A 114,965-nucleotide genomic window follows, 5' to 3' on the forward strand; every position below is an offset into this window, starting at 1 on the left:
AGAACGACGACAAAGCAAGTTCTTGTGGAAAATTACCTTTGTGACTCTCTACTCGCTTTTTCTCCTCCTCGTAACCTATGTCGTTTGGTTTGTATTTTACTTTGGATTAAATGCTTAGATGCCCTGCTCATGCTAGGGCCTTTTTGTTTTGGGATAAAGATAGTAAATTCATGATACAAAAATTCCACCTCTTCTATCGAGATGAGGTGGTCTTTGCATTTTTCTAAAATGACATGACAATGGAATTTTCAGTGCTTATTAGTTTTATATTAATGATTCTTCTGCTCAAAAATAGAGTTGAAGACTAAAAACAAAACAATACAAACAGATAAATCGAATGGTAAAAGGATAGTAGTAATGTTCAAATCATTGAGAATGCTGAGCAAACTGTAAGAGATGAAGACAATAAAATTTATCCTTCTAAAAATGTGTCTTTTATCTAGCATGACTTACCAAACTTTTTACGGAGATCTTTCCCAATGGTATAAGCTGCCATAAATAAAGCGATACCAACACCTGCACCAAAACCACCCTTGATTTCTTGCAATTCCTTATTAGAAATTTCACGATAGTTGTTCAAATCTTTCATCATATTAATCTCCTCCTAAAAAATAACCAGCTGCCAAACCAGAACCTACAAGTGCTGTTCCACCTGCAATAGCTTTCCAAGATACTGCTACTCCAAAGATAACCAAGGGAGCGAGACCACCATCAATATCTGATAATTCATTTTCAGATAGGGATAAAAATTGATTGTCAAGAACGTCAAAATTTGTCATTGAACTTTCCTCCTTTTTTCTTGTTCACTTTTATATTCGGAAAAGAAAAGGAAAAGTGAAAATTTTTTAAATTTTATTTGCGAATTGTTTTTGGGCTAAATATAGGCATTTTTGTTTGGGGGCAAAGAAAATTCCCATGTGCTAGCTTTTGTAGTATAATAGTAAGCAGACAAAAAGATAGGAATGTGTTATGAAAGTATTAGCTTTTGATACGTCCAGCAAGGCTCTTTCTCTCGCTATTTTAGAGGACAAGCAGGTTCTTGCCGAGACGACGATTAATATTAAGAAAAATCACAGTATTACCCTCATGCCTGCCATCGATTTTTTGATGGCAAGTTTGGACTGGACACCCAAGGACTTGGATCGAATCGTGGTGGCAGAGGGGCCAGGTAGCTACACAGGCTTGCGAATTGCGGTCGCAACGGCTAAGACTTTGGCTCATACCCTGAACATTGAGTTAGTTGGTATGTCTAGCCTCTTGGCTCTGGTGCCCTACCAACAAGAAGGCTTGTTCGTTCCTTTGATGGATGCGCGTCGTAACAATGTTTATGCAGGATTTTATGAAAATGCCAAACCTGTCATGCCAGAAGCGCACCTGCCTTTTGAGCGAGTGATTGAGCTAATCAAGGGGGCTAGTCAGGTAACCTTTGTCGGAGAAGTTGGAACCTTTGTGGAGCAGATTCAAGAACACTTGCCAAGGACTAATTTCAAAGAAACCTTGCCAAATGCAGCTAATCTAGCTCTCTGGTCCTGGGACAAGGAAGCAGACTCCTTGCATGATTTTGTGCCTAACTACCTCAAGCGTGTCGAGGCTGAGGAAAACTGGCTCAAGAACCATACCGAGTCTGGCGAGTCTTACATTAAACGCCTATGATAGAAATCAAACGAATCCAACAGCGACCTGACTTGGCTCAAGCCATCTACGCTGTTATGATAGCTGTTTACCCAGTCAGTCCTTGGACGCTGGAACAAATTCAAGCAGACCTGTCCCAAGATCAGACTTGGTATGCTCTGGCTTATGATGGGGCCGAAGTGATTGGATTTCTAGCTGTGCAGGAAAATATCTTTGAGGCAGAAGTCTTGCAAATCGCTGTTAAAGGAGACTATCAGGGTCAGGGAATTGCGTCAGCCTTGTTTTCTCAATTGCCGACAGACAAGGAGATTTTTCTCGAAGTCAGAAAGTCAAATCAACGAGCGCAAGCATTTTACAAGAAAGAAAAGATGGCAGTCATCGCTGAGCGAAAGGCCTACTACCATGACCCGGTCGAGGACGCCATCATCATGAAGAGAGAAATAGATGAAGGATAGATATATTTTAGCATTTGAGACATCCTGTGATGAGACCAGTGTTGCCGTACTGAAAAACGACGATGAACTCTTGTCCAATGTCATTGCCAGTCAAATTGAGAGCCACAAACGTTTTGGGGGCGTAGTGCCTGAAGTAGCCAGTCGTCACCATGTCGAGGTCATTACAGCCTGTATCGAGGAGGCTCTGGTAGAAGCAGGAATTACGGAAGAGGACGTGACAGCTGTGGCTGTTACCTATGGACCAGGCTTGGTCGGAGCCTTGCTAGTTGGCTTGTCAGCTGCTAAGGCCTTTGCTTGGGCACATGGACTTCCACTTATCCCTGTTAACCACATGGCTGGTCACCTCATGGCAGCTCAGAGCGTGGAGCCTTTGGAGTTCCCCTTGTTAGCACTTTTAGTAAGTGGTGGGCACACAGAGTTGGTCTATGTTTCCGAGGCTGGTGATTACAAGATTGTTGGGGAAACCCGTGATGATGCGGTTGGCGAGGCCTATGATAAGGTCGGCCGTGTCATGGGCTTGACCTATCCTGCTGGTCGTGAGATTGACGAGCTAGCTCATCAGGGACAGGATATTTATGATTTCCCTCGTGCCATGATTAAGGAAGATAATCTGGAGTTTTCATTCTCAGGTTTGAAATCGGCCTTTATCAATCTTCACCATAATGCAGAGCAAAAGGGAGAAAGCTTGTCTACAGAGGATTTGTGTGCTTCCTTCCAAGCAGCTGTCTTGGATATTCTTATGGCTAAAACCAAGAAAGCTTTGGGAAAATACCCTGTTAAAACTCTAGTTGTGGCAGGTGGCGTGGCAGCCAATAATGGCCTCAGAGAACGCCTAGCAGCTGAAATCACAGATGTCAAGGTTATCATCCCTCCACTGCGCCTCTGCGGAGACAATGCAGGTATGATTGCCTACGCCAGCGTCAGCGAGTGGAACAAAGAAAACTTTGCAAGCTTGGATCTCAATGCAAAACCAAGTCTCGCTTTTGATACCATAGAATAAGGAGTCAGCTTAAAGCTGGCTTTTTTCCTTTTTTAAATGTCAGAATATTTTGACAAATGAGTGTAAATAATGATATACTATATAAAAAATAGGAGGTGGCAAGATGATTGAGAGAATGGAATTGGGGGAATTTTACAAGGAATTGCGCTTGGCGAGAAAACTCAAGCAGTCAGATGTGGCCTGTGAGGGACTAACAGCTTCTCAGTTGTCCAAGTTTGAACTAGGGCAGTCTATGCTATCTGCGGACAAGCTAATCCTAGCTATCCAAGGGATCAATGTGACCTTTGATGAATTTGGGCACAAACTCAACAACTATCAAGAATCTCCACATATGCGATTTGGCAGAAAGGTTGTGGATCGCTTTGCCCACCAAGATATCGCTGGCTTAGAGCAACTGTTGGAGGAAGTCGAGCGAGAACAGATGGCAGAGACCTATCGTCGTTTGAATGCCATTGTGATTAAAGATGCACTCCATTCCTTAGATAAAAGCTATCCGCTAGCAGAGGAGGATAGCGAGTTTTTAACTACCTACCTCTACGCTATTGAGTCTTGGACCTGGTTTGAACTCTATATATTCTGTAATACCATGCCTTTCTTGAGCAATCAAGATTTGATATTTTTATCAACCACTTTACTTGAGAAATCTAAGGAATTTAAAGAGTTGGTACATAATAGACTGTATATGAAAAGTGGATTTCTGAATATTATATCAGAGCTCATGGAGCGCAAACTTTTCTCTTACATCCCAATCTTTGAAGCTGAGCTGGAGAGTATGCTTCGTCCATACGATGTTTTTGAAAAAGTATTGTGGCAATTTTTAAAGAAAATGAGTATTTTCCTTCAAACCAAAGGAAACAATCAAAAAGAGATTGAACACTTTATCCAATCTCTGCAAGTATTAGAAAATCCACAATTGATAGCCCTCTTCGAATTGCGTTTTCAGCAATACAAAGAACTTATCGATTAGTTAGAAACGGGAAAATGATAATAATCTCAGCAACGATTGTCAATAATGTTAAAATTTGTTTTTTCATAGTTTCTCCACTCCTCATTAGTAATAACTTTATTATACCAGTGAAATAATCAAATCTACTAAAATCGCAAATCTGAAATTTCTATAAGAAAAAATATCAAATATGCGATTTTTTAAAATAAGCCAATTTCTGTGTTATATTATCTTTGTAAAGTACTTCAAGCAAATCCTAAGTCGCAGAAGTGGTTTATAGATGAGAATTCGTACAGTATATGTTTAATTCTGAGCATAATGTAAATGGCTGGACTAAAAGTGAAACTTGGCGTCCTAGATAAAATGAGGTAAACGATGGAAAAACAAAGTCAGTTACAAATTTTAATTCATTCCCTGTACAGTAATAAAGAAATTAGCTTGACGGAAGAATTTAGGAAGCAATTGCTGGAGACAGCGAAACAGTTTTCTAGTACTAGTGAAGATTTGTTAGCTGCACGTCTCTCATTTGCCGTCTCTAAAGAATTATTGGGCTTTAAAGGTGAACCGCCGACAGAGTTGTTGGATTTAGCAAAAATTGTCCAAAAGAAAGAAGCCAAATACAAGCAGGGAATAGTATGGTCTGGTATTTTTAAGATATGATTCATTATAAATACGGTATTAACGGTTGTATAATGGATGAATCTAAAATGAAAAAGAATATAAGCAAGGCTTGGACCTCAATGCCAAACCAAGTCTCGCCTTTGATACGATGGAATAAAATGGAGTCTGTCTGATTACAATCAGCAGACTTTTTTCTCTTTCCTGAATGTGTTATAATAGTCCATGCTGTGGCTGGAACTGATTCAGCCCATTTATTAAGATAATATGAGGAGAAAGATGAAAGAAAAAGGATTTTGGGAGGGGGCACAGGCAGCCATGCCAACGGCCCTTGGTTATGTCAGTATCGGGCTGGCCTGTGGGATTATTGGTGCGCCCTATGTGACACCTGTTGAGATGGGCTTGATGAGCCTCTTTGTTTATGCTGGGAGTGCTCAGTTTGCCATGCTGGCATTGATTGCGGTTCAAGCTCCTGTGGCAGCTATTGCTATGACGGTCTTTTTGATTAATTTACGTCTCTTTTTGTTGAGTTTGCATGCGTCAACCTATTTCCGTCATACCAGTCTTTGGCACAATATCGGTATGTCTAGTATCTTGACGGATGAGACTTATGGCGTTTTGATGGGCGAATTGGCCCATACAGACAAGGTCAATCCTATGTGGATGCACGGGAACAATCTCAACAGCTATGTGGCTTGGTTTGTGGGAACAGTAGTCGGAACGGCTCTGGGTGGTCTGCTGCCAAATCCAGAGATCTTTGGTTTAGATTTTGCTCTTGTTGGGATGTTCATCGGAATTTTTGCTTCGCAATTCCAGATTATGCAAAGACGAATTCCTGTCCGCAATCTGCTCATTATCCTAGCAGTTGTTGCGGTATCCTTCTTTTTACTCTTGACAGTGGTGTCTCAGTCACTAGCTGTTCTGTTTGCGACGCTACTTGGTTGTACAATGGGGGTGGTTTTAGATGGTCAGTAAGTATCTTTTATTAGCAGTTATTTTCTCTGGTCTTGTGACTTGGATTCCCCGTATGATTCCCTTCATCTTGGTCAAGTATAAGGGTTTGCCTGCGATTGTTGAGCGTTTTTTGAAGTTCTTGCCCGTTTCTATTATCTTTGCCTTGATTCTTTCAAGCGTAGTAACAGGCAAGGTTGGGAGTCTTCCTCAAATCAAATGGCTGGACTTCTTAGCAGTATTTCCGACGGCTTGGGTAGCCTTTCGCTACCGTAATCTAGTCGGAACGGTTCTCTTTGGAGTGGTCTTAATTGCAGTCTTGCGTTTGATCTTTTAATACTCTTCGAAAATCAAATTCAAACCACGTCAGCGTCGCCTTACCGTACTCAAGTACAGCTTGTGGCTAGCTTCCTAGTTTGCTCTTTGATTTTCATTGAGTATAAATCAGCCATAAAGAAAACTTATCACAGAGATAGATATCATATAATGGCGTAAATGGTCTTTTTCTGTTAAGATTATAAGGTATTCTATTTTGGAGGAAATGACATGAAAAAAATCGTTAAATACTCATCTCTTGCTGCCCTAGGGCTTGTTGCTGCAGGTGTGCTTGCGGCTTGCTCAGGTGGTGCTAAGAAAGAAGGAGAAGCAGCTAGCAAGAAAGAAATTATCGTTGCAACTAATGCTACACCAAAACCATTCAACTATGAAGAAAATGGCGAATTGACTGGTTACGAAATTGAAGTGGTTCGCGCTATCTTTAAAGACTCTGACAAGTATGATGTCAAGTTTGAGAAGACAGAGTGGTCAGGAGTCTTTGCAGGACTTGATGCCGACCGTTACAATATGGCTGTTAGCAACATCAGCTACACTAAAGAACGTGCTGAAAAATACCTTTATGCAGCTCCAACTGCTAAAAACCCTAACGTTCTTGTAGTGAAAAAAGATGACCCTAGCATCAAATCGCTTGATGATATCGGTGGAAAATCAACAGAAGTTGTTCAAGGGACAACTTCTGCTAAACAGCTAGAAGACTACAACAAACAACATTCAGATAATCCAACTGTCCTAAAGTATACTAAAGCAGACTTCCAACAAATCATGGGACGCTTGAGCGATGGCCAGTTTGACTACAAGATTTTTGATAAAATCGGTGTTGAAACAGTCATCAAGGACCAAGGTTTGGACAACTTGAAAGTGATCGAACTTCCAAGCGACCAACAACCTTATGTTTACCCACTTCTTGCTAAAGGTCAAGATGAGTTGAAAACATTTGTAGACAAACGTATCCAAGAACTCTACAAAGACGGAACTCTTGAAAAATTGTCTAAACAATTCTTTGGAGACACTTATCTACCAGCAGAAGCTGATATTAAATAATTTCTTGAAATCATCCATTCTGAGTAGATGGGTGATTTCTCAGTTTTTAGGGATATAGTTTTAAACTATATATCTGACTATCTAATAACAATTTGTGAAATCAAACAAATTGTGAGATACTAGTACGGTATTATTTTTAAAGGAGATAGAATCATGAAAATCAAAAAATGGCTTGGTGTAGCAGCCCTTGCTACAGTCGCAGGTTTGGCTCTTGTAGCTTGCGGAAACTCAGAAAAGAAAGCAGACAATGCAACAACTATCAAAATCGCAACTGTTAACCGTAGCGGTTCTGAAGAAAAACGTTGGGATAAAATCCAAGAATTGGTTAAAAAAGACGGCATTACCTTGGAATTTACAGAGTTCACAGACTACTCACAACCAAACAAGGCAACTGCTGATGGCGAAGTAGATTTGAACGCTTTCCAACACTACAACTTCTTGAACAACTGGAACAAAGAAAATGGGAAAGATCTTGTAGCGATTGCAGATACTTACATCTCTCCAATTCGCCTTTACTCAGGTTTGAATGGAAGTGACAACAAGTATACTAAAGTGGAAGACATCCCAGCAAACGGAGAAATCGCTGTACCGAACGATGCTACAAACGAAAGCCGCGCGCTTTACTTGCTTCAATCAGCTGGCTTGATTAAATTGGACGTTTCAGGAACTGCTCTTGCAACAGTTGCTAACATCAAAGAAAATCCAAAGAACTTGAAAATCACTGAATTGGACGCTAGCCAAACAGCTCGTTCATTGTCATCAGTTGACGCTGCCGTTGTAAACAATACCTTCGTTACAGAAGCAAAATTGGACTACAAGAAAGCACTCTTCAAAGAACAAGCTGATGAAAACTCAAAACAATGGTACAACATCATTGTTGCGAAAAAAGATTGGGAGTCATCACCAAAAGCTGATGCTATCAAGAAAGTTGTTGCAGCTTACCATACAGATGAAGTGAAAAAAGTTATCGAAGAAACATCAGACGGTTTGGATCAACCAGTTTGGTAATAAGAAACAGGGAGGTGGGAGAGAAAATTCCACCTCTTGCTTTTGTATAGAGCATGGATTGTCAGGAAGAGTAGTTCATAGAAAGGTAGAGAGAATATGGTTTTTCCTAGCGAACAAGAACAGATTGAAAAATTTGAAAAGGATCATGTAGCCCAGCATTATTTTGAGGTTTTGCGTACTTTGATTTCTAAGAAATCAGTCTTTGCCCAGCAGGTTGGACTTAAGGAAGTCGCAAATTATCTGGGTGAGATTTTCAAGCGTGTGGGGGCTGAAGTGGAGATTGATGAGACTTACATGGCGCCTTTTGTCATGGCGCATTTCAAGAGTTCGCGTCCAGATGCCAAGACCCTAATTTTCTATAACCACTATGACACTGTGCCAGCGGACGGAGATCAGGTCTGGACAGAGGATCCTTTTACGCTTTCGGTGCGCAATGGCTTTATGTATGGGCGTGGGGTTGATGACGACAAGGGTCATATCACAGCTCGCTTGAGTGCTTTGAGAAAATACATGCAGCACCATGATGATTTGCCTGTCAACATTAGTTTTATCATGGAGGGAGCAGAGGAATCGGCTTCGACAGACCTGGATAAGTATTTGGAAAAACATGCGGATAAACTCCGTGGAGCGGATTTGTTGGTCTGGGAACAAGGGACAAAAAATGCCTTGGAACAGCTAGAAATTTCTGGTGGAAATAAGGGGATTGTGACCTTTGATGCCAAGGTAAAAAGTGCTGATGTGGATATCCATTCGAGTTATGGTGGGGTTGTGGAATCAGCTCCTTGGTACCTCCTTCAAGCCCTACAGTCTCTTCGTGCCACAGATGGCCGTATCTTGGTTGAAGGTTTGTACGAAGAAGTTCAAGAACCAAATGAAAGAGAATTGGCCTTGGTGGATACCTATGCCCAACGAAATCCAGGGGAAATCAGCCAGATTTATGGTTTGGAATTGCCTCTTTTACAAGAGGACCGCGGAGCCTTTCTAAAACGATTCTTTTTTGAGCCAGCCCTTAATATCGAAGGGATCCAGTCAGGTTATCAAGGGCAAGGAGTTAAAACGATTTTGCCAGCAGAAGCCAGTGCTAAGCTAGAGGTTCGTTTGGTTCCTGGCCTAGAACCGCATGATGTTCTGGAAAAAATTCGGAAACAGCTAGACAAAAATGGCTTTGATAAGGTAGAATTATACTATACCTTGGGAGAGATGAGCTATCGCAGCGATATGAGCGCGCCAGCCATTCTCAATGTAATCGAGTTGGCCAAGAAATTCTATCCACAGGGCGTTTCAGTCTTGCCGACGACAGCTGGGACAGGGCCAATGCATACGGTCTTTGATGCCCTAGAGGTGCCAATGGTGGCCTTCGGTCTAGGAAATGCTAATAGTCGAGACCACGGTGGAGATGAAAATGTGCGAATCGCCGATTACTACACCCATATTGAATTAGTAGAGGAGCTAATTAGAAGCTATGAGTAGAGATATTATCAAGTTAGATCAGATCGATGTGACTTTTCACCAAAAGAAGAGAACCATCACAGCGGTCAAGGATGTGACCATTCACATCCAAGAAGGGGATATCTACGGAATCGTTGGATATTCTGGAGCAGGGAAATCAACCCTTGTACGGGTGATTAACCTCTTGCAAAAACCATCTGCAGGGAAAATTACCATTGACGACGATGTGATTTTTGATGGCAAGGTGACCTTGACGGCAGAACAGTTGCGTCGTAAACGTCAAGATATCGGAATGATTTTCCAGCATTTTAACCTGATGAGCCAAAAGACAGCAGAGGAGAATGTAGCCTTTGCCCTTAAACATTCTGGACTCAGTAAGGAAGAAAAGAAGGCTAAAGTAGCCAAGTTGTTGGACTTGGTTGGCTTGGCAGATCGTGCTGAAAACTACCCTTCACAACTATCTGGAGGGCAAAAACAGCGTGTGGCCATTGCGCGTGCCTTGGCAAATGATCCAAAAATCTTGATTTCAGACGAGTCAACTTCTGCCCTTGACCCTAAGACAACCAAGCAGATTTTGGCCTTGTTGCAAGATTTGAACCAAAAATTAGGCTTAACTGTTGTCTTGATTACGCATGAAATGCAGATTGTCAAAGATATTGCCAATCGTGTGGCAGTTATGCAGGATGGGCATTTGATTGAAGAGGGTAGCGTCCTTGAAATCTTCTCAAATCCTAAACAAGCTTTGACTCAAGACTTTATCTCAACAGCTACAGGCATTGATGAAGCTATGGTCAAAATTGAGAAGCAAGAAATCGTGGAACACTTGTCTGAAAACAGTCTCTTGGTTCAACTCAAGTACGCAGGTGCTTCAACAGACGAGCCACTTTTGAATGAATTGTACAAGCGTTACCAAGTAACGGCTAATATCCTCTATGGCAATATCGAAATTCTCGATGGTACTCCTGTTGGAGAATTGGTTGTGGTCTTGTCAGGTGAAAAAGCAGCGTTGGCAGGTGCCCAAGAAGCCATTCGTCAAGCAGGCGTACAGCTAAAAGTATTGAAGGGAGGACAGTAAGATGGAATCATTGATTCAAACCTATTTACCAAATGTCTATAAAATGGGCTGGGCTGGTCAAGCAGGTTGGGGAACAGCTATCTACCTAACCCTTTATATGACAGTTCTTTCCTTCATCATCGGAGGATTCTTGGGGCTAGTGGCAGGTCTTTTCCTTGTCTTAACAGCGCCAGGTGGTGTCTTGGAAAACAAGGTCGTCTTCTGGATTTTGGATAAGATTACCTCTATTTTCCGTGCGGTTCCTTTTATCATCCTCTTGGCAGTCTTGTCACCCTTCTCTCATCTAATCGTAGGAACAAGCATTGGTCCAAATGCGGCTATCGTACCGCTATCTTTTGCAGTCTTTGCCTTCTTTGCTCGTCAGGTGCAGGTTGTCTTGGCTGAGCTAGATGGCGGTGTCATTGAGGCAGCTCAAGCGAGCGGAGCGACTTTCTGGGACATCGTGGGTGTTTACCTATCAGAAGGTCTTCCAGACTTAATTCGCGTGACAACTGTGACCTTGATTTCCCTTGTTGGGGAAACAGCCATGGCCGGAGCGGTTGGAGCTGGTGGTATCGGTAACGTAGCCATCGCTTATGGATTTAACCGCTATAATCACGATGTAACTATCTTAGCAACCATCATTATCATTTTGATTATCTTTGCGATCCAATTCTTGGGAGATTTCTTAACTAAGAAATTGAGTCATAAATAAAGAGAATTAGGCAATCTGTACATCATTCATAGGAGTTGTCGTTATAGTCAAGACTTAAAATTCTCTGTACTGGTTGCTATCAACCGTTACTTTTATGAGTTAGAGAGTTAAGAATTGTGGGGAGTCAATATGCAAAATCTGGGAGAAGTTTTTAAAGAATTGAGAAAGAGTCGGAATGTATCTCTACAGGAGGCGACGGGAGGAGAGTTCACTTATTCCATGCTGAGCAAATTTGAGCGTGGAGAAGCAGATTTATCATCTATGAAATTGATTACTGCCTTAGATAACATCCACTCTGATTTGAATGAATTTATGTACTTGGTACGTGGTTTTTCTCAGAAAAAGGTTTTGGCTTTTCAAGAAAATCTCTGGGATTTATATGACAGAGAAGGGATTGATTCTCTCCATTCCTTGTATGAAGAGACGACTCAAAAGTACAGATCAAGTGCTAAAAAAAGCTATCTCTTACAAATGATTCGTATCAAAAGCCTTCTCGTGTTTTTTGATTCAGAAATAAGAGCAACGGATGAAGAACTGACTTTTCTCTATGACTATTTTTTTACTATTGATATCTGGGGAAATTATGAATTGGAACTATTTTCAACGATTTCTACTTTGTTTCCTCTGCCTCTCTATTTTAAATATTCTAGGGAGATGTTACAAAAGACGGATTTATTAGGCTCTTTACCGAGTAACAAAGTTGGTATTGACACTATTTTGATTAATGGACTTTTTAAAGCGATAGAGGAAAAGGATAAATTAAAAGCAGACTATTTTACCTTTCAGATTGAAAAACGAGAATTGCCAGAATCTCAAGCCTATCTTAAAATCATTTATATGATTGCTAAAGGGTATTATGATACTATTTTTAATGTTAAAAATAAGGGTCTTGAGAAAATCCAGAGAGGCATTACAATCTTACAAGATTTAGAGTATATAGATGGTGCAAGATATTATGAAAACTATTTTGAAAATCAGTTTTCAAATAAAGATTTGTAATATATTCTCGTTACATCGACTGATGAAAAATAAATGGGCTTGTAGATGGAGTGATAAATAGTAGTATCTAGGAGCTAGAGTTTCTATTTTCAGAAAAAATATATTACAAAAAAGTGGGGAGTCCCGCTTTTTTTGTTAGACTGGTTTCAATAGAATACTCTTTGAAATATGGAGAAAGGCCTGTTATGAAACTATTCTTAAGCCATCATTTATTTAGAATACTGACCTTATCGAGATTTTTGAGCTCAAGTGGAGCTTATATTTATAATCTGGTATTTATTATTTATGCTGCGAGTCTACCCTTTAAAAATATAGCTGTATTTATGGCGAATATGATTACGATTTTACCTTTCCTATTTACTTTTTATGTTGGGATTAAGGCTGATCATACTCGGAATAAAGCAGGGACAATTATCTGGGTTGGTTGTGTGCAAAGTCTACTATTTCTTTTGATTGCTAGTGTGATTCATAATCAGAACTTTGTAACGTTTGCTTTTATCTGTATGGTTAATATCTGTTCGGATATTTTATCAGATTATACAGCAGGCCTTCGTATGCCGATTATCCAGCATAATATTTCGGAAGATAAGCTCTATGAAGCTTATTCCTTTACTCAGTTTGTCTCCTATTTATCAAATCTAGGAGGTCAAGCCTTAGGAGTGTGGTTACTCACAACAAGCCACCAAAATTTTTCTTTTGTTGCAATTGTAAATGCTGGCTTCTTTTTACTATCTTCTCTCATTTTGTTCAAAAATAGAAGAGAATTGACGCATTTGTCTGTAAGTGTAGAGGATAAGTCGATTAGTTTACTTCAACAAGTTAAGGTAATCTATGCGGACATGGATGATATCTTTAGGCAGAGAGAAAGTAAATCTTTGTTTAAAATGATCCTTGTCATTTTGGTAATGAATACTTTGGGAGGAGCTGTTGGAGGTATTTATCACTTTTACTTATTAGACCATACTATCTATCATCTCAGCTATGCTCAGGCCCTATTTTTAATCGAATGTGTTAGCTTGGGAGGAGCTATTCTTGGTAGCCTAACTCCCCATGATTATTTTGGGAAATGGTCGTTTTCAAGTTTGCTATCGCTCAATGCAATTCTGTTTGTCTTACTTGCTACTGCTAATATTTTAGATTTTTCTCCTCTAGTAGGTGTTGTTTGCTTAGCCTTTGTCATGTATTTGATGTCGAAATCAATGCCTAAATTAGATACTCTGTTATTGTCTAATTTGAGCGTGGATGTATTAGCTAGAAGTAATAATCTCTTGAGTATGATTTTTTCCCTAACATTACCCTTGGGGATGTCTGTATTTTCCTTCTTAGCTTTGCAAGATATCAGTCTTTGTTGGTGGGTGTTTTTGGTAGTGAGTGTGATAGGGTTGACTTTATCTCTAGAAAAAAGAAGTTTTTCAGGTAAAAAATTTTAACCTAGGGGAAATCAGGCTTACTAGAAGGTCTTCCAGATTTGATCCGTGTGACGACTGTGACCTTGATTTCACTTGTTGGTAAAACAGCCATGGCGGGGCAGTTGGAGCTGGCGGTGTTGGTAACGTAGCTATCGCTTATGGATTTATACTCTTCGAAAATCTCTTCAAACTACGTCAGCTTTGCCTTGCCGTAGGTATATGTAACTGACTTCGTCAGTCTTATCTCCAACCTCAAAACAGTGTTTTGAGCAACCTGCGGCTAGCTTCCTAGTTTGCTCTTTGATTTTCATTGAGTATTACAATCCAATTCTTGGGAGATTTCTTGACTAAGTCTTGAGCCATAAATAAAAAGAGCCGTGCGGCTCTTTTTTAGTAATCAGATTTTCTGTGCAAATTTTTTACTCAAGGCTTGTCCAATCAAGGCACCAACTAGGGCTCCAATGACAATACTTGCGATAAATAGAAGGATGGTTCCAGGATTTGGCGCGACCATGATACGGTCGATATATTCTTGCGATTTTCCTCTTGCTAGAAGGGTTGCCATATAGGCTTTGGGCGCAATCCACATAAGCAAGATTGGTCCTGATGTACTAAAGGCAAAGAGAATGAAAGAAAGGAAGTTCTTTGTTTTGTCCTTGTATTTTCCTAAATGAGCTACTCCATCTGCTAGGAGACCACAGATAATTCCAGGAAGGAAGGCGCCGGCACCGTGTTTAGTTCCCAAGAAAAAGAGAGCAATAACAAGGCCGATAGTGGTAATGGCTCCAAAACGCGGAACTTTTGCGATTAGAATCATATAGACGCTACCGCCGACAAGGGCAGTAAAGGCAGGCGCATAAAACATGTTTCCAGTTTGGTCAAAGAGATTGCCCAAAAGGACACCAATCCCCATGCAGAGGAAGTAAAGAATTGCAAAAAGCAGTGTAGTTAAGATAGATTTTTTCATGAATTGTCTCCTGATAATTTTTTCACAATTCTCATTTTACCATGGTTTGGTGGGATTGTAAATGGATACTAGAAGTTTTTGAAAACGCTTGAAATATGATATAATAGTTTCATAGTTATTTTTAGGGGGATATCATGGGTAGATTTTTAGACTTTGTCTTTAATCGTTTCTTTTTAGGGATGATTGCGACAGCCTTCTTTTGGCTATTAACATTGGCAGGAGGGATTATCCTTGGTCTAGCGCCGGCTAGTGCCACCTTGATGAGCCTGTATGCAGAACATGGTTATAGCTTTCGGGAATACAGTTTGAAGGAGGCGTGGTCTCTTTATAAGCAAAATTTTGTCTCAAGCAACCTGATTTTCTATAGCTTTTTAGGTGTGGATTTAGTTTTGGTCTATGGCCTGTATCTATTGGTTCAATTACCTAATCAGACCATCGTTCATTTGATTGCGACCTTTTTGAATGTCTTAGTAGTTCCCCTCATCTTTTTGGCCTATACAGTGTCTTTGAAATTACAAGTTTATTTTGACTTGTCTTATCGAAATAGTCTAAAACTATCCTTGATTGGCATTTTTATGAGTCTAGCAGCTGTGGCCAAGGTTTTTCTTGGGACAGTGCTACTTGTGGCAATTGGTTACTATATGCCTGCTCTTCTCTTCTTTGTAGGAATTGGGATGTGGCATTTCTTTATCAGTGATATGTTGGAACCGGTCTATGAAAGTATCCATGAAAAATTGGCGACAAAATAGAATGAAGCAGTTTTGGCTGCATACGCTTCTAAGAACCTACAGTTCAGTTATGATGATTATTATTGCGAGTTTTGCAATTTTACTCTCCTATGCTGACTGGGATTCACGGGAAAAGGAAGCCCAGAGAGTAGCCCAGCGTGTAACTGCTAGAACAGTGAGTGAAATTGAATATTACCATAGAGAGTCAACCCAGATAGCTCAGGCTTTAGTTGAAAATCAAGCTCGTATTGAGGGAATCTATAAATACTTTAGCCTTAGCATGCCAGACTATTTTTACTGGCAATTAGAGCGGAAAGCTTCGCCTTATGTATCAGTCTCTCTGCATGAAAATGTTGATGACCTCTATGTTCGAAATGATTTTGTAACTGGAGTGGCCATTGTTTTTCAAGATTACAAGGAAGTCTATGTTTCTACTAAAGACAAACGTAGTGGAGAAAAAATCAGGGCTGAGGATTTTAAACCAGCAGGAAATAGTTTTGCCATTCCGGTGTCTGATCCAGTGTCAGATCAAGATTTAGGAGTGATTTACATCTCCTTGGACCCTGCTGTTTTATACCATGCCATTGATAATACTAGAGGTCATACTCCGATGGCAGTAACAGTGACCTCACCTTTTGATACGGAGATTTTTCATATTGGTGAGACAGTTGATAAGGAGAGTGAAAATTGGCTAGTTGGCTTAACTTCTCATGGTTATCAGGTTCAGGTGGCAGTTCCCAAAAACTTTGTTTTACAAGGAACGGTGACCAGCTCTGCTTTGATTGTGGGCTTGAGCCTTCTCTTTATTGTCATTCTTTATCTGACTTTGAGGCAGACCTTTGCTAATTACCAAAAGCAGGTAGTGGATTTGGTGGATTCCATTCAAGTCATTGCTCAAGGCGAAGAGGGTCGTCGGATTGACATTTCCGAGAAAGATCAGGAATTGCTCCTAATCGCAGAGACTACTAATGATATGTTGGATCGATTGGAAAAGAACATCCATGATATTTACCAGTTAGAGCTTAGTCAAAAAGATGCCAATATGCGGGCCTTGCAGGCGCAAATCAATCCTCATTTCATGTATAATACGCTGGAATTCTTGCGCATGTATGCAGTTATGCAGAGTCAAGACGAGTTGGCGGATATCATTTATGAGTTTAGTAGTCTCTTGCGTAACAATATTTCTGACGAAAGAGAAACTCTCCTCAAACAGGAATTAGAATTTTGCCGTAAATACAGCTATCTCTGCATGGTTCGCTATCCCAAGTCCATTGCCTATGGTTTCAAGATAGATTCAGAGTTAGAGAATATGAAGATTCCCAAGTTTACCTTGCAACCGCTGGTAGAAAACTATTTCGCGCATGGTGTTGACCACAGGAGGACAGATAATGTGATTAGCATCAAGGCTCTTAAACAGGATGGGTTTGTGGAAATTTTGGTGGTCGATAATGGTAGAGGAATGTCGGCTGAAAAACTGGCAAGTATTCGAGAAAAATTAAGTCAGAGACATTTTGAACACCAAGCCAGCTACAGTGATCAAAGGCAGTCTATCGGGATTGTCAATGTCCATGAGCGTTTTGTGCTCTATTTTGGGGATCGATATGCTATTACTATAGATTCTGCAGAGCAAGCAGGTGTTCAGTATCGTATTACAATTCAAGATGAGTAGAAAGGGAGAAGATGTATAAAGTATTATTAGTAGATGATGAGTACATGGTGACAGAAGGTCTGAAACGTTTGATTCCCTTTGATAAGTGGGATATGGAGGTCGTCGCAACAGCCAGTCATGCCGATGAAGCCCTAGAATATGTTCAGGAAAATCCTGTCGATGTGGTCATTTCCGATGTCAATATGCCCGACAAAACAGGGCTTGATATGATTCGAGAGATGAAAGAAATCTTACCAGATGCTGCCTATATCCTGCTGTCAGGTTATCAGGAGTTTGATTATGTAAAAAGAGCTATGAACCTTAGTGTGGTGGACTATCTGGTTAAGCCTGTTGATAAGGTAGAGCTAGGAAATCTGCTGGAGAAGATTGCAGGTCAGCTCGGCGAGAGAGGTAAGAAAAGTCAGACCCTCAGTCAAGATTTAGACGATGCTGGATTTGTTAGTTATTTAGGTGGTAAGGAGAATTGGTGGATAGGTCTTTCAAAGGAAAAACAGGGCTCCTTCACTATTCCCTACTATGTCTTGGGTCAAGATTGGCAGATTTTCATTTCTGACCAACCCCTAGATGGTTTGGTCGTTACACCTTTTGAAGCTCCTTATCAAGAACACTTTGAACGCTGGAAGCTGAATGCTGAGAAAGCCCTCTTTTACGGCTCTGTAAATCTACAGCAGTCTCAGAGTCTCTTTGCCTACTACGAACCGATTTATAGGGTTATCATTCAGGGGAATCTCAATCAAATCGTGGAAGAATTGAACCTTTTGGAGAAGGTGGTTCTTGAAAATACACCGCGTGTTCCGATTACCAAACAGCTTTTTATCCAGTTTGTCATGGATGTCTTTCACTTGTTTGAACATCTCAAAGCTGATGATATGACGGACATTGTCAAAACCATTCATGCTATTCAATCCTTCGATGAATTGGTTTCTTATATCAAGGAAACTCTGACCAGCTTTTTCGGTCAATACCGTATGAATGAAAATGTGGTCAGTGTGCTGGAAGTCATTGGTCGTGATTACCAAAAGGAGCTGTCCCTCAAGGATATCAGTAAGGCCCTCTTTATCAATCCTGTCTATCTAGGACAGTTGATTAAGCGTGAAACCGATTCGACCTTTGCAGAGTTACTAAACAAACAACGTATTAAGGCTGCCCAGCAGCTCTTGCTTTCGACTAGTGATAGTATCGAAGATATTTGTTATGCTGTTGGTTACAGTAACCTTGGATATTTCTATAAAGTGTTCCGAAAATTGTGCGGAAAATCGCCAAAAGCTTACCGAAAACAGGTAGAAACGATACTATAAGATTTGTATTCCTTTGCAAAAAGTGCTATAATATGAATAATATTATTAGGAGGTTCTATCATGAAAAAGAAACCGATTTATCTATGGGTCTTGTTAATCTTGTCTGCCCTTATTTCAGCAATGTCTCTGTTTGGAATGTTGAGTCCCTTACCTAGCAAAGAAGCTCTTCGTGCCGCTCAGAAACAAGTTGCAGGGGTCAGTGCTCAGCAATTAGAAGACCAGCTTAATTACAACTATGGAGTAGCAGAAGCGTATCATTCTATTTTTAATATGGCCTTGATTGTGCTATCTGCTATTTTAGTGGTCGTAGCGATTGTCTTCCTTATTCGTAAGAATTTGCAATATGCAAACTATACTTACGTTGGCTATGTTTTGTTAGCTATTATCGGTTCGATTTATGGCTATGTTGGTTTACAGGACGCTGTGCAGTTGGTTCAAGATGAGACCATGCGTTTGACAATGAGTATTGGTTCAAAAGCTGTCAGCATTTTCTATATCGTCATCAATATTCTCTTCCTAGCTCTTGTCTTCTATAAGATGTGGCGACAACAGAAAGCCTTGGCAGAAGAAGAGGAAGCAGAAAATCTTGCCTAAGTATTGACAAAAAAGAACTATCAAGATACAATCTTGGTAGTTCTTTTTCGATTAAAAATAAAATCATGGAGGTACATATGAAGACAATTTCTTTAGTTTATATTAGTTTGAGTGGCAACACTGAAAGTTTTGTGACGCGCTTGAAAGATTATCTCTTGTCCCAGTACGAGGGAATTGAGGTTCAAAAGATTCATATCAAGGATTTGGTCAAGGAAGGTAAAAATTTCTATGAGATGGACCATCCCTATGTCGCTTTTTTGCCGACCTATCTCGAAGGTGGGAATGGCGTGGATAACGGAGATGTTGAGATCTTGACGACACCCGTTGGGGATTTTATCGCCTATGGTGACAATGCTAGCAAGTGTTTTGGTGTGGTTGGTTCAGGAAATCGTAACTTTAATAATCAATACTGTCTGACAGCCAAGCAATACAGTCAACGTTTTGGTTTCCCTGTATTGGCTGATTTTGAAATGCGAGGCATGCTGGAAGATATCAAACATGTCGCAGCTATTATCGCAGATTTGTATGAGTTGGAAAGGGAGAATTAAAGTCAATATAAGAGGCGCTTGGGATTTGCTAGCTGTTTTTTGAGTATAAACAGTCTTTGAGAACGTAAAAAAGCATAAGTTCAGGTCTTCAAAACCTTGTTCTTATGCTTTTTATCATAGAAATATTTGCTGCATTTTCTCTTGAAATGAAACCTTATACTCAATGAAAATCAAAGAGCAAACTAGGAAACTAGCCGCAGGCTGTACTTGAGTACGGCAAGGCGACGTTGACGTGGTTTGAATTTGATTTGCGAAGAGTATTATCTTCATCTCGCGCTTGTCAGTTAACCTGCTTTTCCGATTGCGAGTGCGTAGATAAAGAAGATGGCGAAGCCAAAGAGGAAAATCAATCCTGCAATGGCAAGGTGTTTGAGCCAAGAAGGAAGATGTTTGTTTTCACGCGTTACCAAGGCGTAATTCAAAAGAGCAAAGAAAGGTGTTGTCAGGAAAGAGCCAATCATGGCAAAGCGGAGCATGGTTGACACCTGACCAGAGAAGAACTTGATAATGACGATACCGATGATAGCAGTAATGGTCATCCAGATATTCAAAGATTTACGATTGTCTTCTTTTTGACTGATTAGCAGTCGGAGAGATTCCTGATTGACACGAGAATAGCCATCAATAACAGTGATAACTGTTCCAAAGATACACAGGAAAGCAATAAAGGTAATCAAGTAACGGGACCATTCGCCAAGAACAGAGGCATACATGCCCACGAATTGAGAGATGTATTTGGCCGAAGCAGCTTCAACCGCCTGCCCTGTAGGATACTGAATCAGTGCTCCCAGTGCTACAAAGAAGACGGCTAGGATAGCTGTTCCAATATAACCAGTGTTAAAGTCAAACAGAGCGTCTTCTGTGTTAAAGTTGACGGTCTTTCTCTTTTCAGCTGACCAAAGTGAATTGATAGCTGAAATTTCAATAGGAGCCGGCATCCATCCTAGGAGGGAGACGATGAAGGGCAGAGCTGCCATTTGCCAAGGTGTCTTCTCGACAAAATCAGAACTGTATTCTGGATGCTTGACCGCTGCGATGATAACTGCAAGAACAGTCGCAATGGTTAAGGCAGACATAATCCATTTGACCATACCATCTAAGAGTTTGTAGCCTCCAAAGAGTAGCATAGCCCAAATGACTGCAACGAGAATGAGGGACCACTGAGTGATGCTAAGACCGATCATTGGGAAGGCGCTGGCGATGATAGCTGAGCACAGAATGGCGACACCAGCTGTGTTGACCATAGCCGAAAAAACATTGAGGATAAAGAAAATCCAGAGATAGAGTTTTCCTTTTTCGGCATAACCTTCAACCAAAGTCTTTCCAGTATCAGCTGTGTATTCAGCACCAAAACGGAAAAATGGATATTTAAAGACATTGGCTAAGATGACCAAGAGAAGTAGAGACCAACCGTAAGAACCGCCAGCTTGAGTGGAAGATACAATGTGGGAACCTCCAACAGCGGCAGTTGCCATTAGGATTCCAGGTCCCATTGCTTTTAGCTTGCTTGCCCAGGTTGATTGATTTAAGGAAATAGCTTGTGACATGATAAATACTCCTTTTTGAATTTTCAGAATAATCTGGATATGTAATCTATATTCTACAAAAAACTTTGGGAAAATGCAAGAATATTTTGAAAAAAGATAGAAAATTACAGAAAATTTACAAAGAAGATCTGAAAATAACTGCTATGATAGTAAGGTACAGCAGGATAAAGAAAAACCGAGAAGTTTCTTTCTCGGATTTGCTTATTATGAGGTTCTTACTTTCTATGCTCCAAGAGTTGATTGATGTGATCCACTTTTTTAGCTTCTTTTTTATAAAGAATAGCCCAGATGATGAGGTAGACAATTGCAAACTCGATAATGAGCTGGAGATAGAAGAACCAGTGGAAGGGGAACCAACCTGCTAGGGTTGCTAGTGGGACAAAGCCAGCCAGCATAAGGAAGAAATGAGTCAGAGTGGCACGAAGCATGCTCCAGTCACGGCTGAATAATCGTTTACCAAAGTTGAAGAGAATACCGATGGCTGCCCAGATAAGAGTACAGTAGAGCAAGACCAGGGCACCGTGAACCTGATGTTGAGCCATCACTTGGCCGATGATAGAGTAGGGATTTAGTGGTGCGTAGATACTCGGTGCATAAATGAGTGAAAAGATGATAGAGAGGATGAGGCCGATAAGAACACCGGTGGCTGCGTCGTGAAATACTTGTTTTTTCATAGTTCTAATTTCTCCTTGATGGTTTTTAGGTAACGGCGTGAAGAGTAGGTGAAGCTTTCGTTTTTCAAGAAAATTTCTACTAGGCCGTTGGGGGTGAGCTTGAGATGAGAGATGGAATCGATATTGATGATTTCTGATTGGGAAATTTGGATAAAATTGGTTGGCAGAATTTCAAGGACCTGATAGAGTCGCAAATCAATGCTGTAGGTCTGACTCGCGGTTTCGGCTAGAACCTTCCGATTCTCGATATAGAAGCGTTGAATCTTGCCAATCTCAACGAGATAGACCTGATTATCGATTTTCCCTTTGATTTTTTCTGTTAGATCCAGATTTTCTGCGAACTCGATGACTTTCTGGACTTTATCTGTCGGCTGAGGTGCTTGAACAATCAGCTTTTCCTCTTCGTAAGTTTCACTAATCTGTAGTTCTACTTTCATAAACTTCTCTCCTTGTTTTTCATACAAAATTAATCTCACTTCTTGTACATCTTTATTAATACTCTTCAAAAATCAAATTCAAACCACGTCAGCGTCGTCTTGCCGTACTAAAGTACTGTCTGCGCCTAGCTTTCTAGTTTGCTCTTTGATTTTTATTGAGTATACCACTATTTTATGCCCCCTGGCAAGGGACTTTGTCTATGTGGAGGGATTTGGCTCCTATGTGGCGCTTGCTTTTCTGTCCTATCTGAAATATGGTATAATAGCACTAATCAATTTCTAGGAAAACAGGTACAGAAAGGGGCTGAAAAATGTCTCATATTATTGAATTGCCAGAGGTGCTGGCAAACCAAATCGCGGCTGGAGAGGTCATTGAACGTCCTGCCAGTGTGGTCAAAGAGTTGGTAGAAAATGCTATTGACGCGGGTTCTAGTCAGATTATCATTGAGATTGAAGAGTCTGGTCTCAAGAAGATTCAAATCACAGATAATGGTCATGGAATTGCCCACGATGAGGTAGAGCTGGCTCTGCGTCGTCATGCGACCAGTAAGATAAAAAATCAGGCAGATCTCTTTCGGATTCGGACGCTTGGTTTTCGTGGTGAAGCCTTGCCTTCTATCGCTTCTGTTAGTGTTTTGACCCTTTTGACGGCGGTGGATGGTGCTAGTCATGGAACCAAGTTAGTCGCGCGTGGGGGTGAAGTTGAGGAAGTCATCCCAGCGACGAGTCCTGTGGGAACCAAGGTTTGTGTGGAGGACCTCTTTTTCAACACGCCTGCTCGCCTCAAGTATATGAAGAGCCAGCAAGCAGAGTTGTCTCATATCATTGATATTGTCAACCGTCTGGGCTTGGCCCATCCTGAGATTTCTTTCAGCTTGATTAGTGATGGCAAGGAAATGACGCGGACAGCTGGGACTGGTCAACTGCGACAAGCAATCGCAGGAATTTATGGTTTGGTCAGTGCCAAGAAGATGATTGAAATTGAGAACTCTGACCTAGATTTCGAAATTTCAGGTTTTGTGTCCTTGCCTGAGTTAACTCGAGCCAACCGCAACTATATCAGCCTCTTCATCAATGGTCGTTATATCAAGAACTTTTTACTCAATCGTGCTATTCTTGACGGCTATGGTAGTAAGCTTATGGTAGGCCGTTTTCCACTGGCTGTCATTCACATCCATATTGACCCCTATCTAGCGGATGTCAATGTGCATCCAACCAAGCAAGAGGTGCGGATTTCCAAGGAAAAAGAATTGATGGCCTTGGTCTCAGAAGCTATTTCTAATAGTCTCAAGGAGCAAACTTTGATACCTGATGCCTTGGAAAATCTTGCCAAATCGACTGTGCGTAATCGTCAAAAGGTGGAGCAGACCATTCTCCCACTCAAAGAAAATACTCTCTACTATGAGCAAACAGAGCCGACAAGACCTAGCCAAGCTGAGGTGGCTGATTATCAGGTTGAATTAACTGAGGAAGGGCAGGACTTAACCCTGTTTGCAAAGGAAACTTTAGATCAGTTAACCAAGCCAGCAAAACTGCATTTTGCAGAGAGAAAACCTGCTAACTATGACCAACTAGACCATCCAGAGTTAGATTTAGCCAGTCTGGATAAAGCCTATGATAAGCTAGAGCGAGAAGAATCTTCAAGCTTCCCAGAGTTGGAATTTTTCGGGCAAATGCATGGGACCTATCTCTTTGCTCAAGGGCGAGATGGACTCTACATCATAGACCAACATGCGGCTCAGGAACGGGTCAAGTATGAGGAGTACCGTGAAAGCATTGGTGATGTTGACCAGAGCCAGCAACAACTCCTAGTGCCCTACATCTTTGAATTTCCAGCGGATGATGCTCTGCGTCTCAAGGAAAGAATGGCACTTTTAGAGGAAGTGGGCGTCTTTCTAGCAGAGTACGGAGAAAATCAATTCATCTTACGCGAACATCCTATTTGGATGGCAGAGGAGGAAATTGAGTCAGGTATCTATGAAATGTGCGACATGCTACTCTTGACCAAGGAAGTTTCTATCAAGAAATATCGAGCAGAGTTGGCTATCATGATGTCCTGCAAGCGGTCTATCAAGGCCAATCATCGTATTGATGATCATTCAGCTAGACAACTCCTCTATCAGCTTTCTCAATGTGACAATCCCTATAACTGTCCCCACGGACGTCCTGTTTTGGTGCATTTTACCAAGTCGGATATGGAAAAGATGTTCCGACGCATTCAGGAAAATCACACCAGTCTCCGTGAGTTGGGGAAATATTAAACTAAAAGGAAAACTATGTACGAATATTTAAAAGGAATCATTACCAAAATTACTGCTAAATACATTGTTCTTGAAGTCAACGGTATCGGTTATATTTTGCATGTGGCCAATCCCTATGCCTACTCAGGTCAGGTCAACCAAGAAGCTCAAATTTATGTGCATCAAGTTGTACGTGAGGACGCCCATCTACTTTATGGATTTCGCTCAGAAGACGAGAAGAAGCTCTTTCTCAGTCTGATTTCGGTTTCTGGGATTGGTCCTGTATCAGCTCTTGCTATTATCGCTGCTGATGACAATGCTGGCTTGGTTCAAGCCATCGAAACCAAGAACATCACCTACTTGACCAAGTTCCCTAAAATTGGTAAGAAAACAGCCCAGCAGATGGTGCTAGACTTGGAAGGCAAGGTAGTAGTTGCAGGAGATGACCTTCCTGCCAAGGTGGCAGTGCAAGCTAGCGCTGAAAACCAAGAATTGGAAGAAGCTATGGAGGCCATGTTGGCTCTGGGATACAAGGCAACAGAGCTCAAGAAAATCAAGAAATTCTTTGAAGGAACGACAGATACAGCTGAGAACTACATCAAGTCGGCCCTTAAAATGTTGGTCAAATAGGAGCAGAGCATGACAAAACGTTGTTCGTGGGTCAAGATGACCAATCCGCTCTACATTGCCTATCATGATGAGGAGTGGAGCCAGCCCCTCCATGATGACCAAGCATTGTTTGAATTGTTGTGTATGGAAACCTATCAGGCAGGCCTGTCTTGGGAAACGGTGCTCAACAAACGCCAGGCTTTCCGAGAAGCCTTTCATGGCTATCAAATTCAAGCAGTCGCAGAGATGACCGATACCGAATTGGAAGCCTTGCTGGAGAATCCAGCCATCATCCGAAATAGAGCCAAGATTTTTGCTACACGCGCTAACGCCCAAGCATTTTTACGACTACAGGAAGAATATGGCTCTTTTGATGCCTATCTTTGGTCTTTTGTTGAGGGGAAAACTATCGTCAATGATATTCCTGATTATCGCCAAGCCCCAGCTAAAACACCTTTGTCTGAGAAATTAGCTAAAGATTTCAAAAAACGAGGCTTCAAGTTCACAGGCCCAGTCGCCGTCTTGTCTTTTTTACAAGCAGCAGGCCTGGTTGATGACCATGAGAACGATTGTGAGTGGAAAAGCGGTCATTAGTGTGTACAGGTAACTCGCATATCTGAGAATAGAATATAGAAAAAGCTGAGAAACTTTTCCCAGCTTTTTATATATACTATTAGATTTGTTAGAGTGAAGTCAAAAAAGTGATTCCACCTAAAATAACACCAGCTGAATTTGGAATGATTAGTATCCAATCCTTCTTAGGTTCCTTTGTCCATCCATAAATAACCCAGATTAAGCAAGATATAGCAGCTGATAAAGGTTGAAATGGTTGAGCTTTATTTCCCTGTAAATTAGCGATAATTTGAGGTATGTAGGCAATAAATACTATAATTCCAATAAAGGCACCAATAGAACCTACGATTCGATTAATTTTTTGTTTTGTCATATACACCTCCTTCAAAAGGATAACATAGAAATTAGCGAAATGCAATAAATTCAGATACAAATTGTAACGAAAACGAATACAAAAGCACAAAAATAGAGAAACTATTTATTTTTTGTTATAGTCAAAGCGAATGACTTGCTCCTGTGCATCTACATGGGCATGGACGCCAAAGGGGACAATTGCTCTTGGAGTTGCGTGGCCGACATTTAGATTATAGAGAATCGGAATATTGCTGTCAATAATATCCAATAGTGCCTCTTTATAGTCGTCATAGAAAGTTTCATCCATAGGTTTTCCGACCAGGAGTCCACTGATGGCCTCGAATATACCAGTGTTCTTTAAAGTCTGCAACATCTTTTTGAAGTCTTCCGGCTCAGGCTTTTCTTCGCTTGTTTCTAGTAAGAGGATTTTGCCTTCCCAGTCTGACAAGTCAGGGAAAAGTTTGTATTTTTGACAGAGCTCCGTGCTATCTGCGTATCGAGAGTTGTCAAAGATATCGTAGAGGGATTCGAGGCAGCCACCGAGGATTTTCCCCTCGAACTGTGCATTTCCTTGCAACAACTCAAAGCCGGTATTTGCATGACTGATACGAGGTGTTCCCAGAGCCTTGGGACTGAAATCAGTCCTTTCATCATACCAAACGTCACTAGGCCGGATTTCTGAGATTCTTCCCGTCTCAATCAATTCTTTAAAGTAGTGAAGGCTATAGGCTAACATTTCTTTGTCTAATTCACAAATGTCTGCTAAGAAGGATTGACCATAAAAAGTCTTGATTCCTAGTTTATGCAACATGAGATGGTTCATGGTTGTATCCGAGAAGCCAAGAAAAATTTTTTGTTTGATAACCTTTTGTAGTTGGTTATTTTCAAAAAGATAAGGCAACAAACGATAGGTATCGTCTCCACCGATGGCACATAGGATCATATCGATGCTATCATCAGAAAAGGCATGAATCAAATCCTCTGCACGAGCTTCAGGATGGTCCTTGATAAAGTCTAAGCCTTTTAACGAATGGGGCAAAAAGATAGGATTGAGTCCCAGATCCTTGAGACGTTGGACACCTAAGTCTACTTCGTGTTTGACAAAGTCCTCTCCGATAATGCCACTAGACAAACTAACAATACCAATAGTAGAAATCATATTTTATCCTCCTAGAAATAGATTGAGCCTATTTTATCACAAAAGATTAGATAGAGCTATGTGGGATTTCAGAAGAATGCTTTTAAATCAAAAAAGTAAGTGAAAAAGCAACCGCGCCTGCAGTTGCTTTTATCATTCTTCTTAATAGCGTGTTGGTCCTGCACTTGCGCTTCGGATGTTCAATCGTTTCTTAAGATAGAAGCGAAGGGCTAGGAGGGCTGCTCCGATAATAGCCAGCGGCAATGGAGCAAGTACTGGGTTAAGGCTAGCTGGTAGGAAGCTTGTTGCAAAGAAGACAAGCAACCAAAGGAACATAGAAGCTAGGATAACTAGTACAGATTTCCAGAAAGGTGGGCGTTGACTGCGATCCATGTCTGGTCCATAGTATTGGTAAACAAAGTAGTACATCAAGTAGAAGGCAAATCCACCAACCAGTCCAACTAAGAGGAGGGTAATCAATCCATAGCCGAAAGCTTGATCTGCTGAGAAGAAGGTTGTGAGGGCGCTGACGAGGGCAAAGAGGCTAGTGATGAAAAGGGCTGAGTCCATAATCATGAGTTTTGGATCATCATTTTCTTTTGGATGCTCTTTTTCATATTGCTCCTTAACAGTGAAGCTATGAGCCCAGTGGGTCGGTGCGCCATAGAGGGAACGAGCAGTCGTACCTTTGGCTTGCTCCTCAAGGATTTGGGGAATAACTTCCTCAAAAATAGCCTTGATTTCAGCGTCTGTTTTCCCATCTTTGATGAATTGTTGGGTAGCGATGTGGACAAACTCTTGGTTTTTCTTTGTTAATTTTTGTAGATCAATCTGAGACATAGGAACTCCTCTTAGAACCATTTTTTATGGATGAGATAGAGAGTGAGCGAGACACTCATAGCAAAGGCGATAAAGACGATTAACCAGAAGGCATTAGGCTCGCCGTTTAAGGGGATTTCATTATCCTTAAAGTTCATCCCGTAGGCAGAAAAGACCATGGTTGGGATGGACATGACGATGGTCACAAGGGCCAAGGTTTTCATGATGTTGTTCTGGTTGTTGGAAATGATAGAGGCAAAGGTCTCCGTCATAGAGTGCAAGACGTTTCCATAAATATCTGCCATCTCGATGGCCTGTTGGGTTTCAATCAGGGTATCTTCAAGCAGGTCTTCGTCCTCAAGGTATTTCTTGATATTGCTGGTTGAGCTGGTCAATTTCTTAATCACACGCTCATTTGTTTTGAGGGAAGCCTTGAAATAGACGATAGTTTTTTCCAACTCCATGAGCTCAATCAATTCTTCATTACGAGTTGATTGATGCAGTTGACTTTCGATTTGTTCACTCTTACGGTCGATTGAACGAAGGGCTGTTAGGTAAAGCTCTGCATTGCGATAGAGAATCTGAAAGATAAAACGCGAACGCATGAAAGTGTAGAAATTACGCAAGCGACGGTTGATAAAGACATCGAGGACAGGTAGTGGTTCCAAACACGTAGTGATAATGGTTTCCTCGGTGATGATAATACCAAGCGGGATGGTTACGTAGTAGGTGCGGTTATTTCTTTCCTCTGTGACCGGAACGTCTACGATAATCAGGGTATACTCGTCTTCAATCGTAATACGAGACATTTCTTCCGCATCGAGCGGTGCTCGAAGGTCGGCAATATCAATGTCGAAGGCGTTAGCGATTTCGAGTGATTCATTTTGAGTCGGATTGACGAGATTGATCCAAGTACCCGGTTCAAGCGTATCGATCTCTTTAAATTCAGTTGTTGTAGAGAGAAAAACTTGTTTCATATCCCTTATCCTTTCTCATTTTTCAGATTTTTTCACACCGTACTATTATACTACAAAATCGGCCTTTTTCAAAATAAATCTAACAAAAATCCTGTTGCTATTGGATTTTTACTTTGTCTTGAAATGTTGATTTTTAAATTTGCTCCCCTTTTTGCTCCCCCTATAGTGCTTTTAGTGCAGTTTCGTAGAATGATACTGCTTTTTTTGCGTTCTCTTTTGAGAGGTGACTATATATATCCATGGTCATTGATAAAGTGGAATGACCTAGGCGGTACTGGAGTTCCTTGTATGGTATTCCAGAGTTAAGCAAGAGACTAGCGTGAGTGTGACGGAATCCATGAAAGCCAATGTTAGGAACATCAGCACGCTTAAAATGTGTTTGCAATCTTCTTTTAAGTCTTGAACTGCTAGGATACTCATGAATGAAATCAGAAAATACCACGCTTTCACGTTGTCCTATCTTCCAAGCCTCTTTAGTTTGGCGCAGTTTGTACTGCTTTAGCATGCTAACAGTCGCTTGATCTATATCTATATCCCGATAACTAGCCTTAGATTTTGGGCTATTGATTTCTAGATCCCGATTTAGTGTTTTGGTAATATGTACAACGGCATTATCTAAGTCAATATCAGACCAGCTAAGCGCTAGAGCCTCATTGATACGGCAACCAGTAGCCAATAGGAACTTATAGAGCGTCGTCTCATAGTAATAACGGTATCTATGAGTATCTAAATTATCGAGATAACCAAGAAATTTTTTTAGTTCTTGATTTTCAAAGTGCTTTACTTTTTTCCGCTTTGCTTTCTGAGTGTTACGAGGTAAAATAACATCACGCGCAGGATTGGACGGTATAGCTTGCATGGTTACGCCATACTGTAAGATACGTTTGTTTAAAGCATGTATCTTGTCATAGTGTAGAAAAGCCCCTTTTTCCCCTCTATTAGTCTTGTCAGCAAGTTCGTTGATAATTGACTGGATAAGTGGAGTAGTGAGCTTATCGAGCTTGTAAGTCCCCAAAATAGGCAATATATGATTATCGATTAGCTTTCTAACATTGCCTTGAGTGTTTGGCTTAACCGTATTCTTATAACTTTCTAACCAGAGATTGGCTAATTCTTGATAGTTTTTTATGGTGCTAGCCTTTTGTCTAGTAGATCCTGCTTTTTGAAAAGCTATTTTTTCTTGATTGGCTTTCTGTTTTAATTCCTTTTGTGTCCGACCTGTTACCTTGGTTTTGACTTTCTTTCCTGTTACCTGGTCAACTCCTAGATATACATTAGCACGATAGACTTTACTACCGTCTTTTTTTATAACTTCAGTTATTTTCATGATTTAAACCTTTCTAAAATACATCAGCAGGCAAGCCATTATCAAAAAGGTTTTATATCATGCTAGGGCTTCACAGATTGCCCCACATTCGATTTTAAAGAGTCCGACGGTAAATAATACCAGAATAAAAAACAAGGCGGATATGGGCTATTATGGGCTTGTTTATAGTAAGTAGTCCTATATTTAAAGTTTTTTATCGTCAGTTAGCTGTTTTAAAGTTTTTTCAAAGTCCGAGTTTATCTTTTGAGTTTTGTTGAATAGTTGGTACTCTGCTTTTGCTTTATCTTTCGCAACCTTGGAAGTGATTTTCCCATGACCTTCTAAAATATCGTATTCTTGGAAAGTCAAAAAGCGGTCAATGCTTTGGGCTAGTTGTTGCATTGTCTGAGCTTTTCGCTGTTCTATCTGTCTTTCCAGATAATCAAAATAGCTAGATATTCCTCTTTCAAGGGAACGGATTTCTGTTTCTGAAAGGTAATTCTTTGCTATTTGGGTATCTGCTTGCAGTATGCGACCATTAGGGGAGTTTTTCCATGTTGTAAGTCCCATGTTGTCTTTTGTATGGTCAGCTTTCGTGTAGATAATTTCCGCAGCAGTTTGGCCAGTGATTGCATAATGAAACTTATTCTGTACATCAGCATAGAATTGCTTAGTCAACGTACTTTGTGGATCATAGTCAATAGAAATTTCTGCAAAAATATCTGTAATCTGCAACCATATACGACGCTCACTAGCCCGGATAGAACGCACGCGCTCCAACAGCTCACGGAAATAGTCTTTTTCCAGCAAGTTTTCGCCTTGTTTCAGACGGTTGTCATCCATGGCGAACCCTTTTATCATGTACTCACGAAGTACTGAAGTAGCCCACTGTCTAAATCTCGTAGCTTTTTGGGAATTGACACGGTAACCAACTGAAATGATGGCGTCAAGGTTGTAGTAGCTGACATCCTTAGTTTGGGTTTTATCAGCAATTGCACCGTGTTTTGTGGTTATTTCCATTTTGGAAACAACCACCTTTTCTTCTAATTCGCCCTCTTCAAAGATATTTTTTAGGTGTTTACTAATTGCAGGAACACCGACATCGAAAAGTCTAGCCATTTCTTTCTGACTAGCCCAGATAGTTTCGCCTTTGATGATGACACTAGCTGTCTCGCTATCATTATCAGCGGTATAGATTAAGAATTGTAATTCGTTCATGAGATCCTTTCTAAAATATTGTAAGTGGTTGACATTTGTTGACATCAACAAAATTGGTAGATATGGGGCTTATATAGTCTTGAAGCTTGAGCGAAGCCCGAGAATACACGCGCTTCAGGATTGTTGGACATTGTGGCGCGTGGGTATGCTATAGGTCGCATTTTAAATGCAAGAGTGGTATAATCATGTTGTAAATACCTAACCTTTCGCTTATTTTCAGTTAGGTACTATTAGACAAGTTGGCAGTAGCTAGCTTGTCTTTTTTGTTGCTATTTTACAATTTTGCCGTTTTTTGCGTTTTAGTCTGTAAAATCGGCTTTCTATTCGTCAATTTCCCCCGTTTTTGCACAATAGATAGTAAGAAGTGGAGAACTATTTGCTATTTTTTCGTTTTTTGCAAAATAGAGGTACTATTATTTACATTTTTCTACAAAGTGATTCTAGTAAATCAAGCAATATTGTTTTTTCCTTTTCTCCAAGAGTAAGAAAGCCTACGAGTAATAAAGCCTCGCGCTCTTTTTTTTGAAGAAGTAAATTATAAACGGCAGGTAAAACATCAAGAGCGTCAGGAGATTCGAAAACTTTCTTGATGAATCGTTTATTACCTGTAAGAGATTCTAAATAACCTTCTACAAAAGCTAATGAATTTATCATTTCTTTTTTTTCATCATGATTTTTAAACTCTCCGTTTCTTGACATATTTAAAATTATATCTAAACTTTCATAGCCTAACAGATATCCAACGCTTACCCCTAAGTATTTAGCAAGTTGCTGGGCTTTTTCTGGTTTAATTTGGCTTTCTCCGTTTTCCCAGCGTGATAGAGTCTTTTCTGATATGCTCATTTCTTTTGCTATTTCCTTTTGAGATAGCTTTTTTTCTTTACGTAACTCTTTTAATCTATTCATTTATATCAACACCTTTCAAATGTATTATATCATTCTTTTTCTTGAACCAGACAAAAAAAGTCCAATAAAATAAAAAATATCCTTTACAAAGATAAAAAGTGTCTGTATAATAAAAACCAATCAGACAAAAAGTGTCTGAACAGAACCTCCAGCACAACACTTTTCAATCTATTCTGCTGGAGGTTGATTTTAAAAATAATAGAAAGAGGTAAGACATTTGAAAAATAATATGCGTGTTATTTTAGCAAAGAAACGCTTGAAGGTGGCAGATGTTGCAAGAGAAACAGGGCTATCAAAAAGCACACTCACAGCTTTGTACTACGAGCGTACTAAGCGCCCAGATATTGAAACCTTGCTAAAGATTGCTAACTATCTAGGTGTTTCTATTGATGAACTACTAACACCAGAAGATTAAGAAAGGCAGGCAAGCAATGAAGAGGAACTATACAAGGGTCATTGATGAAATGCGAACCACTCATGGGCTGAACTTGGTAGCTATTGGCCAACGGATAGGAATAGATCCCCGAACAGTTGGTAAGTGGGCACAGGGCAAACATAAGCCCAACAAGGAAAGCAGGAAGCGACTAAACAAGTTATACAGAGAGGTCAAGCAAGACATGACAACACAAGTAAGTATTTTTGAAGAGACAACAGACCAAGGGCAACTATTACAGGTTGTTACTACTACTATTTTCCACGGTCAAGCGTTGGATATCTACGGAGATTTTGACAACCCACTTTTTAGAGCTGGGGAGGTTGCTAGAATGATTGACTACTCAAATAGTAGTTTGAGCAAGTTTCTTGAAATGGTAGACCAAGACGAAAAGGACAAGAAGAAAGTTCTTACCCCTGGAGGCGTTCAGCAAGTCTGGTTTTTAACTGAGCAAGGATTATATGAGATTCTATTCCAATCACGCAAACCAAAAGCTAAAGAGTTTAAGAAATGGGTTAAGCAAGTATTAAAAGATATTAGGCAACAAGGTTACTACATGGATGGGGAACTGGTGGAAGAACCACAGACCACTATAAAAGCCCCTGACACGTTGGCAGAGGCAGAGCGGTATTATATCGATACACTAGCCAAAGCCATTGCAGAGGCTAAAAATATGGACGAGAAGAGCCGTCTGACAAGCAAGCTAACCCGATTCATGCAGGAGGTAGAACCACAATGGAATTAGTCTACATGGACGGCAAGAAAGAGCCGTATACGCTGAGTAGTATTGTGGCAGAATGCACGGGATTGCAACATCACACAATAACCAAGACGATCCGCAAACATCAAGCAAGGTTTGAACAGTTCGGAAAGGTTGGATTTAAAATCCAAGCTATGGAGAGTGGCCAGAATACCAAGGACTATATTTTGAATGAGCAACAAGCGACCTTGTTAGTTACATTCTTAAAGAATACCGAGCAAGTGGCTAACTTCAAAACCAACCTAGTCAAAGCATTCTTTGAAATGCGTGAGGAGCTTTCTAAGTTTCGTATGCAGAGGGCGCTAGAAAAGCCAAAAAGAAAAACACTGCATGACAGTATTGAGACATGGCTTAATGCACCCAAGCACGCGCATAGCACCATGAACAACCTGCTACTGAAGGCAGTAACTGACAGGAACGCTAAGCAGTTAAGGGAAGAACGTGGGGGCTATAATGGCATTGATAGCTTGACCAGTGACGAGCTGGAGCAATATCAGGCATTTGAAGATATGGTAATAGCCATGATTGGCTTGAATATGAGTTACCAAGAAATCAAGGCTATGGCATTCAGAAATAAAAAAACACGCCAAAGAAGCGCGTGAGAGCAACAAAAAAGGCTTAGCAATAACCACACCGCAGAGCCTTTCACACTAACACTAAAACGAATTTAACAAAAAGCAGGCAAGCTATTATCAAAGGGGTTTTAGTAAAGATTTATACCTAGATTATAGCATATTTAGGGCAATTTGACCATACGGAGAGCGCCAACTCTTAAAACTGGTACTTTCTCACGCTTTCAATTTGGCGACTCTGAGCGTGAGGATTAACGTTATAAGAAACAACTCAAAAAGCCCCACGCTCTCGGTCGGCAAACTTCTGAGCATGAGGCTGTAGGCAAGAAAAACTGTATAAGAAACAACCATTCAAAATCCCCACACTCTCCGACCGCCAAGTTTTTGAGTGTGAGGATATACTGGATAGTAAAAGGCATTAAAAAGCCCTTAGGGCAATTACACAACATAGAAACATAGGTAAAAAACATGACAACAAAAAAAGCAACATCAAGCCAACAAGTTCTATTATCGGCTAAGAAACTAGCAGAATTAGGGAACGAATTAACCGACGTCATGAATGTTTTAGAAATGAATAACCTAGCTCTTGAAGGGCTTGAGTTTGCACTACAGAAAGATACAACCACGTTCTTATGGCTTGCTAAAAAATACGCTAATACAGCATACGCCCAGAATGAAAAGCTATACGATCGTCTAAATGAAATAGCATTTTTGCTTTTGAACAATGACAACGCTAAAGAGCTGGAGGTATACCATGACTAAAGATATTAAAGAAATGGCACAAGCCGAAGACGACTTGCTGAATATGGAACAACCTAAACAAGAGGAATTTATCAAGAACTATAAGGCGATGGTATAACATGAACGAACTAGATTTAACCAACACACAGGCGCTTATCTTTTCCGTGGTACTGATTGGCTTACTGGTCTATCTAAACCACCGAGACCGCAAAAAAAGCGCCCAATTTGAGCGAGAAAACCAACAGACGATAGAAACACCTAGCGAGGATTTAAACCCTGATTATGGGCGATATATCCAGCTTGCAGGGGTAAGAGTTTACGGAGGCACTGAATGAGTCTATCAGAGAATGACAAACGAGTATTAAGACTAATCAAGGTAGGGGCTGAGAACTCCATAACAGGGGCAGAAATCAGCCTGATCACTAAGCTGGCAGAAAGAACCGTGCAAGATATTATCAGCCGTCTAATCACGCGCCATAGCGTTCCTATTGTTGGGGTTCGCCATGGGACATTTAGAGGATATTTTATCCCAGCTAACAAAGAGGAGCTACTGGACGGAGCAAAGGCATTCTATAACCAAGTACAGGAAGAACAGAAACGCCTAACTGTCCTTTTAAATGCTGATTTAGAGAGTTACAAAGAAACCTTGAAGGAGGTGGGCGGATATGTTTAGCCTAAGCCGAGAAAGCGAGCAAGACCTAGCGCATGACATTCTGGAGGTAGTGGAAAGATACCTGGAAGCGCGTGATACAGTCAAACCACGACTGACAGGTTTAATCTCAGCCCAGGAAGTTATGGACGAGTTAGATATAAAATATATGACACTCCAAAAATGGGAAAAAGCAGGGCTAAAGCGATACCAGCCCCCACTAGAAGATACTAGGAAAATCTATTATAGAATTTCTGACTTGATGAAGTTTCTGGGGGTGGAGCATGGCAATTTACGAGGCTAAAGGCTTTCAGAGTAATCTTGTCTATCCATTTGATAAAATTGAGCCGTTCCAGTACATTGAACGCTTTAAGCCTTTGGTAGTCCCTGAAGGGGCAAACATTGAAGAATTTAAACGTACACAAGCGCCTTACTGTATCAGTGGGAAAGTGACGCCAGAAAAGCATGGCAGTTACAAGCGAAACAACTCCAGTCTAATCTATCGGGATTTGATTTTCCTTGATTATGACGATATACAGGGGACGTCTGAGGGCTTTATAAAGGTCGTTTCTAGCGCTTTATTTGGCTACTCCTATATCTTATACCCGACTATCAAACATAGCTTAGAAAAGCCCCGTTTTCGCCTTGTAGTGAAGCCTGATGATGTGATGAATGAGGCAACCTATAAGCAGGTAGTTAAGGAGATAGCGGACAAGATTGGGCTACCCTTTGACATGGCCAGTTTAACATGGTCACAACTCCAAGGGCTACCAGTAACAACAGGCAACCCAGCAGACTATCAAAAAATCGTAGAGCATGGCCTAGATTATCCAGTCCCTAAGGTTGAACCAAGAGCGAAGCAAGAAACTACGGAGCGTTACAAGCCTAGAGCAAGTGGCCAGAGGTCAATGACTATGAGGATCATTGACACGCTTTTCAACGGATTTGGAGACGAGGGAGGGCGAAACGTGGCATTGACACGCTTTGTAGGTTTACTCTTTAATAAGTGGGTTGATTGCGACCTAGAGACCGCCTACGAGCTGACAAAGATAGCTAATAGCGTGACGGTTGAACCATTGCCTATTGAAGAGCTAGACCGCACTTTTAGCAGTATAGCACGGGCTGAATATAGAAAGAGAGGTTAGAACCATAGAACTAGAAGAATTAGCAAACCTAAAAAGTGAAATCTTGGAGGTCAGAGAGCAAGAACAACCTCCTAGAACGATGAAGGAGCTTGAAAATCGTATCTTTAAAGCTGGAGAAGAATGGCGGGCAGAACATACCGAAACTAAGGTAAATGAGACCACAGGGGACGTTACCGAAAAGGTTGCCATGCCTCAGACATTCACAGTAGCTAAAATACTTAGCGAGATTGTCACATTTACTTTTATCAGCAAGAGCAATATACCTGATTATAGCCTGCTCTATATCTATGATTTAGACGAGGGTATCTATACCGCTAGTAATGATCTATTCAATCTTTTGTGTAAAACCTTTGATGTGAGAATTAAACCCAGAGAGTGGCCACAGATTAAGTTAATGGTTAGAACATTAGCAAAGATACGAAAACCCTTAGAAAGTGCTAACCTTATTCCCGTACAGAATGGCATTATCAACTTAGAAACTAAGGAACTACTCCCCTTTAGTCCTAAGTATGTAATTACAAGTAAGATAAGCACGGCCTACCGCGCGCCTAAACGAGTCCCAACAGATAGAGAGGGCAAAACTTTTGATGATTGGCTAAACTCAATCGCTTGTAATGATAGTGAACTGGTAACACTGTTTTGGCAGATTATCCTTGAAGCTATTAACCCTAACCATACCCGAAATAAGTTTGCCATCTTCTACGGGGACGGTAACAATGGTAAAGGGACATTTCAGCGCTTCCTTATCAACCTGATAGGGGAAAGCAATATATCAGCCTTAAAACCTGCACAGTTTGCTGAAAAGCATAACTTAGAAACCCTGGTAGGTAAAGTTTGTAATATCGGAGATGAAGCCCCAAACGAATACTTAAAAAATCCGTCTGATTTAATGAGTATCACTAGTGGGGACACTGTTCTAGTCAATCCAAAAGGACGCCCAGCCTTTGAAGCTACTTTCAAGTTATTCAATATCTTTTCAGGGAATTATATCCCCAATGGTGGCAACAAGACAAAAGGCTGGTATCGTAGAATTATGATTGTCCCTTTTAATGCTGACTTTAACGGGGAGAAGGAAAAACCTTGGATAAAAAATGAATTTTTGGTCAATGATGAAGTATTAGAGTATGCACTTTACAAAGCTATCAATCAAGAGCCATTTACTCACTTTATCGAACCTAAAGCAGTTAAAGGACTCCTAGAAGAATACCAGGAGGATAATGACTACTTACTTTCATGGGTTAAGCATGAATACATGGAAAAAGGTTGGCATGAGCTGGACGTAGTACCTGTTTTTATACTAACTAGGTCGCTGAAACATTATGCTGAAGATATGGGAATACCCAAGCCCAATGTTTACGGGGCAGGAAAAGAAACGATAAGACACTTACAACAGTTAACACCTAATCATTACAAACTTAAAAGAGCGAGGGTCAAAGTTGAAGATTATGACAAACTAGATCCGCTAGAGTTTGAAAGAACCAAACTATCCAAAACTAATCACGCTGTCGTTAAAGACTAAAATGTTACCTTCTTTTTATGCCCTAAACCCTTGGTATATCTAGGTTTTTACCCAAAAATGTTACCTTCTTGTTACCTTGTTTAGAAAGAAGGTAACGTTGTCAAACCCTTGATACTACTGACTTTTTTGGGAAAATGTTACCTTGTTTTTAACTCTCTATATAGGGAAAAAATAGTATTTTTATATATAAGGGCTATGACTTCAAAAGAAGGTAACATGGTAACAAAAGGGTCTAAACCCTTGGGGGAGTAAGGCTGAACTATGTTACCTAGAAGGTAACAAAATGGGGTAGATAGTACCGACCCCCTTGCAATGGTGTAACTACTAGTGACACCCTTAAAACAGAAAGAGGAAAAACAACATGACATTAAAAACATTTTCGGATAAAGCCAAAACATTTACTTTCACTTACGAATTTAAAGACCTAGATACTGCTATGGTAGCAGGTCACGCGCTACTTGGATATATGACTGGAACTTATGAAGTACCATCTATTTCAATAACTCACAAGGATAAGGGAACGCTTGTCGCCGAGTATGTGGAGGATAGCAAACTAAACAAGACCTTCAAGCGTATTTGTGACAGTTTTAAAGACTACTACAACCAACCAGTGAACGATGAAGCATTTGAAGAACGTTACAAACGGGAGCGCGTGCTTCAACTCAAAGAGTCAGAGGATTTTGAGAGTTTGCTGGAAAAGGTCACAGACTACGAGCTGGAACTATTAGACTATGCTGATCGCTTGCTTTCTGATAAGCCTATCCCTATGGACTCTATGACTGCTTTTGGTACGTTGGAAATGCTGGGCGATGAAAGTATTAGACTACTCCAGAAGTTGGACGTAGAGGGTGAATATAAAGGCCTTGCTGGTTATTCTGGTTAATAAATACAGGACGGGGAGCAATCCCCTTTTTGTTAACAAGTCAATAGTTTTGGTTTTTTCCATATAGGGGGAGATAGTGAAGTAGTTGCAATTTACCAAACGAACACCGTAGAAAGGATGCAATATGGAACGTGATAGCCGAGGGAGATTTTTACCAGGCAACCAAGTAGCAAAAGGCAACAGGGGCAACAGAAAGCCAAAATATGGCAATAGCAACGCTTTGAAGCATGGACTGCGTAGAGGATATACTGGACTGTTACCAAGCCGAAAAGGTGGGGTGTCTATATATAAAAATGGTGCATATCTTGGAGCGCTATCAGGCAAGTATTTCCACCATTCTGAAGATGGAGCGCTTTGGGTAGATTATAGTGCTTGTCAGTATTTGATTTCAGCTTGTGGCTTTCCTGAATCTATGTTTAGCGAACCAGAAGAATGGTAAGGGTGTACATACTTGAACTCCGAGCGAACGCCGAGAAAGTGGCCATATCCCCCTATCATTTATCAAGCAGATAAGGACGACAATAAGCCTTCTTAATTGCTTGCAAAACGATAGGGAGTTAAGACGAATTTAAAAGCTCCTTATTTTCGTTTTTCTCCTTACAAAATGACAGGGAAATAAGAACTAAAATAACTCCCCTTATTTTCCTACCAAATGATAAGGAGATAAGAGCAGTTTAAAAGTCTGTTATTTTGGATTTGTTGCTTACCAAATGATAAGCAGATAAGCAAAGAAATAACTTGCCTTAATTGCTTGCAGAATGACAAGGAAATAAGGGAGATAAAAACGTCCCTTAATTGCCTATCAAACCATAAGGAGATATGGGGGCTATCTCCCTCCCCACGCGCTTCTATGAGCTTCACACCGTCATTGTACATTTTTTCTCACGGGAAAGCATTTGAAGCTAGAGCGAACATAGAGAAATAGCAAAAAAAGCCAAGGCGCTCCACCTCAGCTATAATCTCAATAATATTATATCATGAAGGAGCGAACTAATGGAGCTGGATAAGTTTAAAACGATGATGAACGTCAGAGAGAGGATGACATACTTTCTGAGATTCCAGAGGATGGCAGGGAGTGAAAACCAAGTTAGTATCGATGAAGAGGCTTGGAAACTTGTCTTACCTGATCAGTGGAATTTGAGTGGTGAACATGAAAAAGCAATCCGTGAGGGGTTGGAAATATTCGCCAACGATATCAATAAGATAGAGAACAAGCGAGCCAGAAAATACTTTATTATCCATTATTGCTACATGAGGAAGAAAACAATGAGTGAATGCGTAGAGATGGCAGGTACTAGCTCCACTAGCTACCACCGATACAAACAGGTAGCCGTCTTAAACTTTGCGAGAATCCACCAGAACGGAGAGCTAGAAGCATATAAGTAGGTAAATGTAGGCTGAGGCTTCATATTCGCCCCCTATTTTGCTTTGTTTCGTACTGGACAACTAAAACACCACGGACAAACTACAAGCCCTCAGAAACGAATCTGGGGGCTTTTGTGAGGTCATAATCTTATAAACCACGCGCTTCATGGTATAATATACCTATCAGCAACCAGCAATAAAAAAAGCACGTTTGACCGTGCTAGTTTCTTGCCTGCTGAACTCGTTAAATCTTAGCCCTTTTGTGGGGCTTTTTTGCTCCCCTTTTTGCGTACTTTTGGGGAGCAAGTAGTAAAAAGTAATGTTAGTGTTTTTTGTTCAAAAGCGCGTGATATAAGGGTTAGGAAGCCCTAAGAAAACATAAAATAAGAAGTTTTTTATTATACTACAAAATCGGCCTTTTGGGTAATAGAATCTCACTTTTTTTGGTATAATGGTAAGCAATAATGGACTAGAAAGAACAAAGATGCAAGATAAAATTGTCATTCATGGGGCGCGTGCCCATAATTTAAAAAATATTGATGTGGAGATTCCACGAGACAAGCTGGTTGTTGTGACCGGCTTGTCAGGCTCAGGGAAATCCAGTCTGGCCTTTGACACCCTCTATGCGGAGGGACAACGTCGCTATGTGGAGAGTTTGTCAGCCTACGCTCGCCAGTTTTTGGGAAATATGGAGAAACCAGATGTAGATGCTATTGATGGTCTCAGCCCAGCTATTTCCATTGACCAAAAAACGACTAGCAAAAACCCTCGCTCGACGGTGGGAACCACGACTGAAATCAATGACTATCTGCGTCTCCTCTACGCGCGTGTGGGGACACCTTACTGTATCAACGGGCATGGAGCTATCAAGGCTTCTTCTGTAGAGCAAATCGTGGATAAGGTTTTGGAGTTACCTGAACGCCAGCGCCTGCAAATTTTAGCTCCTGTCATCCGCAAGAAAAAAGGGCAACATAAGAGTGTTATTGAGAAGGTTCAGAAAGACGGTTATGTTCGTGTCCGTGTGGATGGGGAAGTCTATGATGTGACCGAAGTGCCAGAGTTATCTAAGAGCAAGCAACACAATATCGATGTCGTAGTTGACCGTATTGTTATTAAGGAGGGTATTCGTAGTCGGCTCTTTGATTCCATTGAGGCTGCCCTTCGTATCGCAGAAGGTTATGTCATTATCGATACCATGGACGACTCTGAGTTGCTCTTCTCTGAGCATTATGCCTGCCCAGTTTGTGGATTTACTGTTCCAGAGTTAGAGCCACGTCTCTTCTCATTCAATGCTCCTTTTGGCTCTTGTAGTGAGTGTGATGGCTTGGGAATCAAGCTGGAGGTGGATACTGATTTGGTAGTGCCAGATGCCAGCAAAACCTTACGTGAGGGGGCGCTAGCACCTTGGAATCCTATCTCATCCAACTACTATCCAAACATGCTAGAGCAGGCCATGACGGCTTTTGGAGTGGATATGGATAAGCCTTTTGAGGACTTGCCAAAAGAAGATAAGAACTTGATTCTCTACGGCTCAGATGGTAAGGAATTCCATTTCCACTATGAGAATGAATTTGGTGGCGTGCGCGATATTGACATTCTTTTTGAGGGAGTTGTCAATAATATCAAGCGTCGTTATCACGAGACAAACAGCGATTACACCCGCACCCAGATGCGTCTCTACATGAATGAGCTGACCTGCGGAACCTGTCACGGTTATCGTCTCAATGACCAGGCCTTGTCTGTCCGTGTTGGTGGTGAGAAAGGACCACATATCGGAGAAATTTCAGACCTGTCTATCGCTGATCACTTGGAATTAGTCAGTCAGTTGACTCTATCTGAAAATGAATCCATCATTGCTCGCCCTATTCTCAAGGAAATCAAGGACCGCTTGACCTTCCTGAATAACGTGGGTCTCAACTATCTGACCCTATCTCGTTCAGCAGGAACCCTTTCAGGTGGGGAAAGTCAGCGCATTCGCTTGGCGACCCAGATTGGTTCCAACTTATCAGGTGTCCTTTATATCCTGGATGAGCCGTCAATCGGTCTCCACCAGAGGGACAATGACCGTCTGATTGCCAGTCTCAAAAAGATGCGTGATTTGGGTAATACTCTCATAGTAGTGGAACATGACGAAGATACCATGCGTGAGGCGGATTATCTGATTGACGTTGGTCCCGGTGCAGGTGTTTTTGGTGGGGAGATTGTCGCTGCAGGTACGCCCAAGCAGGTGGCTCGCAACAGTAAGTCTATCACAGGCCAGTACTTGTCAGGTAAACGTGTCATTCCAGTACCAGAAGAGCGCCGTGTGGGAAATGGTCGTTTTATTGAAGTGACAGGAGCGCGTGAGAACAACCTGCAAAATGTCACTGCTCACTTCCCACTAGGAAAATTCATCGCAGTGACAGGTGTATCAGGTTCAGGGAAATCGACCCTCATCAACAGCATCCTCAAAAAAGCCATTGCTCAAAAACTCAACCGCAATTCAGACAAACCTGGTAAATTTAAAACGATTACAGGGATTGAGTATGTAGACCGTTTGATTGACATTGACCAGAGTCCAATCGGACGAACGCCGAGGTCTAATCCTGCTACCTATACAGGAGTTTTTGACGATATACGTGACCTTTTTGCCCAGACAAATGAAGCCAAGATTCGAGGCTACAAGAAGGGGCGTTTCAGTTTCAACATCAAGGGTGGTCGCTGTGAAGCATGCTCAGGTGATGGGATCATCAAGATTGAGATGCACTTCTTGCCAGATGTTTATGTGGCTTGTGAAGTTTGCCACGGAACTCGCTACAACAGTGAAACTCTAGAAGTTCATTACAAGGAAAAAAATATCTCGCAGGTCTTGGATATGACCGTCAACGATGCGGTAGAATTTTTCCAACACATTCCGAAAATTCAACGCAAACTTCAGACTATCAAGGATGTGGGACTGGGCTATGTGACGCTAGGTCAACCAGCTACCACCCTTTCTGGGGGAGAAGCCCAGCGTATGAAGTTGGCTAGCGAACTCCACAAACGCTCGACAGGAAAATCTTTCTACATTCTGGATGAGCCGACGACAGGGCTTCATACAGAGGATATCGCTCGCTTGCTCAAGGTCTTGGCTCGCTTTGTCGACGACGGCAATACAGTTCTTGTCATTGAGCACAATCTGGATGTTATCAAGACAGCAGACCATATTATTGATTTGGGACCTGAAGGCGGTGTCGGTGGTGGAACCATCATCGCAACAGGAACTCCAGAAGAAGTAGCGGCCAATGAAGCCAGCTACACAGGACATTATTTGAAAGGAAAGTTACATCATGAATAAACGTGTACAAGCATTTTTCGCTAAAATGCAAGAAAATGAACTAGATGGCATCATCATCAATAACCTTAAAAACGTCTATTACCTGACTGGTTTTTGGGGTTCGAACGGAACAGTCTTTATCAGCCGTGACCGTCAGGTCTTGGTGACAGACTCTCGCTATATCATCGCAGCTAAGCAAGAAACAAGTGGTTTTGAGATTGTGGCTGACCGTGATGAATTGGCTGTCATTGCCGGAATTGTCAAGGATATGGGCTTGTCTCGAATCGGTTTTGAGGACGAGATTTCGGTCTCTTATTATCACCGTATGCAGGCAGCTTTTGAAGGAATTGACTTGCTTCCACAAACTCAGTTTGTTGAAGGACTTCGTATGATTAAGGATGAGGCGGAGATTGCAGCTATTCGCAAGGCTTGTTCTATTTCAGACCAAGCTTTCCGCGATGCGCTTGACTTTATTAAGCCAGGAAAGACTGAAATTGAGATTGCCAACTTCCTTGACTTCCGCATGCGTGAGTTGGGAGCATCTGGTCTGTCTTTTGACACTATTCTAGCTAGTGGGATCAACTCTTCCAAACCCCATGCCCATCCTATGCACAAACCAGTGGAGCTGGGAGAAGCTATTACCATGGACTTCGGTTGCCTTTATGACCACTATGTCAGTGATATGACACGGACTATCTACTTGGGGCATGTTAGCGACGAGCAAGCAGAGATTTACAATACGGTTTTGAAGGCTAACCAAGCTCTGATTGACCAAGCTAAGGCTGGCTTAGGTTTCCGTGACTTTGACAAAATCCCTCGTGATATTATCATCGAGGCAGGTTATGGCGACTACTTTACCCACGGTATTGGACACGGTATTGGACTGGATATCCATGAGGAACCATACTTTAGCCAGACTTCTACAGAAACTATTAAGGCGGGTATGGCCTTGACCGATGAACCAGGTATCTATATCGAAGGCAAATATGGAGTTCGTATTGAGGATGATATCTTGATTACAGAGACAGGTTGTGAATTGTTGACCCTAGCTCCAAAAGAGTTGATAGTTATTTAAGAGTTAAACAACTCAAATGATTGACTTTTAAATTTTAAAGGTTTATACTGAAAGACGAAAACGGTAGGTGAGGCTACCATAGGGATACGGATGACTACCGCAAAGCAGTGGAGACACTACTCGTTGGTCAACAGTCCTGGTCGCGAAGGCCAAGACTAAGCTCATTACATTGCCCTATGGAGTTAAAGCTTGAACGAAAAACAGATAATTAGTTTTTTAATCCTGCCATTTTATGGTGGGATTTTCTACTGTTTAAATCAAAGAAAGGAGATAAACGATGCAAATTGACGACCATCCGGAACCGCACATACACAGCCAATCGCTGATTTGTGTCGTTCTGCCCTTATAAAGTGATTGGTCTCTGTGTATGAAACACATCATTCATATAGATAGGAGAAACCAATGAAAACTACAAAAGAAAGATTAGCAACAGCTATTCAAGTCCCTTTAGACGAGAGTCTATCTTTTTATAAGACAAGTCTAACAGGCTTGACTGAGGAGCAGGTGGAGAAAAATCGTGACCTATATGGCGAAAATACCATCACAAAGGGTCAAGAAGACAGTATCCTCAAAAAGATTTACGAATCCATTATCAATCCTTTTACGATCATCTTACTGGTCATCGCCGTGATTTCCTTGGTGACCAATGTCTGGTTGGCAAAACCAGGTCAAGAGGATCCGACGACTTCCATTATCATCGTTGTCCTAGTCCTCATTTCTGGTGGCATTCGCTTTGTCCAAGAACTCCGCAGTGATAAGGCAGCCACCAATCTTTCAAAAATGATTGTCAACACAGCGACTGTCATTCGTCAAGGAGAAATTCAAGAAATACCTATCGATGATTTGGTAGTGGGTGACGTGGTTAAATTAAGCGCTGGTGATATGATTCCAGCAGATCTTCTTTTATTTGAGTCGCGAGATTTCTTTGTACAACAGTCTGGCTTGACAGGCGAAAGTGATTCTGTTGAAAAATTGGCCGTGACCAAGGCAACAGTTCAACAATCTGATAGTCTGCTAGAAGCAGAAGCGCTCGCCTTTATGGGAACCAATGTCTTATCTGGTAGTGCCAAGGCCATGGTTTTGGCGGTTGGTGATGATACTATGATGGGGGCCATTGAGCAGACTCTGAACACCTATGACGAGCCCACTTCGTTTGAGCGGGAGATGAACAGTATCTCTTGGCTTTTGATCCGCTTGATGTTGGTCATGGTGCCCATCGTTTTCTTGTCCAATGGTTTAACAGATGGCGACTGGTTGGAAGCTGGCGTATTTGCCTTGAGTGTTGGTGTTGGGCTTACACCTGAGATGCTTCCTATGATCATCACGGCCAGTCTAGCAAAAGGCTCCATTATCATGGCCAAGGAAAAAGTGGTTATCAAGAAACTCAATGCCATACAGGACTTAGGGGCGATTGATATCTTGTGTACAGATAAAACAGGAACTCTAACCCAAGATGAAATCGTTCTAGAATATCCCTTGGACATCCACGGACGCTTGGATTTGACCGTCTTGAGACGGGCCTATCTCAATTCCTATTTTCAAACTGGCTTGAAAAATTTAATGGACAGAGCCATCATTAAACGAACTGAAAAGGAAGCAAAAGAACACGCCCTCTTGCAAAATCTAGCTCAAACCTTTCAAAAAATAGATGAGCTTCCTTTTGATTTTGAACGTAGACGGATGAGTGTTATTGTTAAGGATGAACACGAAACGGTTAGTTTGGTAACTAAGGGAGCTCTTGAGGAAATGTTGATGATTTCCAGTCATGCGGAGTATCATGGAATGATTACTCCCTTGACAGATGCTATTAGAGAAGAAATCTTAGCAGAAGTCAGACAGCTAAATCAACAAGGTTTGCGTGTCTTGGGAGTGGCCTATAAGTCAAGTTTGAGGGAAGGTCATGCCTATACAGTTGATGACGAAGGAGATATGATTCTAACTGGTTATTTAGCCTTCCTAGATCCTCCTAAACCATCTGCAGCACCAGCAATTAAGGCACTGTTAGAACATGGAGTTCAAACAAAGATTTTGACGGGAGACAGTGAAAAAGTTACCCAAGCAGTCTGTGAAAAGGTTGGATTAGATATTAATCAGATGCTGTTGGGGTCTGAAATTGATCAGATGAGTGATCAAGAATTGGCCCAAGCCGTAGAGGAGGTAACAGTCTTTGCCAAACTTTCTCCTGATCAAAAAGCAAGGATTATTTTGCAATTTAAGGCCAATGGTCATGCTGTTGGCTATATGGGAGATGGAATCAATGATGCTCCTTCTATGAAAGTTGCAGATGTGGGGATTTCTGTTGATACAGCAGTAGATATTGCCAAAGAAACAGCTGATGTTATCCTGCTTGATAAGGATCTTATGGTTCTTGAAAAAGGACTCGTTGAGGGTCGTAAGGTCTATGCTAATATGACCAAATATATCAAAATGACAGTGAGTTCTAATTTTGGGAATATCCTATCCTTATTGGTCTCTGGGATCTTTTTACCCTTTTTACCAATGGCACCAGTCCATTTGATTATCTTAAATCTAGTCTATGATTTGTCTTGTATTGCCTTGCCTTTTGACAAGGTGGACAAAGATTTTTTGAGAAATCCGCATACTTGGGAAGCTAAGTCTATCACACGTTTCATGATTTGGATGGGACCTATCTCTTCTGCTTTTGATATTTTGACCTTCAGTTTGCTTTATTTTATCATTGTACCTATGACAACAGGTCAAACTTATGTTCATGGGGCAGAGTCTGCCGTAGGCTTTATTGTTTTGTTCCAAACAGGTTGGTTTATCGAGTCCATGTGGTCGCAGACCATGGTTATCCATATGTTGCGTTCAGCCAACATTCCTTTTTTACAAAGTCGTCCAGCTTGGCTAGTCCTTGTGACAACCTTATTGGCTGCAGCCTTTGTGACTTTCCTTCCCTACAGTCCACTAGCTAGCCTTCTTCATTTGACTCCTTTGAAACCGATTTATTTCATCTTTTTGATTTTTATCATTATTTTGTACATGATTAGCGTGACAATTGTGAAAAAAATCTATATCAAGAAATATAAAGAATGGCTGTAAATTTCATTTTGTCAAGAAAAAAGTACGAAAATGACGAAAAAAGTCAAAAAAATTTAAAAATAGGTCGCAAGTCGGATGTTTTTTATGGTATAATAGACTAAACTGATAGTAACATGTAGCGAAAGGGGTAGGTACATGATTAAAATTTATACAGTCTCAAGTTGTACTAGTTGTAAAAAAGCAAAAACCTGGCTCAATGCCCACCAGTTAAGTTATAAAGAACAAAATCTTGGTAAAGAAGGAATTACGAGAGAAGAATTACTGGATATTCTAACCAAAACAGATAACGGAATAGCCAGCATCGTTTCATCTAAAAATCGCTATGCCAAAGCCCTTGGAGTGGATATTGAAGATTTGAGTGTCAACGAAGTTCTCAATCTTATTATGGAAACACCGAGAATTTTAAAGAGCCCAATCCTTGTAGATGAAAAACGCCTGCAAGTTGGCTATAAGGAAGACGATATTCGTGCCTTCCTACCACGCTCTGTCCGTAATGTAGAAAATGCAGAAGCACGTTTGCGTGCAGCTCTATAAACATCAAGGCTGGGGGCAACTCCCAGTCTTATTCTATTTTATACTCTTCAAAAATCAAATTCAAACCGCGTCAACATCGCCTTGCCGTATGCATGTTCCTGACTTCGTCAGTTTTATCTGCAACCTCAAAGCTGTGCTTTGAGCAGCCTGCGGCTAGTTTTCTAGTTTGCTCTTTGATTTTCATTGAGTATTAATCTCAAAAAGAAAGAAGAAAGAAATGAAAAAAATAGTTCTTGTTAGTCTAGCTTTCCTTTTTGTCCTGGTTGGTTGCGGACAGAAAAAAGAAACTGGGACAGTTACAAAAACAGAAAAGGATACGCTTCAGTCGGCATTACCAGTTATTGAAAATGCTGAGAAGAATACAGTTGTAACCAAGACTTTGGTCTTGCCCAAGTCAGATGATGGTAGCCAGCAAACCCAAACCATTACATACAAGGATAAGACTTTTTTGAGCTTAACGATTCAACAAAAACGTCCAGTCTCAGATGAGTTGAAGACCTATATTGACCAACATGGAGTGGAAGAAACCCAAAAAGCTCTTCTCGAGGCAGAGGAGAAGGATGAGGCCATCATAGAAGCTCGTAAATTAGCAGGATTTAAGCTTGAAACCAAACTATTGAATGAAACAGAACTTCAAACAACGACTAGTTTTGATTTTCAAGTTCTGGATGTCAAGAAGGCTTCTCAGTTAGAATATTTGAAGAACATTGGTTTAGAGAATCTCTTGAAGAATGAACCAAGCAAATATATTTCAGACAGATTGGCAAATGGTGCGACAGAACAGTAGAAAATCCAAATAAATAAACTGCCTGATTTGTAGAACGTAAGGAATTATGCTATAATGGTACTATTCTAAGGAAAGAGGGTGTTAGAATGGGATTTACTGAAGAAACAGTACGTTTTAAATTGGACGATTCCAATAAAAAAGAAATTAGCGAAACTTTGACTGATGTCTATGCTTCGTTGAACGATAAGGGCTACAACCCAATTAACCAAATCGTTGGTTACGTATTGAGTGGAGACCCTGCCTACGTTCCTCGTTATAATAATGCACGAAATCAAATCCGTAAATATGAGCGAGATGAAATCGTTGAGGAATTGGTCCGCTACTACCTTAAAGGACAAGGAGTCGATCTGTAACCTATGAGAATTATGGGATTGGACGTCGGTTCAAAAACGGTAGGGGTGGCCATTAGCGATCCGCTTGGTTTTACAGCTCAAGGGCTTGAAATCATCCAAATCAATGAGGAGCAAGGTCAATTTGGTTTTGACCGCGTTAAGGAGTTGGTTGATACTTACAAGGTGGAACGATTTGTAGTGGGCTTGCCTAAAAACATGAACAATACAAGTGGACCGCGCGTGGAAGCTAGTCAAGCCTACGGAGCGAAGCTAGAAGAACTTTTTGGTTTACCAGTAGACTATCAGGATGAACGCTTGACAACAGTTGCCGCAGAGCGTATGTTGATTGAACAAGCAGATATCAGTCGCAATAAGCGCAAGAAAGTCATTGATAAGTTAGCAGCTCAGCTGATTTTACAAAATTATTTAGATAGAAAATTTTAATATAAAGGAGAGGCTATGTCACACGATCATAACCACGACCACGAAGAACGTGAACTAATCACACTAGTAGATGAGCAAGGAAATGAAACCTTGTTTGAAATCCTTTTGACCATTGACGGAAAAGAAGAATTTGGTAAAAACTATGTTCTTCTAGTACCAGTTAACGCAGAAGAAGACGAAGACGGACAAGTTGAAATCCAAGCTTACTCATTCATCGAAAACGAAGATGGAACAGAAGGCGAATTGCAACCAATCCCAGAAGACTCAGAAGACGAATGGAACATGATTGAAGAAGTTTTCAATAGTTTTATGGAGGAGTAAAAATGTTCAGTGAACATTTTTACCCTTACGCTAAAAATAAAGACCGTAAGTAAGTCTGGGAGACTGTATCAGCCCAACTCCTAGAAATTAGAAGAGTTGGAACGTCCGGGGGACGTGTTTAGCCCTGCGCTAGAAAATAGAAACGCAGGCATATCCAGTGAACATTTTTACCCCAGTTCCTTTAAATAAGAGAGAACTGGTAAGTCTGGGAGACTGTATCAGCCCAACTCCCAGAAATTGGGAAGAGTTGGAATGTCCTGTGGATGTTTTTAGCCCACGTTAACATTTATAGTAGCTAGTTATTAGCTAACCAGGTAAGAGGTCGGGACGAAAATCCTGGCCTTGTTTTTATTAGTAACCATACTTTAATGCGATAATTGATTGGACTTTTGTCAAGGAGATGTGTATGTTTGAAGTAGAAGAGTGGCTTCATAGTCGGATTGGTTTGAATTTTAGGTCAGGTTTAGGCCGAATGCAGCAAGCGGTGGATTTGTTAGGAAATCCTGAGAAGTCTTACCCTATTATCCACGTAACAGGGACTAATGGGAAAGGATCTACCATTGCTTTTATGAGGGAGTTATTTATGGGACATGGCAAAAAAGTTGCGACCTTTACCTCCCCTCATATCGTCTCTATTAATGATCGAATCTGCATTAATGGGCAACCTATAGCAGACACAGACTTCATCCGTTTGGCTGAGCAGGTCAAGGAGATGGAAAAAACGCTTCTGCAAACCCATGACCAGTTGTCCTTTTTTGAATTGCTGACCTTGATTGCTTTTCTCTATTTTAGGGAGCAAGAGGTGGATTTGCTTTTACTAGAAGTGGGAATTGGTGGCTTACTTGACACGACTAATGTGGTAACTGGAGAGCTTGCTGTCATCACCTCCATCGGGTTCGATCATCAAGAAACCTTGGGTGATAGTCTAGAAGCAATTGCAGAGCAGAAAGCTGGTATTTTCAAGGCTGGTAAAAAAGCTGTGATTGCTAAGCTGGCTCCAGAAGCTAGGCTTGTCTGTCAGAAAAAAGCCGAATCTTTAGCTGTTGCCCTTTATCAGGCGAGTCAGGATTTTTCAATGCTGAATAGTGATTTTTCAAGTTCTTTGGGAACTTTTTCGCAGTTGAAAATAGGATTGGAAGGAGCTTATCAGCAGGAAAATGCGGCCTTGGCGTTGCAAACTTTTCTTATCTTTATGAGGGAAGGAAAGGAATCTATTGATGAGCAGGTTGTAAGACAGGCTTTGGAGAAGACCCATTGGGCTGGGCGTTTGGAGCGTATTCGTCCTCAGATTTACTTGGATGGTGCTCATAACCTCCCTGCCTTGACTCGCTTGGTTGAGTTTATCAAAGAAAAAGAGCAAGGAGGTTATCGTCCTCAAATCCTCTTTGGGGCCTTGAAACGCAAGAATTATCAAGGGATGTTGGGTTATCTGACTCAAAAATTGCCTCAGGTGGCACTCAAGGTGACTGGTTTTGACTATCAAGGTTCTCTGGATGAGACAGATGTAACAGGTTACCATGTCATTCCTTCTTACAGAGAATTTATCAGCAGTTTTGAAGAAAGAGCAGATGCTCAGGACTTGTTATTCATTACAGGGTCTCTCTATTTTATCTCAGAAGTACGGAGCCACCTACTGGGGCATGAGCAGATAAATTGACCTCTTCTTTTGTCTTTGTTATACTAGATGAATTGCTGGCTAAGGAAAATCTATTTTTCTAGCATGGCAAGAGAAAGGACATTTATTATGACATTCAAAACAGCAGCACTTTCTATTGTTTCTTTAGCGAGTGTATCTTTGCTAGTTGCTTGTTCCCAAAGAACACAACCAGTTCAACAGCCTGTGGCTCAGCAGCAGGTCCAACAACCTGCTCAACAACCTGCTCAACAACCTGCTCAACAGAATACCAATACTGCAAATGCAGGAAGTAATCAAAATCAAGCGGCTCCAGTACAGAACCAACCTGTTGCTCAACCGACTGATATTGATGGGACTTATACAGGCCAAGATGACGGAGACCGTATCACTTTAGTGGTCACTGGAACGACTGGTACATGGACTGAGCTCGAATCTGACGGGGATCAGAAAGTCAAACAGGTCACATTTGATGCAGCAAATCAACGCATGATTATTGGCGATGATGTCAAAATTTACACTGTAAACGGTAATCAAATCGTCGTAGACGATATGGATAGAGACCCATCGGACCAAATCGTTTTAACTAAATAAGACTATGCAAGTAGGAAGGGCTGGATTTTTCAGCCTTTTTACTTTTGCTTAGAAAATAATCATAAATACTTGCCTTCTACCGAATACCTGAGTTATACTAGTATCAATTACCTGTTTTTAGTGTTCAAAATATCAAGGAGGGGATATGAAATATAGAAAATTTCAATTATTGATGTCCAAGTATGGCTTTAGTCTTTCGATTATGCTACTTGAACTTTGTCTGGTTTTTGGTCTCTTTCTTTATTTAGGGCGCATGGCCCCCATTTTATGGATTACTGTCCTCATTCTACTGAGTATCATCACAATCATTTCGATAGTCAACCGTAATACGACTCCTGAGAATAAGGTAACCTGGTTATTAGTAGCCTTTGTGCCAGTATTTGGCCCCTTGCTCTATCTGATGTTTGGTGAAAGGCGATTGTCCAAAAAAGAAATCAAACAACTGAAGAAGCTAGGCTCCATGCATTTCCAAGAAGCAAATAGCCAGTTACTAAAAGAGGAATTAAAAGAAAGTGATAAGGCGGCATATGGCGTCATCAAGTCCTTATTGAGTATGGATACCAATGCCGATATCTATGATCAAACTGCCTCTACATTTTTTCCTAACGGAGAAGCTATGTGGAAAAAGATGGTAGAAGATCTCAAAAAGGCTGAGAAATTTATCTTCTTGGAATATTACATTATAGAAGAAGGTTTGATGTGGAATCGTATTCTAGAAATCTTGGAGCAAAAGGTCGCTCAAGGCATTGAAGTTAAACTGCTCTATGATGATATTGGCTGTATGGCTACTTTAACAGGAGATTATGCACATCGACTTCGTCAGCTGGGCATCGAGGCCCATAAATTCAATAAAGTTATTCCTCGTTTGACAGTGGCCTATAATAACAGAGATCATAGAAAAATATTGATTGTTGATGGTCAGATAGCCTATACTGGTGGGGTCAATCTGGCAGATGAGTACATTAACCACGTCGAGAGATTTGGTTATTGGAAGGATAGTGGAATTCGCTTGGACGGACTAGCAGTAAAAGCCCTGACACGCTTATTTTTGACCACTTGGTACATCAATCGAGGAGAGATTAGTGATTTTGATCAATATCATTTAGAAAATCATTCTATTCCAAGTGACGGATTAACCATTCCATACGGAAGTGGACCCAAGCCAATTTTTCGAACGCAGGTAGGGAAAAAGGTTTATCAGAGTTTGATCAATCAAGCAACTGAATCGGTTTATATTACTACACCTTATTTGATCATAGATTATGATTTAACGGAGACAATCAAAAATGCTGCTATGAGAGGGGTCGATGTTCGGATTGTCACCCCTTACATACCAGATAAGAAGTTCATTCAGTTAGTCACAAGAGGGGCTTATCCAGACCTTCTTTCTGCTGGAGTTCGGATTTATGAGTATAGTCCAGGTTTTATTCATAGTAAGCAGATGTTGGTAGACGAAGATTTTGCGGTGGTGGGGACAATCAATCTCGACTACCGAAGCTTGGTGCACCATTATGAAAATGCAGTCTTACTCTATAAAACTCCTTCTATAATGGAAATAGCCCGAGATTTTCAAAATATATTTGCAGATTCTCAGGAAGTCTATCCTCATTCTATCAAAACGAGCTGGTATCAAAAGCTTGTAAAAGAAATCGCCCAGTTATTCGCCCCAATCTTATAAGAAATCTAGGACTTAGGAAATGACCGAGTCCTCTTTTTCTTGCTTTTTACGAATAAGAAGATGTAGGAGGAACGATGCTGACTCAGAAAGAAATAAACTATATCCTGACATTCAAACAGACACATTTACACCGCTTTCGGGAAATTGAAACCTTTGTGAAACTATGCAAAAAATCACTCAAACAGCCATCGCAAGCTGACAATCCTAGGACTTTTTGATATACTAAGACAGATAAATTGAATAGGAGAAACGATATGAGTGTGTATGGTAGAGTAAAAGAAGTTCATCAGGAGAATCATGAACCTCTAGAATACCAAATCGAACAAGAATCGCATCATCGTGAATCAAGTCGTCTTCCTTTGGTGAAAATTTTACTATGGAGTACGCTTGTAACGGGGATAACTCTAGGAGTACCGCTATTACTCGATTTAATGAGTGCACAAGAAGTGCAGGATTTTTATGCAGGTTGGGCGCTTCATCAGGCAGGGAAGATTTACAGCGATTATTATGGAAGTCAAGGTTTGCTTTATTATTTGCTGACTTACGTGACTCAGGGCGGATTTTTCTTTGCCATCTTTGAGTGGTTAGCCTTGGTAGCAGGAGGATTTTTCCTCTTTAGATCAGCGGATACCTTGACAGAGCAAGGAGAGCAAGCTGGACAAGTGGTGACTATTTTTTACATGCTGGTTACAGGTCTTGCTTTTGGTGGAGGCTATGCGACTCTTTTAGCGCTTCCTTTCTTATTCGCGGCCTTTAGTTTAGTTGCTGCTTACCTAAGCAAGCCAAGCCATGATAAGGGATTTGTACGGATTGGGCTGGCTTTGGCAGGCGGATTTTTCTTTGCTCCCTTGTCATCGCTCTTGTTTATTGCTGTAGTGAGTTTAGGCTTGTTGGTCTTTAACCTTGGGCATAGACGCTTTGCACATGGGTTTTATCAGTTTCTTGCAGTGGCTTTAGGTTTTTCACTTGTCTTTTATCCAACTGCCTACTATAGTGTTGCAACAGGAAGTTTTGGGGATGCCATTAGTGGTATTCGCTATCCCATTGACAGTATTCGCTTTGATTTTACTTCTAAAATTTTAGAGAATATGGCTTTTTATGGCTTGTTGTCCCTTGGTTTGGGATTTGTGGTTTGTATCTTTTTAGGTCTCTTTCAATCTAAACCCTCTAAACTATATGTCATCTCAGTGCCTGCAAGTCTTGTGACAATTTTAGGTTTGATTTTACTTTTCTTTTCACAAGAGCCTCTGCACGCTTCTTATTTGATGGTCGTCTTCCCTGTTTTCTTACTTTTATTGGTAACCAATATTAAGAGTCAACAGAGGGGGCGTAGTGTTAGACGAAGACGAAGAGAAACGCCAGTTAGTCTATGGAGTCGTTTTTTCAAAGGAAATCTATATCTGCCAGTTTTAGGGCTTGTCTATCTTTTGTCTGTTCCTTTTTTGATGAAGTTTGTCCTTTATCCGGTACCTTATCAAGAACGTAATCATCTTGCTGATTTGGTGAAAGAGGAGACAAGTACGGAAGATGCTATCTATGCATGGGATGATACTGCGACTCTTTATCGTAAGAGTGAGCGCTTGTCGCCATCGGCGATTTTGTCTCCGATGCACTATACAGCAACTGAGGAAAATCGGAATAAGTTACTTAATGACTTGAAAGAAAAACAACCTAAGGTGATTGTGGTGAATGATAAGGTGCCAGTGTGGTCTGAAGTGGAAACACTCTTAAAAGAAAATTACCAACAAGTAAAGACTGATTACTCAGAGTTTAAAGTCTATAAAATCAAATAACAAAATCAATATCTTGTGTATTTTTAAAAATTTTAGGATTTTTAACACAAGATATTGATTTTTCTTTTTAGAGTGGTATAATACTTTTTAGAAAGAATATTTTAGAAAAGAGCATGCATATGATTGCACTAGAAGAAAAAATTACAATTTTGCCAACTCTCTTCGTCGAGAAACGAGATGGGAGACGTGTTGTATTTGATGTGGATAAGATTGACAAAGCTCTCCACAAGGCGGCAGACAAGGTTATGGATGTGACACCCTTAGTCGAAAAGCGCCTCAATGCTCTGACAGAGCATATTGTCACAGAAATTCATAGTCGCTTTCCAAAGGGGGTTAAGATTTACGAAATTCAAAATATCGTAGAACATGAACTGCTTGAAGCCAAAGAATATGCGCTGGCTGAGGAGTATATTACTTATCGGACACAGAGGGATTTTGATCGTTCAAAAGCGACAGATATTAACTTTAGTATTCATAAGCTTCTTAATAAAGATCAGGCAGTTGTCAATGAAAATGCCAATAAAGATAGCGATGTCTTTAATACCCAGCGTGATTTGACAGCAGGCATTGTTGGGAAATCAATCGGACTGCAAATGCTTCCTAAGCACGTAGCCAATGCCCACCAAAAAGGGGATATCCACTATCATGATTTGGACTACAGCCCCTATACACCTATGACCAACTGCTGTTTGATTGATTTTAAAGGTATGTTGGAAAATGGTTTTAAGATTGGAAATGCAGAGGTAGAAAGTCCCAAGTCTATCCAGACTGCGACAGCTCAGATTTCCCAAATTATCGCCAACGTTGCTTCTAGCCAGTACGGTGGCTGTTCAGCTGACCGTATCGATGAAGTTTTGGCGCCTTATGCAGAGAAGAACTATCAAAAACATCTCAAAGATGCAGAAGAATGGGTCTTGCCTGAAAAACGGGAAGATTATGCTTGGAAGAAAACGCAAAAAGACATTTATGATGCCATGCAATCCCTTGAGTATGAAATCAATACTCTCTTCACTTCAAATGGCCAAACACCTTTTACTTCGCTAGGTTTTGGTCTAGGAACCAGTCGTTTTGAGCGTGAAATTCAAAAAGCTATCTTGAACATCCGAATCAAGGGACTTGGTTCAGAACACCGCACAGCTATCTTCCCTAAACTTATCTTCACGCTTAAAAGAGGACTCAACTTAGAAGAAGGAACTCCCAACTACGACATCAAGCAGTTGGCCCTAGAGTGTGCAACCAAACGGATGTATCCAGACGTTTTATCTTACGATAAGATTGTTGACTTGACAGGTTCTTTTAAGGTGCCTATGGGTTGCCGTTCGTTTCTTCAAGGGTGGAAGGATGAAAATGGTGTCGAGGTCAATTCAGGTCGGATGAATCTAGGTGTTGTGACGGTCAACCTTCCTCGTATTGCCCTCGAATCTGAGGGCGACATGAATAAGTTCTGGGAAATCTTCAACGAGCGTATGAATATCGCTGAAGATGCTCTGGTTTACCGTGTCGAACGCACTAAAGAGGCGACACCAGCGAATGCTCCTATCCTTTATCAGTACGGTGCTTTTGGCCATCGTCTAGGTAAAGAAGAAAATGTTGACCAGCTCTTTAAGAATCGTCGGGCAACAGTTTCGCTGGGCTATATCGGTTTGTATGAAGTAGCGACTGTTTTCTTTGGTAACAGCTGGGAAAGCAATCCAGATGCTAAGGAATTCACGCTAGACATCATTCGTGATATGAAACGCCGTGTAGAAGAGTGGTCTGACCAATATGGCTATCATTTCTCTATCTACTCAACCCCATCTGAAAGTCTGACAGACCGTTTCTGTAGACTAGATACAGAGAAGTTCGGTTCTATTCCTGATATCACAGACAAGGAATACTACACTAACTCTTTCCACTACGATGTTCGTAAAAATCCAACACCGTTTGAAAAATTAGACTTTGAGAAAGTCTATCCAGAAGCAGGTGCGTCAGGTGGTTTCATCCATTATTGTGAGTATCCAGTCCTTCAGCAAAATCCTAAAGCCTTGGAAGCTGTCTGGGATTATGCTTATGACCGTGTGGGCTATCTTGGGACCAATACTCCAATAGACCGTTGCTACAAGTGTGACTTTGAAGGGGATTTTGAACCAACTGAGAGAGGATTTGCTTGTCCAAACTGTGGGAATAGCGATCCTAAAACAGTAGATGTGGTGAAACGAACTTGTGGCTATCTTGGCAATCCTCAAGCGAGACCGATGGTCAACGGCCGTCACAAAGAAATTGCTGCGCGTGTCAAACATATGAATGGCTCAACGATTAAAATAGCTGGTCATCAAGTAACAAATTAGAAAGAACTGAAATGGGAAAATATCAATTAGATGATAAGGGGCGTGCACAAGTGACCCGTTATCATGAAAAGCATTCGAAAGGTGGAGTGAGCAAAAAAGAACGCTTGCTCAACCTCAGAGAACAATTTTTAAATAAGAATAAGAAAAAGTGAGGGATTTCTCTCGCTTTTCTCTTAGTGGGAGGTGAAAATGGAACTGCGCAGACCAAGATTAGCAGATAAAGCAACAGTTTTAGACATGATGGCAGAGTTTGAGCAGACCCAATCAGCCCATGATGGTGGTTTCTGGAATACAGAGAACTTTGTGTATAAAGAGTGGTTGGAAACAAATATGCAAAAAGAGATGGGAATAAACTTGCCTGAAAATCGTGTTCCTTCTATTCAATTTGTATCATTTGATGATGTAGGTTGTGCTCTAGGATTTTTGAATCTGCGATTGAGACTGAATGAGGGTTTACTGAATTATGCTGGTCATATTGGCTACTCCATTCGTCCGTCAGAAAGAGGCAAAGGTTATGCGAAAGAAACTCTCCGTCAGGGCTTGCAAGTTGCTAAAGAAAAGAACATCAAGAAGGCTCTGGTGACCTGTAGCGTGAATAATCCTGCTAGTAGAGCAGTCATTCTAGCAAATGGAGGTCTCATTGAGGATGTTCGTGATGGAGTCGAGCGTTATTGGATAGAGGTAGCGAATGAATAATCCAAAACCACAAGAATGGAAAAGTGAGGAGCTCAGCAAAGGACGTATCATCGACTACAAGGCCTTTAACTTTGTGGATGGAGAAGGTGTGCGGAACTCCCTCTATGTATCAGGCTGCATGTTTCACTGCGAGGGATGTTATAATGTTGCGACTTGGTCTTTTAATGCTGGCATTCCCTATACAGCAGAATTAGAAGAACAAATCATGGAAGATCTCGCTCAACCTTATGTTCAAGGCTTGACCTTGCTGGGAGGAGAGCCTTTTCTCAATACTGGTATTCTCTTGCCACTCGTTAAGCGCATTCGGAGGGAATTGCCAGACAAGGACATCTGGTCCTGGACGGGCTACACTTGGGAAGAAATGATGCTGGAGACTCCAGACAAACTGGAACTCTTGTCCATGATTGATATTCTTGTCGATGGGCGATATGATCGAACTAAGAGAAATCTTATGCTCCAGTTTCGAGGTTCGTCCAATCAACGAATTATAGATGTGCAAAAATCGCTCCAAAGTGGGCAAGTAGTGATTTGGGACAAGCTTAATGACGGAAAAGAAAGCTATGAACAGGTGAAGAGAGAATGAAGAAAAAAGACTTAGTAGACCAACTAGTCTCAGAGATCGAGACGGGGAAAGTCAGGACACTGGGAATATACGGTCATGGGGCTTCGGGTAAATCAACTTTTGCACAGGAATTGTACCAAGCTTTAGATTCTACTACAGTAAATTTGCTAGAAACAGATCCCTATATCACCTCAGAACGCCATCTGGTAGTACCCAAGGACGAGCCAAATCAAAAGGTGACAGCCTGTCTGCCGGTGGCACATGAATTGGCAAGTTTGCGGAGAGATATCTTAGCCTTGCAGGCAGGTATGGATATCTTAACAATTGAAGAACCTTGGAAAGCTAGTGAGGTCTTGTCTGGAGCAAAACCGATTTTGATTGTCGAAGGGATGTCTGTAGGCTTTTTACCCAAGGAACTCTTTGACAAAACCATCTGTTTCTACACGGATGAGGAGACCGAATTAAAGCGACGCCTTGCTAGAGATACGACTGTGAGAAATCGCGATGCCTCCTTTATATTGGCTAGCCACCAGATGAGACGGGAGCAGTATCTGCGATACTATAAAGAAACTGAGTCAAGGGCGGACATTCTAGTGGACCAATCAGAAGGTAAATTTGAGGTCAAGAGGACTTAACTTATATAGAAGAAAATCCCTAATTTTAAAAAGAAAAAATAGGAAAACAGTTTCATCCCAAAAAAACGAAAAAAATCTAACAAATCCCTTGCAATCGCAGGGGCTTTGTGTTATTCTATTATGGTGCTGTAAATTACAGCTTTAGCTTTGATGCAAGAGGTTGCGACACGCTCGGTTGCATTGCCACGCAACACCGCGTCGGTTTTCTTGTGGAGCTAGCCTATTATCTTAAATAGACGAAAAGGAGAAAAAGATGGCAAACAAAAAAATCCGTATCCGTTTGAAAGCTTACGAACACCGTACGCTTGACACAGCGGCTGCAAAAATCGTAGAATCAGCTACTCGTACAGGTGCACAAGTTGCGGGTCCAATCCCACTTCCAACTGAACGTAGCCTCTACACAATCATTCGTGCGACTCACAAATACAAAGACTCTCGCGAACAATTTGAAATGCGTACACACAAACGTTTGATCGATATCGTTAACCCAACTCAAAAAACAGTTGATGCCTTGATGAAATTGGATCTTCCAAGTGGTGTAAACGTAGAAATCAAACTTTAATCTAAAATATAAAAGAGCAGAGGCTGGTGTTTCAATCTAATTGAACACGGGCTAAACTCGGTGTGGAAAAAATAAACTTCCTAGTGTCTGCCAGACACTGCGTCAGTTTCCTATTTTCACTTTGAGTTTGACGCCCTTTGTATCTTAGACTTGAGCATAAAAAACGCTCGTTAAAAACTTTTTGAATAAAAAATATAGAAAAGGAACTATTTTCTCATGACAAAAGGAATCTTAGGGAAAAAAGTGGGAATGACTCAAATCTTCACTGAAGCTGGCGAATTGATCCCTGTAACAGTTATTGAAGCAACTCCAAACGTTGTTCTTCAAGTTAAAACTGTTGAAACAGACGGATACAACGCTATCCAAGTTGGTTTCGATGACAAACGCGAAGTATTGAGCAACAAACCTGCTAAAGGACATGTAGCGAAAGCTAACACGGCTCCTAAGCGCTTCATTCGTGAATTCAAAAACGTTGAAGGCTTGGAAGTTGGTGCTGAAATCACAGTTGAAACATTCGCAGCTGGAGACGTTGTTGACGTAACTGGTACTTCTAAAGGTAAAGGTTTCCAAGGTGTTATCAAACGCCACGGACAATCACGTGGACCAATGGCTCACGGTTCTCGTTACCACCGTCGTCCAGGTTCTATGGGACCTGTTGCACCTAACCGCGTATTCAAAGGTAAAAACCTTGCAGGACGTATGGGTGGCGACCGCGTAACAATTCAAAACCTTGAAGTTGTACAAGTTGTTCCAGAAAAGAACGTTATCCTTATCAAAGGTAACGTACCAGGTGCTAAGAAATCTCTTATCACTATCAAATCAGCAGTTAAAGCTGGTAAATAATAAGGAAAGGGGAATACAGTCAAAATGGCAAACGTAACATTATTTGACCAAACTGGTAAAGAAGCTGGCCAAGTTGTTCTTAACGATGCAGTATTTGGTATTGAACCAAATGAATCAGTTGTGTTTGATGTAATCATCAGCCAACGCGCAAGCCTTCGCCAAGGAACACACGCTGTTAAAAACCGCTCTGCAGTATCAGGTGGTGGACGCAAACCATGGCGTCAAAAAGGAACTGGACGTGCTCGTCAAGGTTCTATCCGCTCACCACAATGGCGTGGTGGTGGTGTTGTCTTCGGACCAACTCCACGTTCATACGGCTACAAACTTCCACAAAAAGTTCGTCGCCTAGCTCTTAAATCAGTTTACTCTGAAAAAGTTGCTGAAAACAAATTTGTAGCCGTTGATTCTCTTGAATTTACAGCTCCAAAAACTGCTGAATTTGCAAAAGTTCTTGCAGCATTGAGCATCGATTCTAAAGTTCTTGTTATCCTTGAAGAAGGAAATGAATTCGCAGCTCTTTCAGCTCGTAACCTTCCAAACGTGAAAGTTGCAACTGCTACAACTGCAAGTGTTCTTGACATCGCAAATAGCGACAAACTTCTTGTCACACAAGCAGCTATCTCTAAAATCGAGGAGGTTCTTGCATAATGAATTTGTATGATGTTATCAAAAAACCTGTTATCACTGAAAGCTCAATGGCTCAACTTGAAGCAGGCAAATATGTATTTGAAGTTGACACTCGTGCACACAAACTTTTGATCAAGCAAGCTGTTGAAGCTGCTTTCGAAGGTGTTAAAGTTGCCAATGTTAACACAATCAACGTAAAACCAAAAGCTAAACGTGTTGGACGTTACACTGGTTTTACTAACAAAACTAAAAAAGCTATCATCACACTTACAGCTGATTCAAAAGCAATCGAGTTGTTTGCTGCTGAAGCTGAATAATCTAAGGAGGAAATATCGTGGGAATTCGTGTTTATAAACCAACAACAAACGGTCGCCGTAATATGACTTCTTTGGATTTCGCTGAAATCACAACAAGCACTCCTGAAAAATCATTGCTTGTTGCTTTGAAGAGCAAGGCTGGTCGTAACAACAACGGTCGTATCACAGTTCGTCACCAAGGTGGTGGACACAAACGTTTCTACCGTTTGGTTGACTTCAAACGTAACAAAGACAACGTTGAAGCAGTTGTTAAAACAATCGAGTACGATCCAAACCGTTCTGCAAACATCGCTCTTGTACACTACACTGACGGTGTGAAAGCATACATCATCGCTCCAAAAGGTCTTGAAGTAGGTCAACGTATCGTTTCAGGTCCAGAAGCAGATATCAAAGTCGGAAACGCTCTTCCACTTGCTAACATCCCAGTTGGTACTTTGATCCACAACATCGAGTTGAAACCAGGTCGTGGTGGTGAATTGGTACGTGCTGCTGGTGCATCTGCTCAAGTATTGGGTTCTGAAGGTAAATACGTTCTTGTTCGTCTTCAATCAGGTGAAGTTCGTATGATTCTTGGAACTTGCCGTGCTACAGTTGGTGTTGTCGGAAACGAACAACATGGACTTGTAAACCTTGGTAAAGCAGGACGTAGCCGTTGGAAAGGTATCCGCCCAACAGTTCGTGGTTCTGTAATGAACCCTAACGATCACCCACACGGTGGTGGTGAAGGTAAAGCACCAGTTGGTCGTAAAGCACCATCTACTCCATGGGGCAAACCTGCTCTTGGTCTTAAAACTCGTAACAAGAAAGCGAAATCTGACAAACTTATCGTTCGTCGTCGCAACGAGAAATAATATTAAACTAGTCGCTTAAGCAACTAGTAAATCCGCCAGCTCGGTAGCGCTCCATAGGAGCGCAAGCCGCTGTGGTACAACATTTAAAGGAGAAAATATAAAAATGGGACGCAGTCTTAAAAAAGGACCTTTCGTCGATGAGCATTTGATGAAAAAAGTTGAAGCTCAAGCTAACGACGAAAAGAAAAAAGTTATTAAAACTTGGTCACGTCGTTCAACGATCTTCCCAAGTTTCATTGGTTACACTATCGCAGTTTATGACGGACGTAAACACGTACCTGTTTACATCCAAGAAGACATGGTAGGTCACAAACTTGGTGAATTTGCACCAACTCGTACTTACAAAGGTCACGCTGCAGACGACAAGAAAACACGTAGAAAATAAGGAGAACATAAATGGCAGAAATTACTTCAGCTAAAGCAATGGCTCGTACAGTACGTGTTTCACCTCGTAAATCACGTCTTGTTCTTGATAACATCCGTGGTAAAAGCGTAGCCGATGCAATCGCAATCTTGACATTCACTCCAAACAAAGCTGCTGAAATCATCTTGAAAGTTTTGAACTCAGCTGTAGCTAACGCTGAAAACAACTTTGGTTTGGATAAAGCTAACTTGGTAGTATCTGAAGCATTCGCAAACGAAGGACCAACTATGAAACGTTTCCGTCCACGTGCGAAAGGTTCAGCTTCACCAATCAACAAACGTACAGCTCACATCACTGTAGCTGTTGCAGAAAAATAAGGAGGTAAAATCGTGGGTCAAAAAGTACATCCAATTGGTATGCGTGTCGGCATCATCCGTGATTGGGATGCCAAATGGTATGCTGAAAAAGAATACGCGGATTACCTTCATGAAGATCTTGCAATCCGTAAATTCGTTCAAAAAGAACTTGCTGACGCAGCAGTTTCAACTATCGAAATTGAACGCGCAGTAAACAAAGTTAACGTTTCACTTCACACTGCTAAACCAGGTATGGTTATCGGTAAAGGTGGTGCTAACGTTGATGCACTCCGTGCAAAACTTAACAAATTGACTGGAAAACAAGTACACATCAACATCATCGAAATCAAACAACCTGATTTGGATGCTCACCTTGTAGGTGAAGGTATTGCTCGTCAATTGGAGCAACGTGTTGCTTTCCGTCGTGCACAAAAACAAGCAATCCAACGTGCAATGCGTGCTGGAGCTAAAGGAATCAAAACTCAAGTATCAGGTCGTTTGAACGGTGCAGACATCGCCCGTGCTGAAGGATACTCTGAAGGAACTGTTCCACTTCACACACTTCGTGCAGATATCGATTACGCTTGGGAAGAAGCAGATACTACATACGGTAAACTTGGTGTTAAAGTATGGATCTACCGTGGTGAAGTTCTTCCAGCTCGCAAAAACACTAAAGGAGGTAAATAACCAATGTTAGTACCTAAACGTGTTAAACACCGTCGTGAATTCCGTGGAAAAATGCGCGGTGAAGCAAAAGGTGGAAAAGAAGTAGCATTCGGTGAATACGGTCTTCAAGCTACAACTAGCCACTGGATCACTAACCGCCAAATCGAAGCTGCTCGTATCGCCATGACTCGTTACATGAAACGTGGTGGTAAAGTTTGGATTAAAATCTTCCCACACAAATCATACACTGCTAAAGCTATCGGTGTGCGTATGGGATCTGGTAAAGGGGCACCTGAAGGTTGGGTAGCACCAGTTAAACGTGGTAAAGTGATGTTCGAAATCGCTGGTGTATCTGAAGAAATCGCTCGCGAAGCGCTTCGTCTTGCTAGCCACAAATTGCCAGTTAAATGTAAATTCGTAAAACGTGAAGCAGAATAAGGAGAAGGCATGAAACTTAATGAAGTAAAAGAATTTGTTAAAGAACTTCGTGGTCTTTCTCAAGAAGAACTCGCGAAGCGCGAAAACGAATTGAAAAAAGAATTGTTTGAACTTCGTTTCCAAGCTGCTACTGGTCAATTGGAACAAACAGCTCGCTTGAAAGAAGTTAAAAAACAAATCGCTCGTATCAAAACAGTTCAATCTGAAGCGAAATAATAGACTAGGGAAGGAGAAATTTCAATGGAACGCAATAATCGTAAAGTTCTTGTTGGACGTGTTGTATCTGACAAAATGGACAAGACAATCACAGTTGTAGTTGAAACAAAACGTAACCACCCAGTCTATGGTAAACGTATTAACTACTCTAAAAAATACAAAGCTCATGATGAAAACAATGTTGCCAAAGAAGGCGATATCGTACGTATCATGGAAACTCGTCCGCTTTCAGCTACAAAACGTTTCCGTCTTGTAGAAGTTGTTGAAGAAGCGGTCATCATCTAATCAAACCTGAAAGGAGAAAACTGAAATGATTCAAACAGAAACTCGTTTGAAAGTCGCAGACAACAGCGGTGCTCGCGAAATCTTGACTATCAAAGTTCTTGGTGGTTCAGGACGTAAATTTGCAAACATCGGTGATGTTATCGTGGCATCTGTAAAACAAGCTACTCCTGGTGGTGCGGTTAAAAAAGGTGACGTTGTTAAAGCAGTTATCGTTCGTACTAAATCAGGTGCTCGTCGTGCTGATGGTTCATACATCAAATTTGACGAAAACGCAGCAGTTATCATCCGTGAAGACAAAACTCCTCGCGGAACACGTATCTTTGGTCCAGTTGCACGTGAATTACGTGAAGGTGGCTTCATGAAGATCGTGTCACTTGCTCCAGAAGTACTTTAATTTTTAGAAACAAACTAGTCCCCTAGCTTCAAGCTAGGGTGCCCTTATGGGCGTAAGAAAAATCAAGGAGAAACCTAATGTTTGTAAAAAAAGGCGACAAAGTTCGCGTAATCGCTGGTAAAGATAAGGGAACAGAAGCTGTTGTCCTTACTGCCCTTCCAAAAGTAAACAAAGTTATCGTTGAAGGTGTTAACATCGTTAAGAAACACCAACGTCCAACTAACGAGCTTCCTCAAGGTGGGATCATCGAAAAAGAAGCAGCTATCCACGTATCAAACGTTCAAGTTTTGGACAAAAATGGTGTGGCTGGTCGTGTTGGTTACAAATTTGTAGACGGTAAAAAAGTTCGCTACAACAAAAAATCAGGCGAAGTACTTGATTAATCACGAAGGAAAGGAGAAGTATAATGGCAAATCGTTTAAAAGAAAAATATCTTAATGAAGTAGTTCCTGCTTTGACAGAACAATTCAACTACTCATCAGTGATGGCTGTGCCTAAAGTAGATAAGATCGTTTTGAACATGGGTGTTGGTGAAGCTGTATCAAACGCTAAAAGCCTTGAAAAAGCTGCTGAAGAATTGGCACTTATCTCAGGTCAAAAACCACTTATCACTAAAGCTAAAAAATCAATCGCCGGCTTCCGTCTTCGTGAAGGTGTTGCGATCGGTGCAAAAGTTACCCTTCGTGGTGAACGTATGTACGAATTCTTGGATAAATTGGTTTCAGTTTCACTTCCACGTGTACGTGACTTCCATGGTGTTCCAACAAAATCATTTGATGGACGCGGAAACTACACACTTGGTGTGAAAGAACAATTGATCTTCCCAGAAATCAACTTTGATGACGTTGACAAAACTCGTGGTCTTGACATCGTTATCGTAACAACTGCTAACACTGACGAAGAGTCACGTGCATTGCTTACAGGCCTTGGAATGCCTTTTGCAAAATAATATAGGAGGTAAATCTAATGGCTAAAAAATCAATGATTGCTAAGAACAAACGTCCAGCGAAGTTCTCTACTCAAGCTTATACTCGTTGTGAAAAATGTGGTCGCCCACATTCAGTTTACCGCAAATTTAAACTTTGCCGTGTTTGCTTCCGTGAATTAGCTTACAAAGGACAAATTCCTGGTGTAACAAAAGCATCTTGGTAATATCATGATACAAAGAGCGTGACAACCACAGCAAAAATAGGAAATTTGGTGAAGGAGCGATGCTCCAAAACAAATTTATCTTTTTTGCACAGGTTGTAGCTCGTGTTCAAATAAGAGTTATCTCATTTGAATGTGTCAATACTATCTGAGCCCAGCTCAATCATTAACTAGCAAGTGCAACTTGCAAACTACTAGTAAGAGGAGAAAAACAAAATGGTTATGACTGACCCAATCGCAGACTTCCTAACTCGTATTCGTAACGCTAACCAAGCAAAACACGAAGTACTTGAAGTACCTGCATCAAATATCAAAAAAGGGATTGCTGAAATCCTTAAACGCGAAGGTTTTGTAAAAAACGTTGAAATCATCGAAGATGACAAACAAGGCATCATCCGTGTATTCCTTAAATACGGACCAAACGGTGAAAAAGTTATCACTAACTTGAAACGTGTTTCTAAACCAGGACTTCGTGTCTACAAAAAACGTGAAGACCTTCCAAAAGTTCTTAACGGACTTGGAATTGCTATCCTTTCAACTTCTGAAGGTTTGCTTACTGATAAAGAAGCACGCCAAAAGAATGTTGGTGGCGAGGTTATCGCTTACGTTTGGTAATTGATGATGTGAGAGCGTTAAAAGAATGCAGTGAAAATAGGAAGTTTGTAGCAGGAGCGATGCTCCAAGACAAACTTATCTTTTTCACCAAATTCTTAGCTCGAACTCAAATCAAGATACAAAGCTTGTTAGAGCGTGTTCAGTTCAGCTCTTGAACTAAATAAGTATCTGAACCCCGTGAAAACTGGCCGTTATGGCCTGACAATTTAACAGGAGAAAATAAACATGTCACGTATTGGTAATAAAGTTATCGTGTTGCCTGCTGGTGTTGAAATCACTAACAATGACAACGTTGTAACTGTAAAAGGACCTAAAGGAGAACTTACTCGTGAGTTCTCAAAAGATATTGAAATCCGTGTGGAAGGTACTGAAGTAACTCTTCACCGTCCAAACGATTCAAAAGAAATGAAAACTATCCACGGAACTACTCGTGCCCTTTTGAACAACATGGTTGTTGGTGTATCAGAAGGATTCAAGAAAGAACTTGAAATGCGCGGGGTTGGTTACCGTGCACAACTTCAAGGATCTAAACTTGTTTTGGCTGTTGGTAAATCTCATCCAGACGAAGTTGAAGCTCCAGAAGGAATTACTTTTGAACTTCCAAACCCAACAACAATCGTTGTTAGCGGAATTTCAAAAGAAGTAGTTGGTCAAACAGCTGCTTATGTACGTAGCCTTCGTTCACCAGAACCATATAAAGGTAAAGGTATCCGTTACGTTGGTGAATTCGTTCGCCGTAAAGAAGGTAAAACAGGTAAATAATGTTGAGTGGTTGATTCTCAACCACCAACCTATTTTCCAACTTTGTGCATAGCACACGATTTAAAACTAAAGAGGTGAAAACTGTGATTTCAAAACCAGATAAAAACAAACTCCGCCAAAAACGCCACCGTCGCGTTCGCGGAAAACTCTCTGGAACTGCTGATCGCCCACGTTTGAACGTATTCCGTTCTAATACAGGCATCTACGCTCAAGTGATTGATGACGTAGCGGGTGTAACGCTCGCAAGTGCTTCAACTCTTGACAAAGAAGTTTCAAAAGGAACTAAAACTGAACAAGCCGTTGCTGTCGGTAAACTCGTTGCAGAACGTGCAAACGCTAAAGGTATTTCAGAAGTGGTGTTCGACCGCGGTGGATATCTATATCACGGACGTGTGAAAGCTTTGGCTGATGCAGCTCGTGAAAACGGATTGAAATTCTAATAGGAGGACACTAGAAAATGGCATTTAAAGACAATGCAGTTGAATTAGAAGAACGCGTAGTTGCTGTCAACCGTGTTACAAAAGTTGTTAAAGGTGGACGTCGTCTTCGTTTCGCAGCTCTTGTTGTTGTTGGTGACCACAACGGTCGCGTAGGATTTGGTACTGGTAAAGCTCAAGAAGTTCCAGAAGCAATCCGTAAAGCAGTAGATGATGCTAAGAAAAACTTGATCGAAGTTCCTATGGTTGGAACAACAATTCCACACGAAGTTCTTTCAGAATTCGGTGGAGCTAAAGTATTGTTGAAACCTGCTGTAGAAGGTTCTGGAGTTGCCGCTGGTGGTGCAGTTCGTGCCGTTGTGGAATTGGCAGGTGTGGCAGATATTACATCTAAATCACTTGGTTCTAACACTCCAATCAACATTGTTCGTGCAACTGTTGAAGGTTTGAAACAATTGAAACGCGCTGAAGAAGTTGCTGCCCTTCGTGGTATTTCAGTTTCTGATTTGGCATAAGAAAGGGGATAAAATGGCTCAAATTAAAATTACTTTGACTAAGTCTCCAATCGGACGCATTCCATCACAACGTAAAACTGTTGTAGCACTTGGACTTGGCAAATTGAACAGCTCTGTTATTAAAGAAGATAACGCTGCTATCCGTGGTATGATCACTGCAGTATCTCACTTGGTAACAGTTGAAGAAGTAAACTAATGAATTTTTAGGGGATGTGCACTATACCATCCCCTAAAACTAGATATAGTCATCTATGATGACGTCGTATAGGCGAGTTGATGGGGGAGACAATCTTTTCTCCCTTATCGGCGCTAGCATTTTACAAAAGAGGAGAAAATAAAAATGAAACTTCATGAATTGAAACCTGCAGAAGGTTCTCGTAAAGTACGTAACCGCGTTGGTCGTGGTACTTCATCAGGTAACGGTAAAACATCTGGTCGTGGTCAAAAAGGTCAAAAAGCTCGTAGCGGTGGCGGAGTTCGCCTTGGTTTTGAAGGTGGACAAACTCCATTGTTCCGTCGTCTTCCAAAACGTGGATTCACTAGCATCAACGCTAAAGAATACGCAATTGTGAACCTTGACCAATTGAACGTCTTTGAAGATGGTGCTGAAGTAACTCCAGTTGTTCTTATCGAAGCAGGAATTGTTAAAGCTGAAAAATCAGGTATTAAAATTCTTGGTAACGGTGAGTTGACTAAGAAATTGACTGTGAAAGCAGCTAAATTCTCTAAATCAGCTGAAGAAGCTATCACTGCTAAAGGTGGTTCAGTAGAAGTCATCTAAGAGAGGTGACCTATGTTTTTTAAATTATTAAGAGAAGCTCTTAAAGTCAAGCAGGTTCGATCAAAAATTTTATTTACAATTTTTATCGTTTTGGTCTTTCGTATCGGGACTAGCATTACAGTTCCTGGTGTGAATGCCAATAGCTTGAATGCTTTAAGTGGATTATCCTTCTTAAACATGTTGAGCTTGGTGTCGGGGAATGCCCTAAAAAACTTTTCGATTTTTGCCCTAGGAGTTAGTCCCTATATCACCGCTTCTATCGTTGTCCAACTCTTGCAAATGGATATTTTACCCAAGTTTGTAGAGTGGGGGAAACAAGGGGAAGTAGGCCGAAGAAAATTGAATCAAGCTACTCGTTATATTGCTCTAGTTCTCGCTTTTGTGCAATCTATCGGGATTACAGCTGGTTTTAATACCTTGGCTGGAGCTCAATTGATTAAAACTGCTTTAACTCCACAAGTTTTTCTGACGATTGGTATCATCTTAACAGCTGGTAGTATGATTGTCACTTGGTTGGGAGAGCAAATTACAGATAAGGGGTACGGAAATGGTGTTTCTATGATTATCTTTGCCGGGATTGTTGCCTCAATTCCAGAGATGATTCAGGGCATCTATGTGGACTACTTTGTGAATGTCCCAAGTAGCCGTATCAACTCATCTATCATTTTCGTAATCATTTTGATTATTACTGTATTGTTGATCATTTACTTTACAACCTATGTTCAACAAGCAGAATACAAAATTCCAATCCAATATACTAAGGTTGCACAAGGTGCTCCATCTAGCTCTTACCTTCCTTTGAAAGTAAACCCTGCTGGAGTTATCCCTGTTATCTTTGCAAGTTCGATTACTGCAGCGCCTGCGGCTATTCTTCAGTTTTTGAGCGCTACAGGTCATGATTGGGCTTGGGTAAGAACAGCACAAGAAATGCTGGCAACAACTTCACCAACTGGTATTGCTATGTATGCTTTATTGATTATTCTCTTTACATTCTTCTATACGTTTGTACAGATTAATCCTGAAAAAGCGGCAGAAAACCTACAAAAGAGCGGAGCCTATATCCATGGAGTTCGTCCTGGTAAAGGTACAGAGGAATATATGTCTAAACTTCTTCGTCGTCTTGCAACTGTTGGTTCTCTCTTCCTTGGTGTGATTTCTATTTTACCGATCGTGGCAAAAGATGTTTTCGGACTTTCAGAAGCAGTTGCTTTTGGGGGGACTAGTCTTTTGATCATTATCTCTACGGGTATTGAAGGAATCAAACAATTGGAAGGTTACCTATTGAAACGTAAGTATGTTGGTTTCATGGATAGAACAGAATAAAAGTATTTACTGATACTCTTCGAAAATCAAATTCAAACCACGTCAGCTTCACCTTGCCGTACTCAAGTACAGTCTGCGGCTAGCTTCCTAGTTTGCTCTTTGATTTTCATTGAGTATGAATCAGTAAATGCTGAGGGAGTGGAGGTTTAAACTCTAACATTTGTGAGAGTTTGGTCTCCCCTCTTCTATTTTGTTTTTAAATAGGGGTGAAAAGAATTTTTGCTTCTATTTAAAAATAAAATAAGGAGATCAGATCATGAATCTTTTGATTATGGGCTTACCTGGTGCAGGTAAGGGAACTCAAGCAGCAAAAATCGTAGAACAATTCCATGTTGCACATATCTCAACAGGTGATATGTTCCGCGCTGCAATGGCAAATCAAACTGAAATGGGTGTTCTTGCTAAGTCATACATTGACAAGGGTGAATTAGTTCCTGACGAAGTTACAAATGGAATCGTAAAAGAACGTCTTTCACAAGATGATATTAAAGAAACAGGATTCTTGTTGGATGGTTACCCACGTACAATCGAACAAGCTCATGCCTTGGACAAAACATTGGCTGAACTTGGCATCGAACTAGAAGGTGTTATCAACATCGAAGTGAATCCAGACAGCCTCTTGGAACGTTTGAGTGGTCGTATCATCCACCGCGTAACTGGAGAAACTTTCCATAAGGTCTTTAACCCACCAGTTGACTATAAAGAAGAAGATTACTACCAACGTGAAGATGATAAGCCTGAGACAGTCAAACGTCGTTTGGATGTGAATATTGCTCAAGGAGAACCAATCATTGCTCACTACCGTGCCAAAGGTTTGGTTCATGACATCGAAGGTAATCAAGATATCAATGATGTCTTCTCAGATATCGAAAAAGTATTGACAAATTTGAAATAAAGCGTTTTTCACACTTGCAAAAATCCGCTACAAATGTTATACTGAGATAGTCTGACTTATAATTGTTGTCTCTGTGTCTAGAGGCATCGAATCGAAATTTATGGAGGTGCTTTTGCGTGGCAAAAGACGATGTGATTGAAGTTGAAGGCAAAGTAGTTGATACAATGCCGAATGCAATGTTTACGGTTGAACTTGAAAATGGACATCAGATTTTAGCAACAGTTTCTGGTAAAATTCGTAAAAACTATATTCGTATTTTAGCGGGAGATCGTGTTACTGTCGAAATGAGTCCATATGACTTGACACGTGGACGTATCACTTACCGCTTTAAATAATCGAAAAACTTGGAGGGATAAGAAATGAAAGTAAGACCATCGGTCAAACCAATTTGCGAATACTGTAAAGTTATTCGTCGTAATGGTCGTGTTATGGTAATTTGCCCAGCAAATCCAAAACACAAACAACGTCAAGGATAAGATAGAAAGGAGAAAACATGGCTCGTATTGCTGGAGTTGACATTCCAAATGACAAACGCGTAGTAATCTCATTGACTTATGTTTATGGTATCGGACTTGCAACATCTAAGAAAATTTTGGCTGCTGCTGGAATCTCAGAAGATGTTCGTGTACGTGATCTTACATCAGATCAAGAAGATGCTATCCGTCGTGAAGTGGATGCAATCAAAGTTGAAGGTGACCTTCGTCGTGAAGTAAACTTGAACATCAAACGTTTGATGGAAATCGGTTCATACCGTGGTATCCGTCACCGTCGTGGACTTCCTGTCCGTGGACAAAACACTAAAAACAACGCTCGTACTCGTAAAGGTAAAGCTGTTGCGATTGCTGGTAAGAAAAAATAATATAGGAGGTAAAAGTCTTGGCTAAACCAACACGTAAACGTCGTGTGAAAAAGAATATCGAATCTGGTATTGCTCATATTCACGCTACATTTAATAACACTATTGTTATGATTACTGATGTGCATGGTAATGCAATTGCTTGGTCATCAGCTGGTGCTCTTGGTTTCAAAGGTTCTCGTAAATCTACACCATTCGCTGCTCAAATGGCTTCTGAAGCTGCTGCTAAATCTGCACAAGAACACGGTCTTAAATCAGTTGAAGTTACTGTAAAAGGTCCAGGTTCTGGTCGTGAGTCAGCTATTCGTGCGCTTGCTGCCGCTGGTCTTGAAGTAACAGCAATTCGTGATGTGACTCCAGTGCCACACAATGGTGCTCGTCCTCCAAAACGTCGCCGTGTATAATCATCGCATTACACTGCTTTTCGTTTAAGAGGGAGTAACTAAATGATCGAGTTTGAAAAACCAAATATAACAAAAATTGATGAAAATAAAGATTATGGCAAGTTTGTAATCGAACCACTTGAACGTGGCTACGGTACAACTCTTGGTAACTCTCTTCGTCGTGTACTTCTAGCTTCTCTACCAGGAGCAGCTGTGACATCTATCAACATTGATGGTGTGTTACATGAGTTTGACACAGTTCCAGGTGTTCGTGAAGACGTGATGCAAATCATTCTGAACATTAAAGGAATTGCAGTGAAATCGTACGTTGAAGACGAAAAAATCATCGAACTAGATGTTGAAGGTCCTGCTGAAGTAACAGCTGGTGACATTTTGACAGATAGCGATATTGAAATTGTAAATCCAGATCATTATCTTTTTACAATCGGTGAAGGTTCTTCTCTAAAAGCGACTATGACTGTTAACAGTGGTCGTGGATATGTACCTGCTGATGAAAATAAAAAAGATAATGCACCAGTTGGAACACTTGCTGTAGATTCTATTTATACACCAGTTACAAAAGTCAACTATCAAGTGGAACCTGCTCGTGTAGGTAGCAATGATGGATTTGATAAATTAACCCTTGAAATCTTGACTAATGGAACAATTATTCCAGAAGATGCTTTAGGGCTTTCAGCACGTATTTTGACAGAACATCTTGATTTGTTTACAAATCTTACTGAGATTGCCAAGTCAACTGAAGTGATGAAAGAAGCTGATACTGAATCTGACGACCGTATTTTGGATCGTACGATTGAGGAACTGGACTTGTCTGTGCGTTCATACAACTGTTTGAAACGTGCCGGTATCAATACTGTGCATGATTTGACAGAAAAATCTGAAGCAGAGATGATGAAAGTACGAAATCTTGGACGCAAGAGTTTGGAAGAAGTGAAACTCAAACTCATTGATTTGGGTCTTGGATTAAAAGATAAATAAAGGAGGAATACATGGCTTACCGTAAACTAGGACGCACTAGCTCACAACGTAAAGCAATGCTTCGCGATTTGACAACTGACCTTTTGATCAACGAATCAATCGTGACAACTGAAGCTCGTGCTAAAGAAATCCGTAAAACTGTTGAAAAAATGATTACTCTAGGTAAACGTGGTGATTTGCATGCACGTCGTCAAGCAGCTGCTTTCGTACGTAATGAAATCGCATCTGAAAACTATGATGAAGCAACTGATAAGTACACTTCTACTACAGCACTTCAAAAATTGTTCTCAGAAATCGCACCTCGTTATGCTGAACGTAACGGTGGATACACTCGTATCCTTAAAACTGAACCACGTCGTGGTGATGCAGCGCCAATGGCGATCATCGAATTAGTATAAAATCATCAATTTTGTTGAGTGTTATGATGATGGAGTCTTGTGCTCTTAGTCTAGCTCTGGTCTACCGCTAGGATTTCGGTCCTAGCGGGAACACTCATCATAAGTTGGGATAGTAGACGCTTGTTTACGAAATTGTTTTTTGCTTAAGAACAACTTCGTAAGCAGGCGTTTTTGAGTATTTTAGTTGGAATTATGCTATACTATTTGAAAAGAATCCTGTTTAATGTTCAGGTTTCTTATTTTAAGAAGAATTGGAGTTTGCTTATGAAAGCGATTATAACTGTTGTTGGCAAAGATAAATCTGGAATTGTTGCGGGTGTTTCTGCTAAAATTGCAGAATTGGGTTTGAATATTGATGATATCTCTCAAACTGTCTTGGATGAATATTTCACGATGATGGCTGTCGTTTCTAGTGATGAAAAGCAGGATTTTACTTATCTGCGAAATGAGTTTGAAACTTTTGGGCAAACTTTGAATGTGAAAATCAATATTCAGAGTGCAGCGATTTTCGAAGCTATGTATAATATCTAGGAGGTTATCATGGATATTAGACAAGTTACTGAAACCATCGCTATGATTGAGGAGCAAAACTTCGATATCAGAACTATTACCATGGGGATTTCCCTATTAGACTGTATTGATCCAGATATCAATCGTGCTGCGGAGAAAATTTATCAAAAGATTAGGACCAAGGCAGCTAATTTAGTGGCTGTTGGCGATGAAATTGCTGCTGAGTTGGGAATTCCAATCGTTAATAAGCGTGTATCGGTGACACCTATTTCTCTAATTGGAGCAGCGACAGATGCGACGGACTACGTGGTTCTGGCAAAAGCGCTTGATAAGGCTGCGAAAGAAATCGGTGTGGATTTTATTGGTGGTTTCTCTGCCTTGGTACAAAAGGGGTACCAAAAGGGAGATGAGATTCTCATCAATTCTATTCCTCGTGCTTTGGCTGAAACGGACAAGGTCTGCTCGTCAGTCAATATCGGCTCAACCAAGTCTGGTATCAATATGACGGCTGTCGCTGATATGGGACGTATTATCAAGGAAACGGCTAATCAATCAGATATGGGAGCGGCCAAGTTGGTTGTATTCGCTAATGCTGTTGAGGACAATCCATTTATGGCGGGTGCCTTCCATGGTGTTGGGGAGGCAGATGTTATCATAAATGTCGGAGTTTCCGGTCCTGGTGTGGTAAAACGTGCCTTGGAAAAAGTTCGTGGACAGAGCTTTGATGTAGTCGCCGAAACAGTTAAGAAAACTGCCTTTAAAATCACTCGTATCGGTCAATTGGTTGGTCAAATGGCCAGTGAGAGACTGGGTGTGGAGTTTGGTATTGTGGACTTGAGTTTGGCGCCAACTCCTGCGGTTGGAGATTCTGTTGCACGTGTCCTTGAAGAAATGGGGCTAGAAACAGTTGGTACGCATGGGACGACGGCTGCCTTGGCACTTCTGAATGACCAAGTTAAGAAGGGCGGAGTGATGGCCTGCAACCAAGTCGGTGGTTTGTCTGGTGCCTTTATCCCCGTTTCTGAGGATGAGGGAATGATTGCTGCAGTGCAAAATGGCTCTCTTAATTTGGAAAAACTAGAGGCCATGACGGCTATCTGTTCAGTTGGATTGGATATGATTGCCATACCAGAAGATACGCCAGCTGAAACCATTGCAGCCATGATTGCGGATGAAGCAGCAATTGGTGTTATTAACATGAAAACAACAGCTGTTCGTATCATTCCAAAAGGAAAAGAAGGCGATATGATTGAGTTTGGTGGTCTTCTTGGTACAGCTCCAGTTATGAAGGTCAATGGGGCTTCGTCTGTTGATTTCATTTCTCGTGGGGGACAAATCCCAGCACCAATTCATAGTTTTAAAAATTAAGAAAATAGGAGAAAATGATGAAAAAAGAAATGAAACATGCTTTAGTAGCTTTAGGACTGTCAACTTTACTAGTCCCAACTTTTGCCAGTCAAGTAGTTTCTGCGCAGGAAGAAAGCCATGAAACTACCACTAGTGTGAGTCCAGAAGAGGTTAATAAAAAAATTGAGGAAACGAAGCAATTTTTAATTGATTTGATTAAACAAAATATCTTTGAACAGGTTGATCAAGGAGACTGGGATACAGTTTCTTTTTCCAAGAGTGATGTAAGCTCTATTAGAGATAAATTAAGAGAAGAACTTAATTATAGGTTACAAGATTTCATGGGAGAGTTAGAATATATAAGGAAGTATAGTTTAGAAGGAAAAATTCCTTTGGAAGAGTTACCAAATATTTTATCAGAGTTTAAGAACAAATCTAAAAAAAACTACATTGATCGTTATAGAGAAAAAGATAATTTTTTTGGTCATAGAATGAAGTATATTGTTGCTGAACTTGCTATACTAAAGAAAATGAATCTGGTAATTTCTCAAATAAATAATGATTCTCACTATACAGAATTAGAGAAAAAAGAAATGTTAGCTAGAGTTTCAAGCTACTACGCACCTGGTTTTCATCAATCTGGTTTATATGTTGATAGTGATAAGTATTTAACTTTATTTAATAATCAAGATAATTTAAATACTTATCTTAAGAAAGTTTCTCTATTTTTATCTAACAATCATTATCCGATTTCTACAGTACCTAAGGAAAAAAATATACGGGAAATTAATGCTGTTGCCTTTATGGAGAAGACAGCCATTAGTAATGACGATACACTTTCGAAAGCAGAAAAGATTTCTATGTTTAGTAAGATTGATGATATAGTTGAAGAAGGGATACATAAAGTCAAGAAGGAAGCTGGTCTTTTACATGAGGAGAAACCTGAATTAGTACACATGCTATCCCCTGAAGAGTTATCTGTATTTACTAAGCGTATCGAAGATGTTTACCAAGGAAAAGCTAAGCCTAAGGTAACAAAAGAAGAGGCTATTCAAGCAGTTTCTACTGGAACTTCATCCTCAGTTTTATCTCAATCTAAATCTAATGTTACCACTAATGGAGAGACTAAGAAAAATCATCAAGCAAGTAAGTGGTTTAAAGAGTCTGGAAAATGGTACTATAATGACCTTTCTGGTAACCTTGTAAGAAACCGTTGGGTAGGCCGTTATTATCTAAAAGCAGATGCTTCAATGGCTGCAAGTGAATGGATTTATGATGAAGACTATAAGAGCTGGTTTTATGTAGATTCAACTGGTAGTTATGTGGAGAAAGCTTGGCAGGGCGAATACTACCTAAAACGTGGCGGTTACATGGCTAAGAGTGAGTGGGTATTTGATTCTCAGTATGATAGTTGGTATTATCTGAACCAAGATGGTAAGTATGCTCGTAACCAATGGATTAAAGATGGGGATAAGTGGTATTACTTGTTAGCTGATGGAAAATTGGCAAAAAATATGACCATTAACGGCTATAAAGTAAATGAAAAAGGTGAATGGGTATAATTTTTTAAGTTCTATTTAAGGTTAGCTGTGTATACTATAATCATTAAATAAAGACCTCCTAATATTATTTGAAACAGATAACACTGATTTAGTTTGAATTTGATTTTCATCTAATATCTTTATTTAATAGAACTCCTAAACTTTTTCATAATAATCTCCTGCAAAAGTCGCCTGTCTGGGTGGCTTTTGTTTTATCATCCATGATATAATAGAAGCAAACGGAGGACGGAAAATGGTAAAAGTACGATTGTATTTGGTACGTCATGGCAAGACCATGTTTAACACGATTGGTCGCGCGCAAGGCTGGAGCGATACTCCCTTAACAGCTGAAGGTGAACGAGGGATTCAAGAATTAGGAATCGGTTTGCGAGAATCTGGTCTACAGTTTGAACGTGCTTATTCCAGTGATTCAGGGCGCACCATTCAGACAATGGGAATTATCCTTGATGAACTTGGCTTGCAGGGGAAAATCCCTTATCGCATGGACAAGCGTATCAGAGAATGGTGTTTTGGTAGCTTTGATGGAGCTTATGATGGTGATCTTTTCATGGGCATTATTCCTCGTATCTTTAATGTGGACCACGTTCACCAATTATCTTATGCTGAACTGGCTGAGGGTTTGGTAGAGGTCGATACAGCTGGTTGGGCTGAAGGATGGGAAAAACTCAGTAGCCGAATCAAGGAAGGTTTTGAAGCAATTGCCAAAGAAATGGAAGAACAAGGCGGGGGCAATGCCCTCGTTGTCAGCCACGGAATGACTATTGGAACCATTGTTTATCTGATCAATGGTATGCATCCGCATGGTCTAGATAATGGTAGCGTGACGATACTTGAATATGAGGACGGTCAGTTTAGCGTTGAGGTTGTCGGCGATCGTAGTTACCGAGAACTAGGACGGGAGAAGATGGAGGAAGCCTCTATTTAATCAGTCTAGACTTGCTTGCTCTGAACTAGGGATTTGATAAGAATATCAAGACAAGAAAAAACAGCCGAGGGTAATCCTTTCGGCTGTTTTTGATGGGGAAACTAAAGTGTAATGCTATTGCTTTTAGAGATTTTCATAAACAAGAGCAAGGAAGCTACTGTTAGAATAGTCAAGATAGTTGACAAGGCTGCGGCTACACCGTAATTTCCTCTGAGAACCTCTGTATAAATGGCTACAGTCATTGTTCTTGTTTTGACATTGTAGAGGAGGATAGAAGTGGAGAGCTCTGAAATCATTGTGACCCAAGATAGGATGGCTCCAGAAATGATACCAGATAGCATCATTGGAGTTGTAATCTTAGCAAAGGTATTGAGACGACTACTTCCTAAGCTTTCAGCGGCTTCTTCAATACTTGGGGCTATTTGTTGCAAGCTAGCAACAGATGAGCGAATAGTATAAGGTAATCTTCTGACAGATAGGGACATAATCAAGATGAAAGCAGTTCCTGTAATCATAAGAAATCCACTTCCAAATAGGCCAGTATTGAAGGAAGAAATGAAGGCAATCCCTAGAACGGTTCCTGGTACAATATAAGGGACCATACTGAGGCTGTCAATTAAGTTTGTAAACAAATTCCGTTTTCTAACAGCTAGGTAGGAGATAAATGTTGCGAAAAGGACAACTAGGACTAAGGCAATCAAAGGGATACGAATAGTATTGAAAATAGCAGATCCCATACGATTGAAAGCTACCTTGTAACTGTTTAGAGAATAGCCTTTGACAAATACCATACCTGATGTTTTTAGGAAAGAGGTATAAATCAAGTAGATTTGAGGTAAAACAGAGATAAAGATAATTCCGTAGACTGTTGCATAAATGGCAGCCATTTTTCCTTTTGTAGTTTTTTTAGGCTCAATTGGATGGAGCGAATTCATGCTGAAACTGTAGCGGTTTGCAATGTATTTTTGGATAAGGAAAATCGCCAAGGCAATGATAATCGCCATAATGGCTAAAGCAGATGCAAAAGCAGAATTTCCTCCAACCTCGCTAATGAATTGGGTATAAATCAGGACAGGGAAAGTCCGATATCCTTCGCCAATCAACATAGGCGTTCCAAAGTCTGAGAATGCTCTCATAAATACAAGCAGGGCAGCAGCTAGTAAGGTTGGAACAAGGAGAGGTAAAACAACCGTTACGATACGCTTAAATCCGAAGGACCCCATGCTTTCAGCGGCTTCAAGTAGGGAATTGTCAATGCTTTTCATTGTTCCAGCAACGTATAGAAATACCAGTGGGAATAGTTGCAGTGTAAAGACAAGTACAATTCCTTTGAATCCATAAATATCGATAGCTGGAAGATGAAGGGTATTTGTCAGGAATTTAGTAATGACCCCATTTCGTCCCAGCAAGAGAATCCAGGAGTAGGCTCCCACGAAAGGAGCTGACATGGAAGCAATGATAATCAATATTTGTAGAAATTTCTTCCCCTTGAAGTCATACATAGAGAAGAGATAAGCTAATAGGGTTCCTACAACTAAGGAAGTGACAGTAGCGGTAATGGAAACCTTGAAACTGTTGACAAGTGTCTCAGAGTAGTAGGCTTTACCAAAGAAAGTGACAAAATTAGCTAGTGAGAATTGCCCTTCATGTATAAGTGCTTGCTTGAGCACGGTAACGATAGGATAAACGAGAAAGACAAGATAGGTAAGAAAGATGAAGAAAGAGGAGGCTGTCCAAATATTTAGTTTTTTACGTTCCATGGTTGACTCCTTTTATCAGGTTTTGGGAACCATCTGCAGAAAAGACGTTTAATTTTTGGGTATTGATTCGTAGACGAATACGATCGCCTTTTTGTAGATCTTCTTCAAAAGTTGATTCTTCACTAACTTGAATTTTTGAGGCAAAGCCTGTCTCGATGAAATACTCCGTATTTAGTCCAAGATAGACGCTATCGCTAATAGTTCCTTCAATATCTCCAGATTCATCTTTGATAAATTCTTCTGGACGAATGCTTACATGAATAGCTTGTGCCTCAGCATGATCAAGAGCTGGCATTCGAAGGGCATAGCCATCTGAAAAGACGATATAAGCGCCATCGCTCCGTTTTTCGAGATTGGCAGGGATAATATTTGTGCGTCCGATAAAGGTTGCTACAAACTCATTAGCTGGTTTATGATAGAGTTCTTTTGGTCGGCCGATTTGTTGGATCACCCCATCTTTCATAACAGCAATTTGGTCTGAAATAGCCATAGCTTCTTCTTGGTCGTGGGTCACATAAACAGTTGTAATTCCCACTTCGTGTTGGATTTCTCGAATAGCTTGACGCATATCCAAGCGAAGTTTGGCATCTAGGTTACTAAGTGGTTCGTCCATGAGGAGAACACTTGGATTAACTGTTAAGGCACGTGCCAAGGCGACACGTTGTTGTTGTCCACCACTGAGTTTATCGGGCTTCCGATCCGCATATTGAGCAATTTGCATGAGTTCAAGATATTTATTGGTCTGTTGGATCAATTCTTCTTTAGGGACTTTCTTTTGCTTGAGACCAAAAGCAACATTATCTCGAACAGTCAAATGTGGGAAAATAGCGTAGTTTTGGAAAACCATCCCGATATTGCGTTTGCTGGGTTCCATATTATTGATTTTTGTATCATCGAAGTAAAATTCTCCGCCTTCGATACTGTTGAAACCTGCAATCATACGAAGAAGGGTCGTTTTCCCACACCCTGAAGGCCCAAGAAGGGTAAAGAGACTTCCTTTTGGAATTGTAATGTTCAAATTCTCAATAACAGGGACATCGTGGTAGATTTTTTTGGCGTTAATAATTTTGATCTCACTCATAGTGAACCTCTTTTACTGTTTAGATTGGATATCTGTAAAGACTTCGTTGTATTTCTTAACGATATCTGATTTATTCTTGATGACATAATCATAATCTTCAGTGAGTGTTTTGATTTTGTCAATTGGTTTCATGTTTTCGCTTGTTTTAGCATTTTTACGAACAGGACGATTAGTAGTGGTTGTACCAAGTGTATCTTGTACTTCTTGAGAGATAATAAAATCGATAAATTTCTTGGCATTTTCCATATTTTTCGCTTTTTTAACGATAGCAGCACTAGCAGGTAGGAAGACGGTTCCTTCTTTTGGATAGACTACCTTGATATTAGCCCCGTCATTTAAGAGTTTAACTGCTGGATCTTCATAAGAGAGACCAACAGCCATTTCTCCATCAGCGACTGCTTTATAGACACCAGATGAGCTTGAACCGATTTTCCCATCAATAAGTGTGAAGAGATCTTTTACATAAGACCAAGACTTATCATCTTTGTAACCACCTTGAGCTTGTAGCATATTTGTTAATTGAGCAAAGGCGCTAGAAGAGTTTGCTGGGTCAGCAGTTGCAATTTTTCCTTTTAGTTCAGGTTTGAGAAGGTCGCTATATCCTTCGATATTCATGCCTTTCGTTAAATCAGGATTGACGATTAAAACACTACCATCTAGTGTATAAGGAGTAGAGTAGCCAGTTGTGTTTTGATATTCTTTGATAACATTATCATTTTCTTTTGAAGTATAGTTTTCAAAGAGTTCTCCGTGGGTAGCATATTGTGTATAAGAACCACCAAAGATGACATCAGCTACAGGAGCTTCTTTTTCTGACTCTAGTTTTTTGAAAAGTTCTCCAGTACCAGCTTGAATCAGTTCTACTTTGATACCATATTTTTCTTCAAAGGCAGGAATAGTTGCTCCGATTAAGCCCTCTGAGTTTGGTGAATAAACGACTAGCGAACCGCCGTCTCCTTTATCAGATGAATCGCCATCGGCAGATTCATTAGAAGAACAAGCAGCAAGACCAAAAAGAGCTAGTCCGCAAGCAGCATAATACATCCATTTCTTTTTCATGATGGATACCTCCGTTGTGTTATTTAAGTTTATTTTAAAATAATGTAAGCGTTTTTAAAACCGATAATTCTATTCTATTAGAGTAAAATTCTCTACAAAAACGGAAGTAATCTTTTGATTTTATAGCAGGGTTTGACAGTTAATCACTAGTAAGTCAAATTTTATTTTTTAGATTGGATATCTGTAAAAATATCATTGTACTTTTTAAGAATGGCGGATTTGTTTTTAATGACATAATCGGAATCTTCAGTGGCAATATTGATTTCTGTCATAGCCTTCATATTTTTATTGGTTTTAGCATTTTTACGAATAGGTCTAATTGTAGTTTCAGTTCCTAGCTTATCTTGGATTTCTTGAGAAAGGAGGAAATCGATAAATTTCTTAGCGTTTTCCATATGTTTGGCATTTTTGACGATAGCAGCGTTACCAGGTAAAAAGACGGTACCTTCTTTTGGATAAATAACTTTTACATCAACTCCGTCGTTTAAGAGTTTTAAGGCAGGATCTTCATAGGTGAGCCCTACAGCCATTTCCCCATCGGCGACAGCTTTGTAAACATTTGAAGAACTAGATGCAATCTTTCCATCTACCAGGGTAAATAGATTTTTTACATAGGTCCAAGCTTGTTCATTTTCGTATCCACCTTGATCGACAAGCATGTTTGTTAATTGAGCAAAGGCGCTAGAAGCATTACTTGGATCAGCAGTAGCAATTTTTCCTTTTAATTTAGGATTGAGTAGATCATTGTAGCCTTCAATTTTTATATCTTTTGTAAGAGCTGAATTGGCAATGATGACACTGACATCAAGTGTATAGGGAGTGTAGAATCCTGTTTTATTTTGATATTCAGGGATTATCTGGTCGTTCTCTTGGGAAATATAAGGTTCAAAAAGTTTTTCGTTAGAAGAGAAGAGGGCGTAGGAGCCTCCGAAAATGACATCAGCTACTGGGGATTCTTTTTCGGCCTCAGCTTTTTTGAACAATTCACCCGTGCTGGCTTGTACTAAATCAACCTTAATACCATATTTTTCTTCGAAGGCTGGGACTGTTTCTTCGATAAGGTCTTCAGGGTTAGGCGAGTAGACAACCAAAGTGCTATCTGAATCTTTTTCAGCGCTAGTTTCCGCTTCTATAGGTGAAGAACATCCTGATAAAGAAAGGAATATCCAGCCACAAGAGAGAAAGAATAGTATTTTTTTCATAAGTATCTCCTTTTTTTACGAACATTTTCTCTACCTAGATTGTTAATGTCTTTAAATTGTAGAGTTCTACAGGATATAATAAAAACCTTAAAGAAATCTAAAACGGGAAATAGAAAATGGGTATCTCGAGCAAGGATGGGTACACTGTAACTGGGATTTCGATGGTAATCCTCTTCAAAACACGTCGCTTTATCTGCAATCTCAAAGCTATGATTTGAGTAGTTAGCACTTTGATTTTCATTGAGTAAAAGTACAAAATAAAAAGATTGCTAGAGTTGAGCAATCTTTTTACATCAATGATTTTTATCCATGAGTTTTAATTCTTTTGGAGAAATATGGAGATACTTTTTAAAAACTTTGGCAAAATATTTATAGTCTGAAAATCCAACTTGTTCAGAGATATCGCTTAAGGGAGAATTAGGGGACTCAGCTATTTTATCTATAGCTTGCTTGAGGCGGTAGCGTAAGATATATTCATTTAGCGTCATTGGGAAGTCTTCTTTGATAACCTTATATAGATAACTTTCGCTATACCCTAGATTCTCTGCAATGCTAGAAATGGTAAAGTGCATACAGTAGTGTTGATGAACAAATTCAAGAATTTGCTGAATGATTTGGTTTTGTGTATCAATTTGTTGGATAGAGGTAAGTAAAGTTTGATATTCTTCTAAAAAAGGAGTTTCTTGACGAGTGCTAACTCGTAATCGCAAAACAATTTTTTGAAGACATTCTGTCACCTCCTTGGTATCAATTGGTTTGGATAAGAAATCAACTGCTCCATATTGCATGGCTTTTTTGGCATTTTGAAAATCATTATAACCTGATAAGATAACTTTTTCATAGGGGAGGGTACGAGTGGCTTCGAACATCATAAAAGCATCCATAATTGGCATTGTGATGTCTGTTAAGACAATATGAGGTTCTTTTTCTTGGATGAGTTTCATTCCCTCTTGACCGTGACTGGCAGTTCCTACGACTTGGATACCTAAGGCAGAGTAGTCTACGGCAATCTCTAGCCATTTTCGGATGAGGTGTTCGTCTTCTACGATAATGAGCTTAAACATGAGTTAGTCCTTTCGTTACAAATTTGACCCAAGTTTCTCCTTGGCGATTGACTCCTAAATCTAGCTGGACATCAGAAAAGAAATTGCTCAATCGTTTGTAGCTGTTCACGATGCCATGCTGGGTATGAGGGCTTTCTAAAGAGTCTAAAATAGCGAGTCGCTCTTGTTTGGTTAGTCCTCCAGCATTATCCTTGACTAAAAAAGTTAGAGAATCTGCTTCCAAGGTAATTTGGATATCTATATGAAGATCAATACGGTATTGCATCCCATATTTTATAGCATTTTCTACTAGAGGAAGCAAGAAAAGCTTAGGAATAGGCTGATTATCGACAGTTTCTGGGCAGACAATATCATAGGAAAAGTGCTCGAAACGAATCTTATGAATAATCAGGTAATCCTCTATAATCTTTAAATCCTGACAAATGGTTGTTTCTTTTTCTAAATCGGTGATACTGTAGCGAAGAATGCGCGTGAGATTTTGAATTAGATCTTGTGTGAGAGCGGCATCCATTAAAGAAGTGATTTTAATCGTCTCAAGTGTATTGTAGAGAAAATGAGGATTGAACTGAGCTTCCAGCATTTTTCTTTCAAAAATCCACTTTTCTTTTTCTATGGTCAACATTTTTTGATGAAGTTGATCTAATTCGTACAACATATTGTTGATTTTTTCTGCCATAAACTCAAACTCATCACCTGTTTGTAGAGAAAGCCTTTTTTCTGCTTGTTTGGGAATTTCTTGAAGTTGGTAAACCAAGCTTTCAATAGGAACAGCGTTGTGTGTAGCAATCTTATGAGCAATTCGTCTTGCTTGCCAGAAGTAGAGGAAGAATATACATAAGGTGAGAATGGAGGCTAGGCCGAGTAAGCTAGGAATGGGAAAAAAGGATTGAAAAGTATAGATTGAAAAAATAGAACCGACTTTTTCTTTTTGAACAATAAGCGGTTCATTCGCATACCAGTGGGTGCGAGAGTGTAGGAGTTTTTCATCAAATTTTTCAAGAGTGGAGCGAGTAAACTGATTTGTATTGTTGGAGAACATATTTCCAAAGCTATCGGTAATGATGTATTTGGAATTGATCATTGGGAAACTTGAGATGAAATCATTCTCATTTACGAAAGCAATAGTATAGGCCTTAACTCGTTGGTTTTGAAGTAGTGGTTTGATAAAGAGTGTGTAGTGTTGCTTGTCTGAAGAAAGTGCAATTTTTTCTGTAACTTTATCTTGAGAAGGATTTTGAATGAGCAGTTTTAGATAGTAGGGTGATAAAATACTTTCTTGATGATTTCGATTGGTACTAAATAGTAATTCACCTGTATCACTTAGGATAATGAGATCAGAACTAAGTTTTAATTTAGCTTTTGTCTCGTAAAATAAGCTAAAGACTTCTCTCTCTGTGTGTTTGCCATCCAAAAATCCTGGAATCATTTTATGGTTCATAGTAGTCAGGAGCTCATTATTGGCTTCTTTCATTTCTTGAACCTGTTTTACAATCTGTCTCGTATCTTTGGAGAGTTGCTGCTTTTGTAAAACATAGGAAAAACCAAAAAGTAAAATGAGTAGTAAGAGTGAGGTCACAAAGGCTGCGATAGAGCTTCTATGGAGAATTTCTTTTTGGAGAGATTTTTTAAAGGAATGAGACATCCGCTACCTCCTTGGAAGGGTTTTCTGTTATAAGTATAGCAGTTTAAAAATTCTAGAGCAAGGTAAAATAGAAAAGTATAGAATAGAACGAGACCAAATTCCCTCAAAAATGGTATAATAGTAACATCACAAAATTGGAGAGAGACCATGAGTTTTTACAATCATAAAGAAATTGAGCCTAAGTGGCAGGGCTACTGGGCAGAACATCATACATTTAAGACAGGAACAGATGCATCAAAACCTAAGTTTTATGCGCTTGACATGTTCCCTTATCCGTCTGGAGCGGGTCTGCACGTAGGACACCCAGAAGGTTATACAGCAACGGATATCCTCAGCCGTTACAAACGTGCGCAAGGCTACAATGTCCTTCACCCAATGGGTTGGGATGCCTTTGGTTTGCCTGCAGAGCAGTATGCTATGGATACGGGGAATGACCCAGCGGAATTTACGGCTGAAAACATTGCTAACTTCAAACGCCAAATCAATGTGCTTGGATTCTCTTACGACTGGGATCGTGAAGTCAATACAACAGATCCAAACTACTACAAGTGGACCCAATGGATTTTCACTAAGCTTTATGAAAAAGGCTTGGCCTATGAAGCGGAAGTGCCAGTAAACTGGGTTGAGGAATTGGGAACAGCCATCGCCAATGAAGAGGTTCTTCCTGATGGAACTTCTGAGCGTGGAGGCTATCCAGTTGTCCGCAAGCCAATGCGCCAATGGATGCTTAAAATCACGGCCTATGCGGAGCGTTTGCTCAATGACTTAGATGAACTTGATTGGCCAGAGTCTATCAAGGACATGCAACGCAACTGGATTGGGAAATCAACTGGTGCTAATGTAACTTTTAAAGTTAAGGGAACCGACAAGGAATTCACCGTCTTTACCACTCGTCCTGATACCCTTTTCGGTGCGACTTTCACTGTTTTGGCTCCTGAGCATGAACTAGTAGATGCCATCACAAGCACAGAGCAAGCAGAAGCAGTTGCAGACTATAAACACCAAGCTAGCCTCAAATCTGACTTGGCTCGTACCGACCTTGCCAAAGAAAAAACTGGTGTTTGGACTGGTGCTTATGCCATCAATCCTGTCAATGGTAAGGAAATCCCAATCTGGATTGCGGACTATGTTCTTGCTAGTTATGGAACAGGTGCGGTTATGGCTGTGCCAGCCCATGACCAACGTGATTGGGAATTTGCCAAACAATTTGACCTTCCAATCGTAGAGGTGCTGGAAGGTGGAAATGTAGCAGAAGCTGCCTACACAGAAGATGGACTTCACGTCAATTCAGACTTCCTAGATGGACTCAACAAAGAAGACGCTATTGCCAAGATCGTGGCTTGGTTGGAAGAAAAAGGTTGTGGACAAGAGAAGGTTACCTACCGTCTCCGCGACTGGCTCTTTAGCCGTCAACGTTACTGGGGTGAACCAATTCCAATCATTCATTGGGAAGATGGAACTTCAACAGCTGTCCCTGAAAGTGAATTGCCACTTGTCTTGCCTGTAACCAAGGATATCCGTCCTTCAGGTACTGGTGAAAGTCCACTAGCTAACTTGACAGATTGGCTTGAAGTGACTCGTGAAGATGGTGTTAAAGGTCGTCGTGAAACCAACACCATGCCACAATGGGCAGGTTCAAGCTGGTACTACCTCCGCTATATTGACCCACACAATACTGAGAAATTGGCCGATGAGGATCTTCTCAAACAATGGTTGCCAGTGGATATCTACGTGGGTGGGGCAGAGCATGCCGTTCTTCACTTGCTTTATGCTCGTTTCTGGCATAAATTCCTCTATGACCTCGGTGTTGTTCCAACTAAGGAACCATTCCAAAAACTCTTTAACCAAGGAATGATTTTGGGAACAAGCTACCGTGACCACCGTGGGGCTCTTGTGGCGACTGACAAGGTTGAAAAACGTGATGGTTCTTTCTTCCATGTGGAAACAGGAGAAGAGTTGGAGCAAGCACCAGCTAAGATGTCTAAATCGCTTAAGAACGTTGTTAATCCAGACGATGTGGTGGAACAATACGGTGCTGACACCCTTCGTGTTTATGAAATGTTTATGGGACCACTCGATGCTTCGATTGCTTGGTCAGAAGAAGGTCTGGAAGGAAGCCGTAAATTCCTTGACCGTGTTTACCGTTTGATTACAAGCAAGGAAATTGTTGCAGAAAACAATGGCGCTCTTGATAAGGTCTACAATGAAACAGTCAAATCTGTCACTGAGCAAATCGAGTCTATGAAATTCAACACAGCTATTGCCCAACTGATGGTCTTTGTCAACGCGGCTAACAAGGAAGAAAAACTTTATGTAGACTACGCCAAAGGCTTTATCCAATTGATTGCCCCATTTGCACCTCACTTGACAGAAGAACTCTGGCAAACAGTTGCGGCAACAGGTGAGTCAATCTCTTACGTGGTTTGGCCAACATGGGATGAAAGCAAATTGGTTGAAGACGAAATCGAAATCGTCGTTCAAGTCAAAGGAAAAGTTCGTGCCAAACTCATGGTCGCTAAAGACTTGTCACGCGAAGAATTGCAAGAAATTGCTCTCGCTGATGAAAAAGTCAAAGCAGAAATTGACGGTAAGGACATCATGAAAGTGATTGCGGTACCGAATAAATTGGTTAACATTGTTGTGAAATAAGATAGGAATCCTTCAGAGTAGAATCTGGAGGATTTTTTGAATTTTCTTATGAAAGTATGATATACTATGGGCAACTATAAAGTTTGAAAAGCGAAACAAGGAGAAGAAAGATGCCAGTAAACGAATATGGTCAGATGATTGGTGACTCAATGGAAGGTTATACACCAGGTGAATTGCCTGCTATTGATTTCTTAGAAGGACGTTATGCTAGGATAGAGGCTCTTTCAGTGGAAAAGCATGCAGAGGACTTGCTAGCTGTTTATGGCCCTGATACTCCTCGGGAGATGTGGACCTACCTCTTTCAGGAGTCAGTGGCAAATCTGGAGGAGTTGGTTAGCCTTTTAAATCAGATGTTGGCTCGTAAGGATCGTTTTTACTATGCGATTGTAGACAAGGCAACTGGTAAGGCTTTGGGAACATTTTCTCTCATGCGCATTGACCAGAATAACCGAGTAATAGAAGTGGGAGCTGTCACTTTTTCTCCAAAACTCAGGGGGACACGGATAGGGACAGAAGTCCAGTATCTACTGGCTCGCTATGTTTTTGAGGAGCTGAACTATCGTCGCTACGAGTGGAAATGCGATTCCTTAAATCTGCCATCCAGACGAGCAGCGGAGCGTTTGGGCTTTGTCTATGAAGGAACCTTTCGTCAGGCAGTGGTTTATAAGGGGCGTACAAGAGATACGGATTGGTTGTCTATGATTGATAAGGACTGGCCTCAAGTCAAATCTCGTTTGGAAACATGGTTGCGTCCTGAAAATTTTGACCAAAATGGACGACAGTACAAGAGCTTGAGAGAGCTTTAAGAGGTGTTGAGATGATTACTATTAAAAAGCAAGAAATTGTCAAGCTAGAGGATGTTTTGCATCTCTATCAGGCTGTCGGTTGGACAAATTATACCCATCAACCAGAGATGCTGGAGCAGGCCTTATCTCATTCGCTTGCTATGTATTTAGCGTTTGATGGCGATGCTGTGGTGGGCTTGATTCGTTTGGTTGGAGATGGTTTTTCATCAGTTTTTGTACAGGATTTAATCGTTTTACCTATCTATCAGCGTCAAGGGATTGGTAGTCTCTTGATGAAAGAGGCTTTAAAGGATTACAAAGATGCCTATCAAGTCCAGCTGGTAACAGAAGAGACAGAAAGCACCTTGGGATTCTATCGTTCTATGGGTTTTGAAACTTTATCCACCTATGATTGTACAGGAATGATTTGGGTAAACAAAGAAAAATAAAAAACTTGTTTTTTCTTAAGCAAAGTTTAAGGATGGTCTAGTATTATATAGTCATTAAATAAAGACCTCCTAACTTTATTTAATGAAATCCTAAAACTTTTTTTCATCATAATCTCCTAATGAAGTCACCCAATCAGGTGACTTTTTTGTGGGGTGAGGTGATGGTAATAGAATTTTTTTGTAAAATAGTAAAATATGAGAAAAGTTAAGCTAGTTTTAAGCTTTGTCTAGTATCATATAGTTATTAAATAAAGACCTCCTAACTTTATTTAATAAAATCCTAAACTTTTCTTTTTCATAATAATCTCCCTTAACTCCACCCAATCAGGTGGAGTTTTTTGGCTCTATTTCAGGCTTTTGGAGAGTTTTCTAAACATCATTTTCCGATATTTTTCGATATTTTTCGGATTTTGGTCGGGGAATTGGCGGGGACTTTTTGAGATTTTGGCGGGGATTTTTTAGCGAATATGGCTAAGAAATAGGTCTGTTGTCGCTTCAGCTATTTCAAACTCAATTTGATTGTAAGCGACTGTTAATTGAAGGACTGAAACTGCTGTAATAATGATTTTGCTTGTCCAGTAGTGGCGTATTAAATGAGGAGTGACATGTAAGGTTGTCTATTCGTTTACTAAATCAAAATTTCTATGAAATTGATAGAATCCCTAATTTTCTCTTAAACTTGAAAGTCTTGTTGTACGGCGGTTAAAGATGATGTAAAACATTGACAAAATGTGTGAACTATGGGATAATAAAAGGGAATTAAGTATTGTGTCTATATCATAGGCTAGAAAAGACCCCAAGCTCACGTCCAAATAAGCTTGGGGTCTTTTTGACACTATTTGTCCTTGTTTAGCCATTTATCGACTATATGAAGAACGACACCGACCACAATTGGTCCGATGATAGTTTTAAGTATTGTATCCATCATGGGCTATCTCACCTCCTTTCACAGGCGGTGTAGAAGTGCCGAATAATATTATACCACATAAGTGCTAAACTTAGGAGTCCCCAATCAGGTGGAGTTTTTTGGCTGTCTTTCAGGCTTTTCGGAAGTTTTCTAAATATCATTTTTCAATAGCTTTCTCTAAATCTTATAAACTTTATTGGACAGATTCTAAAGTTGGAGAAGCTGAATGGATGAGGATATAAACCTTTGACAAATTTTGTGAACTATGGGATAATAAAAGGGAATTAAGTATTGTGTCTATATCATAGGCTAGAAAAGACCCCAAGCTCACGTCCAAATAAGCTTGGGGTCTTTTTGACACTATTTGTCCTTGTTTAGCCATTTATCGACTAAGCGAAGAACGACACCGACCACAATTGGTCCGATGATAGTTTTAAGTATTGTATCCATCATGGGCTAATTCACCTCCTTTCGTAGGCGGTGTAGCAGTGCCGAACAATATTATACCACATAAGTGCCAAACTCAGGAGTCACCTAATCGGGTGGCTTTTTTGTTTGTGGCTTGGTTTTTTGATATAATGTAAACATGAGTAGAATTTTGGATAATGAGATAATGGGGGATGAGGAGTTAGTAGAACGCACGCTCCGTCCTCAGTACTTACGTGAATATATTGGGCAGGACAAGGTCAAGGATCAGCTCCAAATCTTTATTGAAGCTGCCAAAATGCGGGATGAAGCGCTGGACCATGTCCTCTTATTTGGGCCTCCAGGTTTGGGGAAAACGACCATGGCTTTTGTTATTGCCAACGAACTAGGTGTCAATCTCAAGCAGACTTCGGGTCCAGTCATTGAAAAAGCCGGAGATCTGGTAGCGATTTTGAATGACTTAGAGCCTGGGGATGTCCTTTTTATTGATGAGATTCATCGCTTGCCCATGTCGGTGGAGGAGGTGCTTTATAGTGCCATGGAGGACTTCTATATTGATATCATGATTGGGGCTGGTGAAGGTAGTCGCAGTGTTCATTTGGAGTTACCACCTTTTACCTTGATTGGTGCGACGACTCGGGCTGGTATGCTCTCAAATCCACTACGGGCACGTTTTGGGATTACGGGGCATATGGAGTATTATGCTCATGCTGACTTGACAGAAATTGTTGAGCGGACGGCAGATATTTTTGAGATGGAAATCACTCATGAGGCAGCATCCGAGCTGGCCTTGCGTAGTCGTGGAACCCCTCGTATTGCCAATCGTCTCCTCAAGCGCGTGCGCGATTTTGCCCAGATAATGGGGAATGGGGTTATCGATGATTTTATTACCGATAAGGCTTTGACCATGCTGGATGTTGACCATGAAGGTTTGGACTATGTGGATCAAAAAATCCTTCGCACCATGATTGAGATGTATGGTGGTGGTCCTGTCGGATTAGGAACTCTTTCTGTTAACATAGCAGAAGAGCGTGAGACAGTTGAAGACATGTATGAGCCCTACTTGATTCAAAAAGGCTTTATCATGCGGACGCGGTCTGGACGGGTGGCGACTGCTAAGGCATATGAGCATTTGGGATATGAGTACAATGAAAAATAAGCAAGAAATTCTAGAGGCTTTTAGAAAAAATCCAGATATGATGGCTATTCTGACTATCATCCGAAACTTGGAGTTGACAGATTCCTGGTTGGCGGCAGGTTCTGTCAGAAATTTCATCTGGAATCTCTTGTCAGACAGACCAGCATTTGATCTTGAAACAGATGTAGATGTGATTTTCTTTGATCCGGATATTTCTTATGAGGAAACCTTGTCCCTAGAGAAAAAGCTGAGAGAGGATTTTCCTCAGTACCAGTGGGAATTGAAAAATCAAGTCTATATGCACCAGCACAGCCCTCATACTGCTCCCTATACCAGTTCCCGTGATGCTATGAGTAAGTATCCAGAACGATGTACGGCTGTTGGATTACGCTTGAATGAAGAATCCGTTTTGGAACTCTTTACTCCATACGGTTTGGAGGATATTTTGAATTTTCAAGTTCGTCCAACTCCTCATTTCTTAGAAAATGAAGACCGAATGGAACTTTATCGAACACGTCTATCCAAGAAAAATTGGCAGGAGAAATGGAAAAATTTGATTTTTAAAAATACTTAAGGAAACTTTAAGCTAGGAAGTGTATACTAAGTTCATAAGTTAAGAAGACCTTAACTTAAACTCCTAAAACTTTTTCATAATAATCTCCCTATAAAAATTGAGTCGCCCAATCAGGCGGCTTATTTTTTTGAAAAATGGGCTTTGTGCCTGAGAATAAATAGCTTAGTGATAGAAGAAAATAGGGAAATATGGTATAATGAAACGATAGATTTTTGAATAGGAATAAGATCATGTTTGGATTTTTTAAGAAAGATAAGGCTGTGGAAGTAGAGGTTCCGACACAGGTTCCTGCTCATATCGGCATCATCATGGATGGCAATGGCCGTTGGGCTAAAAAACGTATGCAACCGCGAGTTTTTGGACATAAGGCGGGCATGGAAGCATTGCAAACTGTGACCAAGGCAGCCAACAAACTAGGCGTCAAGGTTATTACAGTTTATGCTTTTTCTACGGAAAACTGGACCCGTCCAGATCAGGAAGTCAAGTTTATCATGAACTTGCCAGTAGAGTTTTATGATAATTATGTCCCGGAATTGCATGCGAATAATGTTAAGATTCAAATGATTGGGGAAACAGACCGCCTGCCTAAGCAAACCTTTGAAGCTCTTACTAAAGCTGAGAAATTGACTAAGAACAACACAGGTTTGATTCTTAATTTTGCCCTCAACTATGGTGGACGTGCTGAGATTACACAGGCTCTTAAGTTGATTTCCCAGGATGTGTTAGATGCCAAAATCAACCCAGGTGACATCACAGAGGAATTAATTGGCAACTATCTCTTTACTCAGCATTTGCCTAAGGATGTACGAGATCCAGACTTGATTATCCGTACTAGTGGAGAATTGCGTTTGAGCAATTTTCTTCCATGGCAGGGAGCCTATAGTGAGCTCTATTTTACGGACACCTTGTGGCCTGATTTTGACGAGGTAGCCTTGCAGGAAGCCATTCTTGCATACAATCGTCGTCATCGCCGATTTGGAGGAGTTTAGGAGGAAATATGACACAGGATTTACAGAAAAGAACCTTGTTTGCAGGGATTGCCCTGGCTATTTTCCTACCAATTTTAATGATTGGGGGACTCTTGCTTCAGATAGCAATTGGAATCATAGCCATGCTAGCCATGCATGAACTTTTGAAGATGAGAGGTCTAGAGACCATGACGATGGAGGGCCTCTTGACCCTCTTTGCAACCTTTGCCTTGACCATTCCCTTGGAGAATTATCTGACTTTTTTGCCAGTTGATGGGAATGTGGTTGCTTATAGTGTTCTGATTTCAATCATGTTAGGAACGACTGTTTTTAGCAAGTCGTATACGATTGAGGATGCGGTTTTCCCTCTTGCTATGAGTTTCTATGTGGGCTTTGGTTTTAATGCTCTATTAGATGCTAGAATTGCAGGTTTAGATAAGGCACTATTAGCCTTATGTATTGTTTGGGCAACAGACAGTGGTGCCTATCTTGTTGGGATGAACTATGGTAAACGAAAATTAGCTCCGACAGTTTCTCCAAATAAAACCTTTGAGGGTGCCTTGGGTGGTATTTTAGGTGCTATTTTAGTAACCATCATCTTTATGATGTTTGATAGGACAGTTGCTCTTCCGTATGGAATTTACAAGATGTCGGTCTTTGCTATTTTCTTTAGCATTGCTGGACAATTTGGTGACTTACTAGAAAGTTCGATTAAGCGTCACTTTGGTGTTAAGGATTCTGGGAAATTTATCCCTGGACATGGTGGTGTTTTGGATCGTTTCGATAGTATGTTGCTTGTATTTCCAATCATGCACTTGTTTGGACTCTTTTAGAGAAAGGAAGATAGAATGCTCGGAATTTTAACCTTTATTCTGGTTTTTGGGATTATTGTAGTGGTGCACGAGTTCGGACACTTCTACTTTGCCAAGAAATCAGGGATTCTAGTGCGTGAATTTGCCATTGGCATGGGACCCAAGATCTTTGCTCATATTGGCAAGGATGGAACTGCCTATACCATTCGCATCTTGCCTCTGGGAGGCTACGTTCGTATGGCCGGTTGGGGTGATGATACCACTGAAATCAAGACAGGAACTCCTGTCAGTTTGACGCTTACTGATGATGGTAAGGTTAAACGCATCAATCTCTCAGGTAAAAAATTGGATCAAACAGCTCTTCCTATGCAGGTGACCCAATTTGACTTTGAAGACAAGCTCTTTATCAAAGGACTGGTTCTGGAAGAAGAAAAAACATTTGCAGTGGATCACGATGCAACGGTTGTGGAAGCAGATGGTACTGAGGTTCGGATTGCACCTTTAGATGTTCAATATCAAAATGCGACTATCTGGGGGAAACTCATTACTAATTTTGCAGGCCCTATGAATAACTTTATCTTAGGTGTCGTTGTTTTCTGGATTTTAATCTTCATGCAGGGTGGTGTCAGAGATGTTGATACCAATCAGTTCCATGTCATGCCTCAAGGGGCTTTGGCTAAGGTAGGAGTACCAGAAACGGCACAAATTACCAAGATTGGCTCACATGAGATTAGCAACTGGGAAAGTTTGATTCAGGCTGTGGAATCAGAAACCAAAGATAAGACGGCCCCGACCTTGGATGTGACTATTTCTGAAAAGGGTAGTGATAAGCAAGTCACTGTTACTCCTGAAGAAAGTCAAGGCCGTTACCTTCTAGGTGTTCAACCGGGAATTAAGTCAGATTTTCTATCCATGTTTGTAGGTGGTTTTACAACTGCTGCTGACTCGGCCCTCCGAATTCTATCAGCTCTGAAAAATCTGATTTTCCAACCGGATTTGAACAAGCTAGGTGGACCTGTTGCCATCTTTAAGGCAAGTAGTGATGCTGCTAAAAATGGAATTGAGAATGTCTTGTACTTCTTGGCAATGATTTCCATCAATATCGGGATTTTTAATCTGATTCCGATTCCAGCCTTGGATGGTGGTAAGATTGTGCTCAATATCCTAGAAGCCATCCGCCGCAAACCATTAAAACAAGAAATTGAAACCTATGTCACCTTGGCCGGAGTGGTCATCATGGTTGTCTTGATGATTGCTGTGACCTGGAATGACATCATGCGACTCTTTTTTAGATAATCGAGGAATATTATGAAACAAAGTAAAATGCCTATCCCAACGCTTCGCGAAATGCCAAGCGATGCTCAAGTTATCAGCCATGCTCTTATGTTGCGAGCTGGTTATGTTCGTCAAGTCTCAGCAGGTGTTTATTCTTATCTACCACTTGCTAATCGTGTGATTGAAAAAGCTAAAAATATCATGCGCCAAGAATTCGATAAGATTGGTGCCGTTGAGATGTTGGCTCCTGCCCTTCTTAGTGCAGAATTGTGGCGCGAATCAGGTCGTTACGAAACTTATGGTGAAGACCTTTACAAACTAAAAAACCGTGAAAAATCAGACTTCATCCTAGGCCCAACTCACGAAGAAACCTTTACAGCTATTGTCCGTGATTCTGTTAAGTCTTACAAGCAATTGCCACTTAACCTTTATCAAATCCAGCCTAAGTATCGTGATGAAAAACGCCCACGTAATGGACTTCTCCGTACACGTGAGTTTATCATGAAAGATGCTTACAGTTTCCACGCTAATTATGATAGCTTGGACAGTGTTTACGATGAGTACAAGGCTGCTTATGAGCGTATTTTTACTCGTAGTGGTTTAGACTTCAAGGCTATCATCGGTGACGGTGGAGCCATGGGTGGTAAGGACAGCCAAGAATTTATGGCCATCACACCTGCCCGTACAGACCTTGACCGCTGGGTTGTCTTGGACAAGTCAGTTGCCTCATTTGATGAGATTCCTGCAGAAGTGCAAGAAGAAATCAAGGCAGAATTGCTCAAATGGATGGTCTCTGGTGAAGATACCATTGCTTACTCAAGTGAGTCTAGCTATGCAGCTAACTTAGAAATGGCAACAAACGAGTACAAACCAAGCAACCGTGTTGTCGCTGAAGAAGAAGTGACTCGTGTTGCAACGCCAGATGTTAAATCAATTGATGAAGTTGCAGCTTTCCTCAATGTTCCAGAAGAACAAACAATTAAAACTCTCTTTTACATGGCAGATGGTGAGCTTGTTGCGGCCCTTCTAGTTGGAAATGATCAACTCAACGAAGTTAAGTTGAAAAACCATTTGGGAGCAGATTTCTTCGACGTTGCTAGCGAAGAAGAAGTGGCGAATCTTGTTCAAGCAGGTTTTGGTTCACTTGGACCAGTTGGTTTGCCAGAGAATGTTAAAATCATTGCAGACCGTAAGGTGCAAGATGTTCGCAATGCAGTTGTCGGTGCTAACGAAGATGGCTACCACTTGACTGGTGTGAACCCAGGTCGTGATTTTACTGCGGAATATGTGGATATCCGTGAAGTTCGTGAGGGTGAAATTTCTCCAGACGGGCAAGGAGTCCTTAACTTTGCGCGTGGTATCGAAATTGGTCACATCTTTAAACTCGGCACTCGCTATTCAGCAAGCATGGGAGCAGATGTTTTGGATGAAAATGGTCGCGCTGTGCCAATCATCATGGGATGTTACGGTATCGGTGTTAGCCGTCTCCTTTCAGCAGTGATGGAGCAACACGCTCGCCTCTTTGTTAACAAAACGCCAAAAGGTGAATACCGTTACGCTTGGGGAATCAATTTCCCTAAAGAATTGGCGCCATTTGATGTTCACTTGATCACTGTTAATGTCAAGGATGAAGAAGCACAAGCCTTGACAGAAAAGCTTGAAGCAAGCTTGATGGGAGCTGGTTATGAAGTCTTGACAGATGACCGTAACGAACGTGTTGGTGTTAAATTCAGCGATAGCGACTTGATTGGATTGCCAATCCGTATCACTGTTGGGAAGAAAGCAGCCGATGGCATCGTAGAAGTGAAGATTAAAGCGACTGGTGACACCATCGAAGTTCATGCAGATAACGTGCTTGAAACGCTTGAAATTCTCAGCAAGAAATAAAAACTATAATCAGAAGAAAAACAAGGAAAAAATGTAACTAGTTTTTACCTTGTTTTTTCTGTATAATGGGAAAAATGACTAGATAAAGAGGTAAATGTATGCTAAGATTTCCAAAGGATTTTGTCTGGGGATCCTCTACTTCTGGACCACAAACAGAAGGATGTGTAGCTGGTGACGGTAAGGGAGATAATCTCTGGGATTATTGGTACCAAGTGGAGCCAAATCGTTACTATAATGGGATTGGTCCAGATAAGACATCGACTTTTTATGAAAACTGGGAAAAGGATATCGACCTCTTGTTAGAAACTGGTCACACGGCCTTTCGGACTTCTATTCAGTGGTCACGGATTTTTCCACAAGGCTGTGGAAAAGTCAATCCTCAGGGTGTAGACTTTTACCGTAAAGTTTTTGAGGCTATTAAGGCCAAAGGGATTCGTCTTTTAGTCAATCTTTATCATTTTGATTTGCCTTTTGCCCTTCAAGAGGATGGTGATGGTTGGGAAAATAAGGCGATTGTCTCAGCCTATGAAGACTATGCTCGTTTTTGTTTTGAGACTTATGGAGATTTAGTGGATCAATGGATTACATTTAACGAGCCCATCGTTCCAGTAGAATTTGGCTATTTTTACGATGCCCATTATCCACATAAGGTGGATGCAGAGGCAGCCGTTAAAGTAGCTTATCATACACAATTGGCCAGCAGTCGGGCGGTCAAGGTCTGTCATGAAATCTTGCCTGATGCTAAGATTGGGATTGTCTTAAACTTGACACCGGCTTATCCACGTAGTCAGCATCCTGCTGATGTCAAGGCTGCTAATATTGCGGACCTTTTTCAGGCCCAATCTTTCTTAGATCCGTCTGTTTTGGGGACTTATCCACAGGAGTTAGTAGAAATCTTACATGAATACGGTCTCTTGCCTGATGCTACAGAGGAGGAGTTGGATCTCATTCGTGACAATACTGTGGACTTCCTTGGTGTCAACTACTATCAACCTTTGCGTGTTATGGCTCCTCGATTTGCGAAGCATCCAGAGAGTCCACTCTTACCAGAACATTTTTACGAGCCTTATGTGATGCCTGGACGTAAAATCAATCCTCACCGTGGCTGGGAGATTTATGAGCAAGGGATTTATGACATCGCCCAAAATATCAAGGAAAATTATGGCAATATCGAGTGGATGTTGACAGAGAATGGTATGGGTGTTGAAGGGGAAGAAAAATTCCGTCAAGATGGAATGATTCAAGATGATTACCGTATTGACTTTGTAAAAGGTCATCTTCGTGAACTTCACCGTGCTATTGAAGACGGAGCCAATTGTAAGGGCTACTTGATTTGGACCTTTATCGATTGCTGGTCATGGCTCAATAGCTATAAAAATCGCTATGGTTTGGTTGAATTAGACTTGGAAACGCAAGAACGTCGTCTGAAAAAATCAGGGCACTGGTTCAAGGAGCTAAGCGGTAATAATGGATTTTAAAAAAGACTCTGACTGATTGTCCTAATTGGTCAGAGTTTTTTGGTTGCAAAAAAGTTAATTTGAACTATACCAATTTTTACTCTTGACAAGTGAAAGAAACAAGTATATACTGTTTTTGCTGATTCTATAAAAGAGGAATTAGACTATACCAATTTTAAGGAGAAAGCACAGCTGGTCTGTGTCGTATATACTATGTGTGGAATTGTTGGTGTTGTTGGAAACACAAATGCAACTGATATTTTGATTCAAGGGCTTGAAAAGCTCGAATACCGTGGCTATGATTCTGCGGGGATTTTTGTCCTAGGTGGTGCTGAGAACCATTTGGTGAAGGCTGTTGGTCGTATTGCAGAATTGTCTGCCAAGACAGCTGGTGTTGAGGGAACAACTGGGATCGGTCATACTCGTTGGGCAACTCATGGGAAACCAACGGAAGACAATGCTCACCCACACCGCTCTGAGACAGAACGTTTTGTCTTGGTGCACAATGGGGTGATTGAGAACTATCTTGAAATCAAGGAAGAATACCTTGCAGGTCACCACTTTAAAGGGCAAACAGATACGGAAATCGCCGTTCATTTGATTGGAAAATTTGCGGAAGAAGATGGCTTGTCAGTTCTTGAAGCCTTCAAAAAAGCCCTTCATATCATCCGTGGTTCTTATGCCTTTGCCTTGGTTGACTCACAAAATCCTGAAGTCATCTACGTGGCTAAAAATAAATCACCACTTTTGATTGGCCTTGGAGAAGGCTATAACATGGTCTGCTCAGATGCTATGGCTATGATTCGTGAAACCAACCAATACATGGAAATTCATGACCAAGAGTTGGTAATCGTCAAGGCTGATAGTGTGGAAGTTCAAGACTATGATGGAAATCGTCGTGAGCGTGCTAGCTACACTGCTGAACTTGACTTGTCAGATATCGGTAAGGGAACTTACCCTTACTATATGCTTAAGGAAATTGATGAGCAACCAACTGTTATGCGTAAACTCATCCAAGCCTACACAGATGAGGCTGGTCAAGTTGTCGTAGACCCAGCTATCATCCAGGCTGTTCAAGACGCAGACCGTATCTACATCCTTGCAGCTGGGACATCTTACCACGCAGGATTTGCTTCTAAGAAAATGTTGGAAGAATTGACAGATACGCCAGTTGAGCTTGGAATCTCATCTGAGTGGGGCTATGGTATGCCACTTCTTAGCAAGAAACCACTCTTCATCTTTATCAGCCAGTCTGGTGAAACAGCGGATAGCCGTCAGGTTTTGGTCAAGGCTAATGAAATGGGTATCCCAAGCTTGACAGTGACAAATGTCCCAGGTTCAACCCTTTCACGTGAAGCCAATCATACTATGCTCCTTCACGCAGGTCCTGAAATTGCCGTGGCATCAACTAAAGCCTATACAGCGCAAATCGCAGCCCTTGCCTTCCTTGCAAAAGCAGTCGGAGAAGCAAATGGCAATACTAAAGCGCAAGCCTTTGACCTGGTGCATGAGTTGTCAATCGTAGCTCAGTCTATCGAATCAACTCTTTCAGAGAAAGAAACCATTGAAGCCAAGGTTCGTGAGCTACTTGAAACAACTCGTAACGCCTTTTACATCGGACGTGGTCAAGATTACTACGTAGCCATGGAAGCAAGTCTCAAACTTAAAGAGATTTCTTACATCCAGTGTGAAGGGTTTGCGGCAGGAGAACTTAAGCACGGAACTATTGCCTTGATTGAGGATGGAACACCTGTTTTGGCTCTCTTGTCAGACCCAGTTCTTGCCAACCACACTCGTGGAAATATCCAAGAAGTGGCAGCCCGTGGTGCCAAAGTCCTCACTATCGCAGAAGAAAATGTTGCCAAAGATACCGACGACATCGTGCTTACGACTGTCCACCCTTACCTCTCACCAATCTCAATGGTCGTACCAACACAATTGGTCGCTTACTTTGCAACGCTTCATCGTGGTCTCGATGTGGACAAACCACGTAATCTTGCTAAGTCAGTGACGGTAGAATAAGCTAAAAAAGTCTAGTTATCTAGGCTTTTTCTTGTGAGCAAATCGGTTGCTTGTACTTAAGATTCGTGTTAGAATAATTTTTCAAATTGAAGGACAGAGGTAGACAAGGAGAATCACTGTGGTAGAATTGGGAATTTCAACATTTGGGGAAACAACGGAGCTTGAAGGGACTGGGGAAACTTACAGTCATGCCGAACGCATTCGTCAGTTGGTGGCAGAGATTGAACTGGCTGATAAGGTTGGTTTGGATGTGTATGGGATTGGTGAGCACCATCGAGAGGATTTTGCAGTATCAGCCCCAGAGATTGTTCTGGCCGCTGGGGCAGTTAATACCAATAAAATCCGTTTGACCAGTGCAGTCAGCATTCTTTCGAGCATGGATCCGATTCGCTTGTTCCAACAGTATGCCACTATCGATGCTTTGTCAAATGGACGTGCGGAGATTATGGCTGGAAGGGGTTCTTTCACGGAATCTTTTCCCTTGTTTGGATATGATTTGAAAGACTACGAAGCCCTTTTTGATGAGAAATTAGACTTGCTCCAGTTAGTCAATGAGAAGACCAGGATAGACTGGCAAGGGCGATTGACCCAAACAATCTCTGGCAAGGAAGTTTATCCTCGTCCAGTTCAGGACAAATTACCCTTGTGGATAGCGACAGGTGGCCATGTCGAATCAACAGTGAAGATTGCTCAGGCAGGTCTACCGATTGTCTATGCCATTATTGGTGGGAATCCGCGTTATTTTAAAAAGTTGATTCAGGCTTATCGTGAGATTGGTAGCGAAGCGGGTCATACCAGTAATGAGTTAAAGGTTGGGGCTCATTCTTGGGGGTGGATTGCTGAAGATGGCGAGCAGGCTGTGAAAGATTATTTCCATCCGACCAAGCAAGTAGTGGATGCTATTTCCAAAGATCGCCCGCACTGGCAGGAATTGCGTTATGAACAATATTTAGAGCAAGTTGGACCAAATGGCGCCATGTTTGTGGGAAATCCAGATCAGGTGGCAGAAAAATTGATTCGTATGATTGAGGATTTAGGATTGGACCGCTTCATGCTCCATCTACCGCTTGGTTCCATGCCTCATGAACAAGTTCTGAGAGCTATTGAACTCTTCGGCACACAAGTTGCACCCAAAGTACGGACTTATTTTGCCATGAAAGAGGCTTAATAAAAAATCTTAATCAGGCTTATTAGGACGACAAATATTGTACAAAAACTAATCCCCCGAGCTGTAAGGCTTGGGGGATTTTTCTATAGGAGGGCTAGTTTAGTTCTCTTTTTTGTTTTTTAGCAAGAACCCGAGACCTAGAAGGGCAAGGAGGTTGATTCCTGCCAACAGGAGTTTGTTATCGTTGAGCTTCCTGTATTTGGATTAGTTATATCTAGCTATGCAAAGGTTATACAGTAGCAGTTTTAGCTAACCCATTCACCGTTTTCATTGACCAAATAGCCTTCAACTCTTGTATTAACTGCAAGTTTACCTGATGAATCAACATAGTACCATTTGTCAGAAACTTCAAACCATTGATTTTCTTTCATAGCTCCTGATGGATCTAGATAGTACCAAGTATCTCCATCTTTAACCCAACCGGTTGACATAGAACCGTTACTATTTAGGAAGTACCAAACATTGCCATCTTTTACCCAACCAGTTGACATAGAGCCATCATCTTTTAGATAATACCAAGTATCTCCATCTTTGATCCAACCAGTAGCTAGAGAACCGTCTGCTTTATGGAAATACCAGATGCCATTTTCTTGTTTCCAACTAGCTTTAGTTGCCTGATTTGGAGTTTCCGGTTTCTTATTTGTATAAGCTGGAGTATAGGAAGTGACAATAGTTTGAGTAGGCGTAGATGGAAGTGATTGAGTATTATTGTCTTTATGTGGTTGTGAAGCTTGTGAACCAGTTGTAGCTTGGCTAGGTTTATTTTCTGCATCAGCTACTGTTGCAGATGGTTTAGTAGAATCAGGTTTAGCTTCTGGAGCTGGATCTTGATGTGCAGGGTGAGAAGCTTCATTTTGATGTTCAGGCTTGGAAGGGGTTGAGTCTGGTTTCTCTTCTGCAGTTGACTCATGGTTAGTTCCATTTTGAGAGACTCGAAGAACAGTAGCTGTAAGGGCATTCAATTTCAAACCTTTTTCAGTCCATTTAAGCCCTTGAGGGTTGGCAATTCCTACTGGTCCTGCTTGGTTTTCATCTGCCAAAACTTCAGCATTTCTGAGGTGGGCAAAGGCAGTTCCCAAATTAAATTCGCGAGCTTTTTCGTCCGCATTGACAAAGACTGCGTAGATATCACCGTTTGGAGCAGTAATTTGGTAGCCAATTACTACATCCTCTTTTTCTACACCATTTTGACCTGGAACAGTGATGAGGTGGACACGGTCTTTGATATCTTGGAGACTCTTAAGTCGGAAGGCATCTGTAGATTGACGAAGGGCAATCAACCCTTTCATATAGTCACGGCTCTTAACATTTTCAGGATAAGCTTTTCCATCTGTAGCCTTAGTCCAGTCAAACTTGTTGACTGCATCGCTAGAATCGTAAGAGTCATGGATGAAGTAAGGATAGTCAAATGGATTGCCGTCCTTATCACGCAACAAGTGAGATTTGTTTGGTTGTTTGTCCTCTGCTACTGGAGTCTTGTAGGCTGGGTCACGGAATTGTTTAGTACGTCCGTATTCCTGACCAGAGTGGATAAACGGAGTTCCTTGAGCAGTCAAGACCATGAGATTTCCAAGTCGCAAACGACGATGGATTTCAGCATAGTTCTCAGCCTTGCTTGGGTCTTTTTTAATAGACTGAGCGATGATGTCAAAGAGGGTCAAGTTATCATGTGCTGCGATGTATTGGATGACATCTCCAGGACTGTCTGCTTCAAAGTTGGTTGGTTGAGCAATGAGATTTTTAAAGACAGTGTTGATATCACGCTTGCCACCTGTGATAAAGGCAGGTTGACCTTCGTTTGGATAACCAGATTTGAGGTTGTTACGGATGTCATCTGAGAAGACAGCGACAGTATCGGTATGTTTCATCCAATCTTGGTCAGCAGCTTTAGTAGGCATGTTTTCATCGCCAGCATAGGTTCTCCAACCTTCACCAAGCATGATGAGGTTTGGATTGAGGGCGCGTGCAGCCTTGTAAGCTTCTTCGATAGAAGCCGCATCATGGTCTCCCATCATATCGAAGCGGAAGCCATCCACTTTGTAGGTATCAACTAGATATTTGATAGAGTCAACTAGGAGCCGTTTGGTCATATAATGGGTTGTTCCCAAACGTCCACCACCAAAGCTAGTTCGAGGTGTCCCATCAGCATCCATAAAGTGGTAGTAGTTTGGCTCTAAATCTTCAAAGAGATTGACTTTAGCTGTATGGTTATAAACGACATCTAGGATAGCTCCCATGCCACGTTTGTGGATTTCGTTGATGAGGTTTTTAAATTCTGCGATTCGTTTTTCTGGATTCTTAGGATCGCTTGAGTACATACCAGTCAAGGAGAAGTAGTTTTGAGGGTCATATCCCCAGTTGTAGTTGCTGTTGCTTGAAGCATAGTCAGATAAGCGTTCGTGGTTCTTCAACTCATTGACAAAGTAGTAAGACAAGACTGGAAGGAGCTGGATGTGGGTTACACCCAAGTTTTTGAGGTAGTCTAGTTTTTCGATAAAGGCTTCAAAAGTACCAAATGGCTTAGTCAAATCTTTTGCGATGGCAGGATCTGAAGTGAAGTCACGCACATGAGCTTCATAGATGACAGCATCTTCGCGCGATTTGAAGTTGCGAATCTTACCATAAGTCAAGTCTTGAGGTCCTAGTTTAGCTGGGTCTACAAAGGCGGCTTTAGCCACTTTATGGGCATCGTCAATCTTAGCATCGTCACTATTCCAAGCAGCGAGGGATTTAGCGTAAGGATCGAGTGCAAGAACAGTTTTACCTTGACGCTCGATTTGGTATTGATAATAGTAGCCAGTGAAATCTGTGATTCCTAATTTGTTTGTGCTATCTAGAGTTTGTTTCCAAGTTCCTCTTTCCCCTTTTTCAAGAGCGACAGTTCCAACTACTTTTTCAGGGTCATTCTTGTCGTAGACAACAACAGAAACCTTATCAGCACTTGGTGACCAGAGAGTTAAATCAACCTGTTTTCCTTCTTCTTTGAGTTCAGCTCCAAGTTTACCATCATAGCTGTAAGTCTCATCTTTCAGGCGCCAGCTTGTTTTGGTAGTGAATTTGTCAGAGTTGTAGCTAACGGTATAAGGATGTTTTGTGTCAGAGAAATCTCCGCTGTAGGTCACTTTCTTACCAGCTTCATCGATTGCAACATCGGTGATAGTTACTTTGTTTCCTAGGTGATTAGTGATGTTGGAGTGCTTGAGGATATCCTCTTTTTTAGCACCAACAAGTGTTGAAAAACTACTTTCAATGCTAGAAGTGCCTACGTGTTGGGCTCCTGTCATACGGATATCATGGACATAGTATGGATTTGTGTAAATCGATTCGTCATCGTCTTTTAGGAAAATTTGGCTATGATTTTTCAAATCTGTAAACTTATAATCTTCTTTACGGATTTTCACGTCGTCTCCTTGTTTGCTCTCATCTAATAGCAAAAATCCAAATTCTCTCGCAGCTTCATTAAGAGGAATGTCGATATAGCGACCGTATTTACCTGTAGCCGTAAAGTCTGTTCCGTCAGGCCATTGAGCGCTACTTGGATTTTTCACATCTCCCCAGTACCAGAGAGATTTCTTGTCATAGTTGCCATCTGTGCGGTAGTAGTTGACGCGAACAGTTCCTGCAGGTTGTGGTTCGTAAGAGAAAACCTTGTAATCTTGGTCCAACCAAGCCTCATTCATCTTTGGTGCCAGTTTTTCTACAGATTTATCGCCGGTTAGATTTTTTCCAGCTGTATTGTTGATGAGGAAGCTAATTTTCTTAGCTTGTTCTCCCTTTAATTTGACATCTAGGTAGTAGCCGTAGTCGTCTTTTTTAGCATCCTTGAAGGACAAGGCTCCGTTAGGCCAGTTTTCAGAAGGTTTTTCAACATCATCCCAAGTCCAGAGTCCTTGAGCATCCTTGTTTTCTTCAGGAAGTTTTTTGACATGGATACGGAAGTAGTTGTCTTCGATTGGCTCTTCTGCCTTAGTTTCAGTTGCTACTGGACTAGTAGAAGTAGTTGGCTCATTTGAACGATCTTGTCCAGTTTGTGGTGCTGAATCGGCTGGGCTTGCAACAGGAGTTGTTGGATCTGTTGCAGGTTTTTCTTCTGCTTTCTCTAGGGAAGCGTTTGCATTTTCGAGTGAAGAAATATCACTTTCCTTCTTACCAGAGCCAGCTGCTGTATCAGTAAGAGGTTGGGCAAGGATGGTTGTATTTCCGTTGCTGGGTTCGTTAGTGGTTGTTGTACTTTCGTCGGCTGAGATAGTTGGCGTAGCCATAGCAAGTAGGACAAGGCTTGCGCCGATAAGGACAGAACCAGTTCCATTCTTGAGGGAACGGATGCTGTAGACCATTTTTTTCTCAGTTTGAGCTGGTGTTTTTCTCATAATGATTCTCCAATCAATAAATTTCTATATCAGTATAGCATGTAGTAAAACAATATGCAAGCGTTTTCTTTGGTTTGTAAAAGAAATTCTTACTTTTGAGAAGTTTTCCGTATTATTTTATATATCAGTATAAATAATGGAAATAATACTCAATGAAAATCAAAGAGCAAACTAGGAAACTAGCCGCAGGCTGTACTTGAGTACGGCAAGGCGACGTTGACGTGGTTTGAAGAGATTTTCGAATAGTATAAAAATGTCACATAAGACAAGCCGTATTATTAGGAAGATGATGTGTTCCCAGCTATTTTTATTCAGAAATTGCTCTCTAATATTTCTTTAAAAAGTTCATCTAGCGAAACTATAAATAGGAAGAGAAAAAGCTGGCGCTTCTCAAGTTTTATCTAGTTTCCAAACTATAGTATTTACTGGAAATCTAAAGAAAATATCAGAAAAATTCAGCAAACGTTTTCTTCTTATTTTCTTGACTTTTTTGCTGATTTGTGCTTGACTTTTACTTGAAATTTGATAAACTATAGACAAATAGGAAAACGTATTTCATTTAAAAACGGAGGAATAAGGAATGAATCAAGAAAAACGTTTGCATCGCTTTGTCAAAAAGTGTGGACTCGGTGTGTGTAGTGCTGTTGTTGCGGCCTTTTTATTGAGCGCTCAGGGAGTAGCTTTGGCTACAGAGCAAGGGAATCGTCCAGTTGAGACAGAAAACATCGCTCGTGGAAAACAAGCTAGTCAAAGTTCTACTGCTTATGGAGGAGCTGCTACACGAGCAGTGGACGGTAATGTTGACAGTGATTACGGGCACCATTCTGTAACACACACAAACTTTGAAGACAATGCTTGGTGGCAAGTTGATCTTGGAAAAACAGAGAATGTTGGAAAAGTTAAACTTTACAATCGTGGAGATGGGAATGTAGCTAATCGTCTTTCCAATTTTGATGTTGTTTTGTTAAATGAAGCAAAACAAGAAGTTGCTCGTCAACACTTTGATAGTTTGAATGGGAAGGCAGAACTTGAAGTTTTCTTCACCGCCAAAGGCGCTCGTTATGTAAAAGTGGAGTTGAAAACTAAAAATACCCCATTGAGCTTGGCAGAAGTGGAAGTATTCCGTTCAGCAACAACTCAAGTTGGACAGGATAGAACTGCACCAGTAGTAAATCAAAAATCAGCATTGAAAGACTACCTTTTTGGCTTAACTTATAATCCTTTGGATATTTTAACTCGCAAAGGAGAAACATTAGAAAATCGCTACAACACAAGTGCTAAGGAACAAAATGGAGAGTTTGTCGTTGTAGAAAAAATCAAGAAAACCCTCTCTACAGGCACAGCAGATGTTTCCATCAATGGAAATCAAAATGTCTTCCTAGGTGGCTTGTATAAGGCAAACCAAAATCTGCTAGAAAATCAGCCAGAATTGATTAGTCTTGCCCGTGCAAAGGGGACAGTCAGCGTCGATTTACCTGGTATGATTCAGTCTGACAGCCGAATTGAAGCAGATCCTACAACTAGTGGTATGCAGTCTGCGATGAATACCTTGGTTGAAAGATGGACAAAGAATTACTCATCTAGCCATTCCGTTCCTGCCCGTGTTCAGTATGAATCAACTACAGCCTATAGCATGAATCAATTGAAAGCAAAATTTGGTGCAGACTTTGAAAAAGCAGGTGCACCGCTCAAGATTGACTTTGAGGCTGTGCAAAAGGGTGAAAAGCAAATTGAAGTTGTAAACTTTAAACAAATCTACTATACAGCGACATTTGATGCACCGACCAATCCAGCGGCTGTATTTGACAAGAGTGTGACACCTGAAGATTTAAAACAGAGAGGCGTTGATTCACAAACTCCACCTGTATATGTATCAAACGTTTCTTACGGACGTCAAATCTATGTTAAGTTTGAGTCAACAAGTAAGTCTACTGAATTAAAAGCAGCTATCAATGCGGTTATCAAAGGCGCAACAATTGCTCCAAATTCTGAATGGAGCCGTCTATTGAAGAATACTTCTGTAACAGCGGTAATTGTAGGAGGTAATGCTAGCGGTGCCGCCAAAGTTGTCACAGGAACAGTCGAAAACTTGAAGGAACTCATCAGAGAAGGAGCTAACTTTAGCGCTCAAAGTCCAGCTGTGCCAATCTCATATAAGACTGCCTTCCTAAAAGATAATGCCCAAGCAACTTTACAAAATAGTACAGACTATATCGAAACGAAGGTTACTTCTTACAAAAATGGTTTCTTGAAACTTCATCATAAGGGTGCTTATGTTGCGCGTTACTACATCTATTGGGATGAAATTACATATGATGAACAAGGAAATCCAGAAATTCGTTCACGTCAATGGGAAGATAACGGAAAAAACAGAACTTCAGGCTTCCAAACAGAGATTCAATTTAAAGGAAATGTCCGTAATCTTCGTATCAAGGTTCAAGAAAAGACGGGTCTTGTATGGGAACCATGGCGTACAGTTTACAACCGCACAGACTTACCACTAGTACAACAGCGTACAATTACACATTGGGGAACAACTCTAAACCCTAAAGTTGATGAAAAAATTGTGAATGAGTAACGATTTGATTTACTTGATTCGATAGTAAACAGTGAAGAGGAGGAACTTCGATTTTTCCTCTTTTATGATTGACTTTTGAGAGAATGAAAAGGGTAACTTCTATAGCAGATTGAAACTAGAATAGTACGTTGTTGCTATTAAAACATTTTCAAACGTCTCAGACTTAATTCCACCATAAAAATCCGTTTTAGACTAATTTCCACTTCGGTTAGGTAAGTAGAAGTTACTTTGAGAAGTTACCTACGAAAAAAAATTACCAAAAATCTACAGAATCCCTTGAAAAATCTAGCTAAATAGGGTATAATATGAATAATCATTTGTCGTAGGTTTTGTCTGAAATATTGTCCAGACAAGGCTCACAGCAGTTAAATCTTCTGAAAAAGTCAGATTTAGCTGCTCTTTTTGTGCTTTTTTTCAGGATTTCGAGCGGTTGTAACAAAGACTTAAAGATTCTGAAAATTCATCAAAGGGACACGGTGATAAGGGTTTTACAACCATATGACGATTAGAAAAGCCTAATTGACAAGGCTTGGAACTTATTTACAAAGGAGAATCATCTTGGCAGGACATGACGTTCAATACGGGAAACATCGTACCCGTCGTAGTTTTTCAAGAATCAAAGAAGTTCTTGACTTACCAAATTTGATTGAAATTCAAACTGACTCATTCAAAGATTTCCTAGACCATGGTCTTAAGGAAGTGTTTGAAGATGTATTGCCAATTTCAAACTTCACAGACACAATGGAGTTGGAATTTGTTGGATATGAAATCAAGGAACCAAAATACACGCTAGAAGAAGCTCGTATCCACGATGCTAGCTACTCAGCACCAATTTTTGTAACCTTCCGCTTGATCAATAAAGAAACAGGCGAAATCAAGACCCAAGAAGTTTTCTTTGGTGATTTCCCAATCATGACAGAAATGGGTACTTTTATCATCAATGGTGGTGAACGTATCATCGTATCTCAGTTGGTCCGCTCACCAGGTGTTTACTTTAACGACAAAGTTGATAAAAACGGTAAAGTGGGATATGGTTCAACTGTTATCCCTAACCGTGGAGCTTGGTTGGAGCTTGAAAGCGACTCAAAAGACATCGCCTACACTCGTATCGACCGTACTCGTAAGATTCCATTTACGACCTTGGTTCGTGCCCTTGGTTTCTCAGGTGATGATGAAATCTTTGATATCTTTGGTGACAGCGAATTGGTTCGCAACACTGTTGAAAAAGATATCCACAAGAACCCAATGGACTCTCGTACCGACGAAGCTTTGAAAGAAATCTACGAACGCCTCCGTCCAGGTGAGCCTAAGACTGCTGAAAGCTCACGTAGCTTGCTTGTAGCTCGCTTCTTTGACCCACGTCGCTATGACTTGGCAGCAGTTGGTCGTTACAAAATCAATAAAAAACTCAATGTTAAAACACGTTTGCTCAACCAAACCATTGCTGAGCCATTGGTAGACCCTGAAACAGGAGAAATCTTGGTAGAAGCTGGTACAATCATGACTCGTAGCGTGATTGAAAGTATTGAAAGCCATTTGGATGGTGACTTGAACAAGATTGTTTACATTCCGAATGATGCAGCGGTTGTGACTGAGCCAGTTGTTCTTCAAAAATTCAAGGTTGTTGCACCAACTGATCCAGACCGTGTTGTAACCATCATTGGTAATGCTAATCCAGATGACAAGGTTCGTATCGTCACTCCTGCTGATATCCTTGCTGAGATGAGCTACTTCCTCAACTTGGCTGAAGGCCTTGGCCGTGTAGATGACATCGACCACCTTGGAAACCGTCGTATCCGTGCGGTTGGTGAATTGCTTGCCAACCAAGTACGTTTGGGACTTTCTCGTATGGAACGTAATGTCCGTGAACGTATGTCTGTTCAAGACAACGAAGTCTTGACACCACAACAAATCATCAACATCCGTCCTGTAACAGCTGCGGTTAAAGAATTCTTTGGTTCATCACAGTTGTCACAGTTCATGGACCAACACAATCCGCTTTCTGAGTTGTCTCACAAACGCCGTTTGTCAGCCTTGGGACCTGGTGGTTTGACACGTGACCGTGCTGGATATGAAGTACGTGACGTGCACTACACTCACTACGGTCGTATGTGTCCAATCGAGACACCTGAAGGACCTAACATCGGTTTGATTAACAACTTGTCATCTTACGGACATTTGAACAAGTATGGTTTTGTTCAAACACCATACCGTAAAGTTGACCGTGAAACAGGTGTTGTTACCAACGAAATCGTTTGGTTGACAGCCGATGAAGAAGATGAATTTACTGTAGCACAGGCTAATTCTCGTCTGAATGAAGATGGAACATTTGCTGAGAAGATTGTCATGGGACGTCACCAAGGGGTTAACCAAGAGTATCCAGCTAATATTGTTGACTACATGGACGTTTCACCAAAACAGGTAGTTGCCGTTGCGACAGCATGTATTCCTTTCTTGGAAAACGATGACTCCAACCGTGCCCTCATGGGAGCCAACATGCAACGTCAGGCTGTGCCATTGATCAATCCTCAAGCACCTTACGTTGGTACTGGTATGGAATACCAAGCAGCCCACGATTCAGGAGCTGCTGTGATTGCTCAGTATGATGGTAAAGTTACTTACGCAGATGCTGACAAGGTAGAAGTTCGTCGTGAAGATGGTTCATTGGACGTTTACCACATCCAAAAATTCCGTCGTTCAAACTCAGGTACTGCCTACAACCAACGTACGCTTGTTAAAGTTGGCGATGTCGTTGAAAAAGGCGATTTTATCGCTGACGGACCTTCTATGGAAAATGGAGAAATGGCGCTTGGACAAAACCCAATCGTTGCCTACATGACTTGGGAAGGTTACAACTTCGAGGATGCTGTTATCATGAGCGAACGCTTGGTCAAAGACGATGTCTATACATCTGTTCACCTTGAAGAATACGAATCAGAAACACGCGATACAAAGCTTGGGCCTGAAGAAATTACTCGTGAAATTCCAAACGTTGGTGAAGATGCCCTTAAAGACCTTGACGAAATGGGTATTATCCGTATCGGTGCTGAGGTTAAAGAAGGTGATATCCTTGTAGGTAAAGTAACACCTAAGGGTGAGAAAGACCTTTCAGCTGAAGAACGTCTCTTGCACGCTATCTTCGGTGACAAGTCTCGTGAAGTTCGTGATACTTCTCTTCGTGTACCACACGGTGCCGATGGTGTCGTTCGTGATGTTAAGATCTTTACACGTGCAAATGGAGATGAGTTGCAATCAGGTGTTAACATGCTGGTTCGTGTCTACATCGCTCAAAAACGTAAGATCAAGGTCGGAGATAAGATGGCCGGACGTCACGGAAACAAAGGGGTTGTCTCTCGTATCGTTCCTGTAGAAGACATGCCTTATCTTCCAGACGGAACTCCAGTCGACATCATGTTGAACCCACTTGGGGTGCCATCACGTATGAATATCGGTCAGGTTATGGAGCTCCACCTTGGTATGGCGGCTCGTACTCTTGGTATTCACATCGCAACACCAGTCTTTGACGGAGCAAGTTCTGAAGACCTTTGGTCAACTGTTAAAGAAGCTGGTATGGATAGCGATGCCAAGACAATCCTTTACGATGGACGTACTGGTGAACCATTTGATAACCGTGTGTCAGTTGGTGTCATGTACATGATCAAACTCCACCACATGGTTGATGATAAATTGCACGCACGTTCAGTCGGGCCATACTCAACCGTTACTCAACAACCACTCGGAGGTAAAGCTCAGTTTGGTGGACAACGTTTTGGTGAGATGGAGGTTTGGGCTCTTGAAGCCTATGGTGCGTCAAATGTCCTTCAAGAAATCTTGACTTACAAGTCTGACGATATTAACGGACGTTTGAAAGCTTATGAAGCTATTACAAAAGGAAAACCAATTCCAAAACCAGGTGTTCCAGAATCCTTCCGAGTTCTTGTCAAAGAATTGCAATCTCTTGGTCTTGACATGCGTGTCCTAGACGAAGATGACCAAGAAGTGGAACTTCGCGACTTGGATGAAGGAATGGACGAAGATGTCATCCACGTAGATGACCTTGAAAAAGCCCGCGAAAAAGCAGCCCAAGAGGCTAAAGCAGCCTTTGAAGCTGAAGAAGCTGAGAAAGCAACAAAAGCGGAAGCAACAGAAGAAGCTGCTGAATAAGAATAAGCAGTTCACTTAGAATAGAAAGGGAAGAAATAGTGGTTGATGTAAATCGTTTTAAAAGTATGCAAATCACCCTAGCTTCTCCAAGTAAAGTCCGT

122 protein-coding genes, 1 pseudogene and 1 riboswitch (2 of these 124 running past the window's edge) are annotated in these 114,965 nt (G+C 40.9%); of the genes and pseudogenes, 101 read left to right on the forward strand and 22 right to left on the reverse strand.

The features are described 5' to 3' along the window. Window positions 1–118, forward strand: partial view of a hypothetical protein gene (locus HT689_RS03320; protein ID WP_173225036.1) — the 3' portion only. The gene continues 98 nt to the left of window position 1, outside the view; 118 of the gene's 216 nt are visible here — the last part of the coding sequence; the start codon falls outside the window, past its left edge; the stop codon is at window positions 116–118. Between the two features lie 321 nt (window positions 119–439). Here HT689_RS03320 and cibB read toward each other — a convergent pair whose 3' ends face one another. Together cibB and cibA are read right to left on the reverse strand one after the other, a co-directional pair. Continuing rightward, on the reverse strand, window positions 440–592 hold the full coding sequence (gene cibB, locus HT689_RS03325) for a fratricide two-peptide bacteriocin subunit CibB (protein WP_070528467.1): 153 nt from the start codon (window positions 590–592) through the stop codon (window positions 440–442). A 1-nt stretch (window position 593) separates the two neighbouring features. Next, window positions 594–779 (reverse strand): fratricide two-peptide bacteriocin subunit CibA, encoded by a 186-nt coding sequence (gene cibA / locus HT689_RS03330; protein ID WP_000180843.1) that lies wholly within the window; start codon window positions 777–779, stop codon window positions 594–596. A gap of 190 nt (window positions 780–969) precedes the next feature. Between cibA and tsaB the strand changes: the two genes are divergently transcribed. The 15 genes and pseudogenes from tsaB to HT689_RS09700 all read left to right on the forward strand — a co-directional run. Beyond that, window positions 970–1,653 (forward strand): tRNA (adenosine(37)-N6)-threonylcarbamoyltransferase complex dimerization subunit type 1 TsaB, encoded by a 684-nt coding sequence (gene tsaB, locus HT689_RS03335; protein WP_173225039.1) that lies wholly within the window; start codon window positions 970–972, stop codon window positions 1,651–1,653. Further along, window positions 1,650–2,087 (forward strand): ribosomal protein S18-alanine N-acetyltransferase, encoded by a 438-nt coding sequence (gene rimI / locus HT689_RS03340; RefSeq protein ID WP_173225043.1) that lies wholly within the window; start codon window positions 1,650–1,652, stop codon window positions 2,085–2,087. The genes tsaB and rimI overlap by 4 nt, the downstream gene beginning before the upstream one ends. Next, window positions 2,077–3,087: a tRNA (adenosine(37)-N6)-threonylcarbamoyltransferase complex transferase subunit TsaD gene (tsaD, locus tag HT689_RS03345; RefSeq protein ID WP_173225046.1), complete on the forward strand. Its 1,011-nt coding sequence runs from the start codon at window positions 2,077–2,079 to the stop codon at window positions 3,085–3,087. The genes rimI and tsaD overlap by 11 nt, the downstream gene beginning before the upstream one ends. Window positions 3,088–3,190: 103 nt before the next feature. Further along, window positions 3,191–4,054, forward strand: coding sequence for an XRE/MutR family transcriptional regulator (locus tag HT689_RS03350; protein ID WP_173225049.1), 864 nt, complete (start codon window positions 3,191–3,193; stop codon window positions 4,052–4,054). A 354-nt stretch (window positions 4,055–4,408) separates the two neighbouring features. Continuing rightward, the gene (locus tag HT689_RS03355) at window positions 4,409–4,693 is read left to right on the forward strand and encodes a hypothetical protein (protein WP_173225052.1); all 285 of its coding nucleotides are present in this window, start codon (window positions 4,409–4,411) and stop codon (window positions 4,691–4,693) included. A 237-nt stretch (window positions 4,694–4,930) separates the two neighbouring features. Further along, window positions 4,931–5,626: an AzlC family ABC transporter permease gene (locus HT689_RS03360; RefSeq protein WP_000659737.1), complete on the forward strand. Its 696-nt coding sequence runs from the start codon at window positions 4,931–4,933 to the stop codon at window positions 5,624–5,626. Continuing rightward, complete coding sequence (locus HT689_RS03365) at window positions 5,616–5,939, forward strand: AzlD domain-containing protein (RefSeq protein ID WP_125415531.1); 324 nt, start codon at window positions 5,616–5,618, stop codon at window positions 5,937–5,939. Before HT689_RS03360 ends, HT689_RS03365 begins: the two co-directional genes overlap by 11 nt. 209 nt (window positions 5,940–6,148) lie before the next feature. Then, window positions 6,149–6,979, forward strand: a complete 831-nt coding sequence (locus tag HT689_RS03370) for an amino acid ABC transporter substrate-binding protein (RefSeq protein ID WP_004254995.1) — start codon at window positions 6,149–6,151, stop codon at window positions 6,977–6,979. Window positions 6,980–7,132: 153 nt separating this feature from the next. Beyond that, window positions 7,133–7,987, forward strand: coding sequence for a MetQ/NlpA family ABC transporter substrate-binding protein (locus tag HT689_RS03375; protein ID WP_125455845.1), 855 nt, complete (start codon window positions 7,133–7,135; stop codon window positions 7,985–7,987). A 96-nt stretch (window positions 7,988–8,083) separates the two neighbouring features. Further along, window positions 8,084–9,457 carry a M20/M25/M40 family metallo-hydrolase gene (locus HT689_RS03380; RefSeq protein WP_173225054.1) on the forward strand — a complete coding sequence of 458 codons (1,374 nt, stop codon included), beginning with the start codon at window positions 8,084–8,086 and terminating at the stop codon, window positions 9,455–9,457. Beyond that, complete coding sequence (locus HT689_RS03385) at window positions 9,450–10,511, forward strand: methionine ABC transporter ATP-binding protein (RefSeq protein WP_173225057.1); 1,062 nt, start codon at window positions 9,450–9,452, stop codon at window positions 10,509–10,511. Before HT689_RS03380 ends, HT689_RS03385 begins: the two co-directional genes overlap by 8 nt. 1 nt (window position 10,512) lies before the next feature. Beyond that, window positions 10,513–11,205, forward strand: a complete 693-nt coding sequence (locus HT689_RS03390) for a methionine ABC transporter permease (protein WP_000444647.1) — start codon at window positions 10,513–10,515, stop codon at window positions 11,203–11,205. Between the two features lie 129 nt (window positions 11,206–11,334). Then, the gene (locus tag HT689_RS03395; RefSeq protein WP_173225061.1) at window positions 11,335–12,204 is read left to right on the forward strand and encodes an Rgg/GadR/MutR family transcriptional regulator; all 870 of its coding nucleotides are present in this window, start codon (window positions 11,335–11,337) and stop codon (window positions 12,202–12,204) included. A gap of 185 nt (window positions 12,205–12,389) precedes the next feature. Next, window positions 12,390–13,634, forward strand: a complete 1,245-nt coding sequence (locus HT689_RS03400; protein WP_173225064.1) for a transporter — start codon at window positions 12,390–12,392, stop codon at window positions 13,632–13,634. A 17-nt stretch (window positions 13,635–13,651) separates the two neighbouring features. Then, a pseudogene (locus HT689_RS09700) lies at window positions 13,652–13,779 on the forward strand (ABC transporter permease); the annotation flags it as partial. Between the two features lie 231 nt (window positions 13,780–14,010). Here the strand turns inward: HT689_RS09700 and HT689_RS03405 are convergent. Then, window positions 14,011–14,580, reverse strand: coding sequence for an MptD family putative ECF transporter S component (locus tag HT689_RS03405; protein ID WP_173225066.1), 570 nt, complete (start codon window positions 14,578–14,580; stop codon window positions 14,011–14,013). Between the two features lie 134 nt (window positions 14,581–14,714). On the opposite strand from HT689_RS03405, the gene HT689_RS03410 reads away from it, so the two are divergent. From HT689_RS03410 to nrdI, 5 genes are all read left to right on the forward strand, one after another. Further along, window positions 14,715–15,329 (forward strand): DUF624 domain-containing protein, encoded by a 615-nt coding sequence (locus HT689_RS03410; RefSeq protein ID WP_166732238.1) that lies wholly within the window; start codon window positions 14,715–14,717, stop codon window positions 15,327–15,329. After that, the gene (locus HT689_RS03415) at window positions 15,307–16,977 is read left to right on the forward strand and encodes a sensor histidine kinase (RefSeq protein ID WP_345789530.1); all 1,671 of its coding nucleotides are present in this window, start codon (window positions 15,307–15,309) and stop codon (window positions 16,975–16,977) included. Before HT689_RS03410 ends, HT689_RS03415 begins: the two co-directional genes overlap by 23 nt. Before the next feature lie 11 nt (window positions 16,978–16,988). Next, complete coding sequence (locus HT689_RS03420; RefSeq protein WP_173251604.1) at window positions 16,989–18,275, forward strand: response regulator transcription factor; 1,287 nt, start codon at window positions 16,989–16,991, stop codon at window positions 18,273–18,275. 60 nt (window positions 18,276–18,335) lie between these two features. Next, on the forward strand, window positions 18,336–18,869 hold the full coding sequence (locus HT689_RS03425) for a hypothetical protein (protein ID WP_000729017.1): 534 nt from the start codon (window positions 18,336–18,338) through the stop codon (window positions 18,867–18,869). Window positions 18,870–18,946: 77 nt separating this feature from the next. Beyond that, window positions 18,947–19,417, forward strand: a complete 471-nt coding sequence (nrdI, locus tag HT689_RS03430; RefSeq protein ID WP_173225070.1) for a class Ib ribonucleoside-diphosphate reductase assembly flavoprotein NrdI — start codon at window positions 18,947–18,949, stop codon at window positions 19,415–19,417. A 284-nt stretch (window positions 19,418–19,701) separates the two neighbouring features. On the opposite strand, the gene HT689_RS03435 is transcribed toward nrdI, so the two are convergent. The 3 genes from HT689_RS03435 to HT689_RS03445 form a co-directional block, all read right to left on the reverse strand. Next, on the reverse strand, window positions 19,702–20,964 hold the full coding sequence (locus HT689_RS03435; RefSeq protein WP_173225074.1) for an NRAMP family divalent metal transporter: 1,263 nt from the start codon (window positions 20,962–20,964) through the stop codon (window positions 19,702–19,704). A gap of 215 nt (window positions 20,965–21,179) precedes the next feature. Beyond that, a complete protein-coding gene (locus HT689_RS03440) occupies window positions 21,180–21,638 on the reverse strand; it encodes a DUF3021 domain-containing protein (RefSeq protein WP_173225077.1) in 459 nt (152 codons plus the stop codon). After that, a complete protein-coding gene (locus tag HT689_RS03445) occupies window positions 21,635–22,075 on the reverse strand; it encodes a LytTR family DNA-binding domain-containing protein (RefSeq protein ID WP_164226527.1) in 441 nt (146 codons plus the stop codon). The genes HT689_RS03440 and HT689_RS03445 overlap by 4 nt, the downstream gene beginning before the upstream one ends. Before the next feature lie 311 nt (window positions 22,076–22,386). Between HT689_RS03445 and mutL the strand changes: the two genes are divergently transcribed. The 3 genes from mutL to HT689_RS03460 are packed head-to-tail and all read left to right on the forward strand — an operon-like array spanning window position 22,387 to window position 25,518. After that, window positions 22,387–24,336, forward strand: coding sequence for a DNA mismatch repair endonuclease MutL (gene mutL, locus HT689_RS03450; RefSeq protein ID WP_173225080.1), 1,950 nt, complete (start codon window positions 22,387–22,389; stop codon window positions 24,334–24,336). Between the two features lie 15 nt (window positions 24,337–24,351). Continuing rightward, window positions 24,352–24,945 carry a Holliday junction branch migration protein RuvA gene (ruvA, locus tag HT689_RS03455; RefSeq protein WP_000273423.1) on the forward strand — a complete coding sequence of 198 codons (594 nt, stop codon included), beginning with the start codon at window positions 24,352–24,354 and terminating at the stop codon, window positions 24,943–24,945. A gap of 9 nt (window positions 24,946–24,954) precedes the next feature. Continuing rightward, on the forward strand, window positions 24,955–25,518 hold the full coding sequence (locus HT689_RS03460; RefSeq protein WP_173225083.1) for a DNA-3-methyladenine glycosylase I: 564 nt from the start codon (window positions 24,955–24,957) through the stop codon (window positions 25,516–25,518). Window positions 25,519–25,606: 88 nt separating this feature from the next. Here the strand turns inward: HT689_RS03460 and HT689_RS03465 are convergent, their stop codons facing one another. The 7 genes from HT689_RS03465 to HT689_RS09705 form a co-directional block, all read right to left on the reverse strand. Next, window positions 25,607–25,870 (reverse strand): SemiSWEET family transporter, encoded by a 264-nt coding sequence (locus tag HT689_RS03465; RefSeq protein ID WP_000166114.1) that lies wholly within the window; start codon window positions 25,868–25,870, stop codon window positions 25,607–25,609. Window positions 25,871–25,975: 105 nt separating this feature from the next. After that, a complete protein-coding gene (locus HT689_RS03470; protein WP_173225086.1) occupies window positions 25,976–27,010 on the reverse strand; it encodes a S66 peptidase family protein in 1,035 nt (344 codons plus the stop codon). Between the two features lie 141 nt (window positions 27,011–27,151). After that, window positions 27,152–27,829 (reverse strand): DUF1129 domain-containing protein, encoded by a 678-nt coding sequence (locus tag HT689_RS03475; RefSeq protein WP_050220387.1) that lies wholly within the window; start codon window positions 27,827–27,829, stop codon window positions 27,152–27,154. Window positions 27,830–27,840: 11 nt separating this feature from the next. After that, window positions 27,841–28,785 (reverse strand): magnesium transporter CorA family protein, encoded by a 945-nt coding sequence (locus HT689_RS03480; RefSeq protein WP_000815623.1) that lies wholly within the window; start codon window positions 28,783–28,785, stop codon window positions 27,841–27,843. Window positions 28,786–28,945: 160 nt separating this feature from the next. Then, complete coding sequence (locus HT689_RS03485) at window positions 28,946–30,112, reverse strand: site-specific integrase (RefSeq protein WP_173225088.1); 1,167 nt, start codon at window positions 30,110–30,112, stop codon at window positions 28,946–28,948. 183 nt (window positions 30,113–30,295) lie between these two features. After that, window positions 30,296–31,309, reverse strand: a complete 1,014-nt coding sequence (locus HT689_RS03490) for a virulence RhuM family protein (protein WP_001004339.1) — start codon at window positions 31,307–31,309, stop codon at window positions 30,296–30,298. A gap of 417 nt (window positions 31,310–31,726) precedes the next feature. Next, window positions 31,727–32,215 carry a helix-turn-helix transcriptional regulator gene (locus HT689_RS09705; RefSeq protein ID WP_240148099.1) on the reverse strand — a complete coding sequence of 163 codons (489 nt, stop codon included), beginning with the start codon at window positions 32,213–32,215 and terminating at the stop codon, window positions 31,727–31,729. A gap of 217 nt (window positions 32,216–32,432) precedes the next feature. On the opposite strand from HT689_RS09705, the gene HT689_RS03500 reads away from it, so the two are divergent. The 62 genes from HT689_RS03500 to HT689_RS03805 all read left to right on the forward strand — a co-directional run bounded on the left by HT689_RS03500 (window position 32,433) and on the right by HT689_RS03805 (window position 79,427). Continuing rightward, a complete protein-coding gene (locus HT689_RS03500; RefSeq protein WP_140832911.1) occupies window positions 32,433–32,630 on the forward strand; it encodes a helix-turn-helix transcriptional regulator in 198 nt (65 codons plus the stop codon). A 16-nt stretch (window positions 32,631–32,646) separates the two neighbouring features. Further along, window positions 32,647–33,393, forward strand: coding sequence for a BRO family protein (locus HT689_RS03505; protein ID WP_173225091.1), 747 nt, complete (start codon window positions 32,647–32,649; stop codon window positions 33,391–33,393). After that, window positions 33,384–34,010 carry a Rha family transcriptional regulator gene (locus tag HT689_RS03510; protein ID WP_173225094.1) on the forward strand — a complete coding sequence of 209 codons (627 nt, stop codon included), beginning with the start codon at window positions 33,384–33,386 and terminating at the stop codon, window positions 34,008–34,010. Before HT689_RS03505 ends, HT689_RS03510 begins: the two co-directional genes overlap by 10 nt. A gap of 438 nt (window positions 34,011–34,448) precedes the next feature. Next, window positions 34,449–34,742 carry a hypothetical protein gene (locus HT689_RS03515; RefSeq protein ID WP_173225097.1) on the forward strand — a complete coding sequence of 98 codons (294 nt, stop codon included), beginning with the start codon at window positions 34,449–34,451 and terminating at the stop codon, window positions 34,740–34,742. Window positions 34,743–34,840: 98 nt separating this feature from the next. After that, window positions 34,841–35,056, forward strand: coding sequence for a hypothetical protein (locus tag HT689_RS03520; RefSeq protein ID WP_045605154.1), 216 nt, complete (start codon window positions 34,841–34,843; stop codon window positions 35,054–35,056). Further along, window positions 35,053–35,394: a hypothetical protein gene (locus HT689_RS03525; RefSeq protein WP_000058832.1), complete on the forward strand. Its 342-nt coding sequence runs from the start codon at window positions 35,053–35,055 to the stop codon at window positions 35,392–35,394. The genes HT689_RS03520 and HT689_RS03525 overlap by 4 nt, the downstream gene beginning before the upstream one ends. After that, a complete protein-coding gene (locus HT689_RS03530) occupies window positions 35,387–35,674 on the forward strand; it encodes an XRE family transcriptional regulator (RefSeq protein WP_173225100.1) in 288 nt (95 codons plus the stop codon). The genes HT689_RS03525 and HT689_RS03530 overlap by 8 nt, the downstream gene beginning before the upstream one ends. After that, on the forward strand, window positions 35,655–36,515 hold the full coding sequence (locus HT689_RS03535) for a primase alpha helix C-terminal domain-containing protein (RefSeq protein ID WP_173225103.1): 861 nt from the start codon (window positions 35,655–35,657) through the stop codon (window positions 36,513–36,515). Before HT689_RS03530 ends, HT689_RS03535 begins: the two co-directional genes overlap by 20 nt. Before the next feature lie 79 nt (window positions 36,516–36,594). After that, a complete protein-coding gene (locus tag HT689_RS03540; protein WP_173225106.1) occupies window positions 36,595–38,034 on the forward strand; it encodes a DNA primase family protein in 1,440 nt (479 codons plus the stop codon). A 361-nt stretch (window positions 38,035–38,395) separates the two neighbouring features. Continuing rightward, window positions 38,396–38,917 (forward strand): hypothetical protein, encoded by a 522-nt coding sequence (locus HT689_RS03545; RefSeq protein ID WP_173225109.1) that lies wholly within the window; start codon window positions 38,396–38,398, stop codon window positions 38,915–38,917. 124 nt (window positions 38,918–39,041) lie between these two features. Continuing rightward, window positions 39,042–39,356 (forward strand): hypothetical protein, encoded by a 315-nt coding sequence (locus tag HT689_RS03550; RefSeq protein ID WP_173225118.1) that lies wholly within the window; start codon window positions 39,042–39,044, stop codon window positions 39,354–39,356. 554 nt (window positions 39,357–39,910) lie between these two features. Continuing rightward, window positions 39,911–40,303: a transcriptional regulator gene (locus HT689_RS03555; RefSeq protein ID WP_173225121.1), complete on the forward strand. Its 393-nt coding sequence runs from the start codon at window positions 39,911–39,913 to the stop codon at window positions 40,301–40,303. A gap of 463 nt (window positions 40,304–40,766) precedes the next feature. Continuing rightward, window positions 40,767–43,598 carry an excinuclease ABC subunit UvrA gene (uvrA, locus tag HT689_RS03560; protein WP_173280800.1) on the forward strand — a complete coding sequence of 944 codons (2,832 nt, stop codon included), beginning with the start codon at window positions 40,767–40,769 and terminating at the stop codon, window positions 43,596–43,598. Beyond that, complete coding sequence (locus HT689_RS03565; RefSeq protein WP_173225127.1) at window positions 43,591–44,652, forward strand: Xaa-Pro peptidase family protein; 1,062 nt, start codon at window positions 43,591–43,593, stop codon at window positions 44,650–44,652. The genes uvrA and HT689_RS03565 overlap by 8 nt, the downstream gene beginning before the upstream one ends. A gap of 57 nt (window positions 44,653–44,709) precedes the next feature. Beyond that, window positions 44,710–44,860: riboswitch (M-box (ykoK) riboswitch) on the forward strand. A gap of 194 nt (window positions 44,861–45,054) precedes the next feature. Next, a complete protein-coding gene (gene mgtA, locus HT689_RS03570) occupies window positions 45,055–47,715 on the forward strand; it encodes a magnesium-translocating P-type ATPase (protein ID WP_173251606.1) in 2,661 nt (886 codons plus the stop codon). A 135-nt stretch (window positions 47,716–47,850) separates the two neighbouring features. After that, window positions 47,851–48,249, forward strand: coding sequence for a transcriptional regulator Spx (spx, locus tag HT689_RS03575; protein ID WP_000591165.1), 399 nt, complete (start codon window positions 47,851–47,853; stop codon window positions 48,247–48,249). 217 nt (window positions 48,250–48,466) lie between these two features. Continuing rightward, the gene (locus HT689_RS03580; RefSeq protein ID WP_173251608.1) at window positions 48,467–49,036 is read left to right on the forward strand and encodes an SP0191 family lipoprotein; all 570 of its coding nucleotides are present in this window, start codon (window positions 48,467–48,469) and stop codon (window positions 49,034–49,036) included. Between the two features lie 86 nt (window positions 49,037–49,122). Further along, window positions 49,123–49,389 carry an IreB family regulatory phosphoprotein gene (locus tag HT689_RS03585; RefSeq protein WP_000507059.1) on the forward strand — a complete coding sequence of 89 codons (267 nt, stop codon included), beginning with the start codon at window positions 49,123–49,125 and terminating at the stop codon, window positions 49,387–49,389. Window positions 49,390–49,392: 3 nt separating this feature from the next. After that, window positions 49,393–49,812, forward strand: a complete 420-nt coding sequence (gene ruvX / locus HT689_RS03590) for a Holliday junction resolvase RuvX (protein WP_004239076.1) — start codon at window positions 49,393–49,395, stop codon at window positions 49,810–49,812. 15 nt (window positions 49,813–49,827) lie between these two features. Continuing rightward, entirely contained in the window at window positions 49,828–50,133 is a 306-nt protein-coding gene (locus tag HT689_RS03595) for a DUF1292 domain-containing protein (protein ID WP_000017620.1), read from the forward strand. Window positions 50,134–50,539: 406 nt separating this feature from the next. Continuing rightward, window positions 50,540–51,790, forward strand: a complete 1,251-nt coding sequence (locus tag HT689_RS03600; protein WP_173225136.1) for a folylpolyglutamate synthase/dihydrofolate synthase family protein — start codon at window positions 50,540–50,542, stop codon at window positions 51,788–51,790. Window positions 51,791–51,877: 87 nt separating this feature from the next. Continuing rightward, entirely contained in the window at window positions 51,878–52,360 is a 483-nt protein-coding gene (locus tag HT689_RS03605) for an SP_0198 family lipoprotein (RefSeq protein ID WP_240148101.1), read from the forward strand. A 145-nt stretch (window positions 52,361–52,505) separates the two neighbouring features. Beyond that, on the forward strand, window positions 52,506–54,038 hold the full coding sequence (gene cls / locus HT689_RS03610) for a cardiolipin synthase (RefSeq protein ID WP_173225143.1): 1,533 nt from the start codon (window positions 52,506–52,508) through the stop codon (window positions 54,036–54,038). Between the two features lie 254 nt (window positions 54,039–54,292). Continuing rightward, window positions 54,293–55,831, forward strand: a complete 1,539-nt coding sequence (locus HT689_RS03615; RefSeq protein ID WP_173225148.1) for a damage-inducible protein CinA — start codon at window positions 54,293–54,295, stop codon at window positions 55,829–55,831. Window positions 55,832–55,950: 119 nt separating this feature from the next. After that, window positions 55,951–58,158, forward strand: coding sequence for an anaerobic ribonucleoside-triphosphate reductase (gene nrdD, locus HT689_RS03620; protein ID WP_173225151.1), 2,208 nt, complete (start codon window positions 55,951–55,953; stop codon window positions 58,156–58,158). Between the two features lie 11 nt (window positions 58,159–58,169). Continuing rightward, the gene (locus HT689_RS03625; RefSeq protein ID WP_000521632.1) at window positions 58,170–58,310 is read left to right on the forward strand and encodes a hypothetical protein; all 141 of its coding nucleotides are present in this window, start codon (window positions 58,170–58,172) and stop codon (window positions 58,308–58,310) included. Between the two features lie 37 nt (window positions 58,311–58,347). Next, the gene (locus HT689_RS03630) at window positions 58,348–58,854 is read left to right on the forward strand and encodes a GNAT family N-acetyltransferase (protein ID WP_173225154.1); all 507 of its coding nucleotides are present in this window, start codon (window positions 58,348–58,350) and stop codon (window positions 58,852–58,854) included. Further along, window positions 58,847–59,437: an anaerobic ribonucleoside-triphosphate reductase activating protein gene (gene nrdG, locus HT689_RS03635; RefSeq protein ID WP_173225158.1), complete on the forward strand. Its 591-nt coding sequence runs from the start codon at window positions 58,847–58,849 to the stop codon at window positions 59,435–59,437. Before HT689_RS03630 ends, nrdG begins: the two co-directional genes overlap by 8 nt. Then, window positions 59,434–60,051, forward strand: a complete 618-nt coding sequence (locus tag HT689_RS03640) for a phosphoribulokinase (RefSeq protein WP_173225161.1) — start codon at window positions 59,434–59,436, stop codon at window positions 60,049–60,051. Before nrdG ends, HT689_RS03640 begins: the two co-directional genes overlap by 4 nt. A 253-nt stretch (window positions 60,052–60,304) precedes the next feature. Next, on the forward strand, window positions 60,305–60,613 hold the full coding sequence (gene rpsJ, locus HT689_RS03645; RefSeq protein WP_001284513.1) for a 30S ribosomal protein S10: 309 nt from the start codon (window positions 60,305–60,307) through the stop codon (window positions 60,611–60,613). A gap of 216 nt (window positions 60,614–60,829) precedes the next feature. Further along, the gene (gene rplC / locus HT689_RS03650) at window positions 60,830–61,456 is read left to right on the forward strand and encodes a 50S ribosomal protein L3 (protein WP_000160197.1); all 627 of its coding nucleotides are present in this window, start codon (window positions 60,830–60,832) and stop codon (window positions 61,454–61,456) included. A 24-nt stretch (window positions 61,457–61,480) separates the two neighbouring features. Further along, complete coding sequence (gene rplD / locus HT689_RS03655) at window positions 61,481–62,104, forward strand: 50S ribosomal protein L4 (RefSeq protein WP_000024539.1); 624 nt, start codon at window positions 61,481–61,483, stop codon at window positions 62,102–62,104. Continuing rightward, window positions 62,104–62,400 (forward strand): 50S ribosomal protein L23, encoded by a 297-nt coding sequence (locus HT689_RS03660; RefSeq protein ID WP_001055347.1) that lies wholly within the window; start codon window positions 62,104–62,106, stop codon window positions 62,398–62,400. The genes rplD and HT689_RS03660 overlap by 1 nt, the downstream gene beginning before the upstream one ends. A 17-nt stretch (window positions 62,401–62,417) precedes the next feature. After that, complete coding sequence (gene rplB, locus HT689_RS03665) at window positions 62,418–63,251, forward strand: 50S ribosomal protein L2 (RefSeq protein ID WP_000512911.1); 834 nt, start codon at window positions 62,418–62,420, stop codon at window positions 63,249–63,251. Window positions 63,252–63,354: 103 nt separating this feature from the next. After that, window positions 63,355–63,636, forward strand: coding sequence for a 30S ribosomal protein S19 (gene rpsS / locus HT689_RS03670; protein WP_000533766.1), 282 nt, complete (start codon window positions 63,355–63,357; stop codon window positions 63,634–63,636). A gap of 11 nt (window positions 63,637–63,647) precedes the next feature. Further along, entirely contained in the window at window positions 63,648–63,992 is a 345-nt protein-coding gene (gene rplV, locus HT689_RS03675) for a 50S ribosomal protein L22 (RefSeq protein ID WP_000818137.1), read from the forward strand. A 12-nt stretch (window positions 63,993–64,004) separates the two neighbouring features. Continuing rightward, entirely contained in the window at window positions 64,005–64,658 is a 654-nt protein-coding gene (gene rpsC, locus HT689_RS03680) for a 30S ribosomal protein S3 (protein ID WP_000529936.1), read from the forward strand. Between the two features lie 3 nt (window positions 64,659–64,661). Further along, the gene (gene rplP, locus HT689_RS03685) at window positions 64,662–65,075 is read left to right on the forward strand and encodes a 50S ribosomal protein L16 (RefSeq protein ID WP_000960946.1); all 414 of its coding nucleotides are present in this window, start codon (window positions 64,662–64,664) and stop codon (window positions 65,073–65,075) included. Between the two features lie 9 nt (window positions 65,076–65,084). Next, the gene (rpmC, locus tag HT689_RS03690) at window positions 65,085–65,291 is read left to right on the forward strand and encodes a 50S ribosomal protein L29 (RefSeq protein WP_000772918.1); all 207 of its coding nucleotides are present in this window, start codon (window positions 65,085–65,087) and stop codon (window positions 65,289–65,291) included. A gap of 24 nt (window positions 65,292–65,315) precedes the next feature. Continuing rightward, window positions 65,316–65,576, forward strand: coding sequence for a 30S ribosomal protein S17 (gene rpsQ, locus HT689_RS03695; RefSeq protein WP_000440801.1), 261 nt, complete (start codon window positions 65,316–65,318; stop codon window positions 65,574–65,576). Between the two features lie 25 nt (window positions 65,577–65,601). Further along, window positions 65,602–65,970, forward strand: coding sequence for a 50S ribosomal protein L14 (rplN, locus tag HT689_RS03700; RefSeq protein WP_000616545.1), 369 nt, complete (start codon window positions 65,602–65,604; stop codon window positions 65,968–65,970). Window positions 65,971–66,047: 77 nt separating this feature from the next. Next, entirely contained in the window at window positions 66,048–66,353 is a 306-nt protein-coding gene (rplX, locus tag HT689_RS03705) for a 50S ribosomal protein L24 (RefSeq protein WP_000497691.1), read from the forward strand. Window positions 66,354–66,376: 23 nt separating this feature from the next. Beyond that, entirely contained in the window at window positions 66,377–66,919 is a 543-nt protein-coding gene (gene rplE, locus HT689_RS03710; protein ID WP_000013542.1) for a 50S ribosomal protein L5, read from the forward strand. 17 nt (window positions 66,920–66,936) lie between these two features. After that, complete coding sequence (locus HT689_RS03715) at window positions 66,937–67,122, forward strand: type Z 30S ribosomal protein S14 (RefSeq protein WP_001085697.1); 186 nt, start codon at window positions 66,937–66,939, stop codon at window positions 67,120–67,122. Window positions 67,123–67,335: 213 nt separating this feature from the next. Next, window positions 67,336–67,734, forward strand: coding sequence for a 30S ribosomal protein S8 (gene rpsH, locus HT689_RS03720; protein ID WP_000245504.1), 399 nt, complete (start codon window positions 67,336–67,338; stop codon window positions 67,732–67,734). Between the two features lie 225 nt (window positions 67,735–67,959). Beyond that, complete coding sequence (gene rplF / locus HT689_RS03725; protein WP_000086626.1) at window positions 67,960–68,496, forward strand: 50S ribosomal protein L6; 537 nt, start codon at window positions 67,960–67,962, stop codon at window positions 68,494–68,496. Window positions 68,497–68,579: 83 nt separating this feature from the next. Then, window positions 68,580–68,936 (forward strand): 50S ribosomal protein L18, encoded by a 357-nt coding sequence (rplR, locus tag HT689_RS03730; RefSeq protein ID WP_000624044.1) that lies wholly within the window; start codon window positions 68,580–68,582, stop codon window positions 68,934–68,936. Between the two features lie 17 nt (window positions 68,937–68,953). Further along, entirely contained in the window at window positions 68,954–69,448 is a 495-nt protein-coding gene (gene rpsE, locus HT689_RS03735; protein ID WP_000874202.1) for a 30S ribosomal protein S5, read from the forward strand. A gap of 13 nt (window positions 69,449–69,461) precedes the next feature. Then, window positions 69,462–69,644 (forward strand): 50S ribosomal protein L30, encoded by a 183-nt coding sequence (rpmD, locus tag HT689_RS03740; protein WP_000057241.1) that lies wholly within the window; start codon window positions 69,462–69,464, stop codon window positions 69,642–69,644. 144 nt (window positions 69,645–69,788) lie between these two features. Beyond that, on the forward strand, window positions 69,789–70,229 hold the full coding sequence (gene rplO / locus HT689_RS03745; protein WP_173225165.1) for a 50S ribosomal protein L15: 441 nt from the start codon (window positions 69,789–69,791) through the stop codon (window positions 70,227–70,229). A 12-nt stretch (window positions 70,230–70,241) separates the two neighbouring features. Further along, on the forward strand, window positions 70,242–71,552 hold the full coding sequence (secY, locus tag HT689_RS03750) for a preprotein translocase subunit SecY (protein ID WP_173251611.1): 1,311 nt from the start codon (window positions 70,242–70,244) through the stop codon (window positions 71,550–71,552). A 256-nt stretch (window positions 71,553–71,808) separates the two neighbouring features. After that, window positions 71,809–72,447, forward strand: coding sequence for an adenylate kinase (locus tag HT689_RS03755; RefSeq protein WP_001050436.1), 639 nt, complete (start codon window positions 71,809–71,811; stop codon window positions 72,445–72,447). A gap of 116 nt (window positions 72,448–72,563) precedes the next feature. Next, window positions 72,564–72,782, forward strand: a complete 219-nt coding sequence (infA, locus tag HT689_RS03760) for a translation initiation factor IF-1 (RefSeq protein WP_001029883.1) — start codon at window positions 72,564–72,566, stop codon at window positions 72,780–72,782. Window positions 72,783–72,806: 24 nt separating this feature from the next. Next, window positions 72,807–72,923, forward strand: coding sequence for a 50S ribosomal protein L36 (gene rpmJ, locus HT689_RS03765; protein WP_001808836.1), 117 nt, complete (start codon window positions 72,807–72,809; stop codon window positions 72,921–72,923). Window positions 72,924–72,940: 17 nt separating this feature from the next. Continuing rightward, window positions 72,941–73,306 carry a 30S ribosomal protein S13 gene (gene rpsM / locus HT689_RS03770; protein ID WP_000090781.1) on the forward strand — a complete coding sequence of 122 codons (366 nt, stop codon included), beginning with the start codon at window positions 72,941–72,943 and terminating at the stop codon, window positions 73,304–73,306. Window positions 73,307–73,323: 17 nt separating this feature from the next. Further along, the gene (gene rpsK / locus HT689_RS03775) at window positions 73,324–73,707 is read left to right on the forward strand and encodes a 30S ribosomal protein S11 (RefSeq protein WP_001118385.1); all 384 of its coding nucleotides are present in this window, start codon (window positions 73,324–73,326) and stop codon (window positions 73,705–73,707) included. A 42-nt stretch (window positions 73,708–73,749) separates the two neighbouring features. Further along, window positions 73,750–74,685, forward strand: coding sequence for a DNA-directed RNA polymerase subunit alpha (locus tag HT689_RS03780; protein ID WP_000568988.1), 936 nt, complete (start codon window positions 73,750–73,752; stop codon window positions 74,683–74,685). 11 nt (window positions 74,686–74,696) lie between these two features. Next, a complete protein-coding gene (gene rplQ, locus HT689_RS03785) occupies window positions 74,697–75,083 on the forward strand; it encodes a 50S ribosomal protein L17 (protein ID WP_000331493.1) in 387 nt (128 codons plus the stop codon). A gap of 264 nt (window positions 75,084–75,347) precedes the next feature. Then, complete coding sequence (locus tag HT689_RS03790; RefSeq protein WP_173251613.1) at window positions 75,348–75,614, forward strand: ACT domain-containing protein; 267 nt, start codon at window positions 75,348–75,350, stop codon at window positions 75,612–75,614. Between the two features lie 9 nt (window positions 75,615–75,623). Further along, window positions 75,624–76,961, forward strand: a complete 1,338-nt coding sequence (locus HT689_RS03795; RefSeq protein WP_173251615.1) for a PFL family protein — start codon at window positions 75,624–75,626, stop codon at window positions 76,959–76,961. A gap of 17 nt (window positions 76,962–76,978) precedes the next feature. After that, on the forward strand, window positions 76,979–78,502 hold the full coding sequence (locus HT689_RS03800) for an N-acetylmuramoyl-L-alanine amidase family protein (RefSeq protein ID WP_173251617.1): 1,524 nt from the start codon (window positions 76,979–76,981) through the stop codon (window positions 78,500–78,502). A 232-nt stretch (window positions 78,503–78,734) separates the two neighbouring features. Next, window positions 78,735–79,427, forward strand: a complete 693-nt coding sequence (locus HT689_RS03805) for a histidine phosphatase family protein (RefSeq protein ID WP_173251620.1) — start codon at window positions 78,735–78,737, stop codon at window positions 79,425–79,427. 101 nt (window positions 79,428–79,528) lie between these two features. Here HT689_RS03805 and HT689_RS03810 read toward each other — a convergent pair whose 3' ends face one another. The 6 genes from HT689_RS03810 to HT689_RS03835 form a co-directional block, all read right to left on the reverse strand. Continuing rightward, window positions 79,529–81,187, reverse strand: a complete 1,659-nt coding sequence (locus tag HT689_RS03810; protein WP_173251624.1) for an iron ABC transporter permease — start codon at window positions 81,185–81,187, stop codon at window positions 79,529–79,531. After that, window positions 81,177–82,268, reverse strand: a complete 1,092-nt coding sequence (locus tag HT689_RS03815; protein WP_173251626.1) for an ABC transporter ATP-binding protein — start codon at window positions 82,266–82,268, stop codon at window positions 81,177–81,179. Before HT689_RS03815 ends, HT689_RS03810 begins: the two co-directional genes overlap by 11 nt. A gap of 12 nt (window positions 82,269–82,280) precedes the next feature. After that, window positions 82,281–83,327, reverse strand: coding sequence for an ABC transporter substrate-binding protein (locus tag HT689_RS03820; protein ID WP_173251629.1), 1,047 nt, complete (start codon window positions 83,325–83,327; stop codon window positions 82,281–82,283). Window positions 83,328–83,488: 161 nt separating this feature from the next. Next, complete coding sequence (locus HT689_RS03825; RefSeq protein WP_173251631.1) at window positions 83,489–84,529, reverse strand: ABC transporter substrate-binding protein; 1,041 nt, start codon at window positions 84,527–84,529, stop codon at window positions 83,489–83,491. A gap of 293 nt (window positions 84,530–84,822) precedes the next feature. Beyond that, window positions 84,823–85,593, reverse strand: a complete 771-nt coding sequence (locus HT689_RS03830) for a response regulator (RefSeq protein ID WP_173251633.1) — start codon at window positions 85,591–85,593, stop codon at window positions 84,823–84,825. Next, window positions 85,586–87,235 carry a histidine kinase gene (locus HT689_RS03835; protein ID WP_173251635.1) on the reverse strand — a complete coding sequence of 550 codons (1,650 nt, stop codon included), beginning with the start codon at window positions 87,233–87,235 and terminating at the stop codon, window positions 85,586–85,588. The genes HT689_RS03830 and HT689_RS03835 overlap by 8 nt, the downstream gene beginning before the upstream one ends. Before the next feature lie 147 nt (window positions 87,236–87,382). Between HT689_RS03835 and leuS the strand changes: the two genes are divergently transcribed. The 3 genes from leuS to HT689_RS03850 all read left to right on the forward strand — a co-directional run bounded on the left by leuS (window position 87,383) and on the right by HT689_RS03850 (window position 91,118). After that, the gene (leuS, locus tag HT689_RS03840; protein WP_173225177.1) at window positions 87,383–89,884 is read left to right on the forward strand and encodes a leucine--tRNA ligase; all 2,502 of its coding nucleotides are present in this window, start codon (window positions 87,383–87,385) and stop codon (window positions 89,882–89,884) included. A 110-nt stretch (window positions 89,885–89,994) separates the two neighbouring features. Continuing rightward, window positions 89,995–90,690: a GNAT family protein gene (locus tag HT689_RS03845; protein WP_173225180.1), complete on the forward strand. Its 696-nt coding sequence runs from the start codon at window positions 89,995–89,997 to the stop codon at window positions 90,688–90,690. A gap of 11 nt (window positions 90,691–90,701) precedes the next feature. After that, window positions 90,702–91,118, forward strand: a complete 417-nt coding sequence (locus tag HT689_RS03850) for a GNAT family N-acetyltransferase (protein ID WP_173225183.1) — start codon at window positions 90,702–90,704, stop codon at window positions 91,116–91,118. 835 nt (window positions 91,119–91,953) lie between these two features. On the opposite strand, the gene HT689_RS03855 is transcribed toward HT689_RS03850, so the two are convergent. Together HT689_RS03855 and HT689_RS03860 are read right to left on the reverse strand one after the other, a co-directional pair. Continuing rightward, window positions 91,954–92,046: a type I toxin-antitoxin system Fst family toxin gene (locus tag HT689_RS03855; protein ID WP_173225186.1), complete on the reverse strand. Its 93-nt coding sequence runs from the start codon at window positions 92,044–92,046 to the stop codon at window positions 91,954–91,956. 339 nt (window positions 92,047–92,385) lie between these two features. Then, on the reverse strand, window positions 92,386–92,478 hold the full coding sequence (locus HT689_RS03860) for a type I toxin-antitoxin system Fst family toxin (protein ID WP_000969509.1): 93 nt from the start codon (window positions 92,476–92,478) through the stop codon (window positions 92,386–92,388). A gap of 133 nt (window positions 92,479–92,611) precedes the next feature. On the opposite strand from HT689_RS03860, the gene ruvB reads away from it, so the two are divergent. From ruvB to HT689_RS03905, 9 genes are all read left to right on the forward strand, one after another. After that, window positions 92,612–93,610 carry a Holliday junction branch migration DNA helicase RuvB gene (ruvB, locus tag HT689_RS03865; protein WP_345789536.1) on the forward strand — a complete coding sequence of 333 codons (999 nt, stop codon included), beginning with the start codon at window positions 92,612–92,614 and terminating at the stop codon, window positions 93,608–93,610. Continuing rightward, window positions 93,591–94,163 (forward strand): nucleotidyltransferase family protein, encoded by a 573-nt coding sequence (locus HT689_RS03870; RefSeq protein ID WP_173225189.1) that lies wholly within the window; start codon window positions 93,591–93,593, stop codon window positions 94,161–94,163. The genes ruvB and HT689_RS03870 overlap by 20 nt, the downstream gene beginning before the upstream one ends. A 230-nt stretch (window positions 94,164–94,393) precedes the next feature. Then, window positions 94,394–95,152 carry an isoprenyl transferase gene (locus tag HT689_RS03875; RefSeq protein WP_023945423.1) on the forward strand — a complete coding sequence of 253 codons (759 nt, stop codon included), beginning with the start codon at window positions 94,394–94,396 and terminating at the stop codon, window positions 95,150–95,152. A gap of 8 nt (window positions 95,153–95,160) precedes the next feature. Beyond that, window positions 95,161–95,964, forward strand: coding sequence for a phosphatidate cytidylyltransferase (locus HT689_RS03880; protein WP_000189852.1), 804 nt, complete (start codon window positions 95,161–95,163; stop codon window positions 95,962–95,964). A gap of 15 nt (window positions 95,965–95,979) precedes the next feature. Further along, window positions 95,980–97,239 carry an RIP metalloprotease RseP gene (gene rseP / locus HT689_RS03885; RefSeq protein ID WP_173225192.1) on the forward strand — a complete coding sequence of 420 codons (1,260 nt, stop codon included), beginning with the start codon at window positions 95,980–95,982 and terminating at the stop codon, window positions 97,237–97,239. 12 nt (window positions 97,240–97,251) lie between these two features. Beyond that, a complete protein-coding gene (locus HT689_RS03890) occupies window positions 97,252–99,105 on the forward strand; it encodes a proline--tRNA ligase (protein WP_173225195.1) in 1,854 nt (617 codons plus the stop codon). Between the two features lie 98 nt (window positions 99,106–99,203). Beyond that, window positions 99,204–100,583 (forward strand): 6-phospho-beta-glucosidase, encoded by a 1,380-nt coding sequence (gene bglA / locus HT689_RS03895; protein ID WP_173225198.1) that lies wholly within the window; start codon window positions 99,204–99,206, stop codon window positions 100,581–100,583. A gap of 192 nt (window positions 100,584–100,775) precedes the next feature. Beyond that, window positions 100,776–102,584, forward strand: coding sequence for a glutamine--fructose-6-phosphate transaminase (isomerizing) (gene glmS / locus HT689_RS03900; RefSeq protein WP_173225203.1), 1,809 nt, complete (start codon window positions 100,776–100,778; stop codon window positions 102,582–102,584). Between the two features lie 118 nt (window positions 102,585–102,702). After that, on the forward strand, window positions 102,703–103,752 hold the full coding sequence (locus HT689_RS03905; protein ID WP_173225206.1) for an Atu2307/SP_0267 family LLM class monooxygenase: 1,050 nt from the start codon (window positions 102,703–102,705) through the stop codon (window positions 103,750–103,752). A gap of 245 nt (window positions 103,753–103,997) precedes the next feature. Here HT689_RS03905 and HT689_RS03920 read toward each other — a convergent pair whose 3' ends face one another. Next, window positions 103,998–108,122, reverse strand: a complete 4,125-nt coding sequence (locus HT689_RS03920) for a pullulanase (RefSeq protein WP_240148102.1) — start codon at window positions 108,120–108,122, stop codon at window positions 103,998–104,000. Between the two features lie 580 nt (window positions 108,123–108,702). Here HT689_RS03920 and HT689_RS03925 point away from each other — a divergent pair. From HT689_RS03925 to rpoC, 3 genes are all read left to right on the forward strand, one after another. Further along, the gene (locus tag HT689_RS03925; protein WP_173225209.1) at window positions 108,703–110,700 is read left to right on the forward strand and encodes a thiol-activated cytolysin family protein; all 1,998 of its coding nucleotides are present in this window, start codon (window positions 108,703–108,705) and stop codon (window positions 110,698–110,700) included. 558 nt (window positions 110,701–111,258) lie between these two features. Next, the gene (rpoB, locus tag HT689_RS03930; protein WP_173225212.1) at window positions 111,259–114,864 is read left to right on the forward strand and encodes a DNA-directed RNA polymerase subunit beta; all 3,606 of its coding nucleotides are present in this window, start codon (window positions 111,259–111,261) and stop codon (window positions 114,862–114,864) included. Window positions 114,865–114,902: 38 nt separating this feature from the next. Further along, on the forward strand, window positions 114,903–114,965 hold the start of the coding sequence (gene rpoC, locus HT689_RS03935) for a DNA-directed RNA polymerase subunit beta' (protein WP_173225215.1). It continues 3,615 nt past the right edge of the window; the window shows 63 of its 3,678 coding nt (coding positions 1–63); the start codon lies at window positions 114,903–114,905; its stop codon lies beyond the right edge, outside the window.

This window comes from Streptococcus sp. 2342 (genome assembly GCF_013276795.1).
GTDB lineage: Bacteria > Bacillota > Bacilli > Lactobacillales > Streptococcaceae > Streptococcus.

Coding starts and splice junctions, on each gene's coding strand:
- cibB (WP_070528467.1), bottom strand. CDS start 592: ATGATGAAAGATTTGAACAACTATCGTGAAATTTCTAATAAGGAATTG.
- cibA (WP_000180843.1), bottom strand. CDS start 779: ATGACAAATTTTGACGTTCTTGACAATCAATTTTTATCCCTATCTGAA.
- tsaB (WP_173225039.1), top strand. CDS start 970: ATGAAAGTATTAGCTTTTGATACGTCCAGCAAGGCTCTTTCTCTCGCT.
- rimI (WP_173225043.1), top strand. CDS start 1,650: ATGATAGAAATCAAACGAATCCAACAGCGACCTGACTTGGCTCAAGCC.
- tsaD (WP_173225046.1), top strand. CDS start 2,077: ATGAAGGATAGATATATTTTAGCATTTGAGACATCCTGTGATGAGACC.
- HT689_RS03350 (WP_173225049.1), top strand. CDS start 3,191: ATGATTGAGAGAATGGAATTGGGGGAATTTTACAAGGAATTGCGCTTG.
- HT689_RS03355 (WP_173225052.1), top strand. CDS start 4,409: ATGGAAAAACAAAGTCAGTTACAAATTTTAATTCATTCCCTGTACAGT.
- HT689_RS03360 (WP_000659737.1), top strand. CDS start 4,931: ATGAAAGAAAAAGGATTTTGGGAGGGGGCACAGGCAGCCATGCCAACG.
- HT689_RS03365 (WP_125415531.1), top strand. CDS start 5,616: ATGGTCAGTAAGTATCTTTTATTAGCAGTTATTTTCTCTGGTCTTGTG.
- HT689_RS03370 (WP_004254995.1), top strand. CDS start 6,149: ATGAAAAAAATCGTTAAATACTCATCTCTTGCTGCCCTAGGGCTTGTT.
- HT689_RS03375 (WP_125455845.1), top strand. CDS start 7,133: ATGAAAATCAAAAAATGGCTTGGTGTAGCAGCCCTTGCTACAGTCGCA.
- HT689_RS03380 (WP_173225054.1), top strand. CDS start 8,084: ATGGTTTTTCCTAGCGAACAAGAACAGATTGAAAAATTTGAAAAGGAT.
- HT689_RS03385 (WP_173225057.1), top strand. CDS start 9,450: ATGAGTAGAGATATTATCAAGTTAGATCAGATCGATGTGACTTTTCAC.
- HT689_RS03390 (WP_000444647.1), top strand. CDS start 10,513: ATGGAATCATTGATTCAAACCTATTTACCAAATGTCTATAAAATGGGC.
- HT689_RS03395 (WP_173225061.1), top strand. CDS start 11,335: ATGCAAAATCTGGGAGAAGTTTTTAAAGAATTGAGAAAGAGTCGGAAT.
- HT689_RS03400 (WP_173225064.1), top strand. CDS start 12,390: ATGAAACTATTCTTAAGCCATCATTTATTTAGAATACTGACCTTATCG.
- HT689_RS03405 (WP_173225066.1), bottom strand. CDS start 14,580: ATGAAAAAATCTATCTTAACTACACTGCTTTTTGCAATTCTTTACTTC.
- HT689_RS03410 (WP_166732238.1), top strand. CDS start 14,715: ATGGGTAGATTTTTAGACTTTGTCTTTAATCGTTTCTTTTTAGGGATG.
- HT689_RS03415 (WP_345789530.1), top strand. CDS start 15,307: ATGAAAAATTGGCGACAAAATAGAATGAAGCAGTTTTGGCTGCATACG.
- HT689_RS03420 (WP_173251604.1), top strand. CDS start 16,989: ATGTATAAAGTATTATTAGTAGATGATGAGTACATGGTGACAGAAGGT.
- HT689_RS03425 (WP_000729017.1), top strand. CDS start 18,336: ATGAAAAAGAAACCGATTTATCTATGGGTCTTGTTAATCTTGTCTGCC.
- nrdI (WP_173225070.1), top strand. CDS start 18,947: ATGAAGACAATTTCTTTAGTTTATATTAGTTTGAGTGGCAACACTGAA.
- HT689_RS03435 (WP_173225074.1), bottom strand. CDS start 20,964: ATGTCACAAGCTATTTCCTTAAATCAATCAACCTGGGCAAGCAAGCTA.
- HT689_RS03440 (WP_173225077.1), bottom strand. CDS start 21,638: ATGAAAAAACAAGTATTTCACGACGCAGCCACCGGTGTTCTTATCGGC.
- HT689_RS03445 (WP_164226527.1), bottom strand. CDS start 22,075: ATGAAAGTAGAACTACAGATTAGTGAAACTTACGAAGAGGAAAAGCTG.
- mutL (WP_173225080.1), top strand. CDS start 22,387: ATGTCTCATATTATTGAATTGCCAGAGGTGCTGGCAAACCAAATCGCG.
- ruvA (WP_000273423.1), top strand. CDS start 24,352: ATGTACGAATATTTAAAAGGAATCATTACCAAAATTACTGCTAAATAC.
- HT689_RS03460 (WP_173225083.1), top strand. CDS start 24,955: ATGACAAAACGTTGTTCGTGGGTCAAGATGACCAATCCGCTCTACATT.
- HT689_RS03465 (WP_000166114.1), bottom strand. CDS start 25,870: ATGACAAAACAAAAAATTAATCGAATCGTAGGTTCTATTGGTGCCTTT.
- HT689_RS03470 (WP_173225086.1), bottom strand. CDS start 27,010: ATGATTTCTACTATTGGTATTGTTAGTTTGTCTAGTGGCATTATCGGA.
- HT689_RS03475 (WP_050220387.1), bottom strand. CDS start 27,829: ATGTCTCAGATTGATCTACAAAAATTAACAAAGAAAAACCAAGAGTTT.
- HT689_RS03480 (WP_000815623.1), bottom strand. CDS start 28,785: ATGAAACAAGTTTTTCTCTCTACAACAACTGAATTTAAAGAGATCGAT.
- HT689_RS03485 (WP_173225088.1), bottom strand. CDS start 30,112: ATGAAAATAACTGAAGTTATAAAAAAAGACGGTAGTAAAGTCTATCGT.
- HT689_RS03490 (WP_001004339.1), bottom strand. CDS start 31,309: ATGAACGAATTACAATTCTTAATCTATACCGCTGATAATGATAGCGAG.
- HT689_RS09705 (WP_240148099.1), bottom strand. CDS start 32,215: ATGAATAGATTAAAAGAGTTACGTAAAGAAAAAAAGCTATCTCAAAAG.
- HT689_RS03505 (WP_173225091.1), top strand. CDS start 32,647: ATGAAGAGGAACTATACAAGGGTCATTGATGAAATGCGAACCACTCAT.
- HT689_RS03510 (WP_173225094.1), top strand. CDS start 33,384: ATGGAATTAGTCTACATGGACGGCAAGAAAGAGCCGTATACGCTGAGT.
- HT689_RS03515 (WP_173225097.1), top strand. CDS start 34,449: ATGACAACAAAAAAAGCAACATCAAGCCAACAAGTTCTATTATCGGCT.
- HT689_RS03520 (WP_045605154.1), top strand. CDS start 34,841: ATGAACGAACTAGATTTAACCAACACACAGGCGCTTATCTTTTCCGTG.
- HT689_RS03525 (WP_000058832.1), top strand. CDS start 35,053: ATGAGTCTATCAGAGAATGACAAACGAGTATTAAGACTAATCAAGGTA.
- HT689_RS03530 (WP_173225100.1), top strand. CDS start 35,387: ATGTTTAGCCTAAGCCGAGAAAGCGAGCAAGACCTAGCGCATGACATT.
- HT689_RS03535 (WP_173225103.1), top strand. CDS start 35,655: ATGGCAATTTACGAGGCTAAAGGCTTTCAGAGTAATCTTGTCTATCCA.
- HT689_RS03540 (WP_173225106.1), top strand. CDS start 36,595: ATGAAGGAGCTTGAAAATCGTATCTTTAAAGCTGGAGAAGAATGGCGG.
- HT689_RS03545 (WP_173225109.1), top strand. CDS start 38,396: ATGACATTAAAAACATTTTCGGATAAAGCCAAAACATTTACTTTCACT.
- HT689_RS03550 (WP_173225118.1), top strand. CDS start 39,042: ATGGAACGTGATAGCCGAGGGAGATTTTTACCAGGCAACCAAGTAGCA.
- HT689_RS03555 (WP_173225121.1), top strand. CDS start 39,911: ATGGAGCTGGATAAGTTTAAAACGATGATGAACGTCAGAGAGAGGATG.
- uvrA (WP_173280800.1), top strand. CDS start 40,767: ATGCAAGATAAAATTGTCATTCATGGGGCGCGTGCCCATAATTTAAAA.
- HT689_RS03565 (WP_173225127.1), top strand. CDS start 43,591: ATGAATAAACGTGTACAAGCATTTTTCGCTAAAATGCAAGAAAATGAA.
- mgtA (WP_173251606.1), top strand. CDS start 45,055: ATGAAAACTACAAAAGAAAGATTAGCAACAGCTATTCAAGTCCCTTTA.
- spx (WP_000591165.1), top strand. CDS start 47,851: ATGATTAAAATTTATACAGTCTCAAGTTGTACTAGTTGTAAAAAAGCA.
- HT689_RS03580 (WP_173251608.1), top strand. CDS start 48,467: ATGAAAAAAATAGTTCTTGTTAGTCTAGCTTTCCTTTTTGTCCTGGTT.
- HT689_RS03585 (WP_000507059.1), top strand. CDS start 49,123: ATGGGATTTACTGAAGAAACAGTACGTTTTAAATTGGACGATTCCAAT.
- ruvX (WP_004239076.1), top strand. CDS start 49,393: ATGAGAATTATGGGATTGGACGTCGGTTCAAAAACGGTAGGGGTGGCC.
- HT689_RS03595 (WP_000017620.1), top strand. CDS start 49,828: ATGTCACACGATCATAACCACGACCACGAAGAACGTGAACTAATCACA.
- HT689_RS03600 (WP_173225136.1), top strand. CDS start 50,540: ATGTTTGAAGTAGAAGAGTGGCTTCATAGTCGGATTGGTTTGAATTTT.
- HT689_RS03605 (WP_240148101.1), top strand. CDS start 51,878: ATGACATTCAAAACAGCAGCACTTTCTATTGTTTCTTTAGCGAGTGTA.
- cls (WP_173225143.1), top strand. CDS start 52,506: ATGAAATATAGAAAATTTCAATTATTGATGTCCAAGTATGGCTTTAGT.
- HT689_RS03615 (WP_173225148.1), top strand. CDS start 54,293: ATGAGTGTGTATGGTAGAGTAAAAGAAGTTCATCAGGAGAATCATGAA.
- nrdD (WP_173225151.1), top strand. CDS start 55,951: ATGATTGCACTAGAAGAAAAAATTACAATTTTGCCAACTCTCTTCGTC.
- HT689_RS03625 (WP_000521632.1), top strand. CDS start 58,170: ATGGGAAAATATCAATTAGATGATAAGGGGCGTGCACAAGTGACCCGT.
- HT689_RS03630 (WP_173225154.1), top strand. CDS start 58,348: ATGGAACTGCGCAGACCAAGATTAGCAGATAAAGCAACAGTTTTAGAC.
- nrdG (WP_173225158.1), top strand. CDS start 58,847: ATGAATAATCCAAAACCACAAGAATGGAAAAGTGAGGAGCTCAGCAAA.
- HT689_RS03640 (WP_173225161.1), top strand. CDS start 59,434: ATGAAGAAAAAAGACTTAGTAGACCAACTAGTCTCAGAGATCGAGACG.
- rpsJ (WP_001284513.1), top strand. CDS start 60,305: ATGGCAAACAAAAAAATCCGTATCCGTTTGAAAGCTTACGAACACCGT.
- rplC (WP_000160197.1), top strand. CDS start 60,830: ATGACAAAAGGAATCTTAGGGAAAAAAGTGGGAATGACTCAAATCTTC.
- rplD (WP_000024539.1), top strand. CDS start 61,481: ATGGCAAACGTAACATTATTTGACCAAACTGGTAAAGAAGCTGGCCAA.
- HT689_RS03660 (WP_001055347.1), top strand. CDS start 62,104: ATGAATTTGTATGATGTTATCAAAAAACCTGTTATCACTGAAAGCTCA.
- rpsS (WP_000533766.1), top strand. CDS start 63,355: ATGGGACGCAGTCTTAAAAAAGGACCTTTCGTCGATGAGCATTTGATG.
- rplV (WP_000818137.1), top strand. CDS start 63,648: ATGGCAGAAATTACTTCAGCTAAAGCAATGGCTCGTACAGTACGTGTT.
- rplP (WP_000960946.1), top strand. CDS start 64,662: ATGTTAGTACCTAAACGTGTTAAACACCGTCGTGAATTCCGTGGAAAA.
- rpmC (WP_000772918.1), top strand. CDS start 65,085: ATGAAACTTAATGAAGTAAAAGAATTTGTTAAAGAACTTCGTGGTCTT.
- rpsQ (WP_000440801.1), top strand. CDS start 65,316: ATGGAACGCAATAATCGTAAAGTTCTTGTTGGACGTGTTGTATCTGAC.
- rplN (WP_000616545.1), top strand. CDS start 65,602: ATGATTCAAACAGAAACTCGTTTGAAAGTCGCAGACAACAGCGGTGCT.
- rplX (WP_000497691.1), top strand. CDS start 66,048: ATGTTTGTAAAAAAAGGCGACAAAGTTCGCGTAATCGCTGGTAAAGAT.
- rplE (WP_000013542.1), top strand. CDS start 66,377: ATGGCAAATCGTTTAAAAGAAAAATATCTTAATGAAGTAGTTCCTGCT.
- HT689_RS03715 (WP_001085697.1), top strand. CDS start 66,937: ATGGCTAAAAAATCAATGATTGCTAAGAACAAACGTCCAGCGAAGTTC.
- rpsH (WP_000245504.1), top strand. CDS start 67,336: ATGGTTATGACTGACCCAATCGCAGACTTCCTAACTCGTATTCGTAAC.
- rplF (WP_000086626.1), top strand. CDS start 67,960: ATGTCACGTATTGGTAATAAAGTTATCGTGTTGCCTGCTGGTGTTGAA.
- rpsE (WP_000874202.1), top strand. CDS start 68,954: ATGGCATTTAAAGACAATGCAGTTGAATTAGAAGAACGCGTAGTTGCT.
- rpmD (WP_000057241.1), top strand. CDS start 69,462: ATGGCTCAAATTAAAATTACTTTGACTAAGTCTCCAATCGGACGCATT.
- rplO (WP_173225165.1), top strand. CDS start 69,789: ATGAAACTTCATGAATTGAAACCTGCAGAAGGTTCTCGTAAAGTACGT.
- secY (WP_173251611.1), top strand. CDS start 70,242: ATGTTTTTTAAATTATTAAGAGAAGCTCTTAAAGTCAAGCAGGTTCGA.
- HT689_RS03755 (WP_001050436.1), top strand. CDS start 71,809: ATGAATCTTTTGATTATGGGCTTACCTGGTGCAGGTAAGGGAACTCAA.
- rpmJ (WP_001808836.1), top strand. CDS start 72,807: ATGAAAGTAAGACCATCGGTCAAACCAATTTGCGAATACTGTAAAGTT.
- rpsM (WP_000090781.1), top strand. CDS start 72,941: ATGGCTCGTATTGCTGGAGTTGACATTCCAAATGACAAACGCGTAGTA.
- HT689_RS03780 (WP_000568988.1), top strand. CDS start 73,750: ATGATCGAGTTTGAAAAACCAAATATAACAAAAATTGATGAAAATAAA.
- rplQ (WP_000331493.1), top strand. CDS start 74,697: ATGGCTTACCGTAAACTAGGACGCACTAGCTCACAACGTAAAGCAATG.
- HT689_RS03790 (WP_173251613.1), top strand. CDS start 75,348: ATGAAAGCGATTATAACTGTTGTTGGCAAAGATAAATCTGGAATTGTT.
- HT689_RS03795 (WP_173251615.1), top strand. CDS start 75,624: ATGGATATTAGACAAGTTACTGAAACCATCGCTATGATTGAGGAGCAA.
- HT689_RS03800 (WP_173251617.1), top strand. CDS start 76,979: ATGAAAAAAGAAATGAAACATGCTTTAGTAGCTTTAGGACTGTCAACT.
- HT689_RS03805 (WP_173251620.1), top strand. CDS start 78,735: ATGGTAAAAGTACGATTGTATTTGGTACGTCATGGCAAGACCATGTTT.
- HT689_RS03810 (WP_173251624.1), bottom strand. CDS start 81,187: ATGGAACGTAAAAAACTAAATATTTGGACAGCCTCCTCTTTCTTCATC.
- HT689_RS03815 (WP_173251626.1), bottom strand. CDS start 82,268: ATGAGTGAGATCAAAATTATTAACGCCAAAAAAATCTACCACGATGTC.
- HT689_RS03820 (WP_173251629.1), bottom strand. CDS start 83,327: ATGAAAAAGAAATGGATGTATTATGCTGCTTGCGGACTAGCTCTTTTT.
- HT689_RS03825 (WP_173251631.1), bottom strand. CDS start 84,529: ATGAAAAAAATACTATTCTTTCTCTCTTGTGGCTGGATATTCCTTTCT.
- HT689_RS03830 (WP_173251633.1), bottom strand. CDS start 85,593: ATGTTTAAGCTCATTATCGTAGAAGACGAACACCTCATCCGAAAATGG.
- HT689_RS03835 (WP_173251635.1), bottom strand. CDS start 87,235: ATGTCTCATTCCTTTAAAAAATCTCTCCAAAAAGAAATTCTCCATAGA.
- leuS (WP_173225177.1), top strand. CDS start 87,383: ATGAGTTTTTACAATCATAAAGAAATTGAGCCTAAGTGGCAGGGCTAC.
- HT689_RS03845 (WP_173225180.1), top strand. CDS start 89,995: ATGCCAGTAAACGAATATGGTCAGATGATTGGTGACTCAATGGAAGGT.
- HT689_RS03850 (WP_173225183.1), top strand. CDS start 90,702: ATGATTACTATTAAAAAGCAAGAAATTGTCAAGCTAGAGGATGTTTTG.
- HT689_RS03855 (WP_173225186.1), bottom strand. CDS start 92,046: ATGATGGATACAATACTTAAAACTATCATCGGACCAATTGTGGTCGGT.
- HT689_RS03860 (WP_000969509.1), bottom strand. CDS start 92,478: ATGATGGATACAATACTTAAAACTATCATCGGACCAATTGTGGTCGGT.
- ruvB (WP_345789536.1), top strand. CDS start 92,612: ATGAGTAGAATTTTGGATAATGAGATAATGGGGGATGAGGAGTTAGTA.
- HT689_RS03870 (WP_173225189.1), top strand. CDS start 93,591: ATGAGTACAATGAAAAATAAGCAAGAAATTCTAGAGGCTTTTAGAAAA.
- HT689_RS03875 (WP_023945423.1), top strand. CDS start 94,394: ATGTTTGGATTTTTTAAGAAAGATAAGGCTGTGGAAGTAGAGGTTCCG.
- HT689_RS03880 (WP_000189852.1), top strand. CDS start 95,161: ATGACACAGGATTTACAGAAAAGAACCTTGTTTGCAGGGATTGCCCTG.
- rseP (WP_173225192.1), top strand. CDS start 95,980: ATGCTCGGAATTTTAACCTTTATTCTGGTTTTTGGGATTATTGTAGTG.
- HT689_RS03890 (WP_173225195.1), top strand. CDS start 97,252: ATGAAACAAAGTAAAATGCCTATCCCAACGCTTCGCGAAATGCCAAGC.
- bglA (WP_173225198.1), top strand. CDS start 99,204: ATGCTAAGATTTCCAAAGGATTTTGTCTGGGGATCCTCTACTTCTGGA.
- glmS (WP_173225203.1), top strand. CDS start 100,776: ATGTGTGGAATTGTTGGTGTTGTTGGAAACACAAATGCAACTGATATT.
- HT689_RS03920 (WP_240148102.1), bottom strand. CDS start 108,122: ATGAGAAAAACACCAGCTCAAACTGAGAAAAAAATGGTCTACAGCATC.
- HT689_RS03925 (WP_173225209.1), top strand. CDS start 108,703: ATGAATCAAGAAAAACGTTTGCATCGCTTTGTCAAAAAGTGTGGACTC.